Origin of the sequence: Sphingobacterium kyonggiense (assembly GCF_039536825.1) — a bacterium.
GTDB lineage: Bacteria > Bacteroidota > Bacteroidia > Sphingobacteriales > Sphingobacteriaceae > Sphingobacterium > Sphingobacterium kyonggiense.
Map to the genome: position 1 here is coordinate 1 of NZ_BAAAZI010000007.1, position 115,343 is coordinate 115,343.

Sequence of the window (115,343 nt, forward strand, 5' to 3'; positions counted from 1 at the left end):
TACTCATGTCGTTAAATTTACGTTTTAATTGTTCGGATTTTGTAAACCATTTTCAGGAACGGACATACACTTAGGGAATTTCTTAGGATTTGATAGGGATCTCCTTCGGATCTCGTTCGCTTCTAACCGAACGAGATCCGAAGGAGATCCGAACAAGTTCCGAAGGAGATCCGAAAGAGTACCAAAGAAAACCCTAAGGAAACACTCGGGAAATACATGTGAAAAAAGAAACAAAACTGACTAGTAAAACAAAAAAAAAGTCACGATAGATTAACTTTATTTCTTGTAATCATAATTTACAACAATTTATTCGAAATTTCTAAATGAAGTCACATGAAAAACTATTTCAAAAGCATATAACGGACAATAAATTATATTTTAAAACGATTTTTTTAATTTTATGTTATTATTGTGAATATTTTTATTTAATTTTACAACAATAAATTTATCAAATAGTTGAAATGACTGGAATTAGTAATGAAAAAAACATCAGAAAGTTTAGAAAAAAACAACAAAACTGATAAGAAAATAAAGAATAAAATTCGCTGGTCAGTTTAATTAGCTGGCCATATAAAATATTAAAGAGTCCATGTATATAGATTATATGTCGTTGGTATAGTCTAGCTTAAAAACTGTGAGTAGAGAGGGATTGTACGTCCTATTAATTATCTGTAACTAATTTAAAACGAGCCATATCCGGCAACAATCCTCTCGAAAACAGAAGTTCCAAAAAAAAATGAGGAAGGTTAAATTGTAAGGTGAATTGAAGTTACTGTTAAGATAGAAACAGTTCTTTCAATAGAATATAAACACCAATAACCAATAGGACATAGCCAAAAGCTACTTTTAGGAATTTATTGCTTACACGATTCGCAAAGGCAAATCCTATAAAAATTCCAATTACAGTTCCTGCTGTATACATGCTGATCAAATTCCAATCGAATAATTGAATTTTTTCCAAATCACCTAATAAGCCAAAACAGGAGTTTATAGTGATGATGATAAGAGAGGTTGCTACCGCCTTTTTCATCGGTAGGAAGTAGAAATTCACTAAGGCTGGAATGATCAAAAATCCTCCTCCTGCCCCTACCAATCCGGTGATCAGTCCGACCAATGCACCTTGTAGAACAATCAATTCTAAAGGAACACGATGTGCTGTTTTAGGGGTTTCTAAGCCAATTTGTGCGGTACGTATCATGCTTATTGAGGAGGCCAACATCACTAAAGCAAACAGCAACATTAAAGCTACCTGTTGCTGAATAGACCAAGGTCCAATAAGGATTACTTCAGGAACTAAGGGAAGAATATAAGATCGGGTAATAAAAACCACAATCAAAGAAGGCAATCCAAAACTAAAGACTTTCTTGATATCTGCTTCCTTATTGACAATTCCTCGAATTCCCCCGATCAAAGATGTGACACCAATAGCAAATAATGAATAGGTGGTTGCTAAAATGGGATCGACAGCCATGACATAGACCAAGATAGGAACAGTTAAGATTGTTCCGCCACTCCCAATCATCCCAAGCGTTATTCCAACGATTACAGCCAGTAAAAAGCCAATGATTAATATGCTCATAATTTATTGTCGCTTGAATGGCGATTATTAGTGCCGATCTCTGTTAAAGCTAAACAAAAAAGAGGAATTATTAAGAATCAGAGAACATGAAATTGAGGAATTAGGGTTGATGATGTGCAATACTAAATCTGATATATTTTATTTTATCGGGGGGACATAATCTAAGGGAAGCAGGAAAGCGAGTCTGGAATAATTAACTCCGTAACCTATCAGCAAGAGGTTTTCTGTTGGAAAATAGGCACCTGAAGGATCAACCATGATACCATTAGGGTGAGTAAGTGTTAATTCAGTAACCTGGCTAGCTGCCGCCTTCAACATTTTATTTTTACTCTTGGCAAGGCGTGAAGGATAAATGATATACAGAAAATCCTGGAACTGCAATTGTTTGAATTTATCCTTTCTCGGTTCCTTATTAAATAGTTCTGCGGGAGTTAGGGTGCCCATTAAATAAGCAATCTCAGGTGCTTCCCTACTTTGTGTTCGCCATGCTTGAACATGGGTAGGAAGAATTTCTTTTTGGGAAGCATAGTACGCATTCCAGTTACCTTGGAAAGATTTTACCACAATGCCTGTTACTTCTTTTAACTTAGCAATAGCGACTTTACGGGTTTCATTTTCTTTCTTTACCATTTTCCGTACTACATAGCCTTCTTTTTCCCAGGTATTTAAATAGGCACTTTGTAAGAACTTGGCCAAAGACAATTCATAAGTATCTCTTCGTGTATTTTTATATTTTGAACGTCCTTTTCCCTTATCTTTAAAATAAGCATAACCTGCAAAATAGATGTAATTATCAGCGAAAGCTGATCGAAATTCCTGAAGATCATATTCGATCTCATAACCTAATGCGTCATTTGAAATTTTGATGGGTTCTATTGCATATGCACGAAGTATTCTTGCCTTATCTTCATATTGAAATCGGATAACCTCAGGATTGAGAATTTTAGTTTTTTCGGCATTATATCCTATACCAATAAGTGTTTCTGTGAAGTATTTACCCCATTTTTTCCAACCGTCTTTTACTATCCCTGTGATCACAACCTCTTCTATTTCTGTCGATTTTTCCTGAATTGCGATATCAATGGATTTTGTATCTGGTATTTTCACTTGAGTAGACGATCCATGATAGCCCATAGCCGACACCACCAATTCGTAGACCGAAGATTGGGAAATAGACAGCTTGAATGCACCTGATTTATCCGTACTGGTTCCAATGGATGAATTGTTGATATAAACTGTCGCCCCTGCGACTGCCTCTTTTGTTTTTGCATTATAAACCCTTCCTTGCACAAGATGTTGTGCCTGTAGCTGAAATACCAGGAGCAGAAACAGACTAGAAAGAATAGCTTTAAACATATCTACTATTTTTTCGTAAATATAGGTAATTGTAGACCAATAATTTCACTTATCCTTAAAAAATGCTTGGTCGTAACATATCAATCAAAGTAATATGAAATATTTCCAGAATTAGATTTAAGTAAGAAGGAATTTTTACATTCTCAAAAAAATACTGTCCTAATGGATAAAGAATTATTTTGGAATTCTAAATCCATATAGGCAGTATTTCGAATGCAAAGGAATTATAAACTATCTTCTAGCGCCAAATTAATCTCCCACTAGTTGGAATACCTGTATAGTCCTGGTCAGGTTTTTTCAGGAATATAGAACCACCATCCTTCTGATCTAAGTCATATAATTTTCCATCAGCAGGCACAATGATTATATAACCATACTTACCCCCTACAGATGCTACCCAAGAGCCATCAGCATAGTCGTGGTCTGACCAAGGCGTACCATTACGTGTGGAACCAGAAAAGGCTATATATTTACCATCGGGAGAAAAGGGCTACTTTCACCATCATAACTGATGATATCAGAAGTGTATCCTGTAGTAATCTGCTGTAAGTTACTACCATCGATATCACATATCCAAATATGTTTATTCTTTCGAAAGGCAAACTTGGTGCCTTGTGGATTAACCGTGAGATAACCAATACCTTTCATGGTCAACACGTTTTTTATAGATTGGTAACCATCATTATGCGAACATACATAAACAGAATTACCCATCCGGCAATAGAGGGCGAGAAAAGGAAGTTTTTAATTATCTTTCAAAAGGACTAAGTTCAGTTCAAATCGCTGAATTAATGTTCGTGAGTCCCTTAACCGTGGATGTACATCGGAGAAACCTCCTTCAAAAGTTCAAGGTGAATAAAACTGTTAATCTATTGCAGAAGGTTAAGGATTTAAATCTATTGGACTAAACGCTCAATTATAAAGTTGATACTGGTTGATCACTTAAAATTGAAAAAGCCCGAATGGCTTAATACATTCAGGCTTTTCAGACTAACAAAAATATAAAAGAATGATTTTTTACTGGGCGGAATCAATATTGGTGGAGTCCATATTGGTGGAGTCCATATTGATTAAATTTTCGTCAGGAGCATTAATATTATACCTGGTCGGATCATTTCCTTCTACCGGGGTCAAATCTTCACCTACATCTTCCTGTTTCTTTTCTTGATTACAACTCACTAAGAATATTAGACCAAAGGCAAATAAGCTACTGATAATGGATTTCTTAAAATTCATATGTTGACTTGTTGTTCTTAATAGCTGAACAAGGGAAATACCAAAAGGTTTGATATTATCGTAAAAAAGCAAATTACGAATTAGTATATTTATAGAAAGGATACTCTTTAACACTAGCTTTAAGGTATGAACACGCTATTTAAAATTTATCAGCTTGATGAGGAAGAAGCATTGCGCATACAGAATGCTACCAATGAGGCTCATCAACATGAATTTGAAGAGTTAATTATTGGAGTTGAAGGTGCCATAGAGCATTTTATTGACTATAAAACCCATGTTTATGAGTCTCCATTTGTCTGTTTCGTGAGTCGTGGGAAGTTTCACCGTGTAGTTCCTTTACTAAAAGATGGTGCATGCAAATATTGGGTATTACGCTTTCGCTCTGAATTTATTGCGGAGACCACTTTTCATTTGTATGGCAGTTATCATGAAAACGCCAATCTTCAGTTTCAAAAAGGCCGATGTTTTAATCGCTTGTTGACCATTTGTGAATTGATATCCGATGAGATGCAACAGGAAAAGCCAGAGCTTGCCATAGTCCGGGAGTTACTAAGCAGCTTATTTATTATGATTGATGCAGAGCGCTATCAGCAGAATCCCGAGAACCTGCAGCTTTATAAAAATCAAGATATCACCTTTAAGAATTTCCTGAGAATACTGGAAGAGAATTATCGAAGACCTGAAGGGGTTCAATATTATGCCGAAAAACTGTTCATGAGTGCCCGAAATTTAAATTCGGTAACTCAACATATCCTTCAGCAAACTGTTTCGGAAATCATCGAAACACGCAAATTAATTGAAGCAAAAAACTTGTTAATGACAACCAATAAGACCGTTTCAGAAATAGGTTTTGAGATTGGTTATACCGATAAGGCTTACTTTACTAGTGTTTTTAAAAAGAAATCTGGTCAAACACCTACGGAGTTTCGGGATGCCATGAAAAAGCTAATTTCCTAATTTCCATATCTTTTTTCCAAATCTTCATACCACCTACATCCTTACTTTTAGGACCTTTGTATGTATAATTTACAAACAGAAAGGATCTAGAAGATGGATGATATGAATAGAAAACAATTCTTAGCAGCTGCAGCAAGCTTACCTTTAACAGGAATAGCTGCGAAGCTGAATAGTTTAAATAAATTTATTGATGGGTTAAATAATAGTCCAAAAATGCCCGTGCTTTTTCTTGGTCATGGAAGTCCCATGAATGCTATTGAGGATAATGAGTTTGTTCAAGGCTTTAAAAAAATTAGCTATGAAATAGAGAAACCCACTGCTATTTTAGTGATCTCAGCGCATTGGGAAACTCGTGGTACTTATGTGACTGCCATGGAGAACCCAGTAACCATCCATGATTTTGGCGGATTTCCACAAGCATTATTTGATGTACAGTATCCTGCACCTGGATCACCAGAGTTAGCTGATGCCGTTCAGAAGATCGTATCCAGTAATGATGTGCACTTGGATGAGAAATGGGGCCTTGACCATGGTTCTTGGTCAGTCGTAAAACACCTATACCCAAATGCGGATGTGCCTATTATTCAAATGAGCATCGACTATACCATGCCTGCTTCAGAACACTACGCACTGGCAAAAGAATTGGCAACATTAAGAAACAAAGGGGTACTTATTATTGGATCTGGGAATAATGTTCACAATTTGAGAATGGTATCCTGGCAAAATTTAAATACCGTGGGTTATGGCTATGATTGGGCTATCGAAGCAAACGAGATGATGAAAGGATATATCCGTTCAGGAAATCACAAGCCATTGATTGAGTTTCATAAACAAGGTCGAGAATTTGAATTGGCCATCCCTACACCTGAGCATTATTTGCCTATGATCTATGCATTAGCTTTACAGGAAGAAAAAGAGGAATTGCAGATTTTCAACGATGCTGCTGTAGCAGGAGCATTAACCATGACATCATTTAAAATTGGCTAATGCCAAAACGACTTTCATACAGCCTATAGATTGTTATCAATTTTTCGGGACGAGGACAGATTCCTCGTCCCGATTAGCTTCTTCTCATTAACTTTAACCTCATTTCATATTAATAAAATATAACGTAAAAGGATTTCACCGAGACTTTCTTTTGTCGAAATATTTTCACCGATTTTTTTCAGTCATTCACCGAATTTACCGGCTCTTACGCCTAAAGAGACTGTTTGCGCCTTTGTTTTCAATATACCTTTGAATCAAACAATTAGGAAATATAACCACAAAAAAATTGAAAAGATATGAAAACGCTAATCGCTCTAATCGTAACCACCGTAATGACATTTTTGTCAACAGCACTTTTTGCAAACGAAAAAAATGCTCCGGTAAAATTCTTGAAAGTAGAAACCATCATTGATCATTATATCGATGCTAGTTTAAATGGAAACACAGAATTGGTAGACTACCTATTCAGTGAAGACTTCTACTATTCTACTCCAAACAATCGCAGTACGGAAACCATCAAAAGACGTGCTTTAATCAAACACCTGAAATCTTTGAAAGGTGTGAAAATCGACTCTCAAAGCGAATATCAATTCGTAGAAAAGAATGAGGACTGCAGTATTGTACGAATCACCACCACCTTCGATACCTTCCAAAGACACGATTATGTGACTCTTTGCAACAGTAAAGATGGCTGGAAAATAAGCAATGTCGTTGTGACCTACCCCGTAAAATATTAATTCAATCATATATATAATTTATCAAAGTATAAGGCAGTCCGAGAGGGCTGCCTTATTTTGTTTGTTTCGTTCTGAACTTGTTAAAAACATTTAAATATTGAACGGTGGTTTTGAACCTCACAATTATTTATTCATTTTGCAGCCAGATTATAACAGTTAATTTCCTGAATATGAATCGGCCTAATTTAAGACTCCTAGTCTACATCGTATTTTTTACAACCCCATTGATACCTTTTATATCAAAGGCTCAAAATCAGCAAGAGGATAAATTAGATAGGTTGATGGCCTTTGCTTTGTTATCAGGAAATATTCGGTACTTCTCCCCTACGGATTTAGTGGACAGCATGAATCTATCTGCTGGATGGGAGAATATTATGCGAGAGGGCACAAAAATAGCCCGTGAGGCAAAGAATGAGCGCGTGCTGGCTGATTCACTCATTAAGATATTCAAACCCTTAGAGCCATCCTTAAGTGTCAAATACGACCAAACAATTCTCACTTCTGCTCCGAGTCTTGTCGTTAAAGATCTGGTAGTTGGCAGACAACATAGAGGATTGGAATTATATTCTGGGACAAATCGTCCTTTTAGAAGTTACCGGACTAATCGCCGAAGTCTAGGAGCTGATATGTATTTGAACTATTTTACCTTAATGAGCATAAAGGTACCGGAAGGGAAAGAAGGAAAACCATTTACGCTTAAATTCTCCTTTAAAACAGAGAAAAACCGAAATATTAAGTCATTTGTAAAAGCGGATTTAAGGCAGTCATTCAATTTGAATCCATCCGATTCTATTTTTATTATTCAAGACAGCTTACCTAAGGATGCGCAAGTATTTGCGATCAAATTTGGGATAACAGATGATATTGGGCATTTAACTGTAAATTCGACAAACGAAATAAAAATTGATGGGCAAGCATTTTCCATAGAGGAATTAACGGATCTGCAAACATCCAATTATAAAAATGATCTGGTCTTACGTATAATGGAAAATGATCCTAAGCTTTTTCTGGAAGAGAATAAGATTGGGGACACCTTAAACATGAAATTAAGTAAACACATAGAAGCAAGCTTTCCGTTGGCGGTTTATGCTGATGAACAAACAACTTATCCAGTTTCTACGCATTCTTACACAAGCTACCCCTACAAGAGAAACAATGGTCTTTCATACTTTGATCTAAAACAACAAGAGGATTTGGATGTTCGATTAGCAAATGTTATGAGTATTTGGACGGCGTTTCACATAGCCTATGTTTACCATCCGTTTGATGAGGAACAAGACTTAGCGCTCCTAAGGAATACTTTAAAAGACGTTTTAGATGGCAAAACATTGGAGGATTATGATTTCGCACTGAATAAAATGATGCATGCCTACCAAGATGCACATATCTTTTATCACAATGAATCTTTTAGAAAAGAACGAGAATTTACAGCACCAATAACATTAATATACCTTAATGATGGTTTTTATATCAAAAGAATACATGATGATTCCTTAAAAAATAAATTGCAGATTGGTGATAAGCTTCATGAAATTGAAGGTAAATCGATCAAGGAAATCTGGAAAAAACAACAATTCTATGCTACAGGGTCGGAAGCAAATATCATCAATAGAGCTGGTGTATTCGGATTGTTTAGTGGACCGGAAAATTCCATAGTGAACTTTAAGGTCATCGATTATAAAAGTAAAAAGATTCAAGAAATTCAGACAATCCGAAACTATAAACATCAACGATATGCTTTGTATACAGCCTTATTAGATAGACAAGACAACCGCATGTTGAACGATAGCACTTACTATTTCAATCTTTCTGAAAACCCCTTAACGGACACCCTGTTGAATTTTATCAATGATCCAACCAAACATATCATCTTTGATGTCCGCGGATACCTTACGCTAGATAGTGAACAAAAGGGATTGATCCGAAAATTAATCACCGATACAGTGGTTCAAAACAATATGTCTTCATTACAAATACTTTCCCCTAAAACCAAATGGTTTACGGAAGGTCCTCAGGTAACCATTCCTGAAAACCAACATCCAAAGGCTAAATTCTATTTCTTAATTGCCGAAGCAACCCAAAGTGCCCCTGAAACATTTTTAGATATTATTAAATATTGGAAAATCGGAACCTTAATTGGTAAACATACTGCTGGTGCAAATGGAGAAATAAACATCATGAACCTACCTGGCAATATAACTCCCACTTTTTCGGGTGTAATGGTTAAGAATTCTGATGGTTCTACACATCACTTAAACGGAATTTCCCCAGATATTGAAGTGGACTACACCTTAGATGATGTGATTCATCAGCGTGACCCCTACATTTTGAAAGCATTGGAAATTATAGCTTCAGGTAAGGGAATTGTACCGCACAGGTCAAAATGACACCTGCAATTTCTCTGTTTCATTAAAAATAACAGTAATTTGCACATAGACTATTAAACATAACTATACGCAAATGAAGTTTGGAAGAGTGGATGACCCTTCGGTAATTGATTTTCAATTACCGGATATAAACGAGAAAGAACTGCGTTTTTTAGAGAAGTATAAATCTGATGAGCCTTTTCAGCTATATGTTGGCTATCCAAAATGGTCTAAAGCAGACCTAAAGGGTTTCTATCCTAGGGGGACTAAAGATGCCATGCATGCCTATTCAGAACAATTCAATGCCTTAGAATTCAATGGTCCATTCTATCGAATGCCCAATAAAGATCAGGTCATCCTATGGAAAGATAGAACCGTAGCTGACTTTAAATTCTGTCCAAAAATCACCAATTCCATATCTCATTATTCCAGATTAATCAATACTGATGAAAAGGTAATGGCTTTTGTTGATGCGACGGTATTCTTTGAAGAGAAGCTTGGAATGGCATTCTTACAAATGCCAGAAAACTTTAAGCCTAAAAATATCGATCGTCTGGCAGATTTCTTAACCAGATTCCCCAAAGGCTATCCTTTAGCTGTGGAGGTCAGACATGAGGAATGGTTTGCCGATCAGCAAATCTTACAAGAGTTGCATCAAATACTAAGAGATACCCATAAAACCGGAATTATAGTGGATACACCTGGTAGACGAGACTTGTTGAAGATGCAATTGACCTCTCCTACTGCTTTTATCCGCTTTGTATCCAGTAATCCGTCAATAGATCGACAACGTCTTAATGATTGGACACAGCGCTTAAAGAATTGGAAAGAAGCCGGATTACAAGAAGCTTACTTTTTTATTCATCAAAAAGTAGATGCGGAAACTAGTTTTTTATCAAGCGCGTTTGTGGAGGAATTAAATGAAATATTAGGTACAAAATTACCAATCGCAACAAAGGCTCCATAAATGATGGAGCCTTTGTGAAGAATATGTTTCGCTTACTGATAGACTAAAGTACCGCTGGTATTCCAGAAGCTTTTACTAGTGCCTTCAGCAGCTCCCTGAGGGATGTGAATCTTGATTATATGCTTCCCAGCCTTTAAATCGCCAAGATCAATATACACAGGATTGGTAATCGTGCCTGGGCACCAGTTTGATCGACTAAGGTCAGAGGATGATAAACCATTCTCAAAATTCCCACTCACTGGATTGTATAGTCGATAACTACCGCAGTCTATACGCCAAGGGGTAAATTGAATAACCTTATTTCCATCAAGAAATATGGTATTAGGTTTAGGGTTAAATTCATCTCCATTGCCCCAACCACCATGTCCTGTACTGATGTAACGTAACTTCACATTCTTCATATCGGCAGGGACAATAAATTCAAATTCTAATCCTTTCTCATGTCCATACATGGTTGGGTATTCCTGACCTGCCATTTCCAAGATATTAGTGGTATTGAATAATGACATCACCTTGGTACCTTCAGGGTAAATCGACCTTCCAGGATGTATAGTTAATTCCAAGCTTACCTTGTGCCCTCCTTTATCGTAATTACCAATATAAGTTCCGATATAGACTTCCTTGCCGGCTAATTCAGGTAGAAATTCAGAGATTTCTTGTCTATACATCGCACTGTCTTGCCAAGTTTTTCCCTTTAATTTCACGCGATCATTAAAGTGTTTTACACCAAATGGCGTAAAGAATCGCATGAGTTCATAAACCGGAGAAAAGCCTTCCGTACGAATCATACCCGGGAATGCCTGCCCATTACCATCCAAATACTTGGGTAGAACATTCACACTATCTTTCATCCCATCTAAGAAACTTTGTTTCTGATCCTCAGCAATCAGGAATACAGAGCCAGTACGGTCATAGGCATCGCCATTGGAGGTCTGAACTAACTCAATGAAAGCTTGGCTATTTAACGAAACGTAAGGTATCTTCACTTTCTTTAGAATCACTGTTCCTTCAGCAAAACGCATAATGGAATCAGATGCAATCCCAGGTTGAAAGCAAATCTGTTGGTTTTGGAAAATAGGGATCTGTATAAATTTACGCTTCCAGATGATGTCCTTATAGGACAATTCATCCTGTAAAACACTATTCTTTGGTAATTGTGCCTCTACGGGCAAGCTCTTCAATTTTTCTATGCTGGCTGCTCTTAATCCGGAGTTTCCATTTACCTTGTATTCTAATACTAAGCCAAAAGCTTGCCCAACATCATTTGGTGCAGCCTGTATTCCTAAGTCAGTCGTATAAATGATCTCTATGCTATTGGAATTCAATGAAGTCTTTGCTTTAAACGTTTTATACCCCAACATATTTCCTTGATCAGGAAGCTTCTCATAGCTGTATCGCTTAAGGGAAGTAGTATCTTTCATGGAAATCACCTGATTAGCTGTTAACAAAGTATAACGGGTAACCGTATTTTTTGCATAATCATATTGAGACATTTCCGCTGGATATCGGGTTTGTCCTGATATCTGCGATAGTTTGCTGTTTATAGATGATCCCTTTTGCGCAAATACCACTACCGGATCCTGTTTGATCATTGCTCCTTCCCGAAAGTAATGATAGGTTATTTTATAGGTTTCTTGTGCTGATACCGCAAAACATAGCAGCAAAACAGGCAGTAATAATAAGGCTCTTTTCATCTATTCAATTGGTTAATACACTTCAATGGTTGTCCCATTTTCCAAAGGATGCGAAGTACAGATCAAACAACGACCGTTTGCAACTTCTGTATCGGTCAATACTTCATTATAGTCCATACGGACAGAACCTTCAGTTACTTGAGAAATACAGGTACTGCACATTCCAGATTTACAGGAGTAGGGTAATTTTATTTTATGTTCCAATCCGACATCTAAAATAGTTTTATTATATGGAATGGTTAATGGATAATCTTGTCCTTGGAAGCGAAGATTAACTTCATAGCTACTCATATCCACAGGCTCTTCATCCTTCTCATCATCGTCCTCTTCCTCTTCAGGGAAATGGAAAGTTTCCTTTTTAATATCTTCATCTGGAAAGCCCATACCCAATAGCGTAAAACGAACCAAATCCATATAGAATAATGGACCGCACATATAGAATACTGCCGACTCTCCATCTTTTAGATGCGATTTAACCAACTCATAGATATACTCACGGTTCAATCTTGCTTTAAGAAGATTCTTCACATTAGACCAAATGAATTCTATATGTAATCGATTAGGATATTTAGCTTGCCATTCCAACAATTCCTCATAGAATATGGTTTGTTCCTTAGAACTGTTGCTATAGACTAAGACAACCTTGCTATTGCTCTCCGCAGTTAATGCTGTTTTAAGAATAGAAAACAAAGGCGTAATCCCAACTCCAGCTCCAAAAAGAAATATCGTTTGATGATTGCTTTCCGAAGGCTCATAAGTAAATAAACCTTGAGGTTCCATCACTTCAATGGTATCTCCTACCTTTGTTTTATGGTGTAATAAACGCGATATCTCCCCATTATCAACACGCTTGACGGTAATCTCATAAGGTTCATCCAAAACCGGTGAACTACTGAATGAATAGGAACGACGAACCTCACGATCCCCAAATTGGAAATTCAAAGTTAGAAACTGTCCCGATTTATAGACTGGAAATTCACCAGAAAGATCTTCAAATTGAATGGAAATATTCTGATTCGGCTGATGGATAATATCGGATACACGGAATTTAAACATGGGTTAAAGATAGCATCTATAGCCTATTTTATCAAATAGAAAGCAACGATAGGCTATTGTTTACAGCAATAAAAAATCCCGATAATTGCTGATCGGGATTACTATTTTTAATTAAGCTATTAGAGCTTACGTTTTACTTCTACTTGCTCGAATGCTTCCACAATATCGCCAACTTGGATATCGTTGAAACGATCGATGTTCAAACCACATTCGTAACCTTGTGCTACTTCTTTCACGTCATCTTTGAAACGTTTCAAGGAAGCTAACTTACCAGTATGGATAACTACTCCTTCGCGGATTAAGCGGATATCATTGTTACGGTTGATTTTACCTTCCAATACCATACATCCTGCAATCGTACCCACTTTAGAGATCTTAAAGGTCTCACGGATTTGAACCTCAGCCACAATCTTCTCTTCGAATTTCGGTGCCAACATACCTTCCATTGCCGATTTAATTTCCTCAATCGCATCATAAATGATGGAGTATAGACGGATATCAATCTGCTCGTTCTCAGCTAGCTTACGTGCTCCTTGAGTAGGACGAACCTGGAAACCAATGATGATCGCATCAGATGCAGATGCTAATAATACATCGGATTCTGAAATTGCACCCACCGATTTGTGAATGATATTCACTTGGATCTCATCTGTTGATAATTTCAATAAAGAGTCAGATAATGCTTCGATAGAACCATCCACGTCACCTTTAACGATGATATTAAGTTCTTTAAAGTTACCAATAGCCAAACGACGACCAATTTCATCCAAGGTAATGTGTTTCGTTGCACGCATACCTTGCTCTCTTTGTAATTGAAGACGCTTATTAGCTACTTGACGAGCTTCAGATTCAGATTCTAAGACATAAAGCTTATCACCTGCAGTAGGTGCACCAGACATACCTAAAATCTGTACCGGTACTGATGGACCAGCCTCTTTAACACGTTCTCCACGCTCATTAGTTAAAGCTTTCACTTTACCAGAGTAAGAACCCGCTAAGATTGGATCTCCAACACGTAATGTACCGCCCTGTACTAAAACAGTCGTTACAATACCTCTACCTTTATCTAAAGCAGCCTCAATAACTGAACCTACAGCACGTTTCTTAGGATCTGCTTTCAATTCTAACATCTCCGCTTCCAATAGAACTTTCTCTAATAGAAGATCAACATTTTCACCAGTTTTAGCAGAGATCTCTTGAGCTTGGTATTTACCACCCCAATCTTCTACTAAGATATTCATTGCTGATAATTGCTCACGAATACGGTCAGGGTTTGCACCAGGCTTATCTACCTTCGTAAAGGCGAAGATAATAGGAACACCTGCAGCCATTGCGTGGTTGATTGCTTCTTTTGTTTGAGGCATTACTGCATCATCCGCTGCAACTACAATAATTACAATATCGGTTACTTTAGCACCACGAGCACGCATCGCTGTAAAGGCTTCGTGACCCGGTGTATCTAAGAACGTTAATTTTTTACCATCTTCCAATTTTACAGCATACGCACCAATGTGCTGAGTAATACCCCCTGCTTCACCTTTGGTTACATTTGCTTTACGGATATAATCCAATAAGGAAGTTTTACCGTGGTCAACGTGGCCCATTACTGTAACAATAGGTGCACGAGGAACCAAGTTTGCTTCTGAATCAGCTTCTTCCAATTCAGCTACTTCCTCATCTTCTGGTTTAATGAATTCGATTTGGTAACCAAATTCATCAGCTACGATGGCTAATGTCTCCGCATCTAAACGTTGGTTGATCGACACGAACATACCTAGGCTCATACAAGTACCAATTACCTGAGTTACCGGAACATCCATTAAATTCGCCAACTCATTCGCTGTTACGAACTCTGTAACACGTAGAACTTTTGACATTAATTCTTGCTCCATTGCTGCTTCTTCAGCAGATAAAGCTATATCATCACGTTTTTGACGACGTAATTTCGCACGTTGTGCAAATTTACCAGACTTCCCAGCACCACTTAAGCGTGCAAGAGTTGCCTTAATTTGATCTTGGATTTCCTTTTCTGATGGTTCCTCTTTCGCAACCTCCGGTTTTCTATGGCGATCGTTACGTCCGCCTTGACCATGACGATTTTGATTAGGGTGATTACCACCTTTATGGTGTCTATTGCCACCTTGACCTTGGTTCTGACCACCACCTTGATGTGGAGGACGGTTTCCACCATCGGGTCTGTTTTGACCTTGTTGGTTGTTATCACCAGAACCTACTGGACCATTTGGCTTATTCGTACGCTTGCGCTTACGTTTGTTATCATTATTACCTGCGTTGTTCGATGAAGAAGCAACTGGTTTGTGTGGTTTAGAAACAGGCAATTGGATTTTACCAACTACTTTAGGACCACTTAAGGTTTCTGAACGAGCACGAATTACATCGTCTTGTCCTTCAGGTTTTGCTGCTGCAGGTGCTGCAGGCTTAGCTGCTGGCTCCTCTTTTTTCACAGGAGGCACTACAGGCGCCTTAACTGGTTCTTCTTTTTTCACTTCCACTTTTGGTTGTTCTTGAACTTTCGGAGGTTCTGGTTTTTTAACCTCTTCTTGGACTTTTGCGACAGGCTTCTCTTCCTGCTTCACTTTAACCGGCTCTTTCACAGGAGTAGGTTCAACTTTCTCTACCTTTGGCTCCTCTTTCGGTGCAGGCTTAGATCCGCGTTTTAGGCTATCTAAATCAATCTTGCCGACTACTTTAAGAGCAGAATGAGATTCTTCCTCTTTCTTCTCCACTTCTTTAGCTGGCGCATTTTCAGGTGAAGTATTCTTAATCAGAATTTCTTTTACTTCTGTAGGTCCTTCACGTTCTTCTGTAGATTCAGATGCAGGTGTCGCGTTGCCTACTGCAGGACCTTCTTCACGGCGAATCTTGCCAATAACAATTTGCTTTGCCTCGTCTTTAACAATCTTATCACCCTGAAATTCTTTCAAAAGAACACCATACATCTCTGGGCTTAGCTTTGTGTTTGGCTTAGAATCTACCTCAAATCCCTTCTTCACCAAGTATTCCACGGCCGTACCAATCCCAATGTTGAGTTCTTTTGCTGCTTTTAGCAAGTTTATGCTTTTACCTTCTGACATCTACTATCTATAAAATGTGTTTCAATTACAAAAATATGTTTTTTTACATGGATTCAACAATTTATTGAAAATTGTTGAATCCGAAATCAATCGCTATTTTCTATTCGAATTCTGCCTGAAGAATACGAAGGATCTCTCGAATCGTATCTTCTTCCAAGTCAGTTCTGCGAACTAACTCTTCTTCATTCAAGGATAATACCGATTTCGCAGTATCTAGACCAACGCGTTTTAATTCGTCGATGATCCAGCTTTCAATTTCATCTGCGAATTCTTCGATATCCACATCCTCCTCTTCTTCATCATTCTCACGATAAACGTCGATTTCATAACCAGTTAATTTACCGGCCAATTTAATATTGTGTCCACCACGGCCAATTGCTAATGAAACCTGATCTGGTTTCAAATACACCGCAGCAGTTTTATTTTCTTCATCAATCTTGATGGAAGTAATACGAGCAGGGCTCAATGCACGTGTAATGTATAATGAATGATTGGTTGTGAAGTTGATCACGTCAATATTCTCATTACGCAATTCACGAACGATACCATGAATACGCGATCCTTTCATACCCACACAGGCTCCAACTGGATCGATACGGTCATCATAAGACTCTACCGCAACTTTAGCACGCTCTCCTGGTTCACGAACAATTTTCTTGATCGTAATCAATCCATCAAAAATCTCAGGAACCTCCAGCTCGAACAAACGTTGTAAGAATTCGGGTGCTGTACGAGAGATAATGATTTTTGGATTACTGTTCATCATATCTACCTTATGAACAACGGCACGAATGCTATCGCCTTTCTTAAAGTAGTCAGCAGGAATCTGTTCAGTTTTAGGAAGGATCAATTCGTTTCCATCCTCATCCAAAACCAAGATTTCTTTTTTCCAGATCTGGTAAACCTCACCAATCACTAACTCGCCTTCACGATCTTTATATTTCTTGAAAACTTCATCTTTCTCCAATTCCAAGATTTTCGAAACCAAGGTCTGGCGAGCAGCAAGAATCGCACGGCGACCAAAGCTCTCTAAGGTAATTTGCTCGATAAAGTCATCTCCAACTTCTAAATCCGCGTCATGTTTATGTGCTTCTTCAAGTTCGATTTCTAAATCGTCATCTTCCGAAAAACCATCTTCCATTACTACGCGCGTACGCCAGATCTCTAAGTCTCCGTTATCAGGGTTAACAATAACGTCAACATTCTCATCCGTACCAAAACGCTTACGGATCATACTGCGGAATACTTCTTCCAGAACCGTAATTACCGTCGGACGGTCAATGTTCTTGAAATCTTTGAACTCCTGAAAAGAGTCAATCAAGTTTATATTACTACTCATTTCTATTTAAATGAAATTAACACCTTAGTTTCCTTTATTTGTTCTAATGGAATCTCAGCAGGTACTGCTACCGCCTTCTTCCCTTTTTCTTTTACAATTTCTTCAATCGTTACGGCAGCATCAGAAACAGCAACTAGTTTGCCCTCTCTTTTACCCCCATCGTTCATCTTCAATTTCACGCTACGACCTATATTCTTTTGGTATTGTCTTGGAAGAACCAATGCCGAATCAACACCTGGAGAAGAAACTTCTAGTCGATATGCATGATCAACTACATTCTCTTCTTCTAAATGAAATCCTACATGACGGCTAACTTTAACACAGTCATCGATGGAAATACCATTATCACCATCCAATAAAATTTCCAAAACACCATTCTTAAGCATTCTCACACTAACGATGAACAAGTCATCTCTGTCAGCAATCTTCTCCTCTATAAGCTCTATTACGCGATTCTCAACCTGCATATTTTAACAATTGAATTAAAAAAGGGGGCATACCATGCCCCCTTCCTTTCAGATGAGACAAAGATAGAAAAAATATTTTACAATACGAAACATATAACCTAAATGCATTTACAGTCATAAAAAGTAGGTAATCTCTATCAAATATTATTCAACCAGATCAGTCATTATTCATTTAAAAAAAGCCGAGTACAAACTCGGCTCTTTCCTTAATTTTTATCCACTACAGAATTAATTGTTTTCTGCATTTGTGCCATCATAGCAGACAAACCTTCTAAGGTAGGCTCAGGACTAGGCTCTGGCAACTCCATACTGATAAATGCCTTTGCTTTCCAGATCTCTAATATATCCGTTGCCTCAACCCAATAAGGTTCATAAGTCTTATTATCAGAAACCAACTTCAAACCCTTATCTTCTTTAAATTTTTGTCCAATTCTTTTATATACCACACCATCATTAGCCGAAACGACTACATAGGTGCTTCCAGACTTGACATCATGCCAATTTTCCACATACTCTGCTATAATAATAGAACCAGATGGCAATGGCAACATCGAATCTCCTTTAATCTCAAAAGCACGATAGCTACCTTGTTTCATAAATGGCAATGAAAACTTCGGCAATTCCTTTACAAACTCCGGATCGCCATATCCATTTAAATAACCTGCACTTGCCTTCACCGGAACTAACTCAATGTTTTCCCTATCTTCTGAATCAACTGTCACACTAAGAACACGAAGATTTGAAGCATTACTTTTCGCTACTGGCTTCCATTTCTCATCAATCACATCATTTGCCAATTCATCCATCGTCAACTCATAATACTCCGCTATTTTTTTTAGCAATTCGTATTTAGGCTCCGCACGATCTTCCTCATACGCTCCCACTGAAGCTCTTTTAATCTCCATTAAATCAGCAAATTGTTGCTGTGTTAATCCTTTTTTCTTACGTAAGAACTTCAGGTTTGATGAAATATTTGACATAAATAATTTTCAATTAATTTTTGAATTACTAATATTATTAGTATTATTGTGCCAATAAAATTAGCAAAACATATTTAAATAACCAAATAATTTAGCTAAAACAACATGAACAATTACTATATATACATCAGCACAGACGCAAACAGAAGATTTTTACAACCGGGAATGAGTAACGATATCAGCCAAATCTTTCAACAGATCAACAATCCTGATGCTGGTTGTTTCATGAGCCAAGCTGTACTTAACCGTATAGTTTATCTGGAGCAATTCAGTTCTGAAGAGGAAGCTATGCGTAAGTATCAAGAACTTCAGCAATTTGGCCGTATTGTACGCGAGCGATTAATCCGTAAGCAAAACCCCAATTGGCTCAGCCTAGCTCTTCCGATGAGTCATTTTGCCACAAATAAAAAAGCCGTTGTTTATGCATAAGCAATAAACAACGGCCTTAACAACCTTACTAGCTCTCTAGTAGTAATTTAGACTACCATCCTGGTGCAAAGTTTAATCCGAATGTACCAAACTTAGAACGCGTAGGATTATTCAACTGAATAGCATAATAAGGTTCTAATATCATTGCCCCAAACAGGTTAATACGTAACGATACTCCAGCACTGAAAACTGGCATAGTCAAGTTATCAGGATATACAGAATATGGCTGTCCACCTGGGGCTGTAATTTCCACCTTATCGGCTTCTGTTTTTTGCCAAGTTATTTTCGACCCATTTCGCCAAGCTAAACCAGCATCCACAAATAGATTCAAATCGGAGAACAAGAAGCCTGAAGGCAATACTGCCAATTTCTCTGGCCCAGTAAATGGCAAACGAACTTCAAAGTTACCCACTACCATCTTAGATCCCGAAAGGTCATTGAAACCAATCTTTGAGTTCGGACCGAAGGAATTACTTTCAAATCCACGAACCAAATACGGATAACCAATATAGATGTTATAAAGTCGATCTGCATCATTACCCAAGCGCATATATGAATATATACGAGCAGCAATGGTAAATGGTTTCATGCGGTGGTACTTACGTAAATCCACATTCACTGCAGAAAACTGAAATGTCCCAAAATATTGCTCCACACCTAAACGGTATCTAAAACCTTGCAATGGTGCAGCAACCCCAAACACTGCCTTATCCCCTACTAAACCTGCATTCACTTGCATTAAGTTAAATGGATCTAGATTTCCTACACCCAGAGCACGGGCAGCCGTATCATTCGGCACTCGCTCACGTGTACCGTAGTAATTATAATAACTCTGCGTAAAGCGGTCTACACGGTAAGAGTTATAAGATGCCGCTCCACCCATTTCAAAACGGTGATGCCTACTGAATGGATAAGCAACAAAGGCATCTATTTGCGATTGGAATGAACGGACCAAATATTGATCGATTACCGGCTCTGTTCCATTTCCTAAATCACGCATCGCGTAATCATAGAAACCAAAACGATAAGGTATATGCGAAAGTGAACCACCCCAGTTCCAACGGCTACGTTGGTTGATATAGGCAATCTGGCCGCCAAAATCGTAAATCTCACCATTGATATTCGCAGCAGCAAAAATCTGATTATACCCTAAGATATCCGAGAACATACCTTGAATACCCGATGCGATTCCTGCACCATAACGTGACCCTACAGACATACCAACTCCAGAATTCGCAAGGTAATCCAACTTGAACTTCGGCTTGTATGGAATATTCTTAATTTGCGAATCCGAAATACGTCCATAGGCATTAAAATTCTGCAAATTGGTATTTACGACATTTACGCCATAGCTTTTTACCGGCGGCAACATCGCAGCCTCAAAATTCACCACGCCTGGATCTACAGGTACAGGCTCAAATTCAGAACTCTTAGCTTTATAAACGGTATAGGCATTATCCTTGAAATAAGAATAAACGATATCATCATTCGCAGAAATACTCATCGCCGGTGAATACTCCGTAATCCCCGAAATACCAGTAAAGAAATCGGTCATTCGATCCAAAGCGCCAGTTTCTATATTATAACGGAACATATTACGGAAACCATCACTATTCGACAGGAAGTAAATTTCCTTGCTATTGGAAGAGAAATGCGGATTTAAGTTATTTGCTCCCGGAAATATCGGCAGATTCTTAACCTCCTTGGTTTGAAGATCAATAGTTGCCAAACTCATTGGAATATCAACTGTTCTGGAACCTGACTCCAAGGAAACACGATCTGTGGAAAACACAATGTATTTTCCATCCCTAGAAAAACTTGGCTGGAAGTCTGAATATTTATCATTGGTCAATTGAACCAATTCCTTTGTACTCAAATTATAGGTATAGATATCAGAAAAACCATTCTTTAATCCCGAGAATGCGACCAGATCACCTTGAGGTGCCCAAGTTATATTGGTAAACTCCGTGGTTTCACCCATCGCCTGCAAAGCAACAGTTTTCCCGGATTCTACATCCAGAATCATCAGCTTATTCTTCCCTTCACTAAACACACTAAAGGCAAATTTCTTGCTATCAGGTGAGAAGGTCCCTGCCGATTCTATAAAACTAAATTCATCGATATCCTTGTTCGTCGTTCGACTACCAAGTTTTCGTAAGACCTTCCCTGTATTGGCATCAGCCAAAAACAAATCAATGCCAAACAGGTCTAATTCCGAAAGGAAAGCGACATATTTACCATCAGGTGAAATAGCTGGCGCTACGTTCATCCGTCCTGCATTCTTTTTTGATAATAGCAACTGACCAATAGGTCTAGAAGTCGTATCCTTTCCTAAACCACGATAGGTATTCTCCATGCTGCTACGCCATAAGGTCGACATGGTCTGTGCATCATAACCAAATACCCGACGAATCGCTCCCTCATATCCGTATTTTGCTGTTTCGATAAACAAAGGCATAATAACTGTATCCCCATAAGTCGACCCTACATAGGACCAAAATGCCTGACCATAGCGATATGGAAAATATTTGTTCATATTTTCCGTCATCTGTCCTAAGCTAGGAATATCGTTTCTTGCATAGGCATCGCGCATCCACATGGAGGTGAAAGCATCTTTCTTACCAATGGAAAAATACTCGGCCATACCTTCGACCATCCATAACGGAATATTAGCAACACTTTCTAAGCGGGTTGAATCACCACCTTCTATCAATACACGGTACTGAAAAGCATGGACCATCTCGTGTCCTAAAACGTGGCGGGTCTGCTGATTAATTTGCATAACCGGCATCACCACACGTTGCTTAAAAGCTTCCGTAACACCACCAGTTCCTACTGAAATCTCACCAGAAATGGCTGTCGTTTGCTGAAACTCCGGATGGTTATTGTATAAAATAATGGGATTTTTACGCAAGAAAGTATCTTGAAATACTTGTTGATGCAGCTCGTACCATACTTCTGACTCCTTGGCAAGCCAATTCATCATGGAATCATTCTGCAAATAATAGTAAATATTGAAGTGAGGTGTATCAAATACTTTGAAATCCAACTTCTTATAGCGCATTTTATTCTGTCCAAAGTATTGTGCCTTTCCCTGTTGTGGCACTAGTGCCATAAACATCAGCAATACGAGCTGAATTGACAATAATTTGGTAATAAAGGTAGCTTTCGATCTCATAATCAACAATTAATAGTTAAAAATAAGAATTCCCATTAGAATTCTTTATTAATTATTCTCAGGTTCTTCTTCTTGATTTATATCAGGCAAAGTTAGTCTTGGCAGCTCTACTTCCTCTTCAACTACTGTTGAATCTGATGTTGCTGGGCTACTCTCCACCCGAATTCTTGGTCCAGGACAATTGTATTTTTTGCTGATCTCCACAGTAGGCTCCGGGAATTTCCCAAGTGTTACGCCCAACTCCGGATGCTTATACAATTCTTCCATAAATAACGCATAGATTGGTAATGCTGTCTTAGAACCTTCCCCAGTACCTGAACTATTAAAGTGGATACTTTGTTCATCACAGCCTACCCATACGCCAGTAACCAAATCTTTAGTGACACCCATGTACCATCCATCAACATAATCAGAGGATGTACCGGTCTTCCCACCAATTTCGTTTTCCTTCTCAAACAGATCCCATTCCCATAATGCTTGCGATGTACCCCCAGACTCCTCAATCGTTCCACGCAACATATAAGTCATTAACCAAGCATCTTGCGGACTGATCACCTGTTCTGCCTCAGTTTTAAAAGTCGCTAAAACACGACCATCTTTATCTTCTATTCTGGAAACCAATATTGGTTCTGTCTTTTTTCCTTGATTCATAAAAGTTCCATAGGCACGCACCATCTCAAATACCGTCACTTCATTAGAACCCAATCCTACCGAAGGAACAGATTCTAACTTACTATCAATGCCACACTTTTTGGCCATAGCAACTACTTTGTCCCATCCTACTTCTTCTGTTATCTGAGCGGTCACACTATTCAATGAACGAGCCATTGCATGTCTTAGCGACAGGGAGCGGTGAGAAAAATTCCAATCAGCATTTTTAGGCTCCCAAATTTCATGCTCACCCTTATTGTTCACAAACTCAATTTTCACCGGTTTATCCTCATACGTATCACATGGTGCTTTTCCTGCATCTAACGCTGCCGCATAAGCAAAAGGCTTAAATGTTGACCCTGGTTGTCGCTTAGCCTGGTTCACGTGGTCAAATTTGTAATAATCATGGTTTATTCCCCCTACCCAAACTTTAATCTCACCCGAGTATGGATCCATAGCCATAACACCAGTATTTAACATGGTCAAGTAATGCTTTAAGGAATCCATGGTCGAGAAATTCTCCTTTTCCATACCATCCCAAGTAAAAACCTCCATTTCACGCTTTTTGTTTAGCTCTTCGAAAACTTTTGCCTCATCCTTATACTTTTCCATTAAACTGGTATAGATGGGCAGTTTTCGCGCATGATCTTCTAAGAAATTCGGGATAACATTCCCCTCTTTATCTCTCCACGGTTCTTGACCTCGCCACACATTATCCAAGCGACGTTGCAATTCCTTCATCTTCTCATTTACAGACTCCTCTGCAATCTTCTGCATCCGCGAATCAATCGTTGTATATATTTTTAAACCACTGGTATAAATATCGATTTCATTATCTGTAGCCCATTTCTCTAACCATTTCTCTACTGCTGTCCGCAAATAGGAATCATTGGAGTTACGTTGTTCTTGATTATTCAAGTTCAACCCTAAAGAATCCTTTGAAAGACTGGTAACTTCCTTAGCACTCAGGAATCCTTCCTTTTGCATCTGTCCCAGTACCGTATTACGGCGCGTTAAGGCATTTTTAGGATTGCGAATAGGGTTATAAAGTGTTGTTCCTTTCAACATCCCTACCAATACCGCTGCCTCATTAACGCTCAATTCACTAGGTAATTTATCGAAATAACGAACAGAGGCCGATTTAATACCATAGGCATTATTACTGAAAGATACCGTATTCAAATACATGGTCAATATTTCTTCTTTACCATATTTACTTTCCAGCTTGAAAGCAGTCATCCATTCCTTGTATTTGGTCACCACAAGACCTACCCCTGGAATCTTACCCAATAAACCCTGAGCATCCTTATAACGGGTTCTGTACAAATTTTTAGCTAATTGCTGTGTAATGGTACTGGCACCGCGATCACTACCACTGATAGTTGAGACCACACCACCGAACAAACCAATAAAATCTACCCCATGATGTTTGAAGAATCGTACATCTTCAGTAGCCACCAAGGCATTGATTACATTTTTAGAAATACTATCGTAAGGAACTGGGTCGCGATCTTGTTTATAATATCTTCCGATGAGAACGGAATCAGCAGTATAAAGTTCAGAAGATACATTTAGGCTTGGCAATAAAATTTCTTTCTTAGTTGGCGAAGAACCAAACAAGCCTAAAAAGTTAATTTGAACCGCACAGGTAAATAAAATAACGAAATATATAAGTATCAGCGTAATACGCAAAAATTTGTTTCTGACCCGTCTAAACATAGGGTAAATATGGAGAAAACTTTGGAATTTACTACTGCAATTATGGCAAAAAGTTTACAGTCCGTAAAAATTAACGAAATTTAACAAAACAATCTTTTTGCTTAATCCGCTATTGGGAATCAAGCAATAACGTCCACAAAAACTGTACCCAAATCTATAATAATCCGTAAATTAACTGTTGTATTAAATTTAAATCACTATTTTTACCATGACTTATTAATCGGGGACATGTTAAAACAAACCTTACAACAAAAATTACTTCAAAAGCTTTCACCTCAACAAATACAATTCATCAAATTGCTACAGGTACCTACTGTATCATTAGATGCGCGTATTAAAGAGGAACTGGAGGAAAATCCAGCTCTGGAAGATGGAAGTTTAGCCAACATGAATGATCCCGTGGAGGAATATCCGGACAAGGACCCAGAGGATGATTTTAATGCGGAAGACAATAACTACGAGGAAGAATTTAGTGTAGATGAATATATACAAGAAGATGATTACCGAGATTATGGCGGTGGTTATGATAGCGACGACGACGATAACCGTAAGGAAATCCCCGTGGCCATCCAATCTTCTTTTTTTGAAAACCTACAAAGCCAATTAGACTTATTGGCTTTATCTGACCGTGATTTCTTAATCGGTCAACAGATCATTGGCTCATTAGATGACGATGGTTATTTACGCAGACCAATTCCTTCATTAATAGACGATTTAGCCTTTTCACAGAACGTAATAGTTGAGGAGAAAGAAGTCGAAGATATGCTGAAGATCATTCAAGAATTTGACCCGCATGGAATTGGCGCAAGAAATCTTCAAGAATGTTTAGCTATACAACTTCGTAAAAAAGACCAGGACAATCCGATTGTTCGACAAGCGCAGATTGTGGTAAATGACTTTTTAGAAGAATTCACCAAAAAACATTACGACAAAATTGAACGTCAATTGGGAGTGAACTCGGAAGAATTAAAGGAGATTGTCAATGAGATTTTAAAGCTCAACCCAAAACCGGGCGATTCTGGTGCTGCAGCAGGTAAGCAGCTGCATATCATTCCTGATTTTCACATCAGCAATAACGATGGCACGCTACACCTTACCTTGAACAGCAGAAATGCTCCCGAATTAAGAGTCTCTCGTTCCTATCAGGAAATGTTTGAGCATTACGAAAAAGCAGAGAAGAACGATAAGAAAATGAAGGAGGCTGTTCAATTTGTCAAACAAAAATTAGATTCCGCCAAGTGGTTCATTGACGCCATTAAACAACGTCAACAGACCCTATTAAAAACCATGAATGCCATCATGGAATATCAGTATGACTATTTCCTAACTGGGGATGATCGGATGCTAAAACCCATGATCTTAAAGGATATTGCCGACAAGATCGAAATGGACATTTCCACAGTTTCCCGTGTAGCAAACTCCAAATATGTTCAAACCGAATTTGGAACTTACCTATTGAAATCCTTTTTCTCTGAAGCTATTCAAACCGAATCTGGTGAGGAAGTATCCAACAAAGAAGTGAAAAAGATCCTTGAGGAATGTATTGCCAATGAGGACAAGCGCAAACCGCTTGCTGACGAGAAGCTAACGGACATCCTAAAAGAAAAAGGCTATTCCATTGCTCGTCGTACAGTGGCAAAATACAGAGAAGCCATGAATATTCCAGTTGCACGACTGCGAAAAGAATTATAATCCGCAGGAAATTTAACACGTAAATAGAAAAGGATAGTCAATTCGGCTATCCTTTTTATTTTTTGCTATAGATCTACGAACATTTAACCTTGGTATAACTTTGTATTTCCTTCTATATGGATTCGATATTCTAACGGAATTTCCAAGGATCTGATATGGATCTCCTTCGGATCTCGTTCGGTCGGAACCGAACGAGATCCGAAGGAGATCCGAACAAGTTCCGAAGGAGATCCGAAAGAGTGTCGAAGATATCACCTAGCAAACCCCTTAAAATAGATATGAGATATGAGACATGAGATTTGAGATTATGGTCAGATAGTACAATCAAATGTTAGAAATATTTCTACTTATTTCCGTCTATTTTTCATGAAGGTTTCTGGAAATGCTACGAAAAGGGGGCTCCGCTACCTGATTCTGTGAAAGATTCAATTTTTACATGCTTGATAAAATTTTAAACCCTATAAAAAAGCTTCATATTTTTCGTAAAAGCGATACATTTTAGCCTTTTTGATCTTGACGAAACTTAATAATTTCTATTGGATTTGGCTTCTGAATTGCAAAATGTGTATCCTCATAATTTTTCACTAGAATGGTTAGAATTTCTAATTCATCAGACTCTTTAGAATCAAATTTTAAACCTGTTTACATTAAGAAATAAATTCTTTCCAAATAGCTTTCGTACTGTTTTTCAGATTTAATCGGCTCTAACAAAATCAATTTTTTTAGCGTGTATTTTATCGTATTCCATATGAGTTCCAAAGAAAAAGATTAGCATTCCTTTAAATATAAAAATCAAAGTTTAAAAAGGATAATACTTTTTTTGGTTCTAGTTTTTACTAAGCTCCTTCAAAAACTCCTCTACCGCTTCATCTGTTGTTGCCCATGATGTAACGATTCGACAAACGGCTTTATTACCCTCTAATTTCTCCCAAACGAAAAAGTCAAAATGGGTCTGCAAGTCTTCAATGACAGGGTTTGGCAAAACAGGAAAGAGCTGATTAGTTTCTGGCGGACAGGCAAATTCATAACCTTTTTGAATCAATGCATCAGCAATTCGCATAGCCAATTGATTGGCTCGTTTTGCTAATTGAAAAAATATTTCATCGGTAAACAAAGCTAAGAATTGTGCTCCTATTAGTCTTCCTTTCGCTAGTAAAGCTCCTTTTTGCTTCAACGCATCTGGAAAATCAATCGCTAGGTCGGGCTTGTTAAATACGATGGCCTCCCCTAATAAACCGCCATTCTTGGTGGCACCAATATAGAACACGTCACAAAGTTTGCTCAGGTCTGCAAGGCTAAGATCATTTTTATATGCTGTCAAGCTTACACCCAAGCGTGCACCATCGATGAATAATTTTAAATTCTTCTCTTGGCAGTAGGCATACAGGTCCTGCAGTTCTTTCTTAGAATAAATACTTCCTATTTCTGTACTCTGAGAAATGTAAACCATTGCTGGTTTAACCATATGATGATCCTGATGCGTATTCAATATACTCTCAACTGCAGCAACAGTTAGTTTACCAAGAGCATTAGGAACTACATTTACCTTATGTCCTGTGTTTTCAATGGCCCCAGTTTCATGAACAGCAATGTGCCCTGTATCAGCAGCAATAACAGATTCATAGGGCTTTAACAGGTGACTAATCACCAATAGGTTTGCTTGTGTTCCACCTGATATAAAATAGATGTCGGCCTGATCATTCTGCAGGTAGGATTTTATCTTTTGTTTAGCCAACTCACTTATATGATCTGTGCCATAACCTGGCTCCTGTTGCATATTGGTATCCATAAGCAATTGTAAAATTGCTGGATGAGCACCTTCACTATAATCGTTTCTGAAACTGATTTTTCTTGACATACCCAAAGTTATAAATTCATCGATAATCAAGAACTCAATGCCTATTATTTTTACAAATTGTGCATGAAGTAAGGCTAAAAGAAAGGGGTTGGAAATGTAAATTTCCAACCCCTTTATCATATTTTGTATTTAAAAATGATCTATTTCCCAAACATTCCCGCCAAGCTATCCAAAATACTTCCTTTAGCCTTGCTGTCATTTTTTTGATTAAAGAATTCCCCAACCAAGTCACCTAAACCACCTGAAACATTGGGTTGGGAAGACTGGGCATTTGAAGAACCGCCTCCTAAAACCGAACCAATAAGGTCACCAATACCACCAGAACCACCAGACTGCGATGCTCCACCTCCTAAAATACTTCCTATTAAATCACCTATACCACCGGAACCACCTTGCTCATCTTGACCTTGTTTTTTCTTCCCTAAATAGCCCATTACCAATGGTGCTAATAAGGCTAAAATACCAGCAATCTTACCCATGCTGATACCCGATTTTTCAGAAAGTGATTGTTTTACATTCTCTGTGTTTTTACCGAAGATGTGGTTTACGATTTTGTCCTCATCTTCTGTAGGACCATTAGAAAAAAGACTTCCCAAATTATCGAAAATGCTACCATTATGCTTGCTAGCCAAGGCCTGTTGAATACCATTAGCTTGCTCTGGGCTCTTTTGCGCATTGTAATTTAATGCAGACATCATCAAAGGAATTGCGGCAGAAACAACCCACTGCGTTTGATTTTTGTCTAGTCCAAGTTTTTCAGAAATCCCTTCTGTTGCTTGGGAGCCTATGCTGCCTGAAATTAGATCTGTAAAATTCATGTTTTGGTTTATTTTAATTATTAAATATTAAATTTACGAATCAAATATAGAGCCAAATACATTATTATGAAGAATATAGCCCTTAGCCTATTTTCATGTTGTACACTTTTGTTGACAGCATGTAATAGTACAGATAAAAATACAGCGCCAAAGCCAATAGAAGAAATCAAATTAACAGCCGATATTGCCAAATCTATATTCGCCCTTCCAACCCATTGTTTAGAGGTTGAATACCCGAATAAACTGGGACAAGTATTAGGCTCCGATGCCGATTTAAAATCACCAAAAACCTTACGACCTGTATTTTACGGATGCTTTGATTGGCACTCCTCCGTTCATGGCTATTGGTCCATCATCAAATTGATGAAACAATTCCCAGAACTGGATACGGATGGTAAAATCCGTGCTCTTTTGAACCAACATATCACTTCAGAAAACGTTGAAATTGAAAAAGCTTTTTTTGAGGATCCCAATAATTTGAGTTTCGAAAGAACCTATGGTTGGGCTTGGTTATTTAAATTGCAGGAGGAGTTACACACTTGGGAGGATGCTGATGCTAAACGTTGGGAATCGGCTTTAAAACCATTAGTGGATCTATTGGTAAAAAGATACCAAGAATACCTGCCTAAACTCGTCTACCCTATTCGCGCAGGGCAACATGATAACTCTGCCTTTGGATTATCACTTTCTTTGGATTATGCTAAAACAATGAAAGATCAAGCATTCATCAAAAGCATAGAGGATAATTCTAAAAGGTTATTTGCAAAGGATAACCTATGCAACTTAGCCTATGAACCTTCAGGCTATGACTTCCTATCACCATGTTTAGAAGAGGCCTTTCTAATGAGTAAAGTGTTGGAACCAGGACGCTATGATGCTTGGTTGAAAGCATTTTTACCGAGTCTTTATGAGTCTGGATTTCATTTGGAACCAGCAATCGTTAAAGACCGTACCGATGGCAAATTGGTACATCTGGATGGATTAAACTACAGTCGTGCAGCTTGTTTATTTGGAATTGCAAAAGCCGTTCCTTCCTTAAATCATTTAAAAGATTTGGCGAATGAACATCTAGCATTTTCTATCAATAATATTAGTTCCCAAGATGATTACATGGGCACCCATTGGTTAGGAACTTTTGCCTTATATGCATTATCCGAAAAACCTTAAATACTCCATATTATTATTAATTGGAAAAAACTCATTAAAGTTTTTCAAAGACGGTATTCCTAAAAATAGCGGCAGTTAGAGTTTATCTTCCTGCCGCAGATAGAACATTTTAATCCAACGGTACAAGTTTATTTGCTTCGAGGCGAACAGCAATACGTTGAATCTGAGTAAAACCATCTAGGCTATGAATAATAGCCGAGAGATCAATGCCTCGATTGGAGAGAGTCGATAACAAGGCATTCCGGAAAGCAGTCTTACTACTGCCCCAGTTGGAACGCACAAGCTCATTGTTTAAAATGACCAATTCTTGCGTAGAATAATGATGAAATTGCTCTACTAAATGTTGTTGAAAATCTTTTGTGTGTGACATACAATTCTTGTTTATTTCATTAAACCATCATTGCATCCAGAAAAGAAGGGTGTTGTTCCTATTATATTCGTTTATTTTGGCAGGAAACCCGTATTAATTTACCACCGCGGTGCCGACACTCGGTTGGTATTGCTTGCGCAATTCTGAATACTCTACAAACTTAGTAGATTATTTTTGAATTGACAATAGAAAAACAATCTTTTTTTGATTTATACTTGAAATGGGGACATTAAAAGTAGATTTTATAAAGTAAAATGGTTTACCAACATGCAGTTATTATACCTAAAAATCAAGCAATTAAACCTAGCTTCTACTGTGTATCTGTTAAAAAAAATGATTACAGAACTTAAAAAAATAAAACAATAGAAATTGCTATTTACCAAAACTCGGCAATGGGTAATTTATAAAATGTAGTATCTTTTGTTGATTGCCAAGGCGCCAAACCAAAAGACCAAGTCTTTTCTTTTTTATCTAACATTCGCGCAAAAGATTGATCACCCCAGCTATATTCCACTTTATAGGTTTGACCCGTATCATGAAGCTCCCCGAACATCCTGGGAGTTGAGGTACCTGAAACGCCATTGGTATACATAATCACCTTATCAAACTGCAGACTCGTACCTTCCGGTATTTTCTTAATCAGTTTAACTTCTGGATTTTGCAATTTTATTCGATCATGATACCACTGAAACGAAGGATTTAGGCTATCTAGAAGAACCACGGGATATTTAGAATCTACTGGTTCCTTCTCTTGAAAAAGCCATACTGTTCTTTGAAGATTTAATTTATCCCCTACATAGGCAGCAAAGGGTTGCATCTCACTGATATTCCGCGTTTTCATTTTAATTGTGCTATACAGTAAGAATCCAAAAAGCAGCAAACTAACTGTTATCACCAAGATCAAGATTCGAATAGCTTTCTTTCTTTTTTGCGCCATTAGTTAAGTCAGTTATTTTTTCTCTGTGAAATACATTTCCGTTAATTTGTCAGAAGATATCAAATTTAATTGAAATGATTCTTGGGAAGTAATATTGGCATCTATGGTTTGTTCTTCATAATCCGTAGAATTCAATTCCTGACTTGGTTTATGATGAGTGCTCATGTTTTTATTCATTGCGACTTTTAGTTGCCCTTGGTTATTTTCAATCACCTTAAACCAACCAAAACCTACTTTGGAGGCAACTCGCTCACCGGGTTTCATCGTTTCAAATCTTCCGAAGTACATATCTCCTGCCTTTGGTGTTTCTTGAATTGGAGTCACCTGATCGGCATAAGAGGGTTTTGGACGTAAGGAATCATACGTTAAATAGGCGAAGAAACCGATAAAAAAGAGCGTCATGATATAACCGACAATGGTCAGTTTAAATCGATAGGGAGCTGCAGGAACTTCATGCTCCTTTTGTTTGACCAAGGCATGCATTTCTCCTGTCCATTTTCGCTTTGGGATGGTTTTATTGGTTGATAGATCCCAATATAAGGGAGCAGCGTTTTTATTATATATTCTGAAGAAGGCGGTCCAAGCATAGTTTCGGTAAAAGCCTAAAACCATATCAGCCTCAGTGTTTATTGGATTTTCCAATTGACCTACTGAAAATACCTTTTCCTCTATTCGTTTGGTGTAAAAAAACATAAGCAGTTTCGTTATATTTCAAATAAGTTGATGGCAAATAACAACCCTAATTATCGATAGGGACTTACCAATCATACTTATCAAAAATAGTGGCTGACATTGGCTCAACCTAATTTTTCCCTTGTCCTATTATATAAATTGAGCAACATGAAAAGGTTTATTACGACCCTTATCGCGTGTCTTCTTTAAGAAAATCCAAGAATTGAGAGGGCGTAACACCTGTACTTTTCTTAAAGGCCTTACTAAATATACTATGGGACGAAAAACCACTTACTTCCGCTAAATAGCTTATTTTATATTGTTCAAATTTAGGCTCATTCTTTATTTTCTCAATGATAAAACGAATGCGCAATCCGTTGATATAATCATTGAAATTCATTTCCTTATAGGTGTTTATGATTTTAGATAAGGTTATTGTGTTGGTACCCAAGTAACTTGCTAGGTAGGATAAACTCATTTTACTGTCGGTATACAAGTCGCTAGATTCAAACTCTTCCAATTTATCCAAAATCTTAACGGTCTTATCATCCGGTTGAGCAGGCGTATCAGAATTAATCTCAGCATTAGCCTTGCTTATTCTACGCTCTTCTTGTTTGGCTTTCTCAGCCTTATCAGACTCTTCCAGATTGTGCATAAATTCACGAATCTTCTCTTTATTGTGTTTATTCTCTCGTATTTGATAAACTGTGAACAACACTAAAATCACGATGAGAATAGCTAGTCCTATAAGACTATAGCGCAGAACATAATTGGATTTGGTTTTTGCAATGAGGTCATTTTCCAGTTGGCTAACCTCCATATTATTCAAAATACTGTTGATAAAGTTCGATCTCTTGGTATCCTTAAGTGCTTCATCTTGTTCTAAAAACTTCTGCGAATATTGCATGGCCTTGTCAGAAAGTCCCAATTCCTTACTTGCCAAATAAGCATAACGCATTGCTTCAACTTCATAATCAATATAATCAGCGATGGGAATAGGATGGTTCATGGCTGCCTCGGAAAAGCTTAAAGACTGTTTATAATCAGCCAATTGAAAATAAGCAATGGATGCCATGACACGAGCAACATATTGGAAATCCCCAAAGTTTTCAGAATCCCCCAGCTTGTTGACCTCTTGAAAATAAGGAATAGCCATCTTGAAATCCTTCTTAAAGAAGTAGAATTCACCCTTTGTTAATTTCTGCTGTACAGCAGTTGTCGTTATTTTGTTATGAAATCGTTCTTTAAGTATTTTATCGCTGTATTTTAGTTCTTCCTCTGCCTTGCTAAAGTCCTCATTCATTAAATAGGCTTTCGTCAAATATACTGAAACCGTCGCTTTAGACATTTCCAGGTAATCCAAATCCTCATCACCTACTTTTCCTTGTTCTCCTAAATCAATCAATTCTTTTTTTATGCCCTCCAACTCTTTGGAATAACGCTCAAATTGACCATTCAAATAATAGAAATATACATATTCGGCCTTTGCTAGTGCCCTTTGTATGCCTTCTGGGAACTGTGCAACAAAAGGGTGAGCAGATTCAAATGACTCCTTACTTGCCGGGTAATTCTTTTGACGATAATAGACTTCTCCAATGCTTAATTTGGAAACGAACTGATAAAATGGATCCTTTAGAATCTTGGCTACACTGTCCAAGCGTTCGAAATATTGTCTGGAACGATCCATAATCCCCTCATTGATCAAGATGTTTCCATGCATGTACAATACATTAGCTAATTCTTCTGTTGAAAGATCCTTTTTCTCCAAGTAATTGAGGTAAACAGAATCCTTTGTAACCTCTGCTTTACCTATGAGTTCTGGAATGGAATACTTAGCCAAACTATCTTGTGTGGATTGCAAAGTAATTACATTCGCACTAGCAGAAAGATTGGTAAGAAAGAGTATAGTAAGAAGTCTTAGCAAATAGTTCATAGGTTGAGTTCAATTTATTCAAACCTCCCTTTTTTCAATAAAAAAACACATTTTCTGAAATTGATATATCCAAAAAGAGAGAATAGTCAGCAATTAATTGGCTGTAACGAAAGTTTAAGAGCGAATATAATGCCACTACTGAAATAAAAGCATGCTTTTATCCAAATATCTTTCCTTAAGAAGAAGATTAGTCTACTACAAAATAGAAAATATTGCTTTAAAAACTAAAGAAACATCAAAAAAAGCATTAAAACCGATTTATAAATTAATATAAACTATTACTTTAAGAACGTCCATTAAAAGGTTTCATAATCTTTCTAATGACGGTAGGCAATTGAAAGAGATCAATATCATGATCAAAGACTAGGTATCGATTTTCCCAACGTTTTGTAAACTTCTCTTTGTATTCTCGTTGGGATTTAAAGATTTTGAAATTTGGCATTTTTTGGGAAATAAACTTCATGATTTTCTCAGCAGGATTATCAGCAGTGTCTAATCCGGTTAATGCAACCATCCCTATATTGAGGTATCGATAGCCCTTCTCTTTCGCGTAAGCTATTAGTTTAATAATTAATCCATCCATAGCAGCGCCTGGTGCATCAGCAGTCTTTCGGATCAAATCATACGTACATTCTTCATAAGCGAAATCAGGAATGATATTTAGAAATGCCTTCGTTGATCCTTCTTCATCACAAAGAATAATGAGGTCATGTTTTCTTAAATCTTCACGATTGAACCAACCTTGAGAGAATCCCATTTCTTTTTTCTCAAATACATGCAACCATTCATTGGATACAGCCTCAAGCTCCAAAAGGATTTCATCTGGTTGAGGGGACAGACTTATGAAAGCTTCATAGCCATTTTTCTGCAAGTTATTCAAACCATTACGCAAAGATTTCTTTTCCTTGCCTTCCAGTGTAAACTCCCTTAAATCCACAATAGCCTCTTGTCCGATTAATAATTTCTTCTTCTTATTGGCTTGGAAATACATCAAACTATCTTCTTCTACACGATAATATATAGCTGCCCAACCTCTTTTTTTACAGAATCGTTCAAACTCCAATATTAGATCTTCTTTATCGCGTAATGAACATACCGGTTCTTCCAATACAACAGCATAATGATTGGCTACTCGATAGGCAGTAAATCCATCTGCCACCTCAGAGAAAAACAATTCCTTGTCGACCGCATATTTAAAATAATCCAAGGATGAACGTCCATGGTTTTTGACATGTAATTTGGCCAAACTTTGCTCATCCTGATCTTGAATGGAAAGACTGTATTTTTTAGGCACTAAAAGCGCATAAAAGAAGATTAACCAACATAAGAAGCCTAATATTTGACAAATACGAAGGAATTCTTTCGCAAAGGTTGTTTTAGGCTCTAAGTCAGTATCGGCGAAAAACAGAAAGCAATTTATGGCCTGCATCAGGGATTGTTTCAAATTGAACTCCATTCCAAAATGTCGGTAATCAATGAAATAAAAGCCGACAGCAGAGAAGATACAAACGGCAATAAACATGGTTATAAATGTTCCGAAACCAATTCGTAGCCACTTGATACTAGACTTAACACGGTATTCTTTTTGGCTTGTTAGTAAAAGTACTAGAATGATGAGAGCAAGAACTGCCTCTTCATAATCAAATGCTTTCAATAAATGGCCGATTATGGAAAGAAAACAGAAGGTAATGGCGGCCCAGTAAGCCGACCTGAAGCCCTTTATCAGATAGGCCGAAACCAGTATTAATGCAACCCCTAAGACGATAATAAGCATCTTGGAGGAATACATGGTCTGGGAATTTATATAGAATTTCTCCCATTTCATCCGTTCAGCAAATGGCGGTGTAAGTACCGAGCAAAGATTGACCATTCCCAGAAAAAAGATCAATAAGGAAGGACCAAGTCGGGTAACCAGTTGTTTTCCTCGCCATGCAAAGGCTAATAATCCTAAAAACAAGGGAAGCCAGAACTCAAAAATCCTATAAAGCAAGGTAATTCCAAGGCCAGCAACGTTGGTATAACCATATTGTTGGAAAACATACAACATAGAGAATTCAACAGCACCAAGTCCCCTTAAAAACGGTGAGACGATCATTAAAATCACCGATACAGTATAAGAAACTACCGCAGCCTCAAAAGAATGATGTATATCCAAAGCATACATAGCTATGTACACATGGATAATCCCACACAATTCAATCATTAAGGAATAGAAAATAGTATAGTATAAGGATCCTTTCTTCACATTGGCAGAACAGATATTCTCGAGGTTATTGGCAAAAGCAGGAAAATAACGCTCAGCAAGCTTATATAACCATGATCGTTTTCTGAAACTATAATATAGAAAGTAGATTAATCCTAAAAAACCTCCTAATATCAGAAGGGATACCCAAGCACTACCTAAGGTTTGATTGCGTAAGAAGGAATAGAGTAAAACTGGAATAGCGACCAAAAACACCGTTAGCAGACCAATAAACCCATATAGTGCCCCTGCTTGGTGGATTTGCATTTTGTTTAGATTCCTTCTTCTCAATTGAGTACTGGTATAAGCCAAAGAACTGATTCCCCCTGCCGGTAAAAAAACCGAAAGGAAATTTCGCTTCAGAAATAGTTCTACTGCAATGCCGAGGTTAATATCCAATGACAATGCTTTGAAGCTTGCCCTATACATCATTCCTTGAAAATAGACATACAGGAAAGTCACGAGTAACCCTGCTAATAACCAGAAAGGATTCGCACGGTTCAACATAGGACCTATTTCCATAAGTTCCTTACGTTGCTCTCTGAAAAATATAAAGGCTAGTAAAATAATTAAAACAGCTAGAATTTCTTTCCAATAGGATTTTGGAGAGAATTTCCGAATGTGATGAAGGAGTTTTTTCACCATAGAAAAAGCGTAAAAAATAAGGTTAGTTCTTAATCAGGGTTAAATTTAAAGAACGCATATTTTTAATTAGTTAAATTAATATTATCATTAAGATATGAGTTAATACTATGCCCATAACAACCATATCTGTCAATAGTCCTGTTACGATTGTCCAGCCCTTCTTTTCAGATGATCATCAATATGATTAACAAATTGATTACTTGCTCATTACTCACTGATTCAAATAGTCTTTCCTAAAAATTAAACAATCGATTGAGTAGCATTCGAATTTTAAAATAAGCGCCGTCTTAACTATTATTGAGAATAAATTTTTAATTATGATAAGAAAATCCATTTCACAAATCTCACAAATCCTCTGTATTTTACTCATATTGGGTATATCCAGTTGTTCAAAAACAGCTACAGGTACCGGGGTAACCCCGACACCAAAACCTGAACCAAAACCACCGGTTCAGGAACAAACAGGACATCAGGGTTCACAATTCAACATTCCTTTGGCCGGGAATGCCTTTGTTACCAGTCCAAGTACCGGTTTTACAGAGACTATAGCAGATCCAGCTGGACTAAAAAACTGGACGAGCAGTAATACTGTCATTAGCACATATGTCAAATTTCCTAAAGCAGGGAAAATTCGTATCTCCGTGCTAGCTAAAGCAGCAGCAGAAGGAGAAAACAACAGCGTTGAACTCCGTATTGGTGATCAAAAGAAATCGTTCAATATTAATTCGGCAACACAGAAAGAATATATGATAGGTGATTTCAATGTAACTGCAGGTTATGTTAAAATTGACCTTCAGGGTGTTCGTGCAAGCAATTTATATTATGGTGAGCTAAGCGAAATGATCATTTCTGGTGATGCTACATTAGGAGGACTTACCTATGCTAACAAAACAGACTTTTATTATTGGGCAAGACGTGGCCCTTCCTGTCATTTGAGTTATACGGTTCCAACATCAGAAAATGTTAACTATTACTATTCTGAAATCAATGTTCCTGTAGGTCAAGATCCTGTAGGATCTTACTTCATGGCAAATGGTTTTGGAGAAGGTTATTTCGGCTTTCAAGTAAATTCTACTTCAGAGCGTCGAATTTTGTTTTCTGTATGGAGTCCATTCAATACGGATAATCCGAATAACATTCCGGAAGATCAAAAAATCAAATTAAATCGTAAAGGACCTGATGTTTATACCGGAGAATTCGGAAATGAAGGTTCTGGTGGACAAAGTTATTTAAAATATACTTGGAAAGCAGGAACAACCTATCGTTTCCTGCTGAAAGGAGAACCTGATGGTAACAATAAAACGGATTATACCGCTTGGTTTTATAAAACAGAAACTAACGAGTGGGTTTTAATAGCAAGTTTTAAACGTCCGGCAACCAATACTTATCTGAAAGGCTTCCATGGTTTCTTAGAGAATTTTAGCCCTAACAATGGACATTTCGGTCGTACAGCTAACTATATGAATCAATGGGTTCGGACTGCTGCTGGTTCTTGGTTGAAAGTAAATGAAGCAAAATTTACAGTTGATAATACCTACAATCAAAAACAACGAATTGATGCATTGGGTGGAGCCAATGAGACAGGTTTCTTTTTAAAGAATGGAGGTTTCTTTAATGATTATGTAGCTCCAAATACAAAATTCACATTTAATAATAGTCAATCTGCTCCTAGTATCGACTTGACTAAACTTCCATAATGGAATACATAAAATAAGGCTTGCCATTGCTGCAAGCCTTATTTTTTATATTTATAGTCTTCCAAAGAAAAATAAAATTCGAGATTTATCTACAAATTGCGGTAAGATTAAAAACTTTCAATAAGTACTTATAAAAGCTCTTTGCTTTTCAGTATATTTACCAATATGATACATGTAGCGTGTGCTTTAATTGAAAAGGATCAGCAGGTCCTTATTTGCCAACGTTCTGCCAGCATGAAACTACCTCTGAAATGGGAATTCCCAGGAGGTAAACAAGAGGAAGGCGAATCGTTGGAAGAATGTCTATTGCGTGAGGTTAAAGAAGAAATAAATCTTGACATTGAAATCCTAGAGCCACTTACTAAGGTGGAATACCATTATCCAGATTTTTCACTTACACTTTATCCTTATGTATGTAAAGAAGTTAGTGGTAAATTAAAAGCAATGGAACATGATCAGGTTATCTGGGTTGATCAAACTGAACTTTTCCGGTACGATTGGGCAAATGCCGATCTGCCGGTAATTGAAGAGTATATAAGAACAAGGAGGTAAGCAATTACCTCCTTGTTTTTTTCACAGGTTTTAAGACCTTGTATTTAAATCAATTCCCTAAGGGCAATCTCATAAGCTCGAGAAGACAAATTCGTCTTCGTATCCCCGGCATGAACTTTTATTTGATTAATTGCTTGCCCGATCACATCGGATACATCCGTAAAGATGGACTCGTCACTAATTTCAACATTAGGTTGCATTAGAAAAGCAAAAACCCTTGCCATTCCACAGTTAGCAATAAAATCTGGAATGACCGCCACATGATTATCGGCATATTCCATCACTGGTCCATAGAAGATTTCACGATCAGCAAAAGGTACATTGGCTCCAGAAGCAATCACCTCTAACCCATGCTCAACCATCTCACTAATTTGTTCTTTGGATACTAACCTAGAAGCTGCAGCAGGAATGAAAATTTCTGCTCCACATGACCATACTTGTTGATTGATATCCTCAAAAGAAAGGAGTTGATCTGCTTTTAAGGCATTTCCTTCGCGCTCTAAGAACAACTTGGTGATCTCTTCCTCCGTAAATCCTTCTGGATTCAACAAACCGCCCACACGGTCAATTATTCCAACAACTTTAACCCCAAGCTTACTGAGATAGAAAGCCGCTGATGCAGCTACATTACCCCATCCTTGGATAATAGCTCGCTTACCTTCGATATTGCCATCAAATAATTGATAGTAATGTTTTACAGATTCAGAAACTCCATAACCCGTAATCATATCGGCAATCTTATATTTTCTTTTCAGATCTGGGCTGAAATGGGGATCTTCCAATACCTTGGATACACCGTAACGCAATTGACCGATCTGATGAATACGACCATGCTCACGAACATCGAAGTGACCATTTAACACCCCTTCTTGCGGATGCCATAAACCGTATTGTTCGGTGATTGGAATCACATCGTGGATTTCATCGATATTTAAATCCCCACCTGTACCATAATAGTTCTTCAACAATGGAGTAACCACTTTAAACCACCTTTCTAGAACCCCTTGTTTTCGAGGGTCGGAAGGGTCAAAATTAATTCCAGATTTAGCACCACCTATGGCAGGACCTGAAACCGTAAATTTTACCTCCATGGTCTTCGCCAATGACATGACTTCATTACGATCTAATCCTTTACGCATACGCGTACCACCACCTGCGGCACCTCCTCTTAAAGAATTGATGACTACCCAACCTTCAGCGTCGGTTTCGGTATCTTTCCATTCAAATACAATCTCAGGTTGTTTATCCTCAAAGGTCTTCAATAAGGCCTTCATATTACTTTGGTTCATGCTTCTTGATACTTATAAATTACCTCTACGTTCTTGTTCTCTTTCAATGGCTTCAAAGAGTGCTTTAAAATTACCAGCACCAAAACTTTGCGCTCCTTTACGCTGAATAATCTCAAAGAAAAGCGTAGGACGATCTTGAACAGGCTTGGTGAAAATTTGCAATAAATAACCTTCCTCATCACGATCCACCAAAATACCAAGCTCTTGAATGGTTTTGATCTCTTCATCGATTTCTCCTACCCTTTCCGGCAACATATCGTAATATGCCTCTGGTGGAGCACCTAAGAATTCTACACCACGAGCTTTTAATGCACGTACGGTTTTAACGATATCCTTGGTACATAAAGCAGCGTGTTGCACTCCCTCTCCTTCATAGAATTCTAAGTATTCTTCAATTTGTGATTTCTTCTTGCCTTCTGCAGGTTCATTAATAGGGAATTTCACATAACCATTACCATTACTCATCACCTTACTCATTAAAGCCGAGTACTCGGTATTGATTTGCTTATCATCAAAGGAGAGGATATTTACAAATCCCATTACGTTTTGATACCATTCCACAGTTTCATTCATACGGTCCCAGCCAACATTACCCACACAATGGTCAACATACAATAAACCTGTTTCTTCAGGATTATAGTCACTTTCCCATTTTGAATAACCTGGCATAAAGGTTCCATTGTAGTTCTTACGTTCTACAAAAAGGTGTACTGTTTCGCCGTAGGTGTAAATACCTGCTGTACGAAGTTCACCAAAATCATCGTTCATGATTTTTAATTCCTGATAGGATTTCGCTCCACGCTTGATGGTCTCTTGATAGGATTTCTCGGCATCATCTACCCATAATGCTAAGATCTTTACCCCATCTCCATGTTTTTTCACATGTTCTGCAATCGGGTGGTCAGATTTTAAAGCACTTGTAAGAACGATTCTAATTTTATCTTGTTTCAGCACATAACTAGCACGATCGCGGACACCAGTCTCCGGACCTGCATAGGCTTCAGATTGAAACCCAAATGCTGTTTTATAATAATGTGCTGCTTGTTTAGCATTTCCTACATAAAACTCAATGTAGTCTGTGCCATTGATCGGAAGAAAATCTTGCGCTTTAGCAATCTTTTCTGCAAATGTCTGTGTCATATTTAATTTAAATTGGGTTACGCGTTAATCCATGAAATATAATAATCTGGGTCTTCCAGTTCTAAAGCTTGCTCTGTAAGCATCAAAGGTCTAAAAGGATCAATCATAACTGCTAATTCTTCTGTCTTTGTCTGACCAATACTTTTTTCTACAGTACCTGGATGTGGCCCATGTGGAATACCACCAGGGTGCAGGGTTATTTGACCCCTTTCTACCGACTTACGACTCATAAAATCGCCATCTACATAGTACAATACCTCATCGGAATCCACATTACTGTGGTTATAAGGCGCAGGGATTGAATCTGGATGGTAATCGTATAATCGAGGGCAGAAACTACATAGCACAAATGAATTGGTTTCAAATGTTTGATGCACTGGAGGTGGTTGATGTAATTTACCTGTGATAGGCATAAAATCATGAATGGAAAAAGCCCAAGGATAATGATATCCATACCAACCAACAAAATCAAATGGGTGGGTGGCATATAAGTAAGGATAGATTAATCCTTGTTTTTTGATCTTAATTTCATACTCACCTTTCTCATCATAAGTCTTTAAATTAGAAGGTCTTTTGATATCTCGCTCACAGAAAGGTGCATGTTCCATTAATTGACCAAATTCATTACGATAGCGTTTTGGTGTTTTAATAGGCTCGAAAGACTCAACGATAAACAATCGGTTATCGGAACTATCAAATTCCAATTGATAAATAACCCCGCGAGGGATTACTAAATAATCACCATATTTAAATGGGATTTCACCATAACCTGTTAACAGTTTCCCCGATCCTTCATGAATAAAAATGACTTCATCAGCTTGGCTGTTTTTATAAAAGTAATCCTTCATAGACTCCATAGGAGCCGCTAAGGAGATGTGCAGGTCTTGGTTTACCAGTACCGGTACGCGACTTTCCAGGTAATCGGCTTTAGGTTTTACTTGAAAACCTTTCAAGCTGGTATGTTTGAGATGTTTCTCACGAGCAATTTTTGGGGAAACATCATAAGGATCGCGGATAGCTTTTACTAATGTAGGCGGGTAGCAATGGTATACCAAAGAATACACGCTGGAGAAGCCGTGTGTAGAGACCAGCTCCTCTGCATAAAGCTCACCATCCGGTTTCCGGAATACAGTGTGTCTTTTTTCAGGGATTTCTCCCAAATGATGATAGATTGGCATAATTCGAAAATTTATAGTAAATGGATAGCAGACTAACCAACAGGATTAATCTATGAATACAAGAAACTAAAGGAGGAATTAGTATTGTGCGAAGACAACTTCGGCCAATAATGCCTTTACAAAAGGCATCAAACCCATGGATAGGTTTCTATGTTTATTTCCTAAGTTGTTCATAATTGGGTATCAACTAAATCAAATATAAGTTTTATAATCTTATATTTACAGCGATGTTGAAAATATATCTGATCAGATGAAATATATTTTCCGAATTATAGACTTACACAAGTAGTAGAAGCGTAAATTTATTTGTCGCTGCAAAAACTTTTATGAGAATTGTAACCTATTTAGAGCACGATATCGAAAGGATTGGCCTTTTCTTAGATGGATTAGTCTATCCTTGCCACCTGATATCCAAAGAATTACCCACAGACTTATTAAGCATATTACAACAAGGAGATGCCGGTCTAGCCCAACTCCAAAGTCTTAACCAAAAGATAATATCAGACAGCAATCTCCAGCATTTAGGGATTCCTATTGATCAACTTCAAATCCTCGCTCCATTACCTAATCCACCTTCTTTTAGGGACGCTTATGCTTTCAGGCAACATGTTGAAACCTCAAGAGCTAATCGTGGTTTAGAAATGATTCCTGAATTTGATCAGTTTCCGGTATTCTATTTCTCAAACCATCAAGCTATTCAGGGAGGCGGTAAAGTGAAATGTATGCCTAGGCATTTTGAACACTTAGATTTTGAATTAGAAGTCGCCATCATTATCCATAAAAAGGGTCGAAATATCAAAGCCGCAGAGGCTGATAGCTATATTGCTGGATTGATGATATTAAATGACATCAGTGCCAGAACTTTACAAATAGAAGAAATGAAACTGAATCTAGGTCCTGCAAAAGGTAAGGACTTCGCGAGTGCCTTTGGCCCTTATTTAGTGACTATGGACGAATTAGCATCTTACAAGACATCGCCCAAGGAAGGGCATATTGGTGCGGTATACGACCTAAAAATGAGCTGCACTGTCAATGGTATCCAAGTATCTTCTGGTTCAATGGCAGACATGCATTGGACTTTTGCTGAGATCATTGAGCGTGTATCCTATGGAGTAACATTATACCCTGGCGATATCATTGGTTCAGGAACAGTGGGTACAGGTTGTTTCCTGGAACTTAACGGAACAGGAAAACGTAAAGATCCAAACTACCAAGAACAGTGGTTGCAAAAAGGTGATATAGTAGAAATGGAAGTTACTGGATTAGGTAAACTTTCCAATACTTTTATCGAGGAATAGAAATCCAATTGAATCTTAAATCTATATAAAACAAACAAAGATGACGTTTAACGAAATGAAGACTTTTGATCAGCAAAATCATACTGCTGTCTTTGATAATCTCATTAAATATGCTGTAGCACCAAGGCCAATCTGTTTAGCCAGTACAATTGACCAAGATGGCAAGCCAAACTTAAGTCCATTTAGTTACTTTAATTTTATGTCTCAATCGCCTGCTATCTGTGTCTTTTCTCCCCTGACGCGCATGCGTGATGGGTCAGATAAGCACACATTGCACAACATTAAAGCAACTGGTGAGGTGGTCATCAACATTGTCAACTACGATATGGTGCAGCAACAATCTTTGGCCAGTACAGAATATGCTGAAGGTGTTGATGAATTTGCGAAGAGCGGTTTTACGCCATTGGCATCAACTCAAATCAAACCTGCACGTGTTGCTGAATCGCCTGTTCAATTGGAATGTAAGGTGAAGGAAGTTATTGATCTTGGTCCTGGGGGTGGTTCTGGAAACTTAGTAATTGCCGAAGTTTTGTGCATGCATATTCAATCGAATTTGCTTAACGAAGAAAATGAGATGGATCAAGCGGCATTGGACCTTGTGGCTCGATTAGGTGGTAATTGGTATTGTCGTGTTACTGCAGACAACTTATTTGAAGTCCCTAAGCCTCTTCGCAAATTAGGAATAGGAGTAGATCAATTGCCAGAACATATACGTTTATCAAGCATTCTAACAGGAAATCATTTGGGTCTATTAGCCAATGTAGAAGCTATTCCAGAGAAAACAGAGGAGTTAGCAGATGACCAACACATCAATGGTTTGCTGGAAATGTGGAAAGACGATCAAACTCAACTTCGCAATGAATTACAACGCTATGCTGCAACGTCATTAGATGAAGGTGAATTAGACCGTGCTTGGCAGATATTATTATTAGCTTAATTCTAAATTGATGGGTTGTGTTTTTGCTAAATGCATCCCATCGTTTATCAGTTTCTCTAGTTCAGGATGCGTCTCTATTTTCTTATACAGTACATCTTCCACAAAACTGCTTAACTCGGTAAAGTCATAATGAATACTCAATTCATATATTTCTATCATGGCTAACCAATCGTCTGCATAACAATTTTTCAATTTTTCATACAGATCGTAAAGGGTTTCCTTAGCTGGTTTATCTTCACGAATGCTGCGAAGACTGGAATATATCTCTTGCAGAACGGAAGTCTCTGCGCTAATGGTGGCTTTTTCTGTTTTTAAGTCTGTAATTTTGACCTCTGGTTCAAAAGCAAATTTATCAGCAGCCCCAGCATAAACTGATACGATCTCATCACCTATTGCCATATCGTAATTCCCCCACTCTGGCTGGAATAGCACTTGATTACTTGGTTCATGTATTACCGTACAATCTTCAAAAGTGATGATGAGTAGTTTGTTATCTTTAAATAGAAGGTCTTTTACTAATCCGCGGACTAATATTCCAGATTTAAAATACAAGCTAGCAGGCTGATTGAGGCTAATCCCCAATTGTTCTAATTCTTTCGAATTACAATCTTCCAAGGCATTCTTTTGTCCTAATAACCGACCCACAGGTGAACTAAATCCATCCTTATGATAGCTTTTTCCATGTCCTTCCAATTGTTTTCCTTGATAAGCTAAAGCTGTAGGCCCTTGTGTTTTAACACCGATTAATTCTTCTTCGGAAACAAAAGGAACAAAAGTTCCTGAAACTTCTAAACCCGAACTGTACAAGGCAGTACAAACATTCGCGCTTTCAATGGCTCTGTCTACCCCAAGCTTCCCTCCTTTTTTGAACGCCATACCACTTGCAAATTCATCCAACACCCGATAAGCTTCATGGAAGTCCTTTGCAACAAAGAGCTGAGGTTGTGGTTTGGTAATATCATACGCATAATTTATAGCATCCATGCTGTATGGAAGTTTCTTCACATCATCTTTTAAACAGGTAGCACTTTCCCCAATAGAGGACAATAGCCCTGCTCCAAATATCTTATAATTATCGACAGTTCCAATAAGTCCATACTCGACTGTCCACCAATGTAATCGACTTAAAAGAGACATTTCAGAAGGTTCACCGACTGAGGCAACAACATCGTCAAGATGTTGACTAGCAGCTTTGATTTCGTCTTCTGTAGCCTCTTCGCTTTCTTTTAAGATCGATAAGTTGCGGATGGCTTCATAAACTTCAAAATCTTTTGCTGAGCTCATAGCCTTAGAACCTATTTCACCGAAATATTGCAGGTAATCGGCATATTCCGGCTCTCCAATAATTGGCGCATGGCCAGAAGATTCATGAATAATATCGGGAGCAGGTGTATAGGTAATATGATCTATTTGGCGGATATCTGCAGCTATCACCAATACACAATTGGCTTGGAATTCCATAAATGCAGCAGGAGGAATAAAACCATCAACGGTTACAGCTCCCCAACCAATCTTTTTCAAACTATCGTTCATCAGTTGAAGATCCGGAATACGCTCAATGGAAAGACCAGCAATCTTTAATCCAGGGATATATGGATAGTAGGCTACATCTTTCAAATAGGCGTAATTCTGACGCATAACATATCGCCATATTGCTTGATCAATGGCAGAGTATCGTGCATAGTTCTGTTCAACGACATATCGATTAAGGTGTCGTGGAAGTCGCTCTAAAACTGGATTATTATAGGTATTCATTCCTGTGTAGTTTAAACAAACTTAAAAATTTTAACCTCTCCAAGCAAATAATAATTATAAAATCAAAATATTGCAATTAGTTATATTTTTAGCTAATAACCAACTAAATTCATTCTTCACAGAGGTCAATCCATTCACTAATCTCTAATCACAATAAGGACAAAAAAATATTATTAGCCTATTTGAAGGTGATAATTGGTATATCCTGCCAATTATTTTCTAATGGACATATAAAATTGGGTAAAATAAGATAAAAGACAAAGAAATGAATACAATATCTAACAATTTCCTACTTTTGCAAAACTTCTTACATCAAGCAATTGTTTAGCTAATTAAGAAAACTTCCTCTATTTAAAGGAAGACGTATGTTATGAATATTATGGAGGAAAATCTGCGTTTATTTGATTTGGCTTTTCGACAGTCAAATTTATATCCAAACCTTTCCATTATGTCGCACAAAGTTGCAGGCGAATGGGAAAATGTATCTACTGAAACTTTTTTAGAACAAGTCAACAGCCTATCTAGAGGTTTGGTGGAATTAGGAGTTAAACCTAATGAGAAAGTTGGTTTAATCGCTGATTCTAGTTTAGAATGGCATATTATTGACTTTGCTATCCAGCAGATTGGTGCTGTTGTAGTGGCCATCTACCCCAACATTACAGATACAGACTATCAATTTATTTTTAATGATGCAGAGATTAAACTGTGTATTGTTAGTAATAAGAATCTATTTCAACGTTTAGAAGCCATTCGCGAATCCATTTATAGTTTGAAATATATCTTCTGTATTGAAGAGCATGCCCAAGTACGTAATTGGAAAGAGGTTTTTGATGTTGGACAAAATGTGCCATTAACACGAATTGAAGAGTTAAGACAAGCCGTTAAACCAACAGATTTAGCAACATTGATTTATACTTCCGGTACCACTGGGAAGCCAAAGGGAGTGATGTTGACTCATCACAACATTATTTCCAATGTAGAGGCGGCACGTGAGATCACACCTTGTCAGGCTTATGATCGTTCATTAACCTTTCTCCCTCCTTGCCATGCTTATGAGCGTATGGTGATTTACACCTATATGTACATCGGTATTACCATACATTTTGCAGAATCCTTAGATAAGATCGGGCAGAATATTAATGAGGTGAAACCACATATTATGACCGCTGTACCTCGTATCTTGGAAAAGGTATATGAGAAGATCATGAAGGCTGGCCTAGATCTTACAGGTTTCAAAAGACAGGTATTTGATTGGGCAGTATCCATTGCTGAACACTATGACCCAAATCCAGAGAATAGGTCCTTTATGTATAACATCAAATTAAAGCTTGCTAAGAAACTCGTGCTAGACAAATGGTATGAAGCCTTAGGTGGTCAATTAAAAACAGTAGCTTCTGGGAGTGCCTCCCTTCAGGCGAAATTAGCCAGAGTATTCTTGGCTGCAGGTATTCCACTTTATGAAGGATATGGAATGACAGAAGCCTCTCCTTTGATTTCTGTCAATCATTACATTAAGGGTATTCGTATTGGAACCGTTGGTCCAGCAGTGAAATATGTGGAAATTAAACTTGCCGAAGATGGAGAAATTTTAGTCAAAGGGCCAAATGTGATGCAAGGATACTATAAGAACCCTGAAGAAACAAACAAAACCATTATTGATGGTTGGTTGCATACCGGTGATATTGGTGTTTGGGAAGATGAAATCTTCTTAAAGATCATCGACCGGAAAAAGGAAATGTTTAAGATTTCGGGAGGAAAATATGTTATCCCTCAACCTATCGAAAAGAAATTATTAGAATCCAATTTTATTGAACAGGCTATGGTCATTGGTGATGGTCAAAAGTTTGCCTCAGCTTATATAGTGCCTAATTATGCGCACCTACAAGATTGGAGTAAATCGGAAGCACCCGAATTAAAAGATCTGCCAAAGATTGAATTCTTAAAACAACAAAAAGTAGTTCGTAAGATCCATAAAGAAGTCCAGGTGGCTAATCAGCATTTTGGAAATTGGGAGCAAATTAAGAAACCCATTATATTATCCAATGAGTTTACCATTGAAGAGGGTGAGTTGACTCCTACCTTGAAGATGAAAAGAAAAGTTATTCTTGAAAAATATAAAAAGGAATTTGAAGAACTGTACCATAACGAGTAAAGTTCCTCAAACCAAAAATACGAAAAGCTGTATCCTCTATTCAAGTTGATACAGCTTTTTTCATTTCTTGATATAGGTCAATTTATAGGCATGAGGTAATAGCTAATTTTGGGTATTGTAATAAATTAAAAACAAGCATAAATATAGATTGTTATAAAAATATGAAAGCTCAATTTATCGAAATCCCTCTAACGAAGAACGAAGACAAACAAAGATTTGAACTTACTTATGAAGGCCATATTGCCTTTATCGATTATAAGGAAACATCCAGCACCATTGCATTAATTCACACAGAGGCTCCCGCTGCTTTATCAGGAACTGGTGCAGCAGCTGCACTAGTAGAAAAAACCTTGAAATTCATTAAAGAAGCTGGTAAAACCGTGTCCCCTTATTGTCCCTACGTATATGCCTTTATTTTAAAGAATCCTGAATGGAAAAGCTTGGTTTCACCACGCTTCCCAAAATATGATGAACTCATGAATGATGCGAAAGCATAATTAGAAATTTCATTTTATTGCCACATTGCCGACAACTTACTCTTAAATAAGATTATGTTTTTGTACATTTGACTTCATCAAAGGAGTGATTATGTTTTCGAAAGCATGTGAGTATGGATTAAAAGCGATGATTTACATTGCGAGCAAGTCATTGGACGGGCAGCGTGTAAAGATCGGTGATGTGGCAGATCATACAGGCACCCCCGAGGCTTTTACCGCAAAGGTATTGAGCACACTCTCTAGGCATCAACTCCTACAATCAATAAAAGGTCCTTATGGTGGTTTTGAATTGGATTCACATCAATTGAAAACCGTACGTATTGCAGATATTGTTTCTGCTATTGATGGTAATCAATTATTTGAAGGCTGTGCATTAGGCTTAGAAACCTGTAATGCTGAAAAGCCCTGCCCGATGCACCATAATTTCGTCCAAATACGTAATGACCTAAAACATATGATGGAATCTACAACAATTCATGATTTAGCTACGGGATTAGTCGCTGGTGAAAGCATCCTTATTCGGTAGCTTTTTATTTGAATATATTTAAGACAAAATTATCTTAATAAGCTTTATAGCACCATAACAATGAAAGAATTAACAGATATCAAAACCATAGAAGATATACAGTTGTTGGTTAATACCTTTTATGATCGAATCAGAAAAAACGAATTATTAGGTCCAATATTCGATGGCATTATACAAAACAAGTGGCCAGAGCACTTGGAGAAGATGTATAGGTTCTGGCAAACTGTTTTGCTGGAAGAGCACACCTACTTTGGAAGTCCCTTCCCTCCGCATGCTAAAATGCCAGTAAACAAAACACATTTTGATCAGTGGGTCGGATTATTTAGTATGACTGTCGATGAGTTATTTGTTGGTGAAACTGCTAATCGAGCTAAATGGCAAGGCGAGCGTATGGCGACCATGTTTCAATATAAGATTGCTTATTACCAGGACCAAAATGGACAGCCTCTAGCTTAAGGAAAGAAACTTTTTCAAGGCAAAGAGGTTATATAGCTAAAATGGAAGATGAAAAATCCAATTCAAATAAAACGTATTTATGATGAATTAGCCGAAACAGATGGCTATCGAATCCTTGTTGATCGTTTATGGCCTAGAGGAGTGAAAAAGGAAGATGCTTATCTGGATGAATGGGATAAAGATGTGGCACCATCCACAGAGATACGCAAAGAATTCAATCATCAAGATGATCGATTTGCTCAGTTCACGAAAGAATACAAGAAAGAGCTTGCTGGTAAAAAAGAAGCGCTACAACATATTCTTGATATCAATCAAAAATATCCTGTAACGCTATTGTATGCTGCTCGAAGTAGAACTATTAACCATGCGATCGTTTTACAAGAAGTATTACAAAAGCAAAAAAAATAGCCACGCTACTATTTATTATTACTTTTTGGGTAACCAAGCATTGAAAAATTCTAAAACCTTAGCTTCGTCATATCCTTTTCCAAGTTCTAAATTACCGCTTTCACGAACAGTTAACACTTCGCCCTTATTGTTTAAAACAATAAAAAATGGATAGCCAAATTCTTTACCCTTATTCGGTGCATACTTATTGAAAACCGCAACATTTTCATTCTCCGGAGAATAGTTCAAATGGTAGTAAAGGTAGTTTTTGTCGATTACCTTTGAAACATTCTGGTTGCTATGAATAAAATCGTTGAAGCGTAAGCACCATACACACCAATTACCTCCTGCTTGGATAACGATGTTTTTCTTTTCCTTTTTAGCTTTTGCAACTAACTGATCAATATCCCTTTGTGCATCAGCTTCTGGATGATATGGTTTTGCTTGTTCTGTTTTTGTTGATTCTGATTTTGTTTGTGCAGACAGGGTATTAGTCAAAAGTGATACTGCAAACAAAATCGTCAAGCCTAAAATTAGTTTTTTCATTTTAATGTAGATTATGCATTTCTCAAAGACCAATTTAAGTATTGTTGTTTAATTTTAGTGCAATTTTTAAATAGACGGCATTCCATTTCATGTTTTATTCAAACTTGTTACTCTTTCATAGCTATTTTCGTTGGGTGGTTGTTATTGCTTTAATTGGGCAATTTTGTTGGATTATAAATCATTACCTAAAAGGGAAAACATTTGAGAATAAAGACCTGCAATACCTGCTTCTGTTTTGTATGGCATTCAACATACAATTCTTTGTTGGCTGGTTACTTTACTTCCAAAGTCCTTTGGTAAAACACTTTTACCAAGCGATTCCCAAAAGCATAAAAATAAGGGAAGTACGGTTTTTTGGATTGGAACACATGACAATGATGAGCATAGCAATCATTTGGATGAACGTATGTTCCTTTTTGGTAAGAAAACATATAGGATCTCCAAAGGGATTCAGCTTTTTATTTAAGCGCCATATTTGGATATTGCTGTTTGTTCTTGGGTCCATACCTTGGTCCTTCTCCCCTTTTACTGCTCGGCCAAATTGGCGTTAATACCCGCAAGACCTACTATAGATGCAGATAAAAAGCAAATGGATGGACTAGGTAATTTTCACCTAGCCATCCATTAATTTTATCCAAAACAGCGCTTTGCTAATATTGGATGAGGGAAGTGTATCACGAGGATACTATGAAGAAAATCTTATCTCCAGCCTCCACCTAATGATCTATACAGATCAACATAGGCTTCCAGTTGTTGTTGTCTTAATTCTACCAATGCTAAGTCTGAATCCAAGGCATTGCTTTGAGCAGTAATAACCTCTAAATAAGTAGCATATCCACCTTTAAAAAGTAGATTCGCATTCTTTACTGCCTTATCGGAATTCTCAACACGCAAGCGTGCATATTCCAATTGTTCTTTTTGCTTTTCAAGGGTAATAACCGCATCGGAAACTTCACTAACTGCTGAAACAATAGACTGTTGCCAAGCTATTTCAGCCTTATCACGTTCTAACTTTGCCACCTCCCATTTTGTCTTTAAGGATTTACGTTTAAATATAGGAGCAGTAATACTTCCTCCTATACCACCTAATAGTGCGCCGGGAATAGAAAACCAATTTTTAGGCAACATCGCATTGACTCCAAGCTCACCTCCTAAAGATAAAGCTGGATAACGCATCGCTTGTTGAATATTAGCATCCGCATTCGCAGCAATTAAAGTTAATTCAGCTCCTCGAACATCTGGTCTATTACGCAATAATTCAATAGGACTACCTAAAGAAATTTCCTGGTTTTCAGGGAAAAGGTGTTCAAAATTAGAACCACGCTTAATTGCATTAGGCATTTGACCCGTCAATACGCGCAACGCATTCTCCTGAATGACAATTTCCTTTTCTATTTCTGGAACGAGTGAGGCAGCTAGCAAACGCTGTGATTCAGTCTGCTGAATACCCAATGCAGTAATCTCACCTGCCTCATATTGCAACTGCAACATTCCTTTGGTGCTATCATTTAAAGTCACATTTCGCTTGGCAACTTCAATTTTCGCATCCAGCATTAGTAAGTTAAAATAGCCTTTTGCAACACTAGCAATCAAATTCGTTTGAATGGCATTTCTTGTTTCCTGTGTATTTAAAAACTCAGAAGTTAATTGATCTTTAGCATTACTTAATTTCCCCCATATATCGATCTCCCAGCTAAATGCTATCTCTGATCCAAATTGCGATTGATAAGTAAACATATTTTCTGGAGCTTTCGTACCGTGACGATCATACCATTTGGAAGAAGCACCAGAACCAAATTCCTTTGAACGCCATTGTTTATTGGCACTACCAATTGTCGCATCTACTTCTGGAAAATAATTGTATTTATTTTGCCTCAATTGTTTACTCGCAATCTCTATATTCATCAAGGCCGTTTTCATATCGTAATTGTTAGCCAAGGCAGAATCTATCAATTGCTTTAAGGTTTCATCTTGAAAAAATTCCTTCCAAGAAATTCTGCTGATACTGGTGGTATCTGCAAAATGGGATAAAGTGTCTCCCCGAAACTGATCAGGGAGGTTATGGTCTGGCTGGGTATATTTTTGCCCAACCTTACAGCTTTGTACACTCCAGATCAGAGCGAATACAAAGCCTATTAGGATATATCTATTTCTAAACTTCTTCATGTATCTACTTATTCTTCCTCCGTTTTCAATTTATTTCTCACCTTTTCATCCAGGGTCTTAAAGACCACGAATAAGACTGGAATTACAAGCACTCCAAATACTACCCCGAATAACATCCCTCCAGCAGCAGAGAAACTGATGGAATGATTACCAATAGCTGATGGACCTACTGTCCACATTAAAGGGATCAAACCTGCCACAAAGGCCAAACTGGTCATGATAATTGGACGTAGTCTCAGTTTTGCACCATTAATGGCAGAATCAACTATACTCAAGCCTTTTGCTCGCTCTTGAACAGCAAACTCTACAATCAAAATGGCATTCTTTGCTAAAAGGCCAATCAACATGATTAATCCCACCTGCACATAAATGTTATTCTGCAAGCCTACCAAACCAATTGTTCCATAGACTCCAAGTAGACCTACTGGAATAGATAATAACACTGCCCAAGGCAAGATGTAACTCTCATATTGTGCAGCTAAAAGGAAGTACACAAAGAGAATACTTAAGGCAAAAATCAGTACGGTTTGTGAACCTGATTGGCTCTCCTCAAAACTCATCCCTGTCCATTCATAACCAAAGTTTCCTGGTAATTTCTCTTCCGCTAGTTTTTCAATTGCAGCCATCGCATCACCTGTACTGTATCCATCCGCAGGCTCTGCATTTACCGTAATCGCATTGTATAAATTATATCGGGTGATGGTTTCAGGACCTACAATCTTCTCTAAAGTCAATAAGGTATTGATTGGCACCATCTCCCCTTTCGCATTACGAACGAAGATGGAGTTAAAAGATTCAGGATCTTTACGGAAGTCAAAGTCCGATTGTACATATACACGGTACTGTCTTCCAAATCGACTAAAATCGGATGCTTGAACACGCGCAAAATACAAACGAATGGTAGACATCAGACTGTTGATGCTTACACCTAAAGCCTTTGCTTTCACCACATCGATATTGACTTCATATTGTGGGAAGTTCGATTTAAAACTGGTATATGCATTTCCAATCTCTGGCATTTCATTCAGTTGATTGATAAAACTATCGGCCACTACATTGAAATCACGAATATCTCCACCTAATCGATCCTGTAATACCATTTCAATCCCGGCAAAATCACCAAATCCTTGTACTGTTGGTCTTGGGAAGACCGTAAATTTAGCTTCGTGAATTTGTGATAAATCTTGACGGATAGTATCCATGAATGCCTTAATATCTTTGATTTTTTTACGTTTCGCATGTGGCTTTAGGTTGATATAACCAGCAGCAAATGCCGGACTTGAACTCGCATCTAAGGCATTATAACCTGATACAGTCGTCATTCCTTTAATATCCTCGTGTTTCTTCAAGATGCTATCTGCAGAACGTAATACCTCGGTAGTACGCGCAAGAGATGCTCCAGGAGGCATAGCAAGGTTATACGTAATAAAACCATCATCCTCTGTTGGAATAAAAGACTTCGGCGTACGCATCATCATAAACACACCTAATGCTGTAATTACAGCCAAGCCTGCCCACATTACCTTCTTATTCTTGATCAACATCGATACTCCCTCAATGTATTTATTCGTCATACGATCGAAAGAAGTATTGAATGCGGTAAAGAATCGGTCCTTATACGTATTGAATTTATTCTTTTTCTCACCAATATGCTTTTCATCATCCGGAGCTTTCAACAACAGGGCACATAATGCCGGACTTAAAGTCAATGCATTTAAAGCTGAAATCAAAATTGCTGTAGCTAATGTATAAGCAAACTGCCTATAGAATATACCTGCAGGCCCTTCCATAAAACCTACCGGCAAGAATACAGCTGCCATAACCATGGTAATCGAAAGAATTGCTCCAGTGATCTCGGACATGGTAGACAAAGTTGCAGCCCTTGCCTTTTGTCCGGTATGATGCATCTTACTGTGTATGGCCTCGACGACAACAATCGCATCATCCACCACAATACCGATTGCCAGTACTAAAGCAAACATGGTCAATACATTCAGGGAGAACCCAAATAACTGTAGGAAAAAGAATGTACCAATCAACGATACTGGAATAGCAATCGCTGGGATTAAAGTCGATCTAAAATCCTGTAAGAAGATAAATACAATGATAAATACTAAAATGAAAGCCTCAAATAAAGTATGTTTTACTTGATCGATTGATTCATCAATTTGCTCTCTAACGGAATATGTTACATCATACTTGATACCTTCAGGGAACATTTTAGACTGTTCTTTCAGCACCTTACGAACCGCAACATCAATATCGTGGGCATTTGATCCACTGGTTTGTGTCAAGTTTAAGGTCAAACCTGGATTACCATCTACTTTATTATCTGAGTTTAAGTTCGTAGCACCAAATTCTACACGAGCCACATCTTTCAGATAAAGTACCGAACCATCGTCATTTGTTTTGATAACTACATTTTGGAACTCCTCAGGTTGGGTCAAACGACCTTTATGCTTAATTACTGTTTCAAATGCTTCTTCAGAAGTCTCACCAAATTTACCAGGTGCAATCTCAAAGTTTTGGTCTTTGATGGCTTCCGTTACATCCTTAGGCACCAAATTATACAGCGCCAATTTTTCTGGATTCAACCATACCCGCATAGCATAATCACGCGCACCTAAACGAGAAACCTGAGCTACCCCATCTACACGCAGTAACGGACGCATCAAATTAATCTGTGCAAATGCTTGCAGGAACGTCTCATCATATACAGAATCTTGATGGTCGGAATACAAGTTAATCGTCATAATGACACCACTCTGCCTAGGCATGGTGGTAATACCTGCCTCATTTACTTCTGCAGGAATGGAACTGATGGCTTTGGATATACGGGTCTGTACATTGACAGATGCCACATCGGGATTGGTACCGGTTTTAAAATATACCGTAACGGAACCTGACCCTGAGTTAGAAGCCGTTGACTTAATGTAAGTCATGTTCTCAACCCCGTTAATAGCCTCTTCTATTGGGAGTAATACGGATTTAGCTACTGTCTCGGCTGTTGCTCCAGGATAACTTAAGGAAACTACCACACTTGGTGGTGCAATCTCTGGAAATCGGGTTACAGGTAGTAATTTCAAGCCTACCAATCCTAAGATGACTAAGATGATAGATACCACCGTTGCCAAGACTGGACGACTTACAAACGTTTTTAACATAATATGGAGTTAGGGTTGATATGGGAATTCCAGCCCCCAAGATTTTGGAGGAAATGGAATTCCTTATCGTTTAATGTTTAAGATATTAGTTCTGTTGAGCTATCGGTTGAATAATCGAACCGTCAGTAAGCTTATCGAAGCCACTTAGGAGAACTCGATCACCTACTTGTAAGCCTTCAGAAACAATGTAGTTGGCTTTACTCTTACCTTCAATTTTGATATTTCGGCGTTGTGCCTTATTATTTTTATCCAATACATAGACAAAGGTCTTGTCTTGTAGTTCAGAAGTTGCAATCTGAGGAATTTGCAACACATTCTCTTTTACTTCAGAAATCTTCAAAGTACCGGTACTACCAGAACGTAGGAAGTTGTTTTGATTTGGAAAAGTTGCCCTCAAGGAAATCGCACCTGTAGTACGGTCCACTTGACCATTTACCGCATCAACTGTACCCTTAATAGGATATTCTTCTCCATCAGCCAATACTAATGTTACCTTAGGAAAGGTTAGGCGTTTTTCTTTATCGTATTTACGGCCTTCCATACTATCCTTTTTAGCTTGCGCTTTGGAGAAATATAGAAAGTCAGACTCATTCATAGCGAAATAAACATATACTTCCTGAATATCCGATAGATTAGTCAAAGGTTCCTTATCACCTTTACCAACCAAGTTCCCAATTCTTTTGGGAATACGTCCAATAAAGCCACTAACCGGAGCTTTAACCACAGTAAAGTCCTTACTTAACTGTGCTGAACGCACTTCTGCATTGGCTTGATCTAAACCAGCGCGTGCTACTTGATATTCTGATTCTGCTGCTGCTAATCGAACTTCTGAAATTACTTCGTTTTCAACTAATGGTTTTAAACGATCCACTTCTAATTGTGCGTTTTTCAGTTTAGCTTTTGCTACACGAGCACTAGCAACCGTATTATTTACATCTTCTTGGTAAAAGGAAGGATCAATCTTAAAGAGCTTTTGACCCTTCTTTACAAAAGAACCTTCATCCACATAAATCTCTTGCAATAAACCTTCGACTTGAGGTCTCACCTCTACATTGACTTTACCCTCAATTGTTCCTAAATAATCCTTTACAGTAACTGCATTCGCTTTCTCTACCGTATATACTGGCAAGGCCAAGGCTTTATTCGGATGTTCTTTTTCTTTTGATTTACCTTCTGAACAACTACTAAAAACGATAGTTGTCGCAGCAAATAATATTGATGCTTTTAAAATGTTTAATTTAATTTTCTTCACAGTACGTTAATTTGTTGTTTTTTCTTCTTCGTAATATTTTTATTACACTTCCATCTTATTAACGTACTTTTTAACAATTATTGTACCGTTTAACACTTGTTAACAGATTATTTTAAAGTTAAATTTTGTTAAAGCAATTGCACATGCAACCATAATCGACTCATTTACAGTTTTTAGAGCTGTTTTTAGGGATAAATAAAGAAAATAATCTATTTTTTGAATAAAAACTCATTTTATTGTTTAAAATCGTAAAACCACCTAATTCTATTCGACATTCTCACCAACCTTAATAATTAATTAACATTACTTTAATCGAAAACCAAATAGTGAAATGGGAACAAATCATAACAGTTGAGGTATCCAAAGCCCTTCTCTTCCACTAAAAGACAATGGCGCCTTGAAATTTTTGATCAAAGCGCCATTAGTGTCTTATTTCCTTACAATATTCCAAATGGAATAATTAATCTTTTCTATTCCAAATACTGACCTTGACGAATCAATAGACTTCTATATTTATTAAATACAGATGATTTGGATATAAATCCTAAATACTGATTATCGGAGTTAACTACCGGAAGTATCCACACATCATCCTTATTCATTTTCGTCATCACTATTTCCATTTTCTCATCTTCTAAGATGATATCTGCAGGCTTTTGAGCTAATACGGCAAAGGACTTATCTTTACCTTCTGCCTCATCCAGCAAGATGGAGAAAAGTCGTTCACTGTATATTATCCCCAGTAGTTTCCCTTTTTCATCCACTATCGGGAAGATATTCCGTTTGGAATGTATAATATCTGATTTTCTTTCTACAGGTGTTTCATCTGGTCTTAGCACCACAAAATTTGTTTCTAAAACATACCGTAGCTTCATCATACTCAATACAGACCGATCCTTATCTTCATAGGACAATAAATCACCCGACTCTGCTAATACTTTTGTATAGATGGAATGTTTCATAACGGCTCTGTTGATCAAATAAGAAATAGATGCCACTAACATTAAAGGAACCATAAGTGTATAGCCACCGGTTACCTCTGCAATCAGGAAAATCCCAGTCAACGGAGCATGCATAATCCCAGCTAAGGCACCCGCCATCCCGGCCATGACAAAGTTCGGTACATTCAATTGTATTAATCCCGTCTGATTAACCCCAAAGGCGAAAGCAAAGCCCAATAAACCGCCCATGATTAAGCTTGGACCAAACACACCACCGTTACCTCCACCATTAATGGTAAATAAGGCAGCAAATGATTTAGCGAACAAAGTTAAAACAGTATAACACAAGACTACCCAAGCAATATCCTTATACTCCGAAAAGAGCGAATTCTTAACGATGGAATCAAATCGTCCATCCAGTATCTGTTGAATACTTAAATATCCTTCCCCATAAAGCGCAGGGAAGATAAAGATCATAACCCCCAAACTGATACCAGATATCCAAACCTTATTGTAAGGATTCTTAATCTTAGAAAACCAGGTCTTTACCTTTTGGCTTATTTTGGAGAAATAGACTGTATACAAACCTATCAATAAACCGAGCAATAAATAAAATAAGATGGATCCTACCTCCCATTCCGTTGCTGCGGTATGGAATAAAGGCTCTGCATATAATATTCTTGAAACTACAGCTGCTAAGGCTGATGATATTAATAAAGGAATAAAGGCAGGAATAGAGAACTCAGGCAAAAGAATTTCAATGGCGAATATCATTCCAGCCACTGGGGAATTAAATGCCCCAGAAATACCCGCTGCAGCACCACAAGCCAACAACATTGTCACTTCCTTATAGCTTAATCCAAAGAAACGACCAATGTTTGACCCAATAGCTGAACCACTGTAAGCAATCGGCGCCTCTAAACCAGAAGAACCACCAAATCCAACTGTAATAGCACTGGTGACAATTTGTGAATAAATATTATGGATTTCAATACGAGAGGATTTTCTAGATATGGAGTAAATAATGGGCGTAATTCCGTGTTCTAATTTCTTGCCTTTTATAAATTTACGGATGTATATGACCGTGAGCAAGATACCGATGAGTGGAAAGACCAGGTACAAACCATACTTATAATGCCATTCGATATCATCTTGTAAGGTAGAAGCAAGAAAATGTGTCAATCCCTTTAATAAAGCCGCCGCTAAACCGCCAACAATACCTACCAGAAACGCCAAGACAATTAAAAAATTCCGATTTGAAATCTTTTGCATCCGCCATTGGTTGATGTATCCTAGTCTTTTCAACAACTTCTCTCGCATGTATATTCCTTTTGAAAACCTTTGTTTATGATTGGCAATAAAACCAATCGGCAAGTCAGTAACGTGATAAAAAAATAATATAGCAGGCTTGTATCTCCTTGAGCCAAAAATTTCATGCAAATATAGGAACTCTGCCTTGTAATGAACAATCAAATACACATTATTCATCACACGAAAAAAAACCACTATTTATAGGAATATAACCATAATTTACGACAAGAACAAAGATTTTACTTTTCTATAAATAGCCCCTATAAGGCATATAAAAAAACAATCTATTGGCATATTTATCCTGTACAGCTTGCTTAAGGCATCCGAATACCCTATTACAATAAAATCTTTTGTATTTTTGGGTTGAATTAAAAATCTAATACTATGTTGAATATTCTAAAAGTCGGTGTACTATCGACCATTTTAGCAGCTGGTATCTTTAATTACTCTGCCATTCCTGATGAAGGAATGTTCCCATTGAGTGAATTAAGTCGAGCTGGATTGAAAAAAGCAGGCCTAAAAATCAGCGAAAAGGACATTTATAACCCTGGAAAGGTAGGATTAGTTGATGCACTTGTACAAGTAAGTGGCTGTTCTGGTTCATTTGTTTCTCCAAATGGCTTGATCATTACCAACCATCACTGTGCTTTCAGTGCTGTTCAGTTAGCTTCTACCCCGCAGCATAACTATTTGGAAAATGGTTTTGTAGCCAACTCCATGGAGCAAGAGATCGAAGCGAAAGGGTTAACTATCCGCATCACCGATTCTTATGAGGATGTTTCTAATCAAGTATTGGACGCTGTAGCAAATATTACCGATCCTATCGAGCGAATTGATATGATCAATAAAAAGCGTGCTGAATTAGCTAAGCAAGCTGAAGAACAAGATCCTACGATTAAAGCTGAAGTATCTGAAATGTTTATCGGAAAGAGCTATGTACTTTTCCGTTATAAAACTATTGAGGATGTACGTTTAGTATATATTCCTCGCCAGGATATCGGTGAATTTGGTGGTGAAACCGATAACTGGGTATGGCCACGTCATACCGGTGATTTCTCCTTCCTTAGAGCCTATGTTTCTCCAGAAGGTAAATCCGCTAAATACGCAAAGGAAAATGTACCTTACAAGCCTAAAAAGCACTTAAAGATAAACCCTAAGGGAGTCAATGAAAACGATTTTGTATTTATCCTTGGTTATCCTGGTCGTACATTCCGTCACAGACCTTCGCAATACCTAGAGTATCAACAAAAATTCTTATTGCCTTATACTTCTACGCTATATGATTTCCAAAATCAGCAAATGCACAATGCTGGTAAAGATGATAAAGCAACGGAATTAGCATTGGCTACTCGTATAAAGCGTAATGCTAACGTAATGAAAAACTACCGTGGTAAACTAAAAGGTTTACATAACATTGGTTTAGTTGAATCGAAAAAGAAAGAGGATGCGGAATTAGCAAACTTCATTAATAACAACCCGGAGCTTAAAAAGCAATACGGCACTTTAATGCAAGACATCGATAAGCATTATCAAATCGTTTTCCAAGATGCAGAGAAGGAATTATGGTACAATAACATCTATTCTGGAATCCGCACCTTACAAGCTGCTCGATTAGCGAATGGTTTTAAGGATGCTTTAATGAAGGAAAATAATGTTAGCAAACGCAAGGAACTTTTCGATAATAATGTTGCTAATTTCCAAAAACAGTTAGCGGCAATCCATGAAGGTTTCAACCTACAGGTAGATGAAAACATTGCTAATCAAATGTTCGCTCAAGCGGTTCAGTTGAAAGATGATAATAAGCTACCTTTTGTTGAAAAGCATAACTTAAAAACAGCCGATCAAGCAGGTAAGTATATCACGAATGCCATCAAATCTTCCACATTGAACAACCAAGAGAAATTCAATGCTACGGTTTTGAAAAGTGCTGAAGCATTCTTTGCTTATGATGATGACTTGATGAAGTTCCAAAGAGACCTTCAAGCAGAAATCACTCCATTTGCTGCCGAACTAAAACGTAGAGATGGAAACTTAAATAAATTAATGGCAGACTATGTAGCTGTAAAAGAGAAATTCCAATCCAAGAATTTCATTCCTGATGCCAATTCTACCTTGCGCCTAACCTTTGGTAATATCAAAGGATATAGCCCAGTAGATGCAACCTACATGGAGCCATTTACAACTGTACGTGGATTGATAGAAAAAGGAAACTCAGGTGATCCTGAATTCCAATATCCAGCTGCTATTAAAGAAAACTGGTTAAGCAAGAACTTCGGAAATTACTTCCAAAAGAACTTGAACGATGTTCCTGTAAATATTCTATACAATATGGATACTACTGGAGGTAACTCTGGATCTCCAATCATGAATGCCTACGGAGAGCTTATCGGAGTGAACTTTGACCGTGCATACGATGCAACGATCAATGACTTCGCCTGGAATGAAGCCTACAGCCGTTCCATCGGTGTAGACATCCGTTACGTCTTGTGGATTGCCGACAAGATCGACAATGCCAAGTACGTCATAAAAGAACTTGGTGTTTAAAGTAAAAATGCTGCCCTAGGGCAGCATTTTTACTTTAAACTAGATATGAGATAGAAAGGTGATAAGATAAAGGATCTTCAAATATATCTTAATGCGGGCGATGCCTGCATCGCCCCTACAAACGATCGTGAAATTATAATTTTTTATTACCCATTAACGTAGGGTCGAAGCATGCTTCGACCGATTATCAAAATCTATATTATCCTTATAAGATATATACAGATTATTATAAACGGGCAGACATTCCGCTCGTTTTCATCGGGGATAAACCCGTCTTCAAACTCACTCAGTGTTGCCCCTACCTAACGTATTATCTAGACAGCTTGTTATTAGGCGATTAATAGCACCTCATGCGTAGGGGCAATACTGAGCGAAGCGGAATGTTTGCCCGTTTAAAAAAGACGAAAGACCGCTGCGTTGTGTGATTTGAGATATGAAATAGAAAGGTGATAAGATAAAGGATCTTCAAGCTATATCCTAATACGGGCGATGCCTGCATCGACCCTACAAACATTCGTGAAAATATTATTTTTCATTACCAATTACCGTAGGGTCGAAGCATGCTTCGACCGATTATCAAAATCAATAGAAACTAACTTTAAGAAATAGGATAAATACAGAATAATATAAATTCAGATTATTATAAACGGGCAGACATTCCGCTCGTTTTCATCAGGGATAAACCCGTCTTCAAACTCACTCAGTGCTGCCCCTACCATACGTATTATCTAGACAGCTTGTTATTAGGTAATTAATAGCACCTCATGCGTAGGGGCAATACTGAGCGAAGCGGAATGTTTGCCCGCTTAAGAAAGACGAAAGACCGCTGCGTTGTGTGATTTGAGATATGAGATAGAAAGGTGATAAGATAAAGGATCTTCAAACTATATCCTAATACGGTCGATGCCTGCATCGACCCTACAAACATTCGTGAAAATATTATTTTTCATTACCCATTACCGTAGGGTCGAAGCATGCTTCGACCGATTATCAAAATCTAAATTATCCTTATAAAATAAGATATATACTGATTATTATAAACGGGCAGACATTCCGCTCGTTTTCATCGGGGATAAACCCGTCTTCAAACTCACTCAGTGCTGCCCCTACCTAACGTATTATCTAGACAGCTTGTTATTAGGCGATTAATAGCACCTCATGCGTAGGGGCAATACTGAGCGAAGCGGAATGTTTGCCCGCTCAAGTTTTATATATTTAGAATAGTGGTGGATGATAAGATTAAAAGAATTGGATTTCCGGGCGATGTATGCATCGCCTACAGCTTTCCTCACCCCTTTCTATCTCAAATCTCACATCTAACAGCGCAGCGGTCTCACATCTCCTCACGGCTTCTCCTTCGATATCTTCTCAGAATAAGGCAAGTACATTGGCAAAGCTGCAGAACCGTACCATGGATAAATCTTAAAGCTCAACAAACCTGCTTTTACAGCTGGATCGGTATTGACCAATGCTTGTGCTTCTTCAATGGTTTTTAAGTTTTGTAGTATAAATATCCCGCGAAATTGATCGTCATTCTTACCGAATGGACCAGCAATAATCAACTTATTTTCTTTGACCAATTTATCCATATTCTCCATATGTCCACGGAATCCGGTGTTGATAAACTCTTTGTCGGTGGTTTTATTAGATCCGGTTTGGAGTACAACCAGGAAATATGATTTCATACCATAGGCATCGGCACCTAGGCTGTCAGCCAATTTTGCATCATAGCTTGTTGAAGAGGTACTGGTTTTATTTTCGGGATTAACCCGAACCATACGCATGGTGAATTGTCTTTCTCCGCCAAAGACCAAAACCTGAAGAGTATCCTGTGAGATCTTTTGGTAACTTATGCCCTTAGGGAAGCTGTGTTGAGCATTGATAAAAGTATAAGAATTGCCACTTACTGTGCCTGGGAATGAAATTGTTTTGCCTTGGTTCTGATCTAGAACAGTAGCTTTATAGACGAGGATCTCCCCTTCTTGTTGCAGATCCAGGTATTCAGTAACCAGCATCTGACCATTAGACTGTAATTTATAACTGAAACCCTTTAGGTTGCCGTCCAGATTTTTATTCCATTGTTCATAAACTGGCTTACCTTCCTGTTTCCAAAGTCCCTCCAAAAAATAAGGCACTTGAGCAAAAGCTACTTGGCTTATTCCGAAGAATAAGAAGAGTGAAAAAACAAAAACTTTCATAATCCTAAATAATTAGATTACAAACCTAAAAATTTAAGATCATGAAAGTTATATTATTAAATAAAAATTATGCGAATGAAGGCTCTGCTGTGGAGTATTCGTGAATAAACCATTCTACCATCTTCACCATTTTATCACTACCGATAATTAATGGTGTGCGTTGGTGCAATTCCTGCGGGCGTATATCCAAGATTGGCATTAAACCAGTCGTGGCACGACCACCTGCTTGCTCAGCAATAAAAGCTAATGGATTACATTCATACATCAAACGAAGCTTACCATCCGGATATGCCAAAGTATCAGGATATAAAAATATCCCACCTTGAATCATATTACGATGAAAGTCAGCCACTAATGAACCGATATAGCGAGAAGAATACGGTCTACTAGTTTCTTTGTCTTGCTCCTTACAGTATTGAAGGTATTGTTTAATAGCTGTAGAGAACTGGTTATAATTACTTTCATTCACCGAATAGGTTTTTCCGCTTGAAGGAATGCGCAAGTTAGGATGCGACAGGCAGAATTCGCCGATGGATGGATCTAATGTAAAGCCATTCGTTCCTTTCCCAGTGGTATATACCAACATGGTGGAAGAACCATAGATCACATAACCCGCCGCTACCTGTTGCCGTCCTAATTGTTCAAAATCTTCTAAAGTCAATGGACCATCCGTCGTTACTCGCTTATAGATGGAAAATATCGTTCCTATAGATACGTTGGCATCAATATTTGATGAACCATCCAAAGGATCAAAATAAACCATGTATTTACCAACAGGATATATCGATTGCTTGGTTAAATCCAAACCATCTTCATGCTCCTCGGAAGCTAAATAACAGCATTCACCTACTTTTTCCAAGGCATCAATAAAATGGTGGTCAGCGAAGACATCCAATTTCTGTTGTTCTTCACCTTGTACATTTTGTTTTCCCTGCTTGCCTAATATATCAGCAAGACCTGCCTTGTTCACTTCGCGGTGTACGATTTTCGCCGCTAATGATATCGCCTGCAAAAGATGTGTAAATTCACCCTTTGCATTCGGAAATTGAGCTTGTTGTTTACTGATGAACTGCTCTAATGTCTGTATTCCCATGCTCTGTTTTTTAAGACTACTTTACAGCCTCTACAACGTTATATTGTGCATAGTTCTCATCGAACATGCCCTTCAACTTGTTCGCCATTTCATCGTATCCTTCAGGGTTTTCCCACATTTTTTTCGGATTCAATAGATTGCTAGGAACACCGGCACACTCGCGTGGCATTTGCAATCCGAATACCGGATGTGATTCATAACCAGCATCACCTAAGTGATTCTCCATAGCAGAACGAATCAATTGACGTGTATAAGATAACTGAATACGTCTTCCAACGCCGTATGGACCAGCAACCCAACCGGTGTTTACTAACCATACCTGAACATCTGGATGTGAATTAAGTTTCTGTTTCAACATCTCAGCATAGTGCATTGGGTGTAAAGGCATAAACGCCGCACCGAAACATGCTGAAAATGTAGCTGTAGGTGTCATAACGCCAATCTCGGTTCCTGCAACTTTAGCCGTATAGCCATTGATGAAATAAAACATCGCTTGCTCAGGGGTAAGTTTTGAAATCGGAGGCAATACACCAAATGCATCTGCACTTAAAAAGAAAATATGTTTTGGCGATGCACCAAATCCCGTAGGATTTACATTGTCTAAAAATTCAATAGGATAAGAAGCACGCATGTTTTCTGTCAGGCTACGATCGTTATAATCTGCCTCGCGTGTTCCTGGTTTAAACAATACATTCTCCAATAAAGACCCAAAACGAATCGCTTTGAAAATCTGTGGTTCATGTTGATAAGTCAAACCAATAGTTTTGGCATAACATCCACCCTCGAAGTTAAATACTTCGGTTTCTGTCCAGCCATGCTCGTCGTCGCCAATTAGCTTGCGACCTTCGTCTGATGATAGTGTCGTTTTCCCTGTTCCTGAAAGTCCGAAGAATAAAGCCGTGTCTTTATCCTTACCTACGTTTGCAGCACAGTGCATGGTCAATACATTGTGTTTTAGCGGTAGGTAGAAGTTCATGGCACTGAAAATACTCTTCTTAATCTCGCCGGTATATGAAGTTCCGATGATTAGAATCATTTGGCGGTTTAAATCAAGGATTACAACGTTCTTGGTAGGTAATCCTAAGGCTTCATGATCTTCAACTTGCAATTTCGAAGCAACTAATACGGTCCAATCCACTTTCTGCATCTCTTCGACGTCAATATTGATAAACATATTGTTCACGAAGATATCTTGACAAGGGCTCTCAGACACGGTCACTACGTTTTGGGCATAGGATACATGATTACATGCCTGTACGCCACGTACGTACAATGGGAGATCGGAAAGGTATAAGGAAACACGCTGCAACAGAAGATCGAATAGCTCAGGGCTTACAGGTTTATTAACCTTACCCCAGTTAACCGTATCCGTTGTCAGACTGTCCTTAACCAAAAAACGAGACTCTGGTGCGCGTCCCGTAAATTTTCCCGTGTTGAAACTCAATGCTCCTGTATCACTAAGCATTGCTTCCTGTTTTCGAACGGCATGTTCCACCAATTCCGGTACCGGCAATTGGAAGAATACGGGGCCTACTGGTCGAATTCCCAGGGCCTCCAGTTGTGTACTGATTAAGTTTGTCATATATAGGCTTTATTTTGCTGACAAAGCTAGGGATATTTTTAGCTTTAAAAAAAGTAAATTTAGCATATTGTACAATTTACACTTTTGTATATTGTTGAATATCAGTATTTTAAATTCATTTACGCAAATGAAATAAATTTAGCACAGTTTGAGGAAAATTATTATCAAAAACCAAACCTGCGTTTAAATGCAATAGGGCCACTTTTAATAGCTTATGACCCCATAAACTGCTTTTTATCGACTTTTCGTATTGCCTGTTTTTAGCTACAAAATTTAATTTTTTGATTGTGCTAAAATAAATTGACAATATATATCTATAAAATGACAATATATGTTTATATACATCCATCTTCTTATAGAAAGAATAAGCCAAGTTAAAATGACACAATAGGAATAAAACACAACTTTAAAGCACTTTAAAGCCTATAATTCATCTTTTAATTGTCATAAAAAAATAAGCTCTCGCCTTTAATATCAATAAATTGTCATTATGTAACTTTAGTTCTTTACAATGTGGATTTTAAACATGTTATTTGCATTACTTTTTGAACAATAAACGATAATAGTCAAAAAGTAATGAAATGAAAACATATATACTATACTTTAACTTATTGCTCGGAATGTTGCTTAGCTTTCAAGAAACATGGTCACAAGAAATGATCAATGTGAGTGGAAAGGTATTGAACGCTGAAAACTACGAGCCTATTCCCTATGCTTCGATTACAGTAATGGGAGCGGATAAAAATTTAGGGACAAGCAGTAACCAATCGGGAGAGTTCTCGTTGAAAGTTCCTGCCAACTACAAGTCCATTAAGGTCTCGTACGTAGGTTTCGAATCGGAAGAATACCCAATTAAAGCAGGAGAAGCTCAAAACATACGGGTGATGCTTTTCCCTGCAAATAGCATTGAGGAGATCGTAGTAAAAGCACCAAAGCGTTTGAAATATTCCAACAAGAATAATCCAGCGGTAGAATTAATTCGCCAAGTGGTTGCTCATCGTGATCAAAATCGCCTTACTGGACAGAAATTAGCCGAATTTGACCAATATGAGAAAATCAGCTTGGGCTTAAGTAACCTTGATGGAAAATTCAAGAACAAGAAAGTATTCAAGAACTACCAATTTCTATTCCAAGCTGATGACTCAGTAGAAAACAGCTATGTGCTGCCTGCTTATATGGAGGAAAAATTCTCCAAGGTCTACTACCGTAAAGATCCTAACGCGAAGAAACAATATATTTTAGCCGAACGTAAAGCAGAGTTTGACCCAAAATTTGTTGATAATGATGGATTAAGCAAGTATTTCAACAGGTTGTATGATGAGGTGGAGATCTATGATAACAACATCACGATCTTGACCAATCAATTCTTAAGTCCTATCGCTAATGCGGCTCCGACATTTTATCGTTTTTACATTACCGATACCATCAAAACGGTATCACCTATGTTGGTGGAATTAAGTTTTTTCCCAAGAAATAAAACAGATCTACTTTTTAAAGGCAAGCTTTATGTGACACTAGATGGTAATTATGCCGTTCAAAAAGCACAGATGACCATCAATAAGGATGCGAACATCAACTTTGTAGGGGATCTTAATATTGAATTGGGATTTGAAAAAAATGCTGAGAATAAATTCTATTTAAATAAATCGAGCTTAGGAATTGATTTTGCCTTAACGGATAAGGGAAAAGGAATCCGAGGTAAACGCGTGGTTTTAATTAACAATTACCAAAACGGTTTAGAAAGACCGGATAGCATTTATCAGGTTCCAGATAAATATATCGTGAAGCAAGTAGAAGAAGAGCCTGCAAAAGAAGAAAGCTATTGGGCGACTTTACGTCCTGAACCTTTGCAAAGGTCAGAACGTATGATTTATGAAAACATCGATAGCCTTCAGCATATGCCTTCCTTCCGCACCTTAATGGATATTGGCGCATTGGTATTCTCGGGTTATAAACAAGCTGGTCCGGTTGAAATTGGCCCTGTAAACACCTTTTATTCTTACAACCCTGTCGAAGGCTTCCGTCTGCGTGTCGGAGGTAGAACAACAGAATTGCTAAGTAAACGATTCTACATGGAGGGTTATGGCGCTTATGGTTTTGAAGACAAGAAATGGAAATACTTCTTAAGTGGAACGTATTCTTTAAACAATAAGTCGATCTATAAATTCCCACAACATTATGTTCGTGTATCGGCATCTTATGACACCAAAATCCCAGGACAGAATTTAGAGTTCATCCAAGAGGATAACGTATTGCTATCTTTCAAACGTGGAGAAAACCAAAGCTATCTGTACAATCATGTATACCGTGTGGATTACAAGGCAGAGTTCAGCAGTAACTTCTCGGTAACCGCAGGTTTAGGCATGTGGAACCAAAACCCTGCTGGGGTACTCTCCTATCGTTTGCCACAAATGGATGGTGGATTCAAACAGATCAACGAACTAAAGAACACCGAGTTCAATGTGGGATTACGTTATGCTCCACATGAAGAATATTACCAAGGGAAATTGTATAGAACGCCAATTTTCAATGCTTACCCAATCTTTAATTTCAACTACACTGCCGGATTGAAAAATGTATTCGGCGGCGAAAATGCCTACCACACCTTTACAGCTGGTGCATTTAAGCGCTTTTATTTATCGCAATTGGGATATGCAGACATCAATGTAGAAGGTTCATATACCCTAGGGGATAATTTACCTTTCCCAGTGTTGAACATTCACCGAGCAAACCAAACGTATGCATATCAATTACAATCATACAACTTGATGAACTTTATGGAATTCATCTCGGATAAACATGCCAGTTGGAATGTACAGTACTATATGAATGGTTTTATTTTCAATAAAATCCCATTAATCAAGAAATTGAAGATCCGCGAGGTGTTTAGTTTCAAAGGAGTTTATGGTGGATTACGCGATAGCAATAACCCGAGTCTGAACAACAATATTTACAGTTGGCAAACCAATGGTTTAGGCGAGCAATCGTCCTTTACGTTCAGCAACAAGCCTTATATGGAAGTATCGGCTGGTGTTGCGAATATCTTTAAGATACTTCGTGTAGATGTTGTAAAACGTCTAAATTACTTGGATCACCCTGACGCACCACAATGGGGCGTGAGGGCAAGAATAAAATTCGATTTTTAAGTTCTATTGGTTTATATGTTTGAGGAGATGGTCTACGGATCATCTCCTTTTTTATGTTACGGATGAAACAACAGGAATTCAATTCATCGGATTCAAGCATTATATTATTAGAACAGCCAATACTTACGCTGGCTAAACAATCAATAAATAAGCTAGTATTCTGACTTATCTCCTTTGATATTCCCTCCTACTAAGCTCCACTTTGCTTCGAGACTCTAACGGATTTTTCTCGGATCTGAATCGGAACTTGTTCGGATCTCGTTCGCTTCTAACCGAACGAGATCCGAACGAGTTCCGAAGGAGTTCCGAAGGAGATCCGAACAAGTATCAAAGGAAACCCTTGCAAGAGACGATAAGACCACAGACAATAGACAAAAGAAGCTATATTGAAAGTAAAACAAATTACTAGTAAGCATCTACATATGTTCAAGTATAAATCAACTCAATAACCTCTATAAACTATTTGACTATCAGCTTATTACAAAAGTTATTATTGCAATTTCTTAAAAAAAGATAAGTTTTTATCCAATTTGTCCTTATTTACAAACAAAAACAGGGATAAGATGATTTATTCAAAGTACATTCTTCTCAATTACGGAATTCCCAAATTCAGGGGAGTTTTGTTAAATAAAAAACAATAATTGATAAAAAATGAATAATTTCTTGGAATAGAACATCCTATGTTTTACATTTGTGACATTATTAATATGTTGATCACTCGCACATACCATCACATTTTTCATCATCGCCATTGTGGCGATATGAATTAGTATGGCTTCTACGCGAAGCGAGAACTCCCCCCGGATCATTATTGGTATTAATAATTTACTTACATCAAAAACCGTCATTTTGAAAAATCTTAAAATTGCTATCCAGAAATCGGGTAGACTTAACGAAAAATCTGTACTTCTTTTAAAAAACTGTGGACTAGACTTTGAAAACTATAAAAGTTCACTTATAACTACTGTTGCTAACTTCAACTTGGAAATTCTTTTCCTTCGGGATGATGATATCCCAGGATATGTGGAGCAAGGAATTGCAGATTTGGGCATCGTTGGTGAAAACGTAATTGATGAGACACAAGCGAAAGTTCAATATTTACAACGATTAGGTTTCGGTAGATGCACATTGAAATTGGCTATTCCCAAAGATTCCGCAATCGACAGACTTGAAGACCTTAATGGCAAATCCATCGCTACCTCCTACCCAAATATCCTACAAAATTTCTTAGACGAGTATAAAATCCAAGCGGACATACAAGAGATCTCCGGATCGGTAGAAATTGCGCCGGGATTAGGTTTGAGTGATGCCATTTGCGATATTGTTTCCACTGGTGGAACTTTAAAGAACAATGGTTTAAAACCATTTGTAGATGTTAGAAGTTCGGAAGCTATCTTAATTGGTCGCGAAGGTTTAGCAGAAAACCCCATTATCTGTGAGCTTTTACAGCGCATTCAATCGGTATTACGTGCCAAAGAAACGAAGTATGTGGTATTAAACGTGGAGAAGAAAAATTTGAGTCAAATCACTGATTTACTGCCAGGTGTAAAGAGCCCAACGGTTGTTCCATTGGCTGAAGAAGGATGGGTGGCTGTACATACTGTTATTTCGGAAGATGATTTTTGGGATAAAATCAATAAATTGAAGGCGGCAGGCGCGCAAGGTATTGTGGTAATGCCTGTCGAGAAAATCATTATGTAATATGCTCAAGACATACAATTATAAAGAATTAACAGCCGATCAACTTCAGCAATTGCTGGATCGAAATACCGATCCAAATCACGCAATTCAGGATACGGTATCTCAAATCATACAGGAAGTGCGCACGCATGGTGATCAAGCATTAAAAGCTTATGCCAAGCAGTTTGACAAGGTAGATTTGGAGAAATTGTATCTGGATGCTGATGAAATTGAAGAATTGGCGATGGGAATTTCCAGGGATCAAATGCGAGCTTTGGAAATTGCTTTTCAGAATATATATAAGTTCCACCAAACCCAATTAAAACGCGAACGCGTAGTGGAGACCATGCCTGGCGTAAAATGTTGGCGCGAGGTTCGTCCAATCGAAAAAGTCGGTTTATATATACCTGGTGGATCAGCCGTCTTGCCAAGCACCTTATTGATGCTCGGTATCCCTGCGAAGATTGCCGGATGTAAAGAAATCGTGGTATGTTCCCCTCCTCAAAACAATGGAAAAATCAATGGTTTTGTGGCTTACTGCCTCCGCTTACTGAAGATCGAAAAAATATACTTGGTTGGTGGTGCACAGGCTGTAGCTGCCATGGCATTCGGAACGGAAAGTATCCCTAAAGTCAATAAGATTTTTGGCCCGGGGAATCAGTTTGTCACCAAGGCTAAGAGCATTGTTCAAGGCATTTCGGATGTCAGTATTGATATGCCTGCCGGTCCTTCTGAGGTATTGGTGATCGCTGATGATTCTGCTAATCCTGCCTATGTTGCAGCTGATTTATTGGCTCAGGCAGAGCATGGAAGTGATAGCCAAGCAATCTTGGTGTGCACTGATAAAGCCATAGCGAAAGCTGTTGAAAAAGAGGTTGAAAGTCAATTGCAGGTTTTGCCAAGACGTGAATTAGCGGAAAAAGCTATGGATAATTCCTATATCATTTTGGCGGACAGCTTGGAAGAAGCCATGCAATTTTCGAATGCTTATGCTCCTGAACACCTGATCTTGGAAACCAATGAATGGAAACCACTGATCAATAAAGTATTAAATGCTGGATCGGTATTTTTGGGTCACTTGACACCGGAAAGTGCCGGGGATTATGCCTCAGGAACGAACCACACCCTGCCAACATCGGGATATGCACGCTCCTATTCTGGGGTTTCGGTAGATTCCTTTGTCAAAAAGATTACCTTTCAACAAATTGATGAGCAAGGTTTGCAACAAATCGGTTCAACTGTAGAAATACTCGCTGAGCTGGAAGGACTGCAAGCACATAAAAACGCTGTTTCTATTCGGTTGAAGGATCGAAAATAAGACATCAAAAAAGGGAGAACATACTTAGATGATCTCCCTTTTTTGTGTTATTATTTTTTCTTTTTGCCTTTTTTAGATTTACTGTCATTGGTATCACCAACGATTTTATGGTAAATTTCAGCAAAAGCCTTTTTCAATTTTTTCATGGTTTTGCCTTCATTTTTATCTTTTTTAGGCTCCTTTTTGTCTTTTGCTTTCACTTCAACTTTCTTAGCTTTTTTCTTCTTCACGTCTTTTTTCACCTTCACTTCAGCTGATTTAACTTTCTTCACTTTTTTCTTGTCCTTATCTTCTTTTTTAGCTTTTCCTTTAGAATCGCTTGATTTAGGAACGGTCTCTTTATAAGATGCTTCCTTTTCGATTTTCTTCGCTTCTACTGGACTAGGTTTTTCAGCGATCGGTGCCACAGTAGCTTTGGTCGTCTTCAATTTGCTACTTGAAGATTTTGCTTTTGCCGTTTTTGTTGCAGCAGCTGCTGGTTTATTTGCTGCAGTAGCAGTTTTTGGAGTTGAAGCTGATGCTTTAGTTGCTGTCGCTGTAGTAGCGGTAGTTTTTGTTTCCAATTTTGCTGGAGTAGCTGCTTTTGCTGGGCTGGCAGTTTTAGCAGTAGTAGCAGGTTTTGCTGCTGCAGCTGGTTTACTAGCGGTTGCTGGTTTAGCAGCAGGCGTAGCTTTGGCAGCTGGCTTTGCCGCTGGCGCTGTTTTAGCCGCACTAGCCGCAGGTTTTGCTGGAGCCTTAGCAGATGTCGCCGGAGCCTTTTGAGCCGCAGCAGGGGCAGCTTTTGCAGCTGTAGTTGAAGTTGCAGGCTTAGCAGCTGCTGTAGTTCTCGTACTTGTTGTTTTTGATGCTACAGGTTTCTTCGTTACCGGAGCTTTTGCAGGAGTTTTTGCAGCGGTTGCTGGAGTTGCCGCTTTATCTTTTTGTTCTTCCACAGCAGTTTCTGCGGAATTGTTTTTAATTGTTGGTTCTGCCATTTCTTTTATTTATTAGTGTAGAAATCTGTTAATTTTTGACGCCTAAGTCCAAATATTTTCTCGAGACGTAAGCTAATATGCTGAATTAAGTTAAATTCATTGAGCATAAAACCTTGAATATAATCATTTTGTTTTCAAAAAACGTTATTTTAAACCAATAAATGCAATTTTAGTCGAAGAATATGATTACTTTTGTAATCCTACATAACTTGGGGTCGACCGGAATTGACAGGATAGCGATGGTTATGTAAGCATGCAGTGCATTGTTAGTCTAGCACTTTAATCTGAACTTTCAACTTTACAACTGGCGAAGAAAACTACGCCTTAGCTGCTTAAGTTAGACTTAACATAGCTATTTGTCCCGTTAGATCCTGTTCTTTGGTCTAACAGCAGGGGCATCGAACAATAGAACTGGTCAGGGCGACTCTGCTAAACCTTGACGAGAAACAGCAGATACGGAGAACGGTATAGGTAAGCGACTCACCTTCCCTCTCCCGACAACTAAAGAGAAGCTAAGCATGTAGAAAGCGTAAATCATACTATGTTTGGACGAGGGTTCGAATCCCTCCGGCTCCACAGGAAACAAAAGCTCAACGAAAGTTGGGCTTTTTTTTGTGGTGCCGGAGGGATGAGAACTAGCGCTGGCCAGGGTTCGACCCGTAGGGGTTTCAGGGTTTGAGTACGGGGATGTGGGGCTGAAACAATCCCGAGGGATTTACAATCAATAATGGTAATCAATCAGTTGCAAAGCTTACATCGTAAAATACACCACCTTTACAGTGGTGCATATATTATTTTATTAAATTTTTCAATATTCTGATTTTGCTTCGACTACAATAGTAATCTCTTGCAAATACATCTCTTTATATGTTGTGGACTTTCTTACATTATTATAAAGTATCGCTGGCGAAAGTGCCTCCTGCATAATTTCAATAACTTCATTTGATTCTTCATCTTCCAAAACCAACTCAGATGGATAAACAAAATAACAGGGAATTATATCATTCTACTTATGCTCTGTAATGAGATAAAAATTGGTTAATCGTGTAAATGATAGGAAAACTAGATCTAAATAAATTACAACAATGCCCTTCAAGATATGATAATCATAGAGATACATATAGTTTTTAGATAGTTACTTTAATCTTCTATGAGTTGACAATTTAAAACCGGTTGGAACTGGCTTAAATTTACTGCCGTTTTTTGTTGGTGAAATATTGTAATTTTGAAATTCTCTCAATGATTTTGTTTCCAATTTGGCTATAACAAAATAATCCACCTCTCCTCCTCTTACTCTTGCTACATCTCTTCTATGATCATCCTTATATGGACCACGTAACCGAGTGTCTCCATAGCAACGATTATTCACTTGAACAATAAAAGCATGCAGATCATTCGAAGTAGCCTCAATCAACGAATTGTAATAAACTAAATCCTGGTTCCATTCTAACAAAAATAGGGCGTCTATCTCACCTCTTAAACTCGCTCTGTAGTCTAAATTCAGAAACTCATTACATATGAGGCTAGAAAAAGAAAAATGTGGATATCTTATTATATATTTGTCTGAATTTATAGAAATCAAACTCAATCCTTCAACATTTTGTAGATCTTCAACCTCATGTATTGCACCTATAGCCTTTTCTTGAATCAACTGTAGATGAAATATGGTTTTCCCTTGTTTAATGGGAAGCAAATAAACCATTCTATTGATGGCTGTATTGTTCACCCTATCATATTTATAATCTATTCCAGAAATAAAAATAACACTACTCTGTCTGATCATCCTATGTATCTGAGATACGGAAAACTCAGACAAACATAATTCTGGAAAGACAATAACATCACATTTAACCTTACTCCTCAGAATTTCATTCATTAGGTGATATAATCGACTCCAACGAGTTAGATCGGACTCTGATATCCCCTTGACACTTTTACACCAACTATCATATTCCAGTAAATAACTAGACAACGCTACTCTCGGATCTTCTTTTGTAATCCCCGAGATTTTAATTTCATATCCATTTTCGATATGAGTAATGTCAGGATATACAATAGGTCTATCATATACCTTACATAAACTTTCAAAAAAAACCTTATTGGTAATAAAATTTTCTACTGCTTGCGAAATACTAAATAAAGACAGTGGCCTCGTATAGAAAAAGAAACCAAAATAGCAATTTTGCTTATCAATTCGAGTTAGTAACAAATCTTTGTTGTTAATAATTTGGTTGAATTTACAATCTAGGGCGACTTTCAATCTTTGATAGTCCCCATTATATAATGGGCATTTGACATCATCGCTATTTAATAGCCGCTCTAATACAAATCCGTGAGTGGAAAAAACAGATCCTAGTGGCAAAAAATGCATATCCGCTAAAAAATATTTCAAACTCTCGCCATTATAACCTTTGGAAGAATACTCGTTAAAAAAATTAAACCCAACAATTTTTGCTTCATGAATTACCTGATCAATGTAATCCGCCATCTTAGAGGAAAGGTTCAAGGTTCCGTTTACGTCATGGTCGCATTGCAAACCTCTTAATTCAAGACATAGCCAATTTAATGAGCTCTCGACAGTCCTCAACAAATATTCATTTTGAGAAAACACGACTAATTTCAAAAATCGAGGAAGATATTGTATATAGTCACTAATGGTGAATGGCTCAACAATTACAGAATTTACAATATCGGTAAGCTTTTTAATAGCGTCTTTCCAAAATACTACTGGGTGATCAATGGCATAAAACTCAACTGTACTGATGTAATGCGCAAATTTCAATCTTCTTACACTAACTCCATCTGCTTTACGAAGACTATTCGTAGCTTCGATCCCATTGACTGAAGCCGTCAAAATCTCCTCTGAAAGACTCTCAAGCGCCTCTCCATTTTCAGGGACAAATCTCCACTCACTACTATTCTTATTTAGTTCTTCCTCAATATCCTTAATTAGATTCTTCCCATATTTACCATCTAAGTAGAAAAATTTTTCTTTATCTGTGTTAAAACTTAAATTTGAAACACCAGCATTAATTAAAGACAAACTAACCAGATTATTTTCATTCTCAATTTTCAAGGGGATACGGATTTTTAAGTAATTCCAAAATGCATCCCTACTATCAATCTTTGAATTACTTTTTAAAACTAAAAAAAGATCGTCTACATATCTTCCATAATATACTGGAGAGAGCTCTTCTTCCACTTTGGTATCTAATTCCTTTAAGATAAGGTTAGCCAGAACCTTCGAAAAAGCCAAGCCAATAGGAAGCCCAACATGCTTTAAGGCATATTGTTCTTTTATGTTTTCAGACAAACTTAAATAGACTTTAGTACTCCAACTATCAATTAACTCAAATACTTTCACCGAAAGTATTTTCATTTCCTCCGTAAAATGAACATCTGAAGATAAGTTAGAGTAAAAACTCTCATTTTTTAAAATGCTGTAATCAACATTGTGATAAAAAGACCGAATATCGGCAGTTACTGCTATTACTCCCTTTTTATTATCAAACTCCTTTTTGATAGCATCTATTCCGTTAGTTTGCCATTTTCTATAGTCTGACAAATAATTCGTAAACAACTGTATTCCCTTACCTTCAAAAGATGTCTGATCCAATCTTGTACCGTAGCACGATTTAGATAATTGTGCCTCATAATTCCTTGCAACTTTATTAATCCAAATTATTGACACTAAGTGTGTATGAATAGACAAGTCTGAGACAATTCTAAATTTGACACTTTTAATGTTTTTATTTACTGAATTCCACCTCTGCTTCACATCTGTAAAAATCAACCCTCCATTGTCAGCATCATAGTCTTTTATTATGGTAAAGTAGCTATCTATATTTAGCCAAGTAGCAGAATTTGTTGGAGAATTTAAAAAATTCAAAACTTGTTTAATATTATTTTCGAAAGACTCTTCAAAATCAACTATTTTCTTAGCACAAATCTGTAGATTCTCATGAAATAAATATGGTTTAAGCTGTTTGTATGCCGTTATTACATCGTCTCTATTTGCAATCATCTTTATTACTATAATTTAATTGTACACCACAATTATGAGCAAAAAATCATTGTTAACAAGAAATATGAAAAATCTTGGTTAAACACATTGCAATATCTGAAATTTTATCAATATAAGATTGATAAAATCTTGCATTCTTAGTAAAGAATATTTATTCTTGGTATTGAATATAATTAGAAAAAAGTATATTAATTAATTCTGAAAACTTATGTATGAAAATATCTAAATTAAAAATAAAAGGATACAAATCTTTCGGGTTCACAGAAGTATCACTTTCTTTAGAAAATAAACTAACCGCATTCATAGGTTTGAACAGTGCAGGAAAAACCACTGCGCTCGAAGCACTTAAGAAACTTTTCGGTGCGTCTTTAGCTGATAGAGAATTAACTAGACAAGATTTTCATATCGGCAAGAATGAGAATCCTGAGACTATAAATGAAAGGAATCTATCTATTGAGGTAAGAATAGACTTTTCAGAAGAAGAGCAAGACGCAGTACCACATTTTTTTTCCGAAATGGTAGTAGATGATGAAGGTAAAGATCCTTATTTACGTATCAGACTTGAAGCTTCGTGGAATAAATCTACACTTAGTCCTTTAGGTGAAATTGAAGTAAAAACATACTTCATCAATGTCGCTGAGGGAGAGGAAGATACCGATGAAAACAAAAAGATATTCCCAAATCATTATAGAAATCTAATACAGGTATTGTATGTTCCTGCGATAAGAAGACCTGGGGAACAATTAAAATATGCTTCGGGAAGCATTTTATATAGGGTATTAAGAAAAATAAAATGGGACGATGAATTTAAAGAAGAGTTTGATACCAAAATAGCCGAAGTAAATGATCAATTTAAAAGATTACCAATATTTAATACTGTACAAACATCGATCACTAATTTCTGGCAAAAGTTTCATAAGGATGAAAGATACAAGGATAGCTCACTAGAATTTGGAGGTAGTGATTTCGATTCAATACTTAAAAAACTTGAGATTTCATTTAGTCCTACTGGTACCCATAAAGCGTTTGGAGTAGATGATCTAGGAGAAGGATACCGTTCTTTATTTTACCTGACATTGGTCTGTTCATTGTTGGACATTGAGGAAAAACTAATCGAGAATGATGATGAAGAGGTCATTGGACAAACTAGTCCATTATTGACTATACTAGCTATTGAAGAGCCTGAAAATCATATTGCTCCCCAATTGCTGGGAAGAGTAACAACGATATTAAAAACTATTGCTGAGAAAGAAAATTCCCAAGTTGTAATGTCTTCCCATACACCATCTATAGTTAAACGAGTAGAACCAGAGTCAATACTTCATTTTAGAATAACTCAAGAATATTATACTGAGGTAAATAAAATACTACTACCTAAAAAAACTGAAGAAGCTTACAAATATATCAAAGAAGCTGTGCAAAATTATCCGGAAGTCTATTTTGCTCGTTTGGTAGTAATAGGAGAAGGTGATAGTGAAGAAGTAATATTTAACAGATTGATGAATGTAATGGATGTTGATTTTGATGACAATATTATCACATTTGCTCCGCTAGGGCATCGCTTTGTAAATCATATATGGAAACTACTTAGTACATTAAATATTCCTTATATCACACTTCTTGATCTTGATACAGAAAGAGATGGCGGAGGATGGGGACGAATTAAATATGCTCTAAAACAACTACTAGAAATTGGAATAAATAGAGATGGACTACTATCGACAACAACTGGGGTATTAAGCGATGAAGTATTGAATGAAATGCACACATGGGAGTTAAAGGGTAGTATCAATAATTTACATGCTTGGATTAACAGACTTAAAGAATTTGATGTATTCTACTCCTCTCCTCTTGATCTTGACTTCTTAATGTTAACTCACTACCCTGATTTTTATAAATCAGCTATCCCAAAAGGAGGAGGTCCGCAAATACCAGATAAAGAAGAAAACTATGAAGGTTTTATAAAGAAACTTAATACGGCAATTCAAGCCACTCTCAAATCGGAAAATGCTACAGCTGAAACCTATTCAGAAGAAGAAAAAGAGTTAATGATTTGGTATAACTATCACTTTCTAGGCCGGGGAAAACCTACTACCCATATACAGACATTAGCTTCAATGCCTGATAAGGAAATAAAGAATAATATACCTCCAGTATTCTCGGAGATATTTGAGAAGATCTCTATCATACTTAAGAACAGTGAAGTATGAGAAAAATAGCAAAAGAAAGTTGGATACCTGCAGATGGAATGCAGCTTGAAGCAAACGCTATGAGTATTGCCACTACCTCTGGAAATCATCTTATAGTAGCTGGTCCAGGTGCTGGTAAAACTGAACTATTGGCGCAAAAAGCTAGCTATTTACTACAAACAAATACTTGCTCATTTCCTCATCGAATACTTGCTATAAGTTTTAAAAGAGATGCCGCCTTCAATTTAAAGGAACGCGTTAGATTACGTTGTGGAGAAGAGTTATCAAGGAGATTTGACTCATTAACATTTGACTCCTTTGCAAAGCATATATTCGATAGGTTCAGACAAGCTTTACCCAATAAATACAAATTGAACGGTGACTATGACGTGGTTTTAGCTGATCAGACTATATTTGACTACTACTATAACGAAGATTTACATTTTTTCAATACAACAGGAAAGGAAAAAATTCTTAATATACATAATGACAAACTTCCACACAGAATAACCAATCGCGGAGAGGAAATTCGAGATAGCGTATGGCACAAGATGCTACAAGCCTCGCCTTCGAAACTCTCTTTCAAGATGATTATGCAGCTAGCAGAATTAATCGTCGCTTCAAATCCAAAAATAAAGAAGTACTTACAACAAACTTATCAGTTTGTTTTCCTAGACGAATTCCAAGATACCACTGAATTACAATACGATTTATTCAAAACATGTTTTCTAAATAGCAGGAGTTACTTCACTGCTGTCGGAGACGATAAACAACGCATTATGCTTTGGGCCGGAGCAAAAAACAATATATTTGAAGATTTCATTACAGATACGAAAGGAACTCGAGTTCCTTTGAATATGAATTTTCGCTGTGCCCCTCGTTTAGTGTCATTACTAAACCATCTTACCAAACATTTGCTTCATAAAAGTGACTTCGCGACACCTTCGCCAAAATGGAGACCTGATGAAGGAGAATGTTCAGTATTAATATTTGAAAACCCAGAAGATGAGATGCAGTCCATTTTCCTTGATATAAAAAGATGGACAGAAACAGATGGTGTCAACCCTCGGGATATATGCATTCTTGTAAAACAGCAATTGAACAATTATGTGGGTAATTTAATTGAATATTTTAATCAAAATGGAATTAAGGCTCGGGACGAAAACAAATTTCAAGACCTATTAACTCAAGAAGTTTGTTTATACATTATTAACATGCTTTACAATATATTTAGCAAGAAAAAAGAGAACGATACTAGAAAAGAAATCTTCAACTTCCTGAGTAATCTGCATACTGAAATGGAAGACAACCAATTACTTCAATTGGATACTAAGCTCTCCAAATTTATAAGTAAATTTAAAAAAAAACACTCTAAAAAAGAAGTAAATCAAGATGAGATAATAAACCTAATTGAATATATAGTAGAGTTTGCTGATAAAGATCGAATACAAAGTGGTTCTCCTCAATACAAAAACAAAGCTCTTCTCAATCAACATATCAAAGAAGTCGAAGATTTACTTATCAGCTATTTTTCAACAACTAAAGATATCATTCTAGCTTTGGACATGCTATTGGGAAAAGATACTATTCCCGTTATGACAATACATAAAAGCAAAGGTTTAGAATACCATACAGTGATATTCATCGGTCTAGAAGACGGTGCATTCTGGTCCTTTGACGCACAGCCAGATGAAGATAAATGTACTTTCTTTGTTGCACTTTCAAGAGCTAAAGAACGTGTTGTTTTTACTTTCAGTCACAAAAGACAAGGTAAATTCGGACTTAGAGAACAATCTTATAATAAAATTCAGGTTCTCTTTCAAGAGTTAAATAAGTCGGGGGTCGTTTCATTTGAATCGAGGGTAAAAAATCAACAATAGTTCTTAGAGAATTACCATAATACACTTGCAGACAAACAAAAAAGAAAATGAATGAATTATTATCTCCAAAGTATCAGATGCAGCTTGTGCAACAAGTGGATGATAAAATATGGGAAGAATACAAAACCTATAAAGATGTACTATTCTACATCAAAAAATGGCATGAAAAAGAACCCTCGTACTATCAAAATGATAGATCTTGGGAAAATTTTTATATCAGCTATTTAGACAAAAAATAGATTTGAAGACCACTCTTCATAATATGAACGGAGATATTCTCCTTAAAATCGCTATTGACATAACATTTAAATCAACAATAGTTAACTCATTATTTTTTATCTTTACCCTAATAAATTTATTGAACAAAATTGCCTAAGCTATCCTTATGGTTTGACTGAATCTGCGATCTCATTATTTTGAAGAGCTACTTGATAAGTAGTTTTCTATCTAGATAGAACCCAAAAAAATTATAACACTGAAAAACTCAAAAAACTATTTGAAAGTTTAAAAAATAAAGGAATCAAGATTTAGTGCCATTGTCCAATCTAATCAGAAAGTTTTCAGTAAATTCCTAAATACACAATACATTCATATTACTAGCGATTTCTTTGAAGAAAACATCAAGATTCATGTTAATATATTGCGCGTAAAAATGCCCTAATAGGCCAGTCAAATAGGGCTGCAAATTTATAAGTTACTTCCAAAAACACTTAATAATTCTATCAATTTGACTAGATATAAATCTTTGTCGAGTTGATGGACTACCTAAAGGATATACACTATGGGAAACCGTAAAAACCAAATTTTATTATTTTCTAAATTTGGTAATTGATTAACCTATTACAAGAAATTATGATTTTTAGAACTGCAACTATATTAGCACTAATTGGATCAATATTAAATCTAGTAGCTAAATTCTATAGTTTATACAAGGTTTTCTCATTAAAAGACAAGTATGGAAATCCATATTACATGGATAATCAAATGGGTGTCCTAATGGAAATTTTTAAATTATTATTTTGTGTATCAATAGTAATATTCTTTTATACACTTTTAAAAAACCAAAAAAAATAAATTATGGAAAATGTTAATGAGGTATTAGGAATAGAGGAAAATCCAGATCTATCACCCGAAACAAATAACGATAAAAAAATTGATGAATCATTTTTAAAAATTGCTGCATATATCATCCTAGGTGTAGGAGTGATAGCTTTTATTAGATTATTATTAATCGCACTTGAGCTTGAGAGTTGGCTATTCTTTTATTACAGTATCGGATCTATAGTATCATCTATTGGAACATATGCGCTATTCAAAGTAATAGCAAATATTTCAAATTCGTTAAAAGAAATAGCAAGTACAAATAGTATCAAATAAAATTAATAAGTGGTCTATATGGCTGATAATCTTCTCAATGAAGTATTGACCAAATGTATAGTCCAAATTGTTTCCAAGAGATTCTAGGCTCTATGGATACCATTGACCGTAATGATAATAAAAGGAGCCCAAATATCTTTGGTACTATTATTTCTACCATCTATTCACAACAGAGAAAACCAAAGTCATTATGAATGATCTGATGAAATAAAAAGAAATAGGCTCTCAAGCTTCATTACAATATGCCAATTTCCAAACTATTTTTATACAAGCTTAGCGATTGTCTTGGCTAAGTACTGTGTTCTAAAAGTGTGAATTATTTTACTTCATTAACCCTTTATCGAAAATCTCTATCTTCACTTTGAAGAAGTGAGGATATTGATTATTATATATCCATAATAACAACCATTATTTCATAATAAATTGTGTAAAGGAAACTTTAAACGTACTGATTTATAGCCGTCGGTGATGGATACAATGGAAATTGTCTTAAAAAAATGACTATGCGTGATAAAATAAAATTCATTATTAACAATTACTTTGATTGGAGATTTTTTTGGTTAGATCCCACAGAGAAACAAGAAAAAATTAAAATTCAATCCAATTTATTTATAAACCAAAATCCTGATGGTGAAAAGAAATTTATTGAATTATTTAAATCAAATTTCCCTGAATATAAGATTTCTAAAGTTTCATATTTTATTGATGAAGATAGATGTTTGTGTTACGAAGTTATAATTGACCAAACAAAATACTTTTGTTGTATTAGTATTTTTAATTACTTTTTATTCTACGAATTCTCCAATTCATCTAAAAAACATATTAATCCTGGGGAAAATAAAATTGTTGATCAAATATATTTTAATTCAGTTTCGAAATCATTCAAGGATATCGAGTGGATTACTAATGAAGAGTTAATAGAACCGATTGAACAGTTTAATTCAGGATACAATCAAGACCCTTGCGATGAATTAGATAATCCAATTTATGTAGGGGATTTATTATCTAGATTTCATTAAAAGTTAGTGTACTTCTACTTATAAAACATAAAAGAATAGAAGCCGTACAGTACTCGAGAAAGACGAAAAAATATTCAGTCGAATTGAAAGACTGCTATTCACGATAAGTTACAGCGATATTGAAATAGTTTCGGAACAACAAAAGGGGCTGATATCTTAGGTGAAGCTTTGCACAATGCAACGGAATACCGATTAAACAATTTCCTGCGGATTGGTCACAAGTAAAAAAAGCAGGATATTTACGCAATAAACAAATGGCTAAATACGCAACACACCTAATGGCTATTTGGGAAGGACAAAGCAAAGGAACTAAGAATATGATAGACTTAGCTAATGAGCATGGTCTTAAAGTGCGGGTTACTTATTGATTGATTAGGGTATAAAGTTCCTAAAAAATGTGCTCGGGTATTGCCAGTCTGTCCAATTTCAATATTAACTGCATTGTATAATGATTGAACAAATTCAGTAATGTTTTTATATGTAAATAAAGTAATTCTTCCATTAAAGTAAAATCCAGATCCCGCATTAACAGGAGTAGAATTTTCATAAGTTTTTTTTTGCATCATTTGGCTTCATACAAGTCTTTCTTATTGAGCGAATATACCCACGGATGCAAACACATTAATAAATCATGATTCCTCTTGATAAACATCCTGAATTAGTATATTTATACACCTCATTTGGCCCACAAGGATCTTGATTGAACGACAACATAAATATTGCTGTAAATAATGTTAAAAACATTAATAGTCGCTTTTTCATATATTTATCAATATTTTGAGTTTGTATACATTTGGCTAGAGAAATTCTCCAAATCTATAAGATATAATCTCAGATTTTCTTTATCTATTTTATCAAACTTATCTAAATCTTTCTTTTCTAATGATAGGATTCCTTTATTCGTTTTTTCTATACCAGTTCTAAAATGATTAAACAAGCTTTCTGATATTCCAATTTCTTTCCCATTTTTAATAGAAAGATATTTTATTCCATTTTTTATAGTAATTCGAGAGAAAAATCTAAAATAGATCACGTTTAATAAATGTTTATTGGGAATTTTGAATTTATTACTAGTAGAAAAGTCTGAATCTCTAAATTCTTTCATACCTTCAAACTCTAAATCAATTGGTTCATTATTATACATTAATTCCTTTAACCTGACGGTATCAACATTGGATAAAACCATTGTATCTTTTTCCAACATTATTCTTTCTTCTAATTTTGTTTTTGATTCATTAAAATAAGATAAATTTTCATCAACTTGTGCTCGATAACCAATAATACAAAAAGTAGTAAGAGTTAATACAATTATTTTTTTCATAATAAAAATTTAATTTGTTTATAATAGTATAAAATTTAATAATTTAAATTATGATTACAAATTTTAATTTAAATAATTTTTTTAGAAATTCAAAAATTTAGACATTTCAATGTTGCAAGGATATTAAACTTCAAAGAAGTCCCTAGTGAGTTTGTAAAAGAATTTTTAACACCTGAAGAACCTGCTACAGCTGTTTCTTCAGCAGCAGATAAAAAAAATTAAATACTTAAAATTAAGGCAGCAAATCCTCGAACTCACATTCGAGGATTTGTTTTAATTTGACAAGCATATTTAAGTTACACTTAGTCCTGTCTTTAGAGCTCTCCACATGACCTGTAAATCCCGCAGATACATTTAATAGATGAGCAAGTTGAACTTGAGAAATTACGTTTCAGTTCTCAATTGCTAAACTCTCTTATTCAAAAAAAATTTCAACGTCAGTTTCATGTTTGCACAATGCAACGGAATACCGATTAAACAATTCCCTGCGGATTGGTCACAAGGAAAAAAAGCAGGATATTTACGCAATAAACAAATGGCTAAATACGCAACACACTTAATCGCAATTTGTGATGGAGAAAGTAAGGGCACAAAGAACATAATAGACTTAGCTAATGAGCATGACCTTAAAGTGAGGGTTATAATTATAAATTCTAATTAGTATATTTGAATAAACCAATTATAAATAGATATGAACTTAACATTTATCGGCACCAACGAAATGCTTATTATAGTTGTTCTTTTAATTATAACTCTTGCTATTTTTTCTATTGTAAGATCATTGAATAAGAAATAGAGAATGTAATTTAAGACACAAGCCTAACTGTGATACGCTACTGGCTTCAATAAATATTCTTCATTCCTAGCTACTTTCCATAGTCACAAAAACCTTAGTAAAGTCCCTTTTTGCCAAATCACTTTTATGAATTACAAAAAACAGTTCACCGGCATCTCCCCATTGAAAATTTCCCTTGGAACTCACTAATAACAAAATAACCCAATCCTGAGGATCGCCTTTGCAAGTCAAAGCAGCTTGTAATTCAGGAGATTCATGTTGCGTAAATGCATAGGCATTCATTGCATGGTCAAACCCATGCAGCTCCTGCACTGGCTTTTCAAATGGATCATACAGGTCATAGGTAAAATCATCTTGATCCTTTAAAGATTCCGCTTTCCCTTCAAAAAGATAATTATTGACATAACTGGCATAAAAAGAAGGAGCAGAAACCGTCAGAAATGAATCTGCTTTATTGGCTTGGTATTCTCCGTCCATCAATTCATAGAAATCTTCCTCCTTATAATTAAACCTATCCCCAGAAGCTAGACTCTTATTGTCTTCAACATAGATTATCTTTCCGATATCCTGATCCTCTGAACCAAAAAACTGAAAACTCTTAAAAAAGAAAAACAAACTCCCTGTACGTGGTAAATAATCCTGGAGTTCCGCAATCTCTTCACAATTAATTTGAGCAATAAATTCATAGTTAAATTCCTGGTTTCTATAATCAGAAAAAAAAGTGGGATAAGGAATGCTTTCTGGCAAGTCTGGTTTCCCACCAAATCGATGATTGCCCAATGCAGTATAATCTTCTTCTGTGGTAAGATTAAATCCTACAGTTCGCTTAACCAAGGAAGTCAATGCCTCCTTGTATTCAGATAACTCATTCGTATCAATGATTTTCTCTACTGGTGAAATCAAAAGTTGATCATTTTCCGCTAAATACATCGATTCATCCCATTTGACCACTCCTTTTCCGTCTGCTCCAGGATATGTTATATCTAGCAGTCTTTTTTTCTCCTGCATGGATAATTCTAAACCTTTAAAGAAATTATACGCACCAGGAAGTTCTTCCAAGGGATTTAAACCTGCCTTAATGGTCGTAAGTTTAGGCTGTTGAAGTAGCGATTCTGGAAGAGTTTTAAGAAGATTATTTTCGATATTTAAATAGACTAAGCTAGGCATCTGAATCTGATCTGGAATACGTTCGATCTTATTCTTCCCTAACAAAACATACTCCAGTCTAGGCATTTTCCAGATTTCATCAGGGAGGTTGGCTAGCTCACAATCAATAATACTCAGACGATCCAATTGAATTAAATTGGCAAAGGATTTAGGAAGAGAGTTAATGGCTGCTTGATTAACGGTTATCTGTTTTAAGTTTTTTAATTCAGCGATTCGTTCTCCAAAATCAGTAAAAGGCAATTTATCATTATCCCAATTGTTCCCTATTCTTTGAATAGTCAGATATTCCAAATTTTCAAATGAATAAATTACTTCGGGCAAGGTACTGAATGTTGGATTTGTGATTTCCAAAAGTCGTATGATATGAGGATCTGAACCTTTGGTTTCTTCTAAGCTCCTAAATTTATAGTTATTCCAATCCAAGCTTGCTGGGTTAAATTCCAATGCCGCTTTTATAGGGAATTTTGGAGAATCTTCACCATATCTGTTTTTTAATTCCCCTTCAATTAGAACACAACCCTCTTTATATTCAATAGTTCCAAAAAAATATAGCAAATAATCTAGTCCATTCTTACGAAAATAGGTGTAATCCTCAGGATTTTTATCCTCCGAATAGGAACATATTCCAGTGGGAACTCCATCCTTATATATTTTAGAAGCCTCGAAGTTAAATGATATTTCTCCATTACCCGAATAATCATCCAGCAAGCCCTTCTTCTTATCTGACTCAACATCTTGGCTGAGAATACTAATCTCAGTATATAAGGTTTTGCTTGACTCTCCAATTACCCAATTCGTTTTCTGTTCTTGAATAGCATATGCTTGACCATCAATTATAAAATACGGCAGCTTAATTTGATCGTTTTCCATAGTTAGATACCATTAGATATTGCTAACCTAATATAATCAATTTCAATTAATCTTAACCATTACCTTATAATATTTATCGTGAACTAAATTCATTTTTACAAAGGAAGACTCCAATATGAAATTGATGGGTATGAATTTGCATTTAAACCAAACCGTTTTATTTTCTTGTGAAACTCTTTAGTATATTTATACTTGATTTAATTATTCAATGCATGAAAATATTCTTTACTATTGTCGCATTCATATATTCATCTTACTCATTTGCCCAATTCAGAAATACGACATGGGGAATGAATATGGAAAGTGTAAAACGAATTGAGACTGCTAAAATTGTAACTAATTTTAATGGAGATCTAACATATGATGTGAATATTAGTGATTTTAAGTGTAAGCTTGAATACAATTTTGCAAAGGATGGTTTAATAGAAATAAAATACACATTTACTCCGTTAATAATCGACAGAACCAGGCCCAACCAAACAACTATTTGGGATAAGACAATTAGTAATATTATTGAAAAATATGGCCCTCCAACAACCGAAAATTCTAAAGTTAAAACTTGGGATCTAAAAGATTTTTCGATAAAGGCTACGCTGGACAATAATAGAGTTGGTGAAATTGTAGAGGTCTCATACACTCCTCCTGCTCCATCGCAAAAAGATATTTTATAACCCAACCAACGTTAGGCTTTTCCTTATCTTTACCACTTTACACTACACAATAAACAAGTTAATTTTAATATTAAGAGTAAAGTTTCGATAGGCTATAATGCCGCTCGAATGCTTAGGGTTGATACCCTGAGTATACTCAGAAAGGAAGTTATTTACATAACGTAAGTATGCGTATTTTACTTAATCACCCCTTTATCGAAGATCTCGATCTCTGCTTTGATTAGGTGAGGATAGTCCTTAAGCGTGTCTTTAATGTAATTTCTACCTGACTCTTTCCCTAAGAGTTCAGCCATCTTTCTTGCTTGCAGTTGTACATGGTCTAGGAACTTCTTGTTAAGATCTCCACTACGTCCCTTGGGCTTACTTACTCTTTCCTGTTTGTCCTTTGGTTTGTTTTTCATAATGTAAAGGTAGTCATTGATATTATTTTATTGGCTAGTTCAATATAGAAATATGGAATGATCAATTGAAAAATGCTTAATTCAAATACATTTGCCAGGAAAATAATACTAGATGATATGGAGCTTTAGATTGAAGTAGGGTATAGCAACCTGTAAAATTCGTTTTATAAAAACATACTAATTACTTTTAGATACTGCGTATTGATACGGTTTGAAAATTTCTTGAAGCCTTTTTGAAATTATATAAGCAAAGGTATTTTTGTACTGAGCTATTATATATTTATATATTTCTTTGCGAATAAGAATATTAAGGACGATATATTTATCAGATTAAATTTTTGAAAAATCTTCATTTCGAATTAAAATAGAACTAAATGTAAATATGGATGCTAGAGAACAACCATTTGTAAAAAATCATGAATTCCAATTTACATTTTCACACAAAGGTTTTAATTTTTTAAGCTATTTTTAATCAAATAATTTAGTTTTAATCAAAGCTTAAAAATGATAAATGATTATATACAATCTTTAGAACATTATTTGAGATTGTTTCCAGAAATATTAAAGAGTATTTCAATTGAGGATTTAGAACATAAAGTAGCACCTGATAAATGGAGTAAAAAAGAAATATTAGGGCACCTTATTGATAGTGCTATTAATAATTTATCAAGATTTATTAATGCCCAATATCAAAATAATCCAATTATTCTGTATAACCAAGTGGAGTGGTGTAAGGGCAATTTCTATCAAATTGCAGATTACAATCACCTCATTACGTTATGGGAAAGTTTAAATCGTCAATTAGTATTCATTTGAGTCAATATACTCCTCAAGTATTATCTAAAACCGCAAACGATCATAGTTTAGAATTTTTGATAAAAGATTATCTTTTACATTTTGAACATCATTTAAATCAAATAAACAGGGAAAATAGATAAAGTTATTTAAGTTTTAGCCTCTTCACTATTAACAATCAAAGTTTCAAAAACCTTTTTCTAAAAATAATGAACAAAATTAAAGATTTCACTATCCAGCCCCTAGGTATGATTTCGCAAGCCTTCTTAGATAACGGTATCCATACGTTTCATGATGCCTGCTCTTTTATTCAAAATTTACCCTACAATAGAAACTCAGACAAAGAAAACCTAACAATAATTTTCACGGAGAAATGTGGGACTTGCAGTTCAAAACATGCGGTTTTAAAGCAACTTTGTACTGAACAAACCATAGAGGATATCAAACTAATGATCGGAATCTTTAAAATGAATGCAATAAACAGCCCTCCTATTCTTAAAACCTTGGAACATTACAAATTGAAATATATTCCAGAAGCACATACTTACCTCAAGTTTCAAAATGAATATTTCGATTTTACAAAGAAAGGTTCTAGTCCAGAAGGCTTCGTGGATTATCTGCTTTATGAGGAGGAAATCTTACCAAATCAAATAAATCAATATAAGATTGAACTACATCAAGTTTACTTAAAGAAATGGCTAAATGATAAACCGGATGTAAGGTTATCATTTGATGAAATCTGGAGAATAAGGGAAAAATGTATTTTAGATTTATCCAATTAACATATTTTAATAGGTGAATACTTTATGAAAAGAGCTTTAGTTATAGGCGCAGCAAGTGGAATAGGTCAAGGATTAGCTGACGCAATGGAAAAGGTTGGTTTTGAAGTTATAAGAGCTGATATCGCATTTCCTAAAGAAAATAAAACCACAAAATATGTCGATGGCACTAATGACGAATCCATTGAAAAATTGAGGATGTTTTTTCAAGAGAATGCAATTGTTCTCGATTGTTTAATTATTACAATTGGCGCCATTGATGAAGGCAATATATCCGATTATCAAGCTACAAATTTATCTTGGATGATCGATGTCAATCTTTTAACGAACTACCGCTTAGTACAACAATTTATCCCCTATCTAAAAGAGAGTAAAATGCCTAGGGTTTTACTAACAGGATCTGCTGCTGGCTTAGGCTCATTTGATGACACCTATAGTTTGATGCCTTACATCGTAAGTAAACATGCAGTTTATGGATTTTTCAAAGCCATAAACCATGATTTATCTAGGGAAGGAATTCAAGTAAGTCTCTTTCTTCCAAATAGAGTAAAAGGTAAGTTGAGCGAGAATTCCAAAAACATGAGAGAAAAATTTCTACATGAAAATTGTAAAACACCTAAAGGTGTACAAACAGCAAATGATTTAGCTGATCCTTACAAGATTGCTTCTGATGTTGTTGAGAAATTTTTATCCGGAAAAACTTATATTTCAAACAATCCTCAAATGATTATAGATAAGTTGCAAAAGGAATTATCGAAAATAAAAAAGGACCTATTAGATGAATAATAAAGATCTTAAATTTCAAACAACTGAACTACTTTCAGATGATGAGAAATTACAAATCATGGAACTTTGGAACTGTGAGTATCCAATAAATTTAATGCATGCAGATTTAGTATCATTCGAAAAGTACCTAGATTCATTGGAAAATCCTAAACATTTCCTTATCAAAATAAAAGAACGAATCGTTGGTTGGGGAACTATATTTACAAGAAATCAAGAAAAATGGTTTGCTATAATTTTATCCAGCTTCCTTCATGGACAATATATTGGTACAAGTTTAATGGAACAAATTAAAATGGAAGAAAACTTGCTTTATGGATGGGTTATAGATCATGAAAAAGATATAAAAATCAATGGTATGCCATATAGATCACCATTGAATTTTTATGTAAATCAGGGGTTTACAGTATTATTTGATCAACGTCTTGACCTCTCGACAATTTCAGCCGTTAAAATAGTTTGGGTAAGATAAAATTCATTTCTTAATTAAAATTCAACATCTTTATCTTATCGCTATTCACAATTCCCAAAAAAATAGGCCCATAGAAATTGGTAAGATTAAATAACAGAGCAAGTTATCTAATTCAAACATAGAACTTATAAGAATTTGAACTGCTACTTAGAAAGCACAATGATTTCTAAGAAACAACCTAAGCAAACCAATTAAAATAATCTGATACAGCTGTAAATAGAAAATATGTAGCAGCGCCAAAAATACCATATGCAAACTTGCTTTTTCTTCTAAGGAGATAAAAACCTAAGGCAATTAGAGCAATTGCGATTAAAAAGTCCATAAACTAAAATTTAGATTTATTTAAATATATGAAATAAAGGGATAGGAATTAAAATTTCCACAACTTAACCCAAGTAAAAAACTGACAAAATACTACGGTATCAACCGGTCCAAAACAACTCTGCCAAGTAGGATATTTCTCCGTAAAAATATGGATATGTGCACCTTTAAATTCAGCTGCACCATTCTTTAAACGATCGTCGATTAGGAAGTCCCCAATCAATTGATGTTTGTGATGGGTTAAGATTAGTTGCTTATACATAAAAGGCAAATTCTTTTCCACCTAAATACGTTGTTGTGACCAAGAATGAATATTATGCCATGGTGCTGTGGATAAAATGTAAACACCATTACGTTTTTCTAATTCGAGGACTGCTTCAATTGCCTGGGGAATTGGGGTAATAAAAAAATGAGGATAGAATTTTGTTTATTCGAGTTTAAATTTTCAAGTTAAAAAGATATAAAGCATTGCGAACAAGCACATTTTTAAATAAAATAAGCTGAAATAAAAAATATCAAGAATATTAAAGAAAGTATGAATATCAATTGATCAAAAATTGTTTTTTTAAACTTCCTCACAGTTTGCCTCTGGTGTAAGAGATCATTATACCAATGAATTACAAAATTAATTATTTTAAAAATGTAAAATATGGAAAGAATAAATACTGGAATCACATAAATATAGGTCAAAAAATAATTTATAAACATGGCTATTTCATATGAGAAGCCCATGTTTTCAAATTTCGGGGCATAAATATCTTTGGTACTATTAATTCTATGATCATATTCACCGAAAAGACCAAAATTTAAAATAGCTTTGATGGGATATGAATAAATAAACCAACTTGGTATAATTAATAGTGAAATACATCCGGCAATTATTGAAATAACTTTTTTAAACATATTTCTTAATTTAATATTTTACCCAGAAAACTTTTATTTTAAACAATTTTCAAACTTTAGTAGCTAAGTTGCAAAACAATTCTCAGAAATGAAAATTGACTTATTAAATGAATAATTTTAAAAATTCTTAAACTTATCCTGCTACTTAGAAAGCACAATGATTTCTAAGAAACAACCTAAGCAAACCAATTAAAATAATCTGATACACCTGTAAATAGAAAATATGTAGCAGCGCCAAAAATACCATATGCAAACTTGCTTTTTCTTCTAAGGAGATAAAAACCTAAGGCAATTAGAGCAATCGCGATTAAAAAGTCCATAAATTAAAATTTAGATTTATTTAAATATATGAAATAATGGGTTAGCAATTAAAATTTCTACCCCCTTAATCCTAGTAAAAAACAGACAAAATACTACGGTATCAACCGACCCAGAACACTTTGCCAGGTAGGATATTTCTCCGTAAAAATATGAATATGTTCCCCTTTAAATTCAGCTGCTCCATTCTTTAAACAATCGTCGATAAGGAAGTCCCCAATCAATTGATGCTTGTGATGAGTTAGGATTAACCGTTTATACATAGAAGGTAAATTCTTTTCGAATGGGAGCAATTAAGTTGTATCATTTTAAATAGAATTTTAAAAGTAGAATCTCCGATTCATTTACTTAAATTTTGAATTATCAAACGCTTTTTATAGCTTTACAAAACACACAACACACTAATTATCAATATATTATTAATATAAACTAAATAAAAAATGTATGTTTAAATATGAACTGAGTTTCGAGAATGAAAAGAGTCTAAAGGATGGCATTCAAAATCTTGCAGAGAAAATTGCTTTTAAAGGCTTACTAGAAATTAATGATAATAAATATCGAATTACTGACTTTGAATTTTATATTAATTCATTTTCAGCAGAAATAGAGGATCCGCATACGTATAATCATAATTTACAAAGAGAAACAGGTAAATTGTATGATCATAAATCAGGATTAGATATTACATATGGAAATGGAAAAAATGCAATTGGAATATTAATTAGAGGTATTGCGAAATTAGAACCAAATGATAAGAATGGTTCCAATAGCTTTTTTATAAGCAGGTATTTTGATGGTCCACACAAATCTAGAACGGAATTGATTGGCAATTTATGTTTTAATGAAAACAATTATTTAGGTTTCACTGAAGTTTCAACTGAAATGGAACAAAACCTTATACAAGCAAACACTAAACTCATTTCAACACAAAGGGTAAACTTAACATCAAAAATTGCAGATTTAGAGGGTAAATTCATTTATGAACCATTACGTTATGTGGTATTAATTCCCAAATATTTCCGAAATGACAAAGGGAAATTAATTTCAAATGGAAATCCTATGAAAATTCATGGAATAGAGAAAATAATTAAAAATGCATTAAGTGACAAAATAATAAATATAGATATTGCTGAACTAATTCTTGGTTATTCTTTAAAATAACCTATTTATGTTGTTCATATCTTCTAAATTGAAAGATAGATACTATTCAATTTTTGAAATTTTCAGTAAAGACATTTTGATTACAGAAATCCCGAACACAAAGGATATATGGGTTCGGGACTTCATGCCTATTCATTCTGCAAATGGGAATTTGATCTTATTTAAATATTTGCCAAAATATCTACGAAGTCCAAAATACCAACATCTTATTTCGGATAATTTAAACATATGTGAGATTCTTAATCTAGTAGTTACCTATGTTGATATTATCTTAGACGGAGGCTCTATCGTCTATGATAATGATTTGTATTTTATTTCTGAAAGGATTTTCAAAGACAATCCTCAATATAATAAGGAACATTTATATATAAAACTAGTGTCTTTATTTCAAACTGAAAAAATAATTTTTATTCCTGAAGCAAAACATGATTTTACTGGCCATCTCGATGGCGTATTGTCAATTTTGGATTCCAAAACTATACTTATAAATAGTTATCCAACCAAATATTTAAACAGTATAAAGAGCGTCTTAGAAAAATACAAATTTAACCTAGAGTACTTAATCTATAACCCTTATAACAATCGAACTTACCAATCGGCAAAAGGAATTTATATCAACTATCTGGAAACTGAAGATTATTTATATGTTCCAATTTTTGGTCAAACAGAAGATGATATAGCTCTAAAACAACTATCATCATTAATACCCAATAAAACCATTTCACCGATTCAATGTACTGAATTAGCGGAGGAAGGCGGATTACTACATTGCATTAGTTGGGAAAAGAAATTCAATAATAAAATTGGCTTCGAAAACCCTATTTAATACTGTTAAATACAAACGTTTTCCAAACCTATATTGACCAAATAATTCTATTCAATTAAACTTTACTCTCGCTAATGGTATAGTTTTCGCTATGGTTAATTCATAAACAATCATTTACAGATATGAAAAGAAATATTTTAATTGCTGCAACTATCGGTATGTTCAGTTTAATGAGTTTAGGCTGTAGTAAGGATGATGATGTATCAGGGGAAGTTGGAACCGAATACTTAAAGGTCAAAGTCGATGGGGTGGAGAAGAATTTCTCTGTTGTTAGTGCTTATTGGGCAGATGGTGGAAATACGCTTTCCTTGAATGGAACTTTAATGGATGGAAAAAATCCAAGTGAAGCATTAATGCTTTCCGTTATTTCAGACGATGCAAGAGTACCTGCTGGACAATACAGCTTGGACGATGCGACATCTTTTACTATCCTGGCTGCTCATATGCATATGCAAGGAACTGGACAGGTTAATTCTGGTGCAACTAGAGATACCGAAACTAAAGATGATGCATTTAATCTAAAAATTGACAAAATTGACAATTCACATGTACAAGGATCTTTCTCCGGCGTATTGGCACAAACTCAAGGACTTAATACCCTAGGGAAAATTACGCTAACAGATGGAAAATTCAGTTTGAAAATAAAACCTAATTAGGTAAATAAAAATGTGGTCTTTATGTATCATTAAGACCACATTTTTATTTATCGATATCCCTATAGCTACAATTTTCGCAACCAATATCACATCCACTAATCTCCATAAACATGAAAAGATTATTTCTAGCTCCCCTTATCTGTCTTTTCAGTTTGCTCATATTAAGTTATGGTAAAGATAACAGTACCCCTTCTGATGAAAAAGGCGATTTTATAAAAATGAAGATAAATGGTATTGAAAGGGTACTTTATTCTAATAAAGCCAATTGGTCACGGGAAAATGATGAAATATTCTGTGCGAATTAATTAGCGGATAATTTTAATCAATATCAACCTTAAAAATCTTTCACTATATAAATTGTCCTAAAATTTCTATGATAAACTATTCCTTTATCCGAATATAAATATGTTTCACATGTTTATGTCCGCCGGATTCTCTTTCGTCGATTTCGAATTTATTCATATGTTTGATCAGGTCATACAACTTAGCAAAACCATAATTACGCGGATCAAAATCTGGCTTTTTCTTTGAGATATAGCTACCTAGCAAGGCGAGAAAAGTCCATCCTGCTTCATCGGACAAATCTTCCACACTATTCATAATGAGTTTGACTGTCTGCCTGTCTATTTTATCTAAAGCTTTGGTAACACGCTTGGAAGTCGTTTTAGAAGGCGTCCTTTCCGTATCCTTCAGCGCGGTTTCCTTCTCCTCAGGTTTAAGAATTTCGATATAAATGAATTTATCACAGGAAACAATAAAAGGTTGAGGAGTTTTCTTTTCACCAATACCAATAACAACCATCCCAGCCTCTCGAAGTCGAGTAGCCAATCTTGTAAAGTCACTATCGCTGGAAACAATACAAAAACCACTGACTTTCTCCGAATACAGGATATCCATGGCATCAATGATCAATGCACTGTCCGACGAGTTTTTGCCTGTGGTATAACTGTATTGTTGTATGGGGGTGATGGCATTTTCCAAAAGCACATTCTTCCATCCGGTTAAATGTGCTTTTGTCCAATCGCCATATATTCTTTTAATCGTTGGAGTACCATTTTTGGAAATTTCCTCCAACATCTCTTTGATGTACGTACTGGGAATATTATCTGCGTCAATTAAGACGGCCAATTTAAGATCTAGCATAGGAGAGATTTATTTCTTACTATAAATCTACTAAATATAAAAGGCTTTCTCCTATTCTTTAATCCTATAATATCGATTAATCTACGCGATAAACGATCGCATTAAGACTCATACCTGCACCTACAGCTGCAAATAAAATAATATCACCTTTATTCAATTCTTGACCTTCTACTTGACCTCTTCGTACCATATCATAAAGCGTAGGTACTGTAGCCACGCTACTATTGCCAAAGTCTTTAATGTTCATTGGCATGATACCTTCAGGAGCAGGCTTATCGTAAAGTTTATAGAAACGATCCAAAATTGCCTGATCCATTTTCTCATTAGCCTGATGAATAAAAACCTTCTTCAAATCGTCTATATCAATACCTGCCTTGTCCAAACAGGTTTTCATGGCAGCAGGCACTTCTACCAAGGCAAACTCATATATCTTACGACCTTTCATCTTAATAAAGCGTCTTCCTGGCGATTCCTCTTCATTATAGGACCCTTCAAAATTGATGTAGTCTACTTCATCAACGGAGAAGGTGGCACTCGCTGTAGCCAAAATACCGGTATCTAGTGAGGTAAGTTCCAATATTCCTGCCCCAGCCCCATCAGCAAAGATCATGGAGTCACGATCTGCAGGGTCTATAACACGAGATAGTACATCGACACCAATAACTAAACAGCGTTTTGCTAAACCTGAACGAATAAAGGCATCAGCATGAATAACACTTTCTATCCATCCTGCACAGCCAAAAATCATGTCATATGCAATACAGGAATTATTTTTTATTCCTAATAGATGTTTTACACGAGCAGCAATACTAGGGACCATATCCGATTGTCTGGTACCCTTTGGGATATCGCCGTAATTATGCGTGACAATGATATAATCAATACTCTCCTTATCAATCTCTGCATTTTGGATGGCTGCTTCAGCAGCTTCAAATGCTAAATCACTTGCTACCTTATTGTCCTTAGCGTAACGTCGAGCAGCAATTCCAGTGATCGCTTCCAGCTTATTAATCACCTTTAGCGAATCCTTTAACTTCTCCCCTGCCTCATCAAAGAACACGTGTTCCGCAAAGTGTGAATTGGGAACATCCACCAAGGAATGACAAGCTCCCGTGCCAATAATTTTAGATCTCATTTTTATTCTTTTGTTTCAATGTTCTTTGTTTGATTGAATTTCTTATAAAAATAGTTAACTAAACACCTATTTTACGCCGTTTATGAAATAATCTAAATAAAACAGGGTTAATAATAGAAAGTCATCAACAAATACCCTTGTAAGATACAATATTCGAACCAATATTTCATATTTATCGATTTACAATTTATTAATAATTCTTAAATTTCTAAGAACCAAAATATATGGACAACTTATAAAAAAAGTTAAGAACTTACGTTTAAGATCGAGATTTTGACATAATAAATTTACTACCAAACCTAATCGATCAGTTTATTTTTCTTTACGACATTATCTCTCCAATTTCTTTACCATCTAATCAACCTTAGGGCAAAGCAATGTAATCAACTTAAATTGATCTTCTTGTGACTCATATAACCCCTTGATTTGTTCCTGCAATAGCATGTCCATTTTCTGGTGCAGGCTACGGATTTCCAATTCAGCTTTTAGGTTTACCATATAGTCATTTTCTGCACGCATTCTGTCCTTTTCCTCCTGTCTGTTTTGGCTCATCATAATGATTGGAGCTTGCGATGCAGCAAGACAGGAAAGCGCCAAATTCATCAAAATAAAGGGAAATGGATCAAACTGTTCCTTGGCAGGAACATTGGAATTAAAAATAATCCACAGAATCAACAGAACCGTAAATACGATAATAAAAGTCCAGCTCCCACCAAATCGAGCTACCTTATCGGATATCTTCTGACCTTCTGAACGCACTTCTTTTGGTGGATGTACCAACCGGTCTACCAGCAAGGCCTCCTCTTCTATACTCTGCCTAACGATCTCATGAAGCTTCGTCATACTCTCATTACTCTTTTCCATGATTTCCTTAAAATGCTTCTTTTCCATGATTTTGATGTTTGAAGGATTCTGAAATTATATATCCTCTGTTTTAGTTTTCACTTCGTATATTCCGTCTATTAATCGCTGCTCTTCTCGAAGTTGTTGGTAAAGCGATGAATCGCCATCCTCTCCCATCAAGAATCCCCAAGGTTTCAACGGATAAATACGATCGAAGACAATTTTCGTAATGGCCAATAATGGAATTGCCAGGAACATCCCTGAAATTCCCCAAACCAGTTCACCGCAAAAAATTGCCATCATGGCAACCATGGAATTAACCTGAACTTTCGAACCAACCACCTTTGGAACAACAAAATTGCTATCGATAAAATGAATAATGATTATTGCTAAAAACACGAATAACACGTGAACCATGGAAGAGGTAGCGAAGGTTATTAGCGCAATAACAAGCAGGGAAACAAAGATTCCTATATATGGCAACACATTGAAAAGTCCTGTAAAAATGGAGAGCATTAAACTATATTTTACACCAATAATACTCAAGGCAATAAAGGTCATGACCGCAACGATAATCATCTGTAAAAACAACCCAATCAAATAGCGCTTTACGACGTATTGCACTTGTGCAACGATATCCAGTACGATAGTATGATCCTTTTCATGATTAAGCAATAACAGAAAACGAACGATATGTCCACGATAAGTTAAAATGAAAAAGGTATAAAGAAATGTAAAAACCAATAATATAAAATTGGAAGACATGGAAATGATGGCTACACCCAAGATAGCAGTACCTTGTCCAACCGATTTAGAAAGCGTATCATTGATATAGCCCACTTGCTCGGAATAATTGATATGGAAAGTGGCTGAAATCCACTTCTGTAAAGAGTCCAATCCACTAACAACCTGTTTCTCGAAGGCCGGCCAATCTTCCTTTAAACTTGTCATTTGTGCTCCTAGTAGAACAATTATTCCTGAAATAAATGTAAATAGCAATAACAAGGCAGCAAGAGAAGATAAGACTCTAGGAAATCGCAATTTCTGCTCCATCCAACTAGCAAATGGTGTTAATAAAAATGCAAATAAACTACCTAGCACAAAAGGTGCAATGATGGTTTGTCCAACCCTAGCAATGTAAAATAGGGCAATCAAAATAATTAGACTACAAGCTAATTTCAAATAAAATGGTAAAGAAAGTATGCGACGCATTGTGTTGTAGAAGTTATATAATTGGATATTGTTCCAGGTAATTTTCAATTCAACAGTCCCAACATTATGTTCTGTAAGATGGACCTGTATTTAATGGTAAATATATTAACCATACAAATGTATTTAAAACTATGATTTTGAAATATTGTTTTTTCAGTGTAATGGTCGATTAATAAGGCAGGAATTTGCCTTTATACTTTATTTTATTGTATTATAATAAATCGTAATACTTTATATGTTCTTACTGCATGAATTATTTTTGGATATAACTTGATTAAGTTTTAAGAGCACTTTTGTTCTATACTCTTACGGATTTTATATGGATCTGATAAGGATCTTGTTCGGATCTTGTTCGCTTCTAACCGAACGAGATCCGAACGAGATCCGAAGGAGTTCCGAAGGAGATCCGAAAGAGTCTCGAAGAAAACCTCTGTAAGAGACAGTTAGACATCAGACAAAAGACAACAGAAAATATCAAAAAACAGTAGAAAGGATTAGGGAAAAATTTTATGATTATAGCCCTGATTTTACCGACGTATATATATTATGGAAATGAGATTGTTTAATTGGAGAGATTTAGATTTTACGAACAATTCAGAAATATAGTCATAAAAAAAAGGGAGCACATTACTGTACTCCCAAACTGCAACAAAAGGAATTGAAACTTAACAATAAACGCTCTTATTACATCATTAACACAAAAAAATGAAATAAAAAATTATAGGATTTGCTGAATTAATTCAGCACATCACGGACACATCGAATAGGCAAACGTTCATCTCTAGAGAATTCGTTTGTTCCATCAAAATGTCGATCACTGACAAAGGTTTTTCCACTAACACTTCCACGGTATGTTGGAGGATCCAATCTATAAGAACAACCTCCATTTAAACTGTTTATATAATCTTGTTCATAGACCGTAGGGGCAGCAGCTCCTTGAAGACAACTTAGACAGCCAATGTTTGCATCGATGGCTAAATATTGAAAATAACCTGGTCGCCAAGTACCCCAAGGATTAACTCCTGCACCATAAGCTCGACCAGCAGCATAAAACCTCAATCGCTCAGGCTTACCAGTAATTTCATTCACACCATCCCACCAAATATGACCTACATTGGGATTTCCATTAGGTTGAAATTTAGCAAGCATCTGAACATCAGGTTCTGTAAAAGTACTATTGACATCCCCTAGGTCAGCAAATTCCTGAACAGTGGGCATGCGCCATCTTCCACCTATGATTTTTGTACAAGGATCATCAACTACATCCTTTATACGATCTATATGCTTATTGTTTGGCCAACTTGCGCTGATAACTTTTAAAGGTTCGAAGGAATCAAAGGTCCAATAATCCGTATGATACCTTTTGTTGTTTAATGTCGTTTCTGATCCATAGCTCAAGCCTTGTGCCCAACCTGTCTCTTCAGGGAGATGACGGTTAAAATAAATTCCATTTACCTTGGCTAAGTTTCCTTTTGCCCAAACCAAATTATTAACTCGTATTCCTGCTGCTTGAAAACTAACCTTCAACTTGTAATGGTATCCTGGCTTTATTTGGAACCCAGTCAGTTCAGGTATACCAGTATTTGGTATTTGACCATCTCCAGAATTTGGTAGGCTTTGCGTCATTTCATTCAGTGTAATTTCTGAAATTTTTAAAGAGCTCCCCTTATTCGTTGTTCCACATATTATCAATTCTTTACTTTCCCATAAATTTCCTTGACCAGTTATAATTAATGGCAACATGACAGGAGTTCCATAAGGCATTAGTTCTTTACGACCTAAATTAAAGTTAGCTGACGGATAATGCATACCTAAGGAAGCTTTAACAGAAGTAAAAACGCCCATATCGGGGGAAGATTCAAATACTACAGAAACTTTGGCCATCTGATAATGCAGTACGACATCTAAAAAATTAGATGAACCATATTCTATTTTCTTGACGGATTTATTATATAAAAATTCAGAATCAGCAGTTATGTTCTGTAACACAAGATCAGAAAGGGCAACATCTTTTGAAATTGGAGGTATGTCTTTTGTATTATTAAACGAGTAGATTACGAAAGTATAGCTTTTTCCGGCATCCATTATTAACGAGGCATCTTTATCAACACTAATAAATTGTTCCTGTGTCACTAATTTCTCATTAGCATCATAGACTAAAATTCTATATTTCACATCAGGAGCCATTTCTATTGCACGAGAAGTTCTTGCAGATCTCGATTCTTCATGGTTGGCCTCTTCCAGAACTGCAACCAATACATCACCATTAGGCAATGGAGCTGATTTTATTTGATTGGCCATTTTAGTAGATTCACCCCTATTCTGAATTAGATTATCTGGTATATCAGCGTTTTCTTGGAGGGGATATACCGCACCTTTATAATTTAACTTCAGAACTACTTTCCCTCCCTCTAAATCTCCGTTATCTAAGGATTTTGAACAAGAGGTAAGGGTATTTTGGACTATTAATGCGAATGCCACTACTAGCAATAATTGATACTTTATCTTCATTTTCATTATTTTTAATTACCAAATAACCTTGTCTCCATATTCCGAAACAACCTCATCCTCACCTTTTTCCCATTCGTACATTAATGAGTTATTTGTTGGTCCAATAGGATTAACAACAGCGGAACCTGCTGCAATTTCACTTTCCATTTGAACAAGAATCTCTTCTATGCTAGGTTTTACATACTTTCTTTTAATCTTTAAATCAGCTAGATCATTTTCATCTTTAAAATTCATAATTATTCTTTATATTTTATTTTATTACCGAAAGCGCATAGAAAATCAACTCCTTTGTTTTAAAGGCGATAAACCAACAATATATTTTACCTATAAATGTTTATTGTTTAACAAAAGTGCTATTTATTAGCTATAACGCAAATGAAGAGTGTCACAATAAAATGTAAGCTAAATCATTTACAATCGAAAATACATTAACAATCAAGTATTTATAAAACTAAAAATTAGAAATATTCAAAATAAAAATAGGTGCATAGAAAACCAATTAACCTAAATAATTATATTATTAGTATAATCAACCTCTTTATTTACAATAAATGTCTCTTGAGAAAAATTCTTCGAATAGGAACTTGACTTTGATTATGCAATAGGAAATAGAGTTAACAAGATTAAAAAAAAATAGAGCCTAACTAAGAATTAGCTAGACTCTAAACCTATTATTTATTTACCCAGTTTTTCTAATGAATTATAGATGCTTTAAAATTAGTTCTTTAAGTTTTGGATCACTTGGTCTTGGCGCACTAAGTGTGATAATCTTTCCTTCTTTATCGAATAGCATAAATTGCGGAATGGTTGTGAAGTTATAATATTTGATAATGTAAGTCCAGCCATTTGCCCACAATTGTATATTATGTTCTGTACCATCATCTTTCATAGCCTTCAGCCATTTATCACGATCCTTTGGTACATCGAGAGTAATACTAACTACGACAAAGTTTGGATTATCCTTAAGTTCTTCTTCCAGTTTTTTAAGGGCAGGAACTTCCGCACGGCAAGCATGACACCAAGAAGCCCACATATCCAATAAAACGACTTTACCTTTGAAATCATTGAATTGAACCATTTCACCTTGAAGATTAGGATATTTAAAGTTTAACCCTTGGTCTCCCGGTTTTAATTTAGCAACACGGATTAATGTCGACATGTTTAATTCCTCTTGTTTAGGGAGTGTAATTAATTCTCCGTATTTCTGGTAGGCCTCATCGTACTTTTCAAATTCATTTTGACGATAAAGATAATTAGCCAAAATATCACCTTTCAAGGTGTCATTATTTAAATAAGTCAATTTACGCTCGAACACTTCGTAAGTTCTTGGGACATTCAATTCTGAAGGTTTACGGATGCGTTCTAGGATATGGACATACCCTTCAACTGCAGTGTTTCCCCACGGAAGTTGATGCACATCGGAAGCAGCATGGGTAAAGGTATTTGGTTTTATGCCATGTAAGAATTCACCAATTAAATCTTTTTTACCACGTACCACCATTCCTTTGGTTTGGAAATACTCCCCCATTAGGCTATAATAATTAACGTCCAATAATATGGGCAACAAATGATTGAACTGTTTATTTTTCGTTGGGTTCTCCTTTGCAAAAGTTTTAGTGCGTTTATATAAAGCATCAATTTGCGGCATGGTATGATCTCCACGACTGTACTTTTCACGGCTATTGACTACCTTCTGCTCGAAATTTAGAATTTCATTGTGCCATTTATTTAATACTTGGTTTTCTGAACTAATAGATTTACCATTAAGCGTATAGGTAGAATCGTTGATAGTCAGATCTAATTTATCACCAGGCTTAAAATAAAACGTATAGTTGTTATTTAAGGAATTTGGGCCTCCAAATCCGATTACATAAAAAGACTCTTCAGCAGGATAAAAAGAAAATCCAAAATCCCCTTCTTCTAAACCTTTAGCACTAGCAATTTCAACCATTCTACCTTCTACTGGTTTCAATAGGCGTACGACCGAATGATTAAGCACAATATCCAATTTCCCTTTAATCTCTACCTTTTCTTGTGCTTGCACTTGGCAGAATCCCAATAGGGCGAATATTCCTGAAAACAAAAAAAGCTTCTTCATCTTATATATTTTATATTTTATCAATTATTAAAATGGAAAACCATCAATATTTATTTCATGTATAGCTATTGTGGCCGCAGTGGCATTGTTAAACTGTAAATGGATTCCGACTATTGGTCCCATATTAGGAAGCGGCACTATGGCTTGTTTTTCAATCGATGTTTTAACATGATTAATATCAACATTCTCTGCTAAAATCACTTGGGATTTATCCTCTCTAATTCCATAGACGGTTATGGTATTTAAAGCTGCCACAAAGTTATTCTGAAAACTGATATTTAAACTTGTCGGCAAAATCTGATTGAAAGGACCTGAAGGATTCAACAAACTAGTTTCATCAAATTTAGATTCAGAAGGAACTCTATCCTTAGTGAAAAAGAAACGAATATTCTTTGTAGTTCCAGTAGTTCCTGTACGGAATGCATAAGTACTTAAGGTTGCTCCCTGACCAACACGACCATCAAACGCACGTTCGAGAAAATAATTAGCGGCATGAGAATTTGGATTGTCGGTATATATTGTCCAATTTTCCTTATCTGAAGCAGCAGAATAACTTTTTGAATGATACTCTACAGAAAAAGTCCTTTTCGCTTTTTCCCCGTCGGGCATAGTGATCGTCACACTCATTTGCTTTCCTTGAATAGGACTGATGAGTCTGGTAAACTGTTCTTGCGAGAAATCTCCAGTTAAATGAACTGAATCAGCACCCGTTCCTAAGTAAGTAAAATCATAAGCTATCTTCTCTTTCAATGGGTTAGCAAACAAAAGTTTTGTCGTTCCAGGAATGGATGACACTTGAATTTGTTGCATTATTGATGTCAAATAAGATTCTTTAGTCCATGTCCTTATAACAGAAGGGTTTGAAAAAAGACCATTATCAACTGCATAAAATTCCAAGCTATATTCCTTAAAGAATTTCATATCCAAAACCAAGGGTTTGGAGAAATCTGTAACCTTTAACTTTTGGTTCTGATTATCATCAATATAGCGTAATTCAATCTCTTTGATTTCTTTTTGCATATTACTCCAATCAATCACCAATTTCTGATCGTAATCGCCAGTTACTGAGATACCTGTTGGTTTTCTCAGGAAATTTATGCTACTGTCTACACCTCCCTCTTCGGGGAATTTTTGTAAAGTATCTTTTGCACAGCTGCTGAAAAGTAATACAAACATGCCTAGCAAAAATGAAAATATGCTAATTCTTCTCATCGTGTGATTTCGTTTTCAAATTGGTTCAAAAATAAGCGTCCATCTAATCTCCATTCAGTTGGAACAGTATAACCTAGCCAATAAAAGACTTGTGGTAATAGATCAACAGTCCTGAATGGTACAGTAATCTTACAAGAAGTCCCTAATCGATCGTAATCCTTTATAGGATCCTTACCACTTATTGTTAAATCGGCAGCCTTTCCTACAATGCTATTCTTCCATATCTTTTTGTTCCCAGGGAAAAATATTTGGTCATAGGAAGCTATTAAATTGGCGTAATTTGGATCAGAAGGTGGTATAGTGGTTTGACAGGCCAACCTGGCAACATCTTCATTGGTCAAACTGGAATTCCACACACGCACATTTCCATAATCAGCAGATGTGATAGCATAAAATTCATCTTGTTCATTGAATCCAAGGGTAAAGGGATAATTATTACTGATACTTTCTACCGTGAAGTTTGCCATAGTAAAATACTCTCTTTGCACACCGTTAATATACCATCTAATAACAACTGAATTGGCGGTATAATTTTTTATGGAAATTGCATAATGATTCCATATTCCATCAGTACCTCTAGAAATAGTTGCTTTTGAATTATAGCTTCCGTCGTCTAAGCGTAAAGAAAATTCATTCCTCCAACCGATAATACTCCAACCCGGTGTATTAGGCGCTATGGCAGAAGAATCCTTCCCGATAAACTGATTACTATAAAATGTGTAACCGCCAGAACTTTCTAAGTTTAACCAATAATTATCTGGGTAAGTACGCATTCTAAATTCGATTAATAGCTCCCCAGTAGTACTAAAATTAAAGGGTTTAGAACCTTCATCATCAGGGCTCTGAGCTCGATAACCCATCTCATCGAATCCGCGTGGGTTGGTATTATTTTCCGAATGTTTTACAACCATTGGATAATACCCATAGCCATGAAAGTAGGAGAATTTATCATCCTCAAACTTTTTCTCACTTAATCTTGGAGCGCTGTAAAGGGCGAAGGTTTCTAAACTTGCATTTTCGCCATTTGCTGTTATACCCGTTGTTGTACCGCCGAAAGAAGAAGTAATAATAACCATCCAGTCCTCCTGCTCTACATTTGTTCTTTGTTGTATAGCATCTAAAAGTTTTCCAATATGAGCATCTGCTTTTTGAAGTGCTTCTGTATATTTAGAATTTTCTACTACAAAACCACCGTTTTTTCCAGCAATCACCGGATCAGTCAATTCTACTAAACAGAAATCTACAGCTCTTTTACTTAGGACATCAACTGCTGATTTCACCAAATCAACGTCATTAGCAGAAACCAAACGCTCGGTAGCACCTTGTGATATCACGCTGCTTAACTCTTTCGATTGCATGAATGAATAACTGATTAATTCCGTATTCAAGGTATTCAATCGAGTAAAAAGACCCGGAACGCCAATGTTTTTAGCAAAACCGCGACGACTTTGATCCGTGACGCTTTTAAAGGATAAATCCTTTATTTGATGTGAACTGTAATCATAGCCTGAAAACTGTGTGCTCCATGCCGTTGCTTCACCATTTGCTGATCCGGCAAGGGTTTTAAAACTATACTTACCAACAGCCATCAATTTTTCAAGATTGGCCAACTTGCCTTTATTAGCAGTCAGGTATCTTTCAATTTCCTTACCAGGTAGACCATCCATCTGAACAAGTAAAACTTTTCTGGCAAATACTTTTGTAGAATCTACACCAGCCCTTTCTCCTTCTAAATAGCCCGGGGTACCATATTTTTTACAGGATGCGAATAAAACTATCGCTAAACCAAATAACCATAGAAATCTATTCATCTCTTAGTGCTTAATATCATAAAATAAACCCAACTCACTCAGTGCTACTAATGTAGTACCACTACTATTAACTTCTGGGAATGCTACACGAACATATTGTGCATCCACAATTTCATCTAACTCCAGTTCAATCCTTCCTGAACCTCTCTGAGGTAAACTTGAGAATGTCTTTACTAATTTCCAGGTATATTGATCCTCACTGGTATACACCTCTATTTTCTTAGCCATATTCCCAGTAGTACCTTGATTCCCGTAGAATAACCCTTTAAATGATTCAACCCTCGTTAAATCAAGATTGACATAGACAGGTAATGTAGTCACAACCTCACACGTACCTGTACAAGTACGCCAGAAAGTTGAATAATTCTTATCGTTAATCTTTTCAAAACCATTGTTACTAAACGTACTTACATTCGTGGTATACACGAAATAACCGTGATTCAGATCGTATTTGGAAGCAACGGGTTGATCACCTTTTGTCTTATCTTCAGGGTTGTACTCCCAAATTGCTCGTTCGAGTGGTTGGTAATTTTTACGAATTTCTTGTTGAACAAAATAACTTGGATAAATACCCCATTCTTTCAAAAATCGTTGGTAATCCTTTCCAGTAGCTTCTGAAAGAGTTTTATAAAAAAAGTCAATCTGATTCTGTGCAATTAAAAAATTCATCGTGCTTAATCGACCTTCAGAAAATATTTTTGCCAATAGTTTCCAACCTGGCTCACCAGTTTTACCGATAGCTTTTTCCATGATTTGAATAATTGGTGTAGAGAAAATCACCGAATGATATATCGATGGATAGTCAGCGGCCAAAGTCCCTAAATCACGCTTGGTTGTACTATTAATAAATTCCATCGCATATTTGTGCGAATTAACAATCAAAGGATCTGTATTATACAATGGCAAGTTCAAGCGTTGTGCTGTGCGGTACATGTAAACTGTCTGCATGCTTGGAGCTATAGTTGACCACATCCATCCTCTTGATTGAGCTTGGTTTTGTCCAATTAAAGAATAAACTTTACGAAGAGCTTCTTTCTTAAAATCGAAAGCCGTTAAGGATGATTTCGATAATATATCTTTAAAATTATCATCACTTAATTGCATCATCCAAGGGAATCCAGAATGGCTTCCTAATAATGGTTGAATATCAAATACACAACGGTCTACATATTTAGGACCTTGATCCTTTGTGTCTGTTGTCAATCCAAAACCTTGCAATTGGTAAAAATCCTTCTCATAAACTTCATCCCAGAATGTCAATGCATATTCAGGATCCATATCATTTAGATATTTAAGGACATAATTTCTAGGGACAGAAAAACTAATGTTTTTTCCTTGAAACTCTACCCAAGGAACATCTTGTTTCAATATATCCTGTTTCCAATTGGCAAGATTTGTTTTCCCTAAGATAAAGTCTGGACTACGAACAGCACCTTTAATTTTAACAGCCATAATATTAGCAATCGGTGCGACATCTGCTTGTAATAAAATCGTACCACCAAAAGGGTTATTCACTAAATTTTCACCTGGTAACAATACTGCAGTCATGGTGATTTTATCATCTCTATGCAAAGCTCCCTGCTCGATTAGGTAATCGGTATGTACACCAATTTGTACTTTCATCCCTTGAATACCTTCAGGGATAGTAATTCGAATTGGTTCTCCAGCAGGAGCATATAAGCCAGTATTTAAGATAGCTTTTGGCGAAAAATTAGTTCGGATAATCTGCGGATTAGGATTAGCATATCTAAAATCCATCTGCACGGTTGTATCCGCTATTCTTTTCACATTATCCCCTACCACCCCAGGAAATACTTTAGCTTTTTCTAAGAATCTGGTATCTTTTTTATCGGAGCCATAGTAATCATTTCCAGTCTTATCTCCTTCTGGGTAAGTGTTATCAAAATCATACCCATACTTACCACAGGATTGGAATACCAATGCTGCGCAGAATAAACTATATATAATTCGTTTCATAAGTTGATTTAGCTAGTGATTAGTATTCTAAAATTAAATATGGAGGTTGCCAAGATTGTCCATCCAGCTTCCAATCCTTACTCGGTAATATGCCAAACCATTGATAAATAAATGGTGCTATATCCACCTGATTAGGCACTTCTTTATATTTTGATAAAGGCACCACGGACTGAATAAAATCGCTTTTTAATTGATCGGTGACAAAGGTTACTCTATTTGCAGAAGCCATGGTAAATCCATTTCCAGATGCATCAGATAAGGTTCTACTACCATTATTATCCTCATAAGTTGGCCAATAGCCTAAAAGATTGTCAAAATATGGGGAAACCTCAGAATTAACTGTTGAAAGACCAGCATACTTAGTGACATCTGCGGCAGTCCAGGCAAAATCATAGATTTGAAAATTACAATAAGAATAATTTCCACTATGGTCCTCAAAATTGTAGAAATATCCTAAACCTTGGTTATTTAAAACAGTATGCACTTTACCTATTAATAAAGGCTCATCATTCGTTAAATCCAATGCTTCTACATCTTTTTCCGCAGCTAGAATTCCATCAATATATATGGAAGCCTTTGCAGTAGCACGATTAACTGTCACAGTGATAACATGCCAGTTTGTATCCTCAATTTTAGTTGTTTCAATAAAACCATCCATCCCTGTTACTCGGAAACGAACTGTAGCATCGCTATTTACCATCGTTTCCCAACCACGTAAAAATGGATTGACATTTCCACGCTTACGAATAATCGTAAGTTCCTTTCCGATAGTAGGCAAGGCAATCTGTTTTGCGAAAAAGTTGACCGTAAAACTCTCTGAATAATCAAAATTAAATTTATCAGCATTTCTTAAATGATAAACCGCCACGAAATTTGAGCTACTATAAGGCACACTCATGACACTTGTTGAAAAATTAAATGGTGAGGTAACTGGCTTTGTCACCACTTTCTTTGAAAACAGTGGCGAATAAAAATAAGTGAATACATCACGTTTACTGTCAGCAAATCTTGTAGGGTCATTAGGATCCTTATAAGCAATTTCACCACCATAAGAAGAGGTAACTACCACTAGCCAATTCTCCTTTAAATAATCTGGTCTACTTTTAATAGATTCCGTTAATTCACCAAGTTGAGCATCTAAGGTGTTAATAGCATCACGGTATTGTGCATCATCTGTTTCAAAGGAACTTGCCATTCCAACTTTATAAGGATTCGACAATTGAGTCACAATTAAATTAACATCATCTTCTGTTTGGATTGCGGCTTTTGTTTTTGATACAATATCTGCATCATTTGCTAACACCTCAGATTGATCAATTTCTTTAAGCAAGGAATTTTTCAATTTATTATCCGTCACATATGCTAAACTGTTAAACTTTGGAACAGAGTTTTTAATACGACCAATAAAAGTAGGATAGGCATCCCCTTTCCAGGTACTTAAATCGTTAAGAACCTCACTTTTTTCACTCGTCACACCTGTAAAGATATTCGCATAACCTGTTTCTTTCGTAAAGGCACTATTCGTAAAATCACCTAATGAATTATTACAATAAAAGGCATTTTTTGCTATCATCCTAAAATTCACAGGCTCCATTACATTCAGCATTTCACCACGAACACCGTCTACAACAACCACCAATACCTTTGTCATAACAGCATCTTGTGCATCAGGATCAGAATTATATTCCTTAGTTAATTTCTCAAAATCCTGACTACAGCTAACCAAGAAGAAACTGGAAACCATGAGGACTAAAAAGGTTAATATTTGATTAGTATTTTTCATAGTTTAATTTTTTACGATCAATTTGAATATGTTAAACACATTTTTCCCATCAACTGAATTGATCATCCCCGAAATATATAAACATGGATGACCCGCTGCTGTCACCCCTTCATTGATACTGGAAACTCGACCAACTATAGGACCCATATTGTTGAAATGTTGTTTTGCCTCTCCATTAGATTCAAGAATCAACAAGTTGGATCTTCGAACGTTATTATAATTTTCAAAATCACCGAAAACAACAACTTTTGAATTATTCATGAGCATGGCATAATTAGGTCTGCGATCATCGGTTGTACCAAACTTAAATTGCTCGTCGATCTGTCCATCCTCTTGTAATACAACTACTCCATTGGCAGGTTGCCCGTTGAACGTTGTAAAACGTCCTGCAATTACCATTTTATTTAAGCGACTATTATAGAAAATACTGTAAATCTCATCGTTAGCTCCTGAACCAATTTGAAACCCTTGGTCTAAGGTACCGTCTGCATTGAGCGCAAAAATTCGGTTTCTAGGTTGTCCATTATAGCTTGTGAAATTTCCTACAACAACTAATTTTCCAGAAGGAAGTAATACGGAAGAGCCAACCGTCCCATTTGTACCCGTATTATTACTATTATAGTTTAAATCAAGCTTTCCATCTACCCCGATTTTCGCAATATTCCGAACTAGAATTTGTTTTTTAGAATGGATAGTTTTAGTAGATTGCGTGTAATCGATATTGCTGTATTGGGTGAAATTACCCACGGCAATAACATCCTCACGATCGGTCAAAAACAGTTTCTGTATAATACCTCCTTCTAATGAAGCATTAAAGTTTGATACAGTATCAAATGAATCATAAGGCCTGGCAAGGTTATCATTTAATACGGCAACCCGTAACGTATCTAAACTACCATTAGCATTTAAACGCGCCAAGTTGCCTACCTGATCTTTATTATACTGGGTAAAAGGTCCTGCCACATAAAATTTATTGTCAGCACGTTGCACAATACTGTTTATGGTGCCCACAGCCCCAATACCTTGTACCAGCGGAACATTTGATGCGATTCCTTCTGTGGTAATGCGTTGAATACCACCTAGAATAACATCATCATAATCACTAGGATCAAATCCCCTATTAACAAATATCTTATAGGTACCTACAGCAATAAAGTTTCCTGGATTTGCACGATCAGATAATAATTGATTAATTGGCCCATTGAAACCATTCGAAGTATAGAATGCAGGATCCAAATAAACATTTCCATCAATTGGTACTTTAGGTCCGAAATAAATTTCCTCCCGAATCTTCACTTTAATTCCACCGGTAGCAACTTGGTTAGGTACAATAAAACTAACTGTAGAGTCCGTTACTTTTTGTAAAACACATAATTGCTCATTTAGAAACAATTCCATTTCCTTTTCATACTGCTTGGTACCACGTAAGGATACTTGAACAATATCTCCAGGTTTAGCAGCAGGAATCGGACGATTTAAATGTTCAAAATAAACGCCAAGTGGAGCCTTTCCTTCCGCATAAGGATCTTCCCCCGTAATTACATTTTTACTGCAAGCACTAAAAAGCCAAACAAAGCCTATTGCTGCAAATAAAATGATCGTTATATTCTTTCTTTTATTAATCATGACCTTGAATTAATTAACTAAACCCTTACTGTAAACTGATGAGATGAATTTGAAGGTATCGAATCCAAAATTGTGTTTATTCAAGTTTAAAACATGCACTACGCCATTGTTAGTCTTAATGTTGGAAGTAGCAACAGGCGCATTAATCATAGCTCCTAAGGCTTGTAAATCACTAAGGTTATTGATGTAGGATATATAGAGCTGTCTATAACCAGCATATTTTACCACTTGGCTACCACCAGAACCAGATGACTTCACATCATTATACAATACGCCTAAATTCATATTCTGATTTGCTACAGTAGCAAAACCTTGTCCTGGATATACATTCATATTCAGGGTATCAATTTGAGGTAC

87 protein-coding genes, 1 other RNA gene and 1 riboswitch (1 of these 89 running past the window's edge) are annotated in these 115,343 nt (G+C 36.3%); of the genes, 37 read left to right on the top strand and 51 right to left on the bottom strand.

The genetic code is table 11. The annotated features are described in order from the left end of the window. Nucleotides 1-775: 775 nt before the first annotated feature. The 3 genes from ABD676_RS08900 to ABD676_RS08910 form a co-directional block, all read right to left on the bottom strand. Entirely contained in the window at nt 776-1,579 is an 804-nt protein-coding gene (locus tag ABD676_RS08900) for a sulfite exporter TauE/SafE family protein (protein WP_344674315.1), read from the bottom strand. Between the two features lie 138 nt (nt 1,580-1,717). Continuing rightward, the gene (locus ABD676_RS08905) at nt 1,718-2,935 is read right to left on the bottom strand and encodes a carboxypeptidase-like regulatory domain-containing protein (protein ID WP_344674316.1); all 1,218 of its coding nucleotides are present in this window, start codon (nt 2,933-2,935) and stop codon (nt 1,718-1,720) included. A gap of 462 nt (nt 2,936-3,397) precedes the next feature. Beyond that, nucleotides 3,398-3,649 carry a TolB-like translocation protein gene (locus ABD676_RS08910; protein WP_344674317.1) on the bottom strand — a complete coding sequence of 84 codons (252 nt, stop codon included), beginning with the start codon at nt 3,647-3,649 and terminating at the stop codon, nt 3,398-3,400. On the opposite strand from ABD676_RS08910, the gene ABD676_RS18230 reads away from it, so the two are divergent. Beyond that, the gene (locus ABD676_RS18230) at nt 3,628-3,843 is read left to right on the top strand and encodes a response regulator transcription factor (protein ID WP_425565286.1); all 216 of its coding nucleotides are present in this window, start codon (nt 3,628-3,630) and stop codon (nt 3,841-3,843) included. The two genes, ABD676_RS08910 and ABD676_RS18230, sit on opposite strands and share 22 nt — an antisense overlap. A 109-nt stretch (nt 3,844-3,952) precedes the next feature. On the opposite strand, the gene ABD676_RS08915 is transcribed toward ABD676_RS18230, so the two are convergent. Next, on the bottom strand, nt 3,953-4,171 hold the full coding sequence (locus tag ABD676_RS08915) for a hypothetical protein (RefSeq protein WP_344674318.1): 219 nt from the start codon (nt 4,169-4,171) through the stop codon (nt 3,953-3,955). Between the two features lie 126 nt (nt 4,172-4,297). Between ABD676_RS08915 and ABD676_RS08920 the strand changes: the two genes are divergently transcribed. From ABD676_RS08920 to ABD676_RS08940, 5 genes are all read left to right on the top strand, one after another. Then, complete coding sequence (locus tag ABD676_RS08920) at nt 4,298-5,128, top strand: helix-turn-helix transcriptional regulator (protein ID WP_344674319.1); 831 nt, start codon at nt 4,298-4,300, stop codon at nt 5,126-5,128. 102 nt (nt 5,129-5,230) lie between these two features. After that, on the top strand, nt 5,231-6,115 hold the full coding sequence (gene ygiD, locus ABD676_RS08925) for a 4,5-DOPA-extradiol-dioxygenase (protein WP_344674320.1): 885 nt from the start codon (nt 5,231-5,233) through the stop codon (nt 6,113-6,115). A 296-nt stretch (nt 6,116-6,411) separates the two neighbouring features. Continuing rightward, on the top strand, nt 6,412-6,852 hold the full coding sequence (locus ABD676_RS08930) for a nuclear transport factor 2 family protein (protein WP_344674321.1): 441 nt from the start codon (nt 6,412-6,414) through the stop codon (nt 6,850-6,852). A 170-nt stretch (nt 6,853-7,022) separates the two neighbouring features. Then, entirely contained in the window at nt 7,023-9,239 is a 2,217-nt protein-coding gene (locus ABD676_RS08935) for a S41 family peptidase (protein WP_344674322.1), read from the top strand. A gap of 73 nt (nt 9,240-9,312) precedes the next feature. Continuing rightward, nucleotides 9,313-10,185 carry a DUF72 domain-containing protein gene (locus tag ABD676_RS08940; protein ID WP_344674323.1) on the top strand — a complete coding sequence of 291 codons (873 nt, stop codon included), beginning with the start codon at nt 9,313-9,315 and terminating at the stop codon, nt 10,183-10,185. A 32-nt stretch (nt 10,186-10,217) separates the two neighbouring features. Here the strand turns inward: ABD676_RS08940 and ABD676_RS08945 are convergent, their stop codons facing one another. The 6 genes from ABD676_RS08945 to ABD676_RS08970 all read right to left on the bottom strand — a co-directional run bounded on the left by ABD676_RS08945 (nt 10,218) and on the right by ABD676_RS08970 (nt 18,816). After that, on the bottom strand, nt 10,218-11,879 hold the full coding sequence (locus tag ABD676_RS08945) for a PNGase F N-terminal domain-containing protein (RefSeq protein WP_344674324.1): 1,662 nt from the start codon (nt 11,877-11,879) through the stop codon (nt 10,218-10,220). A gap of 12 nt (nt 11,880-11,891) precedes the next feature. Continuing rightward, nucleotides 11,892-12,935, bottom strand: a complete 1,044-nt coding sequence (locus tag ABD676_RS08950) for a 2Fe-2S iron-sulfur cluster-binding protein (protein ID WP_344674325.1) — start codon at nt 12,933-12,935, stop codon at nt 11,892-11,894. A gap of 119 nt (nt 12,936-13,054) precedes the next feature. Continuing rightward, nucleotides 13,055-16,030 carry a translation initiation factor IF-2 gene (infB, locus tag ABD676_RS08955; RefSeq protein ID WP_344674326.1) on the bottom strand — a complete coding sequence of 992 codons (2,976 nt, stop codon included), beginning with the start codon at nt 16,028-16,030 and terminating at the stop codon, nt 13,055-13,057. Between the two features lie 100 nt (nt 16,031-16,130). After that, nucleotides 16,131-17,369 (bottom strand): transcription termination factor NusA, encoded by a 1,239-nt coding sequence (nusA, locus tag ABD676_RS08960; RefSeq protein WP_344674327.1) that lies wholly within the window; start codon nt 17,367-17,369, stop codon nt 16,131-16,133. 2 nt (nt 17,370-17,371) lie between these two features. Further along, nucleotides 17,372-17,836 carry a ribosome assembly cofactor RimP gene (gene rimP, locus ABD676_RS08965; protein ID WP_344674328.1) on the bottom strand — a complete coding sequence of 155 codons (465 nt, stop codon included), beginning with the start codon at nt 17,834-17,836 and terminating at the stop codon, nt 17,372-17,374. Between the two features lie 206 nt (nt 17,837-18,042). Further along, entirely contained in the window at nt 18,043-18,816 is a 774-nt protein-coding gene (locus tag ABD676_RS08970) for an XRE family transcriptional regulator (RefSeq protein WP_344674329.1), read from the bottom strand. A gap of 105 nt (nt 18,817-18,921) precedes the next feature. Between ABD676_RS08970 and ABD676_RS08975 the strand changes: the two genes are divergently transcribed. Continuing rightward, nucleotides 18,922-19,245, top strand: coding sequence for a GIY-YIG nuclease family protein (locus tag ABD676_RS08975; RefSeq protein ID WP_344674330.1), 324 nt, complete (start codon nt 18,922-18,924; stop codon nt 19,243-19,245). A 52-nt stretch (nt 19,246-19,297) separates the two neighbouring features. On the opposite strand, the gene ABD676_RS08980 is transcribed toward ABD676_RS08975, so the two are convergent. Together ABD676_RS08980 and ABD676_RS08985 are read right to left on the bottom strand one after the other, a co-directional pair. Next, complete coding sequence (locus tag ABD676_RS08980) at nt 19,298-22,423, bottom strand: DPP IV N-terminal domain-containing protein (protein ID WP_344674331.1); 3,126 nt, start codon at nt 22,421-22,423, stop codon at nt 19,298-19,300. A gap of 48 nt (nt 22,424-22,471) precedes the next feature. Then, nucleotides 22,472-24,793 (bottom strand): penicillin-binding protein 1A, encoded by a 2,322-nt coding sequence (locus ABD676_RS08985; protein ID WP_344674332.1) that lies wholly within the window; start codon nt 24,791-24,793, stop codon nt 22,472-22,474. Between the two features lie 228 nt (nt 24,794-25,021). Between ABD676_RS08985 and rpoN the strand changes: the two genes are divergently transcribed. Further along, nucleotides 25,022-26,485, top strand: coding sequence for an RNA polymerase factor sigma-54 (rpoN, locus tag ABD676_RS08990; protein ID WP_344674333.1), 1,464 nt, complete (start codon nt 25,022-25,024; stop codon nt 26,483-26,485). Nucleotides 26,486-27,311: 826 nt separating this feature from the next. Here rpoN and ABD676_RS08995 read toward each other — a convergent pair. Then, the gene (locus tag ABD676_RS08995; RefSeq protein ID WP_344674334.1) at nt 27,312-28,343 is read right to left on the bottom strand and encodes a threonine aldolase family protein; all 1,032 of its coding nucleotides are present in this window, start codon (nt 28,341-28,343) and stop codon (nt 27,312-27,314) included. A gap of 140 nt (nt 28,344-28,483) precedes the next feature. Further along, nucleotides 28,484-29,161, bottom strand: a complete 678-nt coding sequence (locus tag ABD676_RS09000; protein ID WP_344674335.1) for a DUF937 domain-containing protein — start codon at nt 29,159-29,161, stop codon at nt 28,484-28,486. Nucleotides 29,162-29,227: 66 nt separating this feature from the next. On the opposite strand from ABD676_RS09000, the gene ABD676_RS09005 reads away from it, so the two are divergent. Then, nucleotides 29,228-30,328, top strand: a complete 1,101-nt coding sequence (locus ABD676_RS09005; RefSeq protein WP_344674336.1) for a DUF2891 domain-containing protein — start codon at nt 29,228-29,230, stop codon at nt 30,326-30,328. A gap of 109 nt (nt 30,329-30,437) precedes the next feature. Here the strand turns inward: ABD676_RS09005 and ABD676_RS09010 are convergent, their stop codons facing one another. The 5 genes from ABD676_RS09010 to ABD676_RS09030 all read right to left on the bottom strand — a co-directional run bounded on the left by ABD676_RS09010 (nt 30,438) and on the right by ABD676_RS09030 (nt 37,127). Further along, nucleotides 30,438-30,698, bottom strand: a complete 261-nt coding sequence (locus ABD676_RS09010; protein ID WP_344674337.1) for a 5-oxoprolinase — start codon at nt 30,696-30,698, stop codon at nt 30,438-30,440. A gap of 61 nt (nt 30,699-30,759) precedes the next feature. Continuing rightward, nucleotides 30,760-30,854, bottom strand: a riboswitch (SAM-I-IV-variant riboswitch). Between the two features lie 220 nt (nt 30,855-31,074). Continuing rightward, nucleotides 31,075-31,539, bottom strand: coding sequence for a hypothetical protein (locus tag ABD676_RS09015; protein ID WP_344674338.1), 465 nt, complete (start codon nt 31,537-31,539; stop codon nt 31,075-31,077). A gap of 108 nt (nt 31,540-31,647) precedes the next feature. Beyond that, nucleotides 31,648-32,328, bottom strand: coding sequence for a hypothetical protein (locus tag ABD676_RS09020; RefSeq protein ID WP_344674339.1), 681 nt, complete (start codon nt 32,326-32,328; stop codon nt 31,648-31,650). Between the two features lie 169 nt (nt 32,329-32,497). After that, nucleotides 32,498-34,240, bottom strand: a complete 1,743-nt coding sequence (locus ABD676_RS09025; protein WP_344674340.1) for a helix-turn-helix domain-containing protein — start codon at nt 34,238-34,240, stop codon at nt 32,498-32,500. A gap of 283 nt (nt 34,241-34,523) precedes the next feature. Further along, on the bottom strand, nt 34,524-37,127 hold the full coding sequence (locus ABD676_RS09030; RefSeq protein ID WP_344674341.1) for a phosphatidylglycerol lysyltransferase domain-containing protein: 2,604 nt from the start codon (nt 37,125-37,127) through the stop codon (nt 34,524-34,526). 317 nt (nt 37,128-37,444) lie between these two features. Between ABD676_RS09030 and ABD676_RS09035 the strand changes: the two genes are divergently transcribed. Then, nucleotides 37,445-38,824 (top strand): DUF3472 domain-containing protein, encoded by a 1,380-nt coding sequence (locus ABD676_RS09035; RefSeq protein WP_344674342.1) that lies wholly within the window; start codon nt 37,445-37,447, stop codon nt 38,822-38,824. Nucleotides 38,825-38,989: 165 nt separating this feature from the next. Beyond that, nucleotides 38,990-39,376 carry a (deoxy)nucleoside triphosphate pyrophosphohydrolase gene (locus tag ABD676_RS09040; RefSeq protein WP_344674343.1) on the top strand — a complete coding sequence of 129 codons (387 nt, stop codon included), beginning with the start codon at nt 38,990-38,992 and terminating at the stop codon, nt 39,374-39,376. A 44-nt stretch (nt 39,377-39,420) separates the two neighbouring features. Here ABD676_RS09040 and ABD676_RS09045 read toward each other — a convergent pair whose 3' ends face one another. From ABD676_RS09045 to ABD676_RS09055, 3 genes are read right to left on the bottom strand one after another with little or no spacing between them, the layout of a single operon-like run. Then, nucleotides 39,421-40,665, bottom strand: coding sequence for a Glu/Leu/Phe/Val dehydrogenase dimerization domain-containing protein (locus ABD676_RS09045; protein WP_344674344.1), 1,245 nt, complete (start codon nt 40,663-40,665; stop codon nt 39,421-39,423). A gap of 12 nt (nt 40,666-40,677) precedes the next feature. Next, on the bottom strand, nt 40,678-41,805 hold the full coding sequence (hppD, locus tag ABD676_RS09050; protein WP_344674345.1) for a 4-hydroxyphenylpyruvate dioxygenase: 1,128 nt from the start codon (nt 41,803-41,805) through the stop codon (nt 40,678-40,680). A gap of 17 nt (nt 41,806-41,822) precedes the next feature. Continuing rightward, nucleotides 41,823-42,983 (bottom strand): homogentisate 1,2-dioxygenase, encoded by a 1,161-nt coding sequence (locus ABD676_RS09055; protein ID WP_344674346.1) that lies wholly within the window; start codon nt 42,981-42,983, stop codon nt 41,823-41,825. A 326-nt stretch (nt 42,984-43,309) separates the two neighbouring features. Here ABD676_RS09055 and ABD676_RS09060 point away from each other — a divergent pair, with 326 nt between their 5' ends. Together ABD676_RS09060 and ABD676_RS09065 are read left to right on the top strand one after the other, a co-directional pair. Next, nucleotides 43,310-44,281 (top strand): fumarylacetoacetate hydrolase family protein, encoded by a 972-nt coding sequence (locus ABD676_RS09060; protein WP_344674347.1) that lies wholly within the window; start codon nt 43,310-43,312, stop codon nt 44,279-44,281. A gap of 40 nt (nt 44,282-44,321) precedes the next feature. Then, nucleotides 44,322-45,218, top strand: coding sequence for a flavin reductase family protein (locus tag ABD676_RS09065; RefSeq protein ID WP_344674348.1), 897 nt, complete (start codon nt 44,322-44,324; stop codon nt 45,216-45,218). Here ABD676_RS09065 and ABD676_RS09070 read toward each other — a convergent pair. Continuing rightward, nucleotides 45,210-46,973, bottom strand: coding sequence for an aromatic amino acid hydroxylase (locus tag ABD676_RS09070; RefSeq protein WP_344674349.1), 1,764 nt, complete (start codon nt 46,971-46,973; stop codon nt 45,210-45,212). The two genes, ABD676_RS09065 and ABD676_RS09070, sit on opposite strands and share 9 nt — an antisense overlap. 448 nt (nt 46,974-47,421) lie before the next feature. On the opposite strand from ABD676_RS09070, the gene ABD676_RS09075 reads away from it, so the two are divergent. The 5 genes from ABD676_RS09075 to ABD676_RS09095 all read left to right on the top strand — a co-directional run bounded on the left by ABD676_RS09075 (nt 47,422) and on the right by ABD676_RS09095 (nt 51,012). Beyond that, nucleotides 47,422-49,125 (top strand): AMP-dependent synthetase/ligase, encoded by a 1,704-nt coding sequence (locus ABD676_RS09075; protein WP_344674350.1) that lies wholly within the window; start codon nt 47,422-47,424, stop codon nt 49,123-49,125. A 161-nt stretch (nt 49,126-49,286) separates the two neighbouring features. Next, complete coding sequence (locus tag ABD676_RS09080; protein ID WP_344674351.1) at nt 49,287-49,622, top strand: GNAT family N-acetyltransferase; 336 nt, start codon at nt 49,287-49,289, stop codon at nt 49,620-49,622. A gap of 91 nt (nt 49,623-49,713) precedes the next feature. After that, complete coding sequence (locus tag ABD676_RS09085) at nt 49,714-50,148, top strand: RrF2 family transcriptional regulator (protein WP_344674352.1); 435 nt, start codon at nt 49,714-49,716, stop codon at nt 50,146-50,148. A 60-nt stretch (nt 50,149-50,208) separates the two neighbouring features. Next, nucleotides 50,209-50,604, top strand: coding sequence for a group III truncated hemoglobin (locus ABD676_RS09090; RefSeq protein ID WP_344674353.1), 396 nt, complete (start codon nt 50,209-50,211; stop codon nt 50,602-50,604). Nucleotides 50,605-50,652: 48 nt separating this feature from the next. Then, nucleotides 50,653-51,012: a DUF488 domain-containing protein gene (locus ABD676_RS09095; protein WP_344674354.1), complete on the top strand. Its 360-nt coding sequence runs from the start codon at nt 50,653-50,655 to the stop codon at nt 51,010-51,012. A gap of 18 nt (nt 51,013-51,030) precedes the next feature. On the opposite strand, the gene ABD676_RS09100 is transcribed toward ABD676_RS09095, so the two are convergent. The 6 genes from ABD676_RS09100 to ABD676_RS09125 form a co-directional block, all read right to left on the bottom strand. Beyond that, nucleotides 51,031-51,537 (bottom strand): thioredoxin family protein, encoded by a 507-nt coding sequence (locus ABD676_RS09100; protein WP_344674355.1) that lies wholly within the window; start codon nt 51,535-51,537, stop codon nt 51,031-51,033. Nucleotides 51,538-51,844: 307 nt separating this feature from the next. After that, the gene (locus ABD676_RS09105) at nt 51,845-52,042 is read right to left on the bottom strand and encodes a hypothetical protein (protein WP_344674356.1); all 198 of its coding nucleotides are present in this window, start codon (nt 52,040-52,042) and stop codon (nt 51,845-51,847) included. 194 nt (nt 52,043-52,236) lie between these two features. After that, entirely contained in the window at nt 52,237-53,703 is a 1,467-nt protein-coding gene (locus ABD676_RS09110; protein ID WP_344674357.1) for an efflux transporter outer membrane subunit, read from the bottom strand. Between the two features lie 8 nt (nt 53,704-53,711). Further along, entirely contained in the window at nt 53,712-56,867 is a 3,156-nt protein-coding gene (locus ABD676_RS09115; protein ID WP_344674358.1) for an efflux RND transporter permease subunit, read from the bottom strand. A gap of 85 nt (nt 56,868-56,952) precedes the next feature. Then, on the bottom strand, nt 56,953-58,119 hold the full coding sequence (locus ABD676_RS09120) for an efflux RND transporter periplasmic adaptor subunit (RefSeq protein WP_344674359.1): 1,167 nt from the start codon (nt 58,117-58,119) through the stop codon (nt 56,953-56,955). 470 nt (nt 58,120-58,589) lie between these two features. Then, nucleotides 58,590-60,380, bottom strand: coding sequence for a chloride channel protein (locus tag ABD676_RS09125; RefSeq protein ID WP_344674360.1), 1,791 nt, complete (start codon nt 60,378-60,380; stop codon nt 58,590-58,592). Between the two features lie 375 nt (nt 60,381-60,755). On the opposite strand from ABD676_RS09125, the gene ABD676_RS09130 reads away from it, so the two are divergent. After that, a complete protein-coding gene (locus ABD676_RS09130) occupies nt 60,756-62,915 on the top strand; it encodes a S46 family peptidase (RefSeq protein ID WP_344674361.1) in 2,160 nt (719 codons plus the stop codon). 1,343 nt (nt 62,916-64,258) lie between these two features. On the opposite strand, the gene ABD676_RS09135 is transcribed toward ABD676_RS09130, so the two are convergent. The 3 genes from ABD676_RS09135 to pckA form a co-directional block, all read right to left on the bottom strand. After that, nucleotides 64,259-65,113, bottom strand: a complete 855-nt coding sequence (locus ABD676_RS09135; protein ID WP_344674362.1) for a DUF6265 family protein — start codon at nt 65,111-65,113, stop codon at nt 64,259-64,261. A 67-nt stretch (nt 65,114-65,180) separates the two neighbouring features. Then, nucleotides 65,181-66,206, bottom strand: a complete 1,026-nt coding sequence (gene fbp / locus ABD676_RS09140) for a class 1 fructose-bisphosphatase (RefSeq protein WP_344674363.1) — start codon at nt 66,204-66,206, stop codon at nt 65,181-65,183. A gap of 16 nt (nt 66,207-66,222) precedes the next feature. Next, complete coding sequence (gene pckA, locus ABD676_RS09145) at nt 66,223-67,788, bottom strand: phosphoenolpyruvate carboxykinase (ATP) (protein WP_344674364.1); 1,566 nt, start codon at nt 67,786-67,788, stop codon at nt 66,223-66,225. A 581-nt stretch (nt 67,789-68,369) separates the two neighbouring features. Between pckA and ABD676_RS09150 the strand changes: the two genes are divergently transcribed. The 3 genes from ABD676_RS09150 (at nt 68,370) to hisD (ending at nt 73,932) form a co-directional block, all read left to right on the top strand. Then, nucleotides 68,370-70,934 carry a DUF5686 and carboxypeptidase-like regulatory domain-containing protein gene (locus tag ABD676_RS09150; protein ID WP_344674365.1) on the top strand — a complete coding sequence of 855 codons (2,565 nt, stop codon included), beginning with the start codon at nt 68,370-68,372 and terminating at the stop codon, nt 70,932-70,934. A gap of 849 nt (nt 70,935-71,783) precedes the next feature. Beyond that, the gene (hisG, locus tag ABD676_RS09155; RefSeq protein ID WP_344674366.1) at nt 71,784-72,635 is read left to right on the top strand and encodes an ATP phosphoribosyltransferase; all 852 of its coding nucleotides are present in this window, start codon (nt 71,784-71,786) and stop codon (nt 72,633-72,635) included. 1 nt (nt 72,636) lies between these two features. Further along, nucleotides 72,637-73,932 carry a histidinol dehydrogenase gene (hisD, locus tag ABD676_RS09160; protein ID WP_344674367.1) on the top strand — a complete coding sequence of 432 codons (1,296 nt, stop codon included), beginning with the start codon at nt 72,637-72,639 and terminating at the stop codon, nt 73,930-73,932. Between the two features lie 50 nt (nt 73,933-73,982). Here hisD and ABD676_RS09165 read toward each other — a convergent pair whose 3' ends face one another. Beyond that, nucleotides 73,983-74,906 carry a hypothetical protein gene (locus ABD676_RS09165; protein ID WP_344674368.1) on the bottom strand — a complete coding sequence of 308 codons (924 nt, stop codon included), beginning with the start codon at nt 74,904-74,906 and terminating at the stop codon, nt 73,983-73,985. A 211-nt stretch (nt 74,907-75,117) separates the two neighbouring features. On the opposite strand from ABD676_RS09165, the gene ssrA reads away from it, so the two are divergent. Then, nucleotides 75,118-75,485, top strand: a transfer-messenger RNA (tmRNA) gene (gene ssrA / locus ABD676_RS09170). Between the two features lie 556 nt (nt 75,486-76,041). Here the strand turns inward: ssrA and ABD676_RS09175 are convergent. Continuing rightward, nucleotides 76,042-78,930 (bottom strand): RNA-directed DNA polymerase, encoded by a 2,889-nt coding sequence (locus ABD676_RS09175; protein ID WP_344674369.1) that lies wholly within the window; start codon nt 78,928-78,930, stop codon nt 76,042-76,044. Between the two features lie 212 nt (nt 78,931-79,142). Here ABD676_RS09175 and ABD676_RS09180 point away from each other — a divergent pair, with 212 nt between their 5' ends. From ABD676_RS09180 to ABD676_RS09200, 5 genes are all read left to right on the top strand, one after another. Continuing rightward, nucleotides 79,143-81,140 (top strand): ATP-dependent nuclease, encoded by a 1,998-nt coding sequence (locus tag ABD676_RS09180; protein ID WP_344674370.1) that lies wholly within the window; start codon nt 79,143-79,145, stop codon nt 81,138-81,140. Further along, entirely contained in the window at nt 81,137-82,999 is a 1,863-nt protein-coding gene (locus ABD676_RS09185) for a UvrD-helicase domain-containing protein (protein WP_344674371.1), read from the top strand. Before ABD676_RS09180 ends, ABD676_RS09185 begins: the two co-directional genes overlap by 4 nt. A gap of 47 nt (nt 83,000-83,046) precedes the next feature. Beyond that, the gene (locus ABD676_RS09190) at nt 83,047-83,238 is read left to right on the top strand and encodes a hypothetical protein (protein WP_344674372.1); all 192 of its coding nucleotides are present in this window, start codon (nt 83,047-83,049) and stop codon (nt 83,236-83,238) included. 838 nt (nt 83,239-84,076) lie between these two features. Beyond that, nucleotides 84,077-84,376: a hypothetical protein gene (locus ABD676_RS09195; RefSeq protein WP_344674373.1), complete on the top strand. Its 300-nt coding sequence runs from the start codon at nt 84,077-84,079 to the stop codon at nt 84,374-84,376. 503 nt (nt 84,377-84,879) lie between these two features. Beyond that, nucleotides 84,880-85,395 (top strand): hypothetical protein, encoded by a 516-nt coding sequence (locus ABD676_RS09200; RefSeq protein WP_344674374.1) that lies wholly within the window; start codon nt 84,880-84,882, stop codon nt 85,393-85,395. Between the two features lie 769 nt (nt 85,396-86,164). On the opposite strand, the gene ABD676_RS09205 is transcribed toward ABD676_RS09200, so the two are convergent. Further along, nucleotides 86,165-86,716 carry a hypothetical protein gene (locus tag ABD676_RS09205; RefSeq protein ID WP_344674375.1) on the bottom strand — a complete coding sequence of 184 codons (552 nt, stop codon included), beginning with the start codon at nt 86,714-86,716 and terminating at the stop codon, nt 86,165-86,167. Nucleotides 86,717-87,578: 862 nt separating this feature from the next. After that, nucleotides 87,579-89,549: a DUF1963 domain-containing protein gene (locus ABD676_RS09210; RefSeq protein ID WP_344674376.1), complete on the bottom strand. Its 1,971-nt coding sequence runs from the start codon at nt 89,547-89,549 to the stop codon at nt 87,579-87,581. Nucleotides 89,550-89,761: 212 nt separating this feature from the next. Here ABD676_RS09210 and ABD676_RS09215 point away from each other — a divergent pair, with 212 nt between their 5' ends. Next, nucleotides 89,762-90,220, top strand: coding sequence for a hypothetical protein (locus ABD676_RS09215; protein ID WP_344674377.1), 459 nt, complete (start codon nt 89,762-89,764; stop codon nt 90,218-90,220). Nucleotides 90,221-90,396: 176 nt separating this feature from the next. Here ABD676_RS09215 and ABD676_RS09220 read toward each other — a convergent pair whose 3' ends face one another. Then, nucleotides 90,397-90,621, bottom strand: a complete 225-nt coding sequence (locus tag ABD676_RS09220; protein WP_344674378.1) for a hypothetical protein — start codon at nt 90,619-90,621, stop codon at nt 90,397-90,399. A gap of 504 nt (nt 90,622-91,125) precedes the next feature. Here ABD676_RS09220 and ABD676_RS09225 point away from each other — a divergent pair. From ABD676_RS09225 to ABD676_RS09240, 4 genes are all read left to right on the top strand, one after another. Continuing rightward, entirely contained in the window at nt 91,126-91,437 is a 312-nt protein-coding gene (locus ABD676_RS09225; RefSeq protein WP_344674379.1) for a hypothetical protein, read from the top strand. 188 nt (nt 91,438-91,625) lie between these two features. After that, complete coding sequence (locus tag ABD676_RS09230; RefSeq protein ID WP_344674380.1) at nt 91,626-92,198, top strand: hypothetical protein; 573 nt, start codon at nt 91,626-91,628, stop codon at nt 92,196-92,198. Between the two features lie 24 nt (nt 92,199-92,222). Continuing rightward, a complete protein-coding gene (locus tag ABD676_RS09235) occupies nt 92,223-92,981 on the top strand; it encodes an SDR family oxidoreductase (protein WP_344674381.1) in 759 nt (252 codons plus the stop codon). Next, on the top strand, nt 92,974-93,450 hold the full coding sequence (locus ABD676_RS09240; protein WP_344674382.1) for a GNAT family N-acetyltransferase: 477 nt from the start codon (nt 92,974-92,976) through the stop codon (nt 93,448-93,450). Before ABD676_RS09235 ends, ABD676_RS09240 begins: the two co-directional genes overlap by 8 nt. Before the next feature lie 370 nt (nt 93,451-93,820). Here ABD676_RS09240 and ABD676_RS09245 read toward each other — a convergent pair whose 3' ends face one another. Further along, nucleotides 93,821-94,054, bottom strand: coding sequence for a 5' nucleotidase, NT5C type (locus tag ABD676_RS09245; protein WP_344674383.1), 234 nt, complete (start codon nt 94,052-94,054; stop codon nt 93,821-93,823). Nucleotides 94,055-95,436: 1,382 nt separating this feature from the next. Here ABD676_RS09245 and ABD676_RS09250 point away from each other — a divergent pair. The 4 genes from ABD676_RS09250 (at nt 95,437) to ABD676_RS09265 (ending at nt 97,940) form a co-directional block, all read left to right on the top strand. Further along, the gene (locus ABD676_RS09250) at nt 95,437-96,153 is read left to right on the top strand and encodes a hypothetical protein (RefSeq protein WP_344674384.1); all 717 of its coding nucleotides are present in this window, start codon (nt 95,437-95,439) and stop codon (nt 96,151-96,153) included. 7 nt (nt 96,154-96,160) lie between these two features. Further along, the gene (locus ABD676_RS09255; RefSeq protein ID WP_344674385.1) at nt 96,161-96,979 is read left to right on the top strand and encodes an agmatine deiminase family protein; all 819 of its coding nucleotides are present in this window, start codon (nt 96,161-96,163) and stop codon (nt 96,977-96,979) included. A gap of 122 nt (nt 96,980-97,101) precedes the next feature. Then, nucleotides 97,102-97,635, top strand: coding sequence for a hypothetical protein (locus tag ABD676_RS09260; protein WP_344674386.1), 534 nt, complete (start codon nt 97,102-97,104; stop codon nt 97,633-97,635). 110 nt (nt 97,636-97,745) lie between these two features. Then, nucleotides 97,746-97,940, top strand: a complete 195-nt coding sequence (locus ABD676_RS09265) for a hypothetical protein (RefSeq protein WP_344674387.1) — start codon at nt 97,746-97,748, stop codon at nt 97,938-97,940. 76 nt (nt 97,941-98,016) lie between these two features. Here ABD676_RS09265 and ABD676_RS09270 read toward each other — a convergent pair whose 3' ends face one another. The 13 genes from ABD676_RS09270 to ABD676_RS09330 all read right to left on the bottom strand — a co-directional run. After that, a complete protein-coding gene (locus ABD676_RS09270) occupies nt 98,017-98,778 on the bottom strand; it encodes an NYN domain-containing protein (RefSeq protein WP_344674388.1) in 762 nt (253 codons plus the stop codon). Nucleotides 98,779-98,854: 76 nt separating this feature from the next. Next, on the bottom strand, nt 98,855-99,913 hold the full coding sequence (locus tag ABD676_RS09275) for a 3-oxoacyl-ACP synthase III family protein (protein ID WP_344674389.1): 1,059 nt from the start codon (nt 99,911-99,913) through the stop codon (nt 98,855-98,857). 354 nt (nt 99,914-100,267) lie between these two features. Next, nucleotides 100,268-100,804, bottom strand: a complete 537-nt coding sequence (locus ABD676_RS09280; RefSeq protein ID WP_344674390.1) for a DUF1003 domain-containing protein — start codon at nt 100,802-100,804, stop codon at nt 100,268-100,270. A gap of 27 nt (nt 100,805-100,831) precedes the next feature. After that, entirely contained in the window at nt 100,832-101,968 is a 1,137-nt protein-coding gene (locus ABD676_RS09285) for an AI-2E family transporter (RefSeq protein ID WP_344674391.1), read from the bottom strand. Nucleotides 101,969-102,703: 735 nt separating this feature from the next. Next, complete coding sequence (locus ABD676_RS09290) at nt 102,704-104,485, bottom strand: hypothetical protein (protein WP_344674392.1); 1,782 nt, start codon at nt 104,483-104,485, stop codon at nt 102,704-102,706. Between the two features lie 9 nt (nt 104,486-104,494). After that, nucleotides 104,495-104,713 carry a hypothetical protein gene (locus ABD676_RS09295; protein ID WP_344674393.1) on the bottom strand — a complete coding sequence of 73 codons (219 nt, stop codon included), beginning with the start codon at nt 104,711-104,713 and terminating at the stop codon, nt 104,495-104,497. 466 nt (nt 104,714-105,179) lie between these two features. Further along, complete coding sequence (locus ABD676_RS09300; protein ID WP_344674394.1) at nt 105,180-106,577, bottom strand: TlpA family protein disulfide reductase; 1,398 nt, start codon at nt 106,575-106,577, stop codon at nt 105,180-105,182. Nucleotides 106,578-106,604: 27 nt separating this feature from the next. Continuing rightward, nucleotides 106,605-107,753 (bottom strand): hypothetical protein, encoded by a 1,149-nt coding sequence (locus ABD676_RS09305; RefSeq protein ID WP_344674395.1) that lies wholly within the window; start codon nt 107,751-107,753, stop codon nt 106,605-106,607. A 32-nt stretch (nt 107,754-107,785) separates the two neighbouring features. After that, nucleotides 107,786-109,600, bottom strand: a complete 1,815-nt coding sequence (locus ABD676_RS09310; RefSeq protein ID WP_344674396.1) for a LamG-like jellyroll fold domain-containing protein — start codon at nt 109,598-109,600, stop codon at nt 107,786-107,788. Between the two features lie 3 nt (nt 109,601-109,603). Next, the gene (locus ABD676_RS09315) at nt 109,604-111,577 is read right to left on the bottom strand and encodes a M60 family metallopeptidase (protein ID WP_344674397.1); all 1,974 of its coding nucleotides are present in this window, start codon (nt 111,575-111,577) and stop codon (nt 109,604-109,606) included. Between the two features lie 19 nt (nt 111,578-111,596). After that, on the bottom strand, nt 111,597-113,360 hold the full coding sequence (locus ABD676_RS09320; RefSeq protein ID WP_344674398.1) for a LamG-like jellyroll fold domain-containing protein: 1,764 nt from the start codon (nt 113,358-113,360) through the stop codon (nt 111,597-111,599). Nucleotides 113,361-113,363: 3 nt separating this feature from the next. Then, nucleotides 113,364-114,986, bottom strand: coding sequence for a DUF5008 domain-containing protein (locus tag ABD676_RS09325; protein ID WP_344674399.1), 1,623 nt, complete (start codon nt 114,984-114,986; stop codon nt 113,364-113,366). Between the two features lie 9 nt (nt 114,987-114,995). Next, nucleotides 114,996-115,343: the 3' end of a hypothetical protein gene (locus tag ABD676_RS09330; RefSeq protein ID WP_344674400.1), read on the bottom strand. Its footprint extends 381 nt past the window's final position; 348 of the gene's 729 nt are visible here — the last part of the coding sequence; the start codon falls outside the window, past its right edge; it ends in the stop codon at nt 114,996-114,998.

Excerpts from the sequence above, each read along its gene's own strand:
- nusA (WP_344674327.1), bottom strand. The coding sequence starts at position 17,369 with ATGAGTAGTAATATAAACTTGATTGACTCTTTTCAGGAGTTCAAAGAT.
- ABD676_RS09225 (WP_344674379.1), top strand. The coding sequence starts at position 91,126 with ATGATAAATGATTATATACAATCTTTAGAACATTATTTGAGATTGTTT.
- ABD676_RS08970 (WP_344674329.1), bottom strand. The coding sequence starts at position 18,816 with ATGTCAAATATTTCATCAAACCTGAAGTTCTTACGTAAGAAAAAAGGA.
- ABD676_RS08940 (WP_344674323.1), top strand. The coding sequence starts at position 9,313 with ATGAAGTTTGGAAGAGTGGATGACCCTTCGGTAATTGATTTTCAATTA.
- ABD676_RS08935 (WP_344674322.1), top strand. The coding sequence starts at position 7,023 with ATGAATCGGCCTAATTTAAGACTCCTAGTCTACATCGTATTTTTTACA.
- ABD676_RS09060 (WP_344674347.1), top strand. The coding sequence starts at position 43,310 with ATGAGAATTGTAACCTATTTAGAGCACGATATCGAAAGGATTGGCCTT.
- ABD676_RS09105 (WP_344674356.1), bottom strand. The coding sequence starts at position 52,042 with ATGGACCCAAGAACAAACAGCAATATCCAAATATGGCGCTTAAATAAA.
- rimP (WP_344674328.1), bottom strand. The coding sequence starts at position 17,836 with ATGCAGGTTGAGAATCGCGTAATAGAGCTTATAGAGGAGAAGATTGCT.
- pckA (WP_344674364.1), bottom strand. The coding sequence starts at position 67,788 with ATGACAAACTTAATCAGTACACAACTGGAGGCCCTGGGAATTCGACCA.
- ABD676_RS08905 (WP_344674316.1), bottom strand. The coding sequence starts at position 2,935 with ATGTTTAAAGCTATTCTTTCTAGTCTGTTTCTGCTCCTGGTATTTCAG.
- ABD676_RS09165 (WP_344674368.1), bottom strand. The coding sequence starts at position 74,906 with ATGGCAGAACCAACAATTAAAAACAATTCCGCAGAAACTGCTGTGGAA.
- ABD676_RS09130 (WP_344674361.1), top strand. The coding sequence starts at position 60,756 with ATGTTGAATATTCTAAAAGTCGGTGTACTATCGACCATTTTAGCAGCT.
- ABD676_RS09180 (WP_344674370.1), top strand. The coding sequence starts at position 79,143 with ATGAAAATATCTAAATTAAAAATAAAAGGATACAAATCTTTCGGGTTC.
- ABD676_RS09055 (WP_344674346.1), bottom strand. The coding sequence starts at position 42,983 with ATGCCAATCTATCATCATTTGGGAGAAATCCCTGAAAAAAGACACACT.
- ABD676_RS09215 (WP_344674377.1), top strand. The coding sequence starts at position 89,762 with ATGAAAATATTCTTTACTATTGTCGCATTCATATATTCATCTTACTCA.
- ABD676_RS09035 (WP_344674342.1), top strand. The coding sequence starts at position 37,445 with ATGATAAGAAAATCCATTTCACAAATCTCACAAATCCTCTGTATTTTA.
- ABD676_RS09110 (WP_344674357.1), bottom strand. The coding sequence starts at position 53,703 with ATGAAGAAGTTTAGAAATAGATATATCCTAATAGGCTTTGTATTCGCT.
- ABD676_RS08930 (WP_344674321.1), top strand. The coding sequence starts at position 6,412 with ATGAAAACGCTAATCGCTCTAATCGTAACCACCGTAATGACATTTTTG.
- ABD676_RS09000 (WP_344674335.1), bottom strand. The coding sequence starts at position 29,161 with ATGAATTTTACAGATCTAATTTCAGGCAGCATAGGCTCCCAAGCAACA.
- ABD676_RS09040 (WP_344674343.1), top strand. The coding sequence starts at position 38,990 with ATGATACATGTAGCGTGTGCTTTAATTGAAAAGGATCAGCAGGTCCTT.
- ABD676_RS08915 (WP_344674318.1), bottom strand. The coding sequence starts at position 4,171 with ATGAATTTTAAGAAATCCATTATCAGTAGCTTATTTGCCTTTGGTCTA.
- ABD676_RS09150 (WP_344674365.1), top strand. The coding sequence starts at position 68,370 with ATGAAAACATATATACTATACTTTAACTTATTGCTCGGAATGTTGCTT.
- ABD676_RS09135 (WP_344674362.1), bottom strand. The coding sequence starts at position 65,113 with ATGAAAGTTTTTGTTTTTTCACTCTTCTTATTCTTCGGAATAAGCCAA.
- ABD676_RS08920 (WP_344674319.1), top strand. The coding sequence starts at position 4,298 with ATGAACACGCTATTTAAAATTTATCAGCTTGATGAGGAAGAAGCATTG.
- ABD676_RS09020 (WP_344674339.1), bottom strand. The coding sequence starts at position 32,328 with ATGTTTTTTTACACCAAACGAATAGAGGAAAAGGTATTTTCAGTAGGT.
- ABD676_RS09025 (WP_344674340.1), bottom strand. The coding sequence starts at position 34,240 with ATGAACTATTTGCTAAGACTTCTTACTATACTCTTTCTTACCAATCTT.
- hppD (WP_344674345.1), bottom strand. The coding sequence starts at position 41,805 with ATGACACAGACATTTGCAGAAAAGATTGCTAAAGCGCAAGATTTTCTT.
- ABD676_RS09010 (WP_344674337.1), bottom strand. The coding sequence starts at position 30,698 with ATGTCACACACAAAAGATTTTCAACAACATTTAGTAGAGCAATTTCAT.
- ABD676_RS09220 (WP_344674378.1), bottom strand. The coding sequence starts at position 90,621 with ATGAAAAACAAACCAAAGGACAAACAGGAAAGAGTAAGTAAGCCCAAG.
- ABD676_RS09100 (WP_344674355.1), bottom strand. The coding sequence starts at position 51,537 with ATGAAAAAACTAATTTTAGGCTTGACGATTTTGTTTGCAGTATCACTT.
- ABD676_RS09230 (WP_344674380.1), top strand. The coding sequence starts at position 91,626 with ATGAACAAAATTAAAGATTTCACTATCCAGCCCCTAGGTATGATTTCG.
- ABD676_RS09175 (WP_344674369.1), bottom strand. The coding sequence starts at position 78,930 with ATGATTGCAAATAGAGACGATGTAATAACGGCATACAAACAGCTTAAA.
- ABD676_RS09275 (WP_344674389.1), bottom strand. The coding sequence starts at position 99,913 with ATGAGATCTAAAATTATTGGCACGGGAGCTTGTCATTCCTTGGTGGAT.
- ABD676_RS08995 (WP_344674334.1), bottom strand. The coding sequence starts at position 28,343 with ATGTCAAGAAAAATCAGTTTCAGAAACGATTATAGTGAAGGTGCTCAT.
- ABD676_RS09095 (WP_344674354.1), top strand. The coding sequence starts at position 50,653 with ATGAAAAATCCAATTCAAATAAAACGTATTTATGATGAATTAGCCGAA.
- ABD676_RS09320 (WP_344674398.1), bottom strand. The coding sequence starts at position 113,360 with ATGAAAAATACTAATCAAATATTAACCTTTTTAGTCCTCATGGTTTCC.
- ABD676_RS09250 (WP_344674384.1), top strand. The coding sequence starts at position 95,437 with ATGTTTAAATATGAACTGAGTTTCGAGAATGAAAAGAGTCTAAAGGAT.
- ABD676_RS09290 (WP_344674392.1), bottom strand. The coding sequence starts at position 104,485 with ATGAAAATGAAGATAAAGTATCAATTATTGCTAGTAGTGGCATTCGCA.
- ABD676_RS09235 (WP_344674381.1), top strand. The coding sequence starts at position 92,223 with ATGAAAAGAGCTTTAGTTATAGGCGCAGCAAGTGGAATAGGTCAAGGA.
- ABD676_RS09030 (WP_344674341.1), bottom strand. The coding sequence starts at position 37,127 with ATGGTGAAAAAACTCCTTCATCACATTCGGAAATTCTCTCCAAAATCC.
- ABD676_RS09085 (WP_344674352.1), top strand. The coding sequence starts at position 49,714 with ATGTTTTCGAAAGCATGTGAGTATGGATTAAAAGCGATGATTTACATT.
- ABD676_RS09205 (WP_344674375.1), bottom strand. The coding sequence starts at position 86,716 with ATGAAAAAAATAATTGTATTAACTCTTACTACTTTTTGTATTATTGGT.
- ABD676_RS08975 (WP_344674330.1), top strand. The coding sequence starts at position 18,922 with ATGAACAATTACTATATATACATCAGCACAGACGCAAACAGAAGATTT.
- rpoN (WP_344674333.1), top strand. The coding sequence starts at position 25,022 with ATGTTAAAACAAACCTTACAACAAAAATTACTTCAAAAGCTTTCACCT.
- ABD676_RS09045 (WP_344674344.1), bottom strand. The coding sequence starts at position 40,665 with ATGAACCAAAGTAATATGAAGGCCTTATTGAAGACCTTTGAGGATAAA.
- ABD676_RS08910 (WP_344674317.1), bottom strand. The coding sequence starts at position 3,649 with ATGGGTAATTCTGTTTATGTATGTTCGCATAATGATGGTTACCAATCT.
- ABD676_RS09310 (WP_344674396.1), bottom strand. The coding sequence starts at position 109,600 with ATGAATAGATTTCTATGGTTATTTGGTTTAGCGATAGTTTTATTCGCA.
- ABD676_RS09015 (WP_344674338.1), bottom strand. The coding sequence starts at position 31,539 with ATGAAAACGCGGAATATCAGTGAGATGCAACCCTTTGCTGCCTATGTA.
- ABD676_RS08945 (WP_344674324.1), bottom strand. The coding sequence starts at position 11,879 with ATGAAAAGAGCCTTATTATTACTGCCTGTTTTGCTGCTATGTTTTGCG.
- ABD676_RS09125 (WP_344674360.1), bottom strand. The coding sequence starts at position 60,380 with ATGCGAGAGAAGTTGTTGAAAAGACTAGGATACATCAACCAATGGCGG.
- hisD (WP_344674367.1), top strand. The coding sequence starts at position 72,637 with ATGCTCAAGACATACAATTATAAAGAATTAACAGCCGATCAACTTCAG.
- ABD676_RS09260 (WP_344674386.1), top strand. The coding sequence starts at position 97,102 with ATGAAAAGAAATATTTTAATTGCTGCAACTATCGGTATGTTCAGTTTA.
- fbp (WP_344674363.1), bottom strand. The coding sequence starts at position 66,206 with ATGGGAATACAGACATTAGAGCAGTTCATCAGTAAACAACAAGCTCAA.
- ABD676_RS09280 (WP_344674390.1), bottom strand. The coding sequence starts at position 100,804 with ATGGAAAAGAAGCATTTTAAGGAAATCATGGAAAAGAGTAATGAGAGT.
- ABD676_RS09200 (WP_344674374.1), top strand. The coding sequence starts at position 84,880 with ATGCGTGATAAAATAAAATTCATTATTAACAATTACTTTGATTGGAGA.
- ABD676_RS09270 (WP_344674388.1), bottom strand. The coding sequence starts at position 98,778 with ATGCTAGATCTTAAATTGGCCGTCTTAATTGACGCAGATAATATTCCC.
- ABD676_RS09210 (WP_344674376.1), bottom strand. The coding sequence starts at position 89,549 with ATGGAAAACGATCAAATTAAGCTGCCGTATTTTATAATTGATGGTCAA.
- ABD676_RS08950 (WP_344674325.1), bottom strand. The coding sequence starts at position 12,935 with ATGTTTAAATTCCGTGTATCCGATATTATCCATCAGCCGAATCAGAAT.
- ABD676_RS08980 (WP_344674331.1), bottom strand. The coding sequence starts at position 22,423 with ATGAGATCGAAAGCTACCTTTATTACCAAATTATTGTCAATTCAGCTC.
- ABD676_RS09065 (WP_344674348.1), top strand. The coding sequence starts at position 44,322 with ATGACGTTTAACGAAATGAAGACTTTTGATCAGCAAAATCATACTGCT.
- ABD676_RS09265 (WP_344674387.1), top strand. The coding sequence starts at position 97,746 with ATGAAAAGATTATTTCTAGCTCCCCTTATCTGTCTTTTCAGTTTGCTC.
- ABD676_RS09090 (WP_344674353.1), top strand. The coding sequence starts at position 50,209 with ATGAAAGAATTAACAGATATCAAAACCATAGAAGATATACAGTTGTTG.
- infB (WP_344674326.1), bottom strand. The coding sequence starts at position 16,030 with ATGTCAGAAGGTAAAAGCATAAACTTGCTAAAAGCAGCAAAAGAACTC.
- ABD676_RS08985 (WP_344674332.1), bottom strand. The coding sequence starts at position 24,793 with ATGTTTAGACGGGTCAGAAACAAATTTTTGCGTATTACGCTGATACTT.
- ABD676_RS09080 (WP_344674351.1), top strand. The coding sequence starts at position 49,287 with ATGAAAGCTCAATTTATCGAAATCCCTCTAACGAAGAACGAAGACAAA.
- ABD676_RS09005 (WP_344674336.1), top strand. The coding sequence starts at position 29,228 with ATGAAGAATATAGCCCTTAGCCTATTTTCATGTTGTACACTTTTGTTG.
- ABD676_RS09240 (WP_344674382.1), top strand. The coding sequence starts at position 92,974 with ATGAATAATAAAGATCTTAAATTTCAAACAACTGAACTACTTTCAGAT.
- ABD676_RS09075 (WP_344674350.1), top strand. The coding sequence starts at position 47,422 with ATGTCGCACAAAGTTGCAGGCGAATGGGAAAATGTATCTACTGAAACT.
- ABD676_RS09285 (WP_344674391.1), bottom strand. The coding sequence starts at position 101,968 with ATGCGTCGCATACTTTCTTTACCATTTTATTTGAAATTAGCTTGTAGT.
- ABD676_RS09305 (WP_344674395.1), bottom strand. The coding sequence starts at position 107,753 with ATGTTTGTATTACTTTTCAGCAGCTGTGCAAAAGATACTTTACAAAAA.
- ABD676_RS09195 (WP_344674373.1), top strand. The coding sequence starts at position 84,077 with ATGGAAAATGTTAATGAGGTATTAGGAATAGAGGAAAATCCAGATCTA.
- ABD676_RS09070 (WP_344674349.1), bottom strand. The coding sequence starts at position 46,973 with ATGAATACCTATAATAATCCAGTTTTAGAGCGACTTCCACGACACCTT.
- ABD676_RS09115 (WP_344674358.1), bottom strand. The coding sequence starts at position 56,867 with ATGTTAAAAACGTTTGTAAGTCGTCCAGTCTTGGCAACGGTGGTATCT.
- ygiD (WP_344674320.1), top strand. The coding sequence starts at position 5,231 with ATGAATAGAAAACAATTCTTAGCAGCTGCAGCAAGCTTACCTTTAACA.
- ABD676_RS09190 (WP_344674372.1), top strand. The coding sequence starts at position 83,047 with ATGAATGAATTATTATCTCCAAAGTATCAGATGCAGCTTGTGCAACAA.
- ABD676_RS09325 (WP_344674399.1), bottom strand. The coding sequence starts at position 114,986 with ATGATTAATAAAAGAAAGAATATAACGATCATTTTATTTGCAGCAATA.
- ABD676_RS09295 (WP_344674393.1), bottom strand. The coding sequence starts at position 104,713 with ATGAATTTTAAAGATGAAAATGATCTAGCTGATTTAAAGATTAAAAGA.
- ABD676_RS09315 (WP_344674397.1), bottom strand. The coding sequence starts at position 111,577 with ATGAAACGAATTATATATAGTTTATTCTGCGCAGCATTGGTATTCCAA.
- ABD676_RS09300 (WP_344674394.1), bottom strand. The coding sequence starts at position 106,577 with ATGAAGAAGCTTTTTTTGTTTTCAGGAATATTCGCCCTATTGGGATTC.
- ABD676_RS09255 (WP_344674385.1), top strand. The coding sequence starts at position 96,161 with ATGTTGTTCATATCTTCTAAATTGAAAGATAGATACTATTCAATTTTT.
- ABD676_RS08900 (WP_344674315.1), bottom strand. The coding sequence starts at position 1,579 with ATGAGCATATTAATCATTGGCTTTTTACTGGCTGTAATCGTTGGAATA.
- ABD676_RS09185 (WP_344674371.1), top strand. The coding sequence starts at position 81,137 with ATGAGAAAAATAGCAAAAGAAAGTTGGATACCTGCAGATGGAATGCAG.